Source organism: Oryzifoliimicrobium ureilyticum (assembly GCF_037199735.1).
Taxonomy (GTDB): Bacteria; Pseudomonadota; Alphaproteobacteria; order Rhizobiales; family Rhizobiaceae; genus Rhizobium; species Rhizobium ureilyticus.
Genome location: NZ_JBBBVQ010000018.1, coordinates 1 through 115,343 on the forward strand (window position 1 = coordinate 1; position 115,343 = coordinate 115,343).

At 57.5% G+C, this 115,343-nt stretch carries 96 protein-coding genes, 6 pseudogenes and 1 riboswitch (1 of these 103 running past the window's edge); of the genes and pseudogenes, 43 read left to right on the plus strand and 59 right to left on the minus strand.

Annotated features, from left to right (window positions below; genetic code table 11):
- Nucleotides 1–542 (minus strand): annotated as a pseudogene (locus VQ830_RS21150) (contractile injection system protein, VgrG/Pvc8 family); the annotation flags it as partial.
- A gap of 223 nt (nucleotides 543–765) precedes the next feature.
- Here VQ830_RS21150 and VQ830_RS21155 point away from each other — a divergent pair.
- Nucleotides 766–1,644 carry a hypothetical protein gene (locus tag VQ830_RS21155; RefSeq protein WP_337270135.1) on the plus strand — a complete coding sequence of 293 codons (879 nt, stop codon included), beginning with the start codon at nucleotides 766–768 and terminating at the stop codon, nucleotides 1,642–1,644.
- Between the two features lie 75 nt (nucleotides 1,645–1,719).
- Here the strand turns inward: VQ830_RS21155 and VQ830_RS21160 are convergent, their stop codons facing one another.
- The 7 genes from VQ830_RS21160 to VQ830_RS21190 all read right to left on the minus strand — a co-directional run bounded on the left by VQ830_RS21160 (nucleotide 1,720) and on the right by VQ830_RS21190 (nucleotide 8,161).
- Entirely contained in the window at nucleotides 1,720–2,847 is a 1,128-nt protein-coding gene (locus tag VQ830_RS21160) for a site-specific integrase (RefSeq protein ID WP_337270136.1), read from the minus strand.
- Nucleotides 2,844–3,092 (minus strand): type II toxin-antitoxin system Phd/YefM family antitoxin, encoded by a 249-nt coding sequence (locus VQ830_RS21165; protein ID WP_337270137.1) that lies wholly within the window; start codon nucleotides 3,090–3,092, stop codon nucleotides 2,844–2,846. Before VQ830_RS21165 ends, VQ830_RS21160 begins: the two co-directional genes overlap by 4 nt.
- Nucleotides 3,093–3,102: 10 nt before the next feature.
- On the minus strand, nucleotides 3,103–3,480 hold the full coding sequence (locus tag VQ830_RS21170) for a type II toxin-antitoxin system VapC family toxin (RefSeq protein ID WP_337270138.1): 378 nt from the start codon (nucleotides 3,478–3,480) through the stop codon (nucleotides 3,103–3,105).
- Nucleotides 3,477–3,770: a type II toxin-antitoxin system Phd/YefM family antitoxin gene (locus VQ830_RS21175; RefSeq protein ID WP_337270139.1), complete on the minus strand. Its 294-nt coding sequence runs from the start codon at nucleotides 3,768–3,770 to the stop codon at nucleotides 3,477–3,479. Before VQ830_RS21175 ends, VQ830_RS21170 begins: the two co-directional genes overlap by 4 nt.
- Nucleotides 3,771–4,055: 285 nt before the next feature.
- The gene (locus VQ830_RS21180) at nucleotides 4,056–5,729 is read right to left on the minus strand and encodes an IS66 family transposase (protein WP_337270140.1); all 1,674 of its coding nucleotides are present in this window, start codon (nucleotides 5,727–5,729) and stop codon (nucleotides 4,056–4,058) included.
- A 383-nt stretch (nucleotides 5,730–6,112) separates the two neighbouring features.
- A complete protein-coding gene (locus VQ830_RS21185; protein ID WP_337270141.1) occupies nucleotides 6,113–7,288 on the minus strand; it encodes an IS91 family transposase in 1,176 nt (391 codons plus the stop codon).
- 12 nt (nucleotides 7,289–7,300) lie between these two features.
- On the minus strand, nucleotides 7,301–8,161 hold the full coding sequence (locus VQ830_RS21190) for a tyrosine-type recombinase/integrase (protein ID WP_337270142.1): 861 nt from the start codon (nucleotides 8,159–8,161) through the stop codon (nucleotides 7,301–7,303).
- Between the two features lie 136 nt (nucleotides 8,162–8,297).
- Between VQ830_RS21190 and VQ830_RS21195 the strand changes: the two genes are divergently transcribed.
- The 3 genes from VQ830_RS21195 to VQ830_RS21205 all read left to right on the plus strand — a co-directional run bounded on the left by VQ830_RS21195 (nucleotide 8,298) and on the right by VQ830_RS21205 (nucleotide 11,208).
- Nucleotides 8,298–9,398, plus strand: coding sequence for an RHE_PE00001 family protein (locus VQ830_RS21195; protein WP_337270143.1), 1,101 nt, complete (start codon nucleotides 8,298–8,300; stop codon nucleotides 9,396–9,398).
- Between the two features lie 173 nt (nucleotides 9,399–9,571).
- The gene (locus tag VQ830_RS21200; protein WP_337270144.1) at nucleotides 9,572–10,387 is read left to right on the plus strand and encodes a hypothetical protein; all 816 of its coding nucleotides are present in this window, start codon (nucleotides 9,572–9,574) and stop codon (nucleotides 10,385–10,387) included.
- Nucleotides 10,388–10,392: 5 nt separating this feature from the next.
- The gene (locus tag VQ830_RS21205; protein WP_337270145.1) at nucleotides 10,393–11,208 is read left to right on the plus strand and encodes a hypothetical protein; all 816 of its coding nucleotides are present in this window, start codon (nucleotides 10,393–10,395) and stop codon (nucleotides 11,206–11,208) included.
- Nucleotides 11,209–11,317: 109 nt separating this feature from the next.
- Here the strand turns inward: VQ830_RS21205 and VQ830_RS21210 are convergent, their stop codons facing one another.
- From VQ830_RS21210 to VQ830_RS21290, 17 genes are all read right to left on the minus strand, one after another.
- On the minus strand, nucleotides 11,318–12,013 hold the full coding sequence (locus VQ830_RS21210; RefSeq protein WP_337270146.1) for a hypothetical protein: 696 nt from the start codon (nucleotides 12,011–12,013) through the stop codon (nucleotides 11,318–11,320).
- Between the two features lie 187 nt (nucleotides 12,014–12,200).
- Nucleotides 12,201–13,322, minus strand: coding sequence for an AAA family ATPase (locus VQ830_RS21215; RefSeq protein WP_337270147.1), 1,122 nt, complete (start codon nucleotides 13,320–13,322; stop codon nucleotides 12,201–12,203).
- Nucleotides 13,319–14,809: an FtsK/SpoIIIE domain-containing protein gene (locus tag VQ830_RS21220; RefSeq protein ID WP_337270148.1), complete on the minus strand. Its 1,491-nt coding sequence runs from the start codon at nucleotides 14,807–14,809 to the stop codon at nucleotides 13,319–13,321. Before VQ830_RS21220 ends, VQ830_RS21215 begins: the two co-directional genes overlap by 4 nt.
- The gene (gene dndD / locus VQ830_RS21225) at nucleotides 14,803–16,845 is read right to left on the minus strand and encodes a DNA sulfur modification protein DndD (protein ID WP_337270149.1); all 2,043 of its coding nucleotides are present in this window, start codon (nucleotides 16,843–16,845) and stop codon (nucleotides 14,803–14,805) included. Before dndD ends, VQ830_RS21220 begins: the two co-directional genes overlap by 7 nt.
- Complete coding sequence (locus tag VQ830_RS21230; protein ID WP_337270150.1) at nucleotides 16,842–17,042, minus strand: hypothetical protein; 201 nt, start codon at nucleotides 17,040–17,042, stop codon at nucleotides 16,842–16,844. Before VQ830_RS21230 ends, dndD begins: the two co-directional genes overlap by 4 nt.
- Nucleotides 17,043–17,108: 66 nt before the next feature.
- Nucleotides 17,109–17,513, minus strand: coding sequence for a hypothetical protein (locus VQ830_RS21235; RefSeq protein WP_337270151.1), 405 nt, complete (start codon nucleotides 17,511–17,513; stop codon nucleotides 17,109–17,111).
- An 8-nt stretch (nucleotides 17,514–17,521) separates the two neighbouring features.
- Nucleotides 17,522–19,795 carry an AAA family ATPase gene (locus VQ830_RS21240; RefSeq protein ID WP_337270152.1) on the minus strand — a complete coding sequence of 758 codons (2,274 nt, stop codon included), beginning with the start codon at nucleotides 19,793–19,795 and terminating at the stop codon, nucleotides 17,522–17,524.
- Entirely contained in the window at nucleotides 19,788–20,918 is a 1,131-nt protein-coding gene (dndC, locus tag VQ830_RS21245; RefSeq protein ID WP_337270153.1) for a DNA phosphorothioation system sulfurtransferase DndC, read from the minus strand. The genes VQ830_RS21240 and dndC overlap by 8 nt, the downstream gene beginning before the upstream one ends.
- Nucleotides 20,915–22,078, minus strand: coding sequence for a cysteine desulfurase family protein (locus tag VQ830_RS21250; RefSeq protein ID WP_337270154.1), 1,164 nt, complete (start codon nucleotides 22,076–22,078; stop codon nucleotides 20,915–20,917). Before VQ830_RS21250 ends, dndC begins: the two co-directional genes overlap by 4 nt.
- A 517-nt stretch (nucleotides 22,079–22,595) precedes the next feature.
- A complete protein-coding gene (locus VQ830_RS21255) occupies nucleotides 22,596–25,940 on the minus strand; it encodes a 5'-methylthioadenosine/S-adenosylhomocysteine nucleosidase family protein (RefSeq protein ID WP_337270155.1) in 3,345 nt (1,114 codons plus the stop codon).
- 622 nt (nucleotides 25,941–26,562) lie between these two features.
- Nucleotides 26,563–27,189, minus strand: a complete 627-nt coding sequence (gene ribB / locus VQ830_RS21260) for a 3,4-dihydroxy-2-butanone-4-phosphate synthase (RefSeq protein WP_337270156.1) — start codon at nucleotides 27,187–27,189, stop codon at nucleotides 26,563–26,565.
- Nucleotides 27,190–27,300: 111 nt separating this feature from the next.
- A riboswitch (FMN riboswitch) is annotated at nucleotides 27,301–27,449 on the minus strand.
- A gap of 97 nt (nucleotides 27,450–27,546) precedes the next feature.
- Nucleotides 27,547–28,329 carry a glucose 1-dehydrogenase gene (locus VQ830_RS21265; RefSeq protein ID WP_337270157.1) on the minus strand — a complete coding sequence of 261 codons (783 nt, stop codon included), beginning with the start codon at nucleotides 28,327–28,329 and terminating at the stop codon, nucleotides 27,547–27,549.
- A gap of 64 nt (nucleotides 28,330–28,393) precedes the next feature.
- Entirely contained in the window at nucleotides 28,394–29,131 is a 738-nt protein-coding gene (tpiA, locus tag VQ830_RS21270; RefSeq protein ID WP_337270158.1) for a triose-phosphate isomerase, read from the minus strand.
- 4 nt (nucleotides 29,132–29,135) lie between these two features.
- Nucleotides 29,136–29,924, minus strand: a complete 789-nt coding sequence (locus VQ830_RS21275) for an SDR family oxidoreductase (RefSeq protein WP_337270159.1) — start codon at nucleotides 29,922–29,924, stop codon at nucleotides 29,136–29,138.
- 18 nt (nucleotides 29,925–29,942) lie between these two features.
- The gene (locus VQ830_RS21280; RefSeq protein ID WP_337270160.1) at nucleotides 29,943–31,421 is read right to left on the minus strand and encodes a sugar ABC transporter ATP-binding protein; all 1,479 of its coding nucleotides are present in this window, start codon (nucleotides 31,419–31,421) and stop codon (nucleotides 29,943–29,945) included.
- A 28-nt stretch (nucleotides 31,422–31,449) separates the two neighbouring features.
- Nucleotides 31,450–32,379 (minus strand): sugar ABC transporter substrate-binding protein, encoded by a 930-nt coding sequence (locus VQ830_RS21285; RefSeq protein WP_337270161.1) that lies wholly within the window; start codon nucleotides 32,377–32,379, stop codon nucleotides 31,450–31,452.
- Between the two features lie 116 nt (nucleotides 32,380–32,495).
- On the minus strand, nucleotides 32,496–33,476 hold the full coding sequence (locus VQ830_RS21290) for an ABC transporter permease (protein WP_337270243.1): 981 nt from the start codon (nucleotides 33,474–33,476) through the stop codon (nucleotides 32,496–32,498).
- A 213-nt stretch (nucleotides 33,477–33,689) separates the two neighbouring features.
- Between VQ830_RS21290 and VQ830_RS21295 the strand changes: the two genes are divergently transcribed.
- The 4 genes from VQ830_RS21295 to VQ830_RS21310 all read left to right on the plus strand — a co-directional run bounded on the left by VQ830_RS21295 (nucleotide 33,690) and on the right by VQ830_RS21310 (nucleotide 37,958).
- On the plus strand, nucleotides 33,690–34,499 hold the full coding sequence (locus tag VQ830_RS21295; RefSeq protein WP_337270162.1) for a transketolase: 810 nt from the start codon (nucleotides 33,690–33,692) through the stop codon (nucleotides 34,497–34,499).
- Nucleotides 34,499–35,455, plus strand: a complete 957-nt coding sequence (locus VQ830_RS21300; protein ID WP_337270163.1) for a transketolase family protein — start codon at nucleotides 34,499–34,501, stop codon at nucleotides 35,453–35,455. The genes VQ830_RS21295 and VQ830_RS21300 overlap by 1 nt, the downstream gene beginning before the upstream one ends.
- A gap of 61 nt (nucleotides 35,456–35,516) precedes the next feature.
- A complete protein-coding gene (locus VQ830_RS21305; protein ID WP_337270164.1) occupies nucleotides 35,517–36,983 on the plus strand; it encodes an FGGY family carbohydrate kinase in 1,467 nt (488 codons plus the stop codon).
- A 21-nt stretch (nucleotides 36,984–37,004) separates the two neighbouring features.
- Nucleotides 37,005–37,958 carry a sugar-binding transcriptional regulator gene (locus tag VQ830_RS21310; protein ID WP_337270165.1) on the plus strand — a complete coding sequence of 318 codons (954 nt, stop codon included), beginning with the start codon at nucleotides 37,005–37,007 and terminating at the stop codon, nucleotides 37,956–37,958.
- A gap of 120 nt (nucleotides 37,959–38,078) precedes the next feature.
- On the opposite strand, the pseudogene VQ830_RS28845 reads toward VQ830_RS21310, so the two are convergent.
- From VQ830_RS28845 to VQ830_RS21335, 6 genes and pseudogenes are all read right to left on the minus strand, one after another.
- Nucleotides 38,079–38,410, minus strand: a pseudogene (locus VQ830_RS28845) (IS110 family RNA-guided transposase); the annotation flags it as partial.
- Between the two features lie 118 nt (nucleotides 38,411–38,528).
- On the minus strand, nucleotides 38,529–39,638 hold the full coding sequence (locus VQ830_RS21315; protein WP_337270166.1) for a glycerol dehydrogenase: 1,110 nt from the start codon (nucleotides 39,636–39,638) through the stop codon (nucleotides 38,529–38,531).
- A 36-nt stretch (nucleotides 39,639–39,674) separates the two neighbouring features.
- Nucleotides 39,675–40,469 carry an SDR family NAD(P)-dependent oxidoreductase gene (locus VQ830_RS21320; protein ID WP_337270167.1) on the minus strand — a complete coding sequence of 265 codons (795 nt, stop codon included), beginning with the start codon at nucleotides 40,467–40,469 and terminating at the stop codon, nucleotides 39,675–39,677.
- Nucleotides 40,470–40,516: 47 nt separating this feature from the next.
- Complete coding sequence (locus VQ830_RS21325; RefSeq protein WP_337270168.1) at nucleotides 40,517–42,076, minus strand: GMC family oxidoreductase; 1,560 nt, start codon at nucleotides 42,074–42,076, stop codon at nucleotides 40,517–40,519.
- 52 nt (nucleotides 42,077–42,128) lie between these two features.
- Entirely contained in the window at nucleotides 42,129–43,667 is a 1,539-nt protein-coding gene (locus VQ830_RS21330; RefSeq protein ID WP_337270169.1) for a UxaA family hydrolase, read from the minus strand.
- 1 nt (nucleotide 43,668) lies between these two features.
- Complete coding sequence (locus VQ830_RS21335; RefSeq protein WP_337270170.1) at nucleotides 43,669–44,340, minus strand: GntR family transcriptional regulator; 672 nt, start codon at nucleotides 44,338–44,340, stop codon at nucleotides 43,669–43,671.
- A gap of 320 nt (nucleotides 44,341–44,660) precedes the next feature.
- Between VQ830_RS21335 and gbd the strand changes: the two genes are divergently transcribed.
- The 14 genes from gbd to VQ830_RS21405 all read left to right on the plus strand — a co-directional run bounded on the left by gbd (nucleotide 44,661) and on the right by VQ830_RS21405 (nucleotide 59,326).
- A complete protein-coding gene (gene gbd, locus VQ830_RS21340; RefSeq protein ID WP_337270171.1) occupies nucleotides 44,661–45,773 on the plus strand; it encodes a 4-hydroxybutyrate dehydrogenase in 1,113 nt (370 codons plus the stop codon).
- A gap of 58 nt (nucleotides 45,774–45,831) precedes the next feature.
- On the plus strand, nucleotides 45,832–46,872 hold the full coding sequence (locus VQ830_RS21345; RefSeq protein ID WP_337270172.1) for a sugar ABC transporter substrate-binding protein: 1,041 nt from the start codon (nucleotides 45,832–45,834) through the stop codon (nucleotides 46,870–46,872).
- Nucleotides 46,873–46,975: 103 nt separating this feature from the next.
- Nucleotides 46,976–48,484, plus strand: coding sequence for a sugar ABC transporter ATP-binding protein (locus VQ830_RS21350; RefSeq protein ID WP_337270173.1), 1,509 nt, complete (start codon nucleotides 46,976–46,978; stop codon nucleotides 48,482–48,484).
- Nucleotides 48,481–49,464 carry an ABC transporter permease gene (locus VQ830_RS21355; RefSeq protein ID WP_337270174.1) on the plus strand — a complete coding sequence of 328 codons (984 nt, stop codon included), beginning with the start codon at nucleotides 48,481–48,483 and terminating at the stop codon, nucleotides 49,462–49,464. The genes VQ830_RS21350 and VQ830_RS21355 overlap by 4 nt, the downstream gene beginning before the upstream one ends.
- A 13-nt stretch (nucleotides 49,465–49,477) precedes the next feature.
- Nucleotides 49,478–50,467, plus strand: a complete 990-nt coding sequence (locus tag VQ830_RS21360; RefSeq protein ID WP_337270175.1) for an ABC transporter permease — start codon at nucleotides 49,478–49,480, stop codon at nucleotides 50,465–50,467.
- A 20-nt stretch (nucleotides 50,468–50,487) separates the two neighbouring features.
- The gene (locus VQ830_RS21365) at nucleotides 50,488–51,516 is read left to right on the plus strand and encodes an aldo/keto reductase (RefSeq protein WP_337270176.1); all 1,029 of its coding nucleotides are present in this window, start codon (nucleotides 50,488–50,490) and stop codon (nucleotides 51,514–51,516) included.
- A gap of 38 nt (nucleotides 51,517–51,554) precedes the next feature.
- Nucleotides 51,555–51,977: an RbsD/FucU family protein gene (locus tag VQ830_RS21370; protein ID WP_337270177.1), complete on the plus strand. Its 423-nt coding sequence runs from the start codon at nucleotides 51,555–51,557 to the stop codon at nucleotides 51,975–51,977.
- Between the two features lie 28 nt (nucleotides 51,978–52,005).
- Nucleotides 52,006–52,830 carry an amidohydrolase family protein gene (locus VQ830_RS21375; protein WP_337270178.1) on the plus strand — a complete coding sequence of 275 codons (825 nt, stop codon included), beginning with the start codon at nucleotides 52,006–52,008 and terminating at the stop codon, nucleotides 52,828–52,830.
- A 31-nt stretch (nucleotides 52,831–52,861) separates the two neighbouring features.
- The gene (locus VQ830_RS21380; RefSeq protein ID WP_337270179.1) at nucleotides 52,862–54,295 is read left to right on the plus strand and encodes an aldehyde dehydrogenase family protein; all 1,434 of its coding nucleotides are present in this window, start codon (nucleotides 52,862–52,864) and stop codon (nucleotides 54,293–54,295) included.
- A gap of 38 nt (nucleotides 54,296–54,333) precedes the next feature.
- Nucleotides 54,334–55,860, plus strand: a complete 1,527-nt coding sequence (locus tag VQ830_RS21385) for a sugar ABC transporter ATP-binding protein (protein WP_337270180.1) — start codon at nucleotides 54,334–54,336, stop codon at nucleotides 55,858–55,860.
- 35 nt (nucleotides 55,861–55,895) lie between these two features.
- The gene (locus VQ830_RS21390) at nucleotides 55,896–56,801 is read left to right on the plus strand and encodes an ABC transporter permease (RefSeq protein ID WP_337270244.1); all 906 of its coding nucleotides are present in this window, start codon (nucleotides 55,896–55,898) and stop codon (nucleotides 56,799–56,801) included.
- Nucleotides 56,802–56,812: 11 nt separating this feature from the next.
- Complete coding sequence (locus tag VQ830_RS21395; protein ID WP_337270181.1) at nucleotides 56,813–57,754, plus strand: ABC transporter permease; 942 nt, start codon at nucleotides 56,813–56,815, stop codon at nucleotides 57,752–57,754.
- Nucleotides 57,755–57,810: 56 nt separating this feature from the next.
- A complete protein-coding gene (locus tag VQ830_RS21400; RefSeq protein ID WP_337270182.1) occupies nucleotides 57,811–58,932 on the plus strand; it encodes a substrate-binding domain-containing protein in 1,122 nt (373 codons plus the stop codon).
- Between the two features lie 97 nt (nucleotides 58,933–59,029).
- Nucleotides 59,030–59,326: a putative quinol monooxygenase gene (locus tag VQ830_RS21405; protein WP_337270183.1), complete on the plus strand. Its 297-nt coding sequence runs from the start codon at nucleotides 59,030–59,032 to the stop codon at nucleotides 59,324–59,326.
- Nucleotides 59,327–59,722: 396 nt separating this feature from the next.
- Here VQ830_RS21405 and VQ830_RS21410 read toward each other — a convergent pair.
- Nucleotides 59,723–60,346 (minus strand): annotated as a pseudogene (locus tag VQ830_RS21410) (transposase); the annotation flags it as partial.
- A 1-nt stretch (nucleotide 60,347) separates the two neighbouring features.
- Nucleotides 60,348–61,111: pseudogene (locus tag VQ830_RS21415) on the minus strand (transposase); the annotation flags it as partial.
- Nucleotides 61,112–62,173: 1,062 nt separating this feature from the next.
- Here VQ830_RS21415 and VQ830_RS21420 point away from each other — a divergent pair.
- On the plus strand, nucleotides 62,174–62,857 hold the full coding sequence (locus VQ830_RS21420) for a hypothetical protein (protein WP_337270184.1): 684 nt from the start codon (nucleotides 62,174–62,176) through the stop codon (nucleotides 62,855–62,857).
- 106 nt (nucleotides 62,858–62,963) lie between these two features.
- Entirely contained in the window at nucleotides 62,964–63,287 is a 324-nt protein-coding gene (locus tag VQ830_RS21425; protein WP_337270185.1) for a hypothetical protein, read from the plus strand.
- A 41-nt stretch (nucleotides 63,288–63,328) separates the two neighbouring features.
- Here the strand turns inward: VQ830_RS21425 and VQ830_RS21430 are convergent, their stop codons facing one another.
- From VQ830_RS21430 to VQ830_RS21445, 4 genes are all read right to left on the minus strand, one after another.
- Complete coding sequence (locus VQ830_RS21430; RefSeq protein WP_337270186.1) at nucleotides 63,329–64,531, minus strand: helix-turn-helix transcriptional regulator; 1,203 nt, start codon at nucleotides 64,529–64,531, stop codon at nucleotides 63,329–63,331.
- Between the two features lie 794 nt (nucleotides 64,532–65,325).
- Nucleotides 65,326–67,218, minus strand: coding sequence for a diguanylate cyclase (locus tag VQ830_RS21435; protein ID WP_337270187.1), 1,893 nt, complete (start codon nucleotides 67,216–67,218; stop codon nucleotides 65,326–65,328).
- 360 nt (nucleotides 67,219–67,578) lie between these two features.
- Entirely contained in the window at nucleotides 67,579–69,357 is a 1,779-nt protein-coding gene (locus VQ830_RS21440) for a methyl-accepting chemotaxis protein (RefSeq protein WP_337270188.1), read from the minus strand.
- 552 nt (nucleotides 69,358–69,909) lie between these two features.
- Nucleotides 69,910–70,881 carry a sugar-binding transcriptional regulator gene (locus VQ830_RS21445; RefSeq protein ID WP_337270189.1) on the minus strand — a complete coding sequence of 324 codons (972 nt, stop codon included), beginning with the start codon at nucleotides 70,879–70,881 and terminating at the stop codon, nucleotides 69,910–69,912.
- A gap of 133 nt (nucleotides 70,882–71,014) precedes the next feature.
- Between VQ830_RS21445 and VQ830_RS21450 the strand changes: the two genes are divergently transcribed.
- The 10 genes from VQ830_RS21450 (at nucleotide 71,015) to VQ830_RS21495 (ending at nucleotide 81,815) form a co-directional block, all read left to right on the plus strand.
- Nucleotides 71,015–72,145 carry a sugar ABC transporter substrate-binding protein gene (locus VQ830_RS21450; RefSeq protein ID WP_337270190.1) on the plus strand — a complete coding sequence of 377 codons (1,131 nt, stop codon included), beginning with the start codon at nucleotides 71,015–71,017 and terminating at the stop codon, nucleotides 72,143–72,145.
- A gap of 85 nt (nucleotides 72,146–72,230) precedes the next feature.
- Nucleotides 72,231–73,721 carry a sugar ABC transporter ATP-binding protein gene (locus VQ830_RS21455; RefSeq protein ID WP_337270191.1) on the plus strand — a complete coding sequence of 497 codons (1,491 nt, stop codon included), beginning with the start codon at nucleotides 72,231–72,233 and terminating at the stop codon, nucleotides 73,719–73,721.
- A 7-nt stretch (nucleotides 73,722–73,728) separates the two neighbouring features.
- Nucleotides 73,729–74,721: an ABC transporter permease gene (locus tag VQ830_RS21460; protein ID WP_337270192.1), complete on the plus strand. Its 993-nt coding sequence runs from the start codon at nucleotides 73,729–73,731 to the stop codon at nucleotides 74,719–74,721.
- 12 nt (nucleotides 74,722–74,733) lie between these two features.
- A complete protein-coding gene (locus VQ830_RS21465; protein ID WP_337270193.1) occupies nucleotides 74,734–75,810 on the plus strand; it encodes a thiamine pyrophosphate-dependent dehydrogenase E1 component subunit alpha in 1,077 nt (358 codons plus the stop codon).
- Nucleotides 75,807–76,784, plus strand: coding sequence for an alpha-ketoacid dehydrogenase subunit beta (locus VQ830_RS21470; protein ID WP_337270194.1), 978 nt, complete (start codon nucleotides 75,807–75,809; stop codon nucleotides 76,782–76,784). The genes VQ830_RS21465 and VQ830_RS21470 overlap by 4 nt, the downstream gene beginning before the upstream one ends.
- Nucleotides 76,781–78,376, plus strand: a complete 1,596-nt coding sequence (locus VQ830_RS21475) for an acetoin dehydrogenase dihydrolipoyllysine-residue acetyltransferase subunit (protein WP_337270195.1) — start codon at nucleotides 76,781–76,783, stop codon at nucleotides 78,374–78,376. The genes VQ830_RS21470 and VQ830_RS21475 overlap by 4 nt, the downstream gene beginning before the upstream one ends.
- A 12-nt stretch (nucleotides 78,377–78,388) precedes the next feature.
- Nucleotides 78,389–78,724, plus strand: coding sequence for a carboxymuconolactone decarboxylase family protein (locus tag VQ830_RS21480; RefSeq protein WP_337270196.1), 336 nt, complete (start codon nucleotides 78,389–78,391; stop codon nucleotides 78,722–78,724).
- Nucleotides 78,725–78,768: 44 nt separating this feature from the next.
- Nucleotides 78,769–80,280, plus strand: a complete 1,512-nt coding sequence (locus VQ830_RS21485) for an FGGY-family carbohydrate kinase (RefSeq protein WP_337270197.1) — start codon at nucleotides 78,769–78,771, stop codon at nucleotides 80,278–80,280.
- The gene (locus VQ830_RS21490; RefSeq protein ID WP_337270198.1) at nucleotides 80,273–81,043 is read left to right on the plus strand and encodes an SDR family NAD(P)-dependent oxidoreductase; all 771 of its coding nucleotides are present in this window, start codon (nucleotides 80,273–80,275) and stop codon (nucleotides 81,041–81,043) included. Before VQ830_RS21485 ends, VQ830_RS21490 begins: the two co-directional genes overlap by 8 nt.
- Nucleotides 81,044–81,059: 16 nt before the next feature.
- The gene (locus VQ830_RS21495; protein ID WP_337270199.1) at nucleotides 81,060–81,815 is read left to right on the plus strand and encodes an SDR family NAD(P)-dependent oxidoreductase; all 756 of its coding nucleotides are present in this window, start codon (nucleotides 81,060–81,062) and stop codon (nucleotides 81,813–81,815) included.
- Between the two features lie 184 nt (nucleotides 81,816–81,999).
- On the opposite strand, the gene VQ830_RS21500 is transcribed toward VQ830_RS21495, so the two are convergent.
- The gene (locus VQ830_RS21500) at nucleotides 82,000–82,539 is read right to left on the minus strand and encodes a carboxymuconolactone decarboxylase family protein (RefSeq protein ID WP_337270200.1); all 540 of its coding nucleotides are present in this window, start codon (nucleotides 82,537–82,539) and stop codon (nucleotides 82,000–82,002) included.
- Nucleotides 82,540–82,556: 17 nt separating this feature from the next.
- Nucleotides 82,557–83,882 carry an aspartate aminotransferase family protein gene (locus tag VQ830_RS21505; protein WP_337270201.1) on the minus strand — a complete coding sequence of 442 codons (1,326 nt, stop codon included), beginning with the start codon at nucleotides 83,880–83,882 and terminating at the stop codon, nucleotides 82,557–82,559.
- 217 nt (nucleotides 83,883–84,099) lie between these two features.
- Between VQ830_RS21505 and VQ830_RS21510 the strand changes: the two genes are divergently transcribed.
- Complete coding sequence (locus tag VQ830_RS21510; protein ID WP_337270202.1) at nucleotides 84,100–84,999, plus strand: MurR/RpiR family transcriptional regulator; 900 nt, start codon at nucleotides 84,100–84,102, stop codon at nucleotides 84,997–84,999.
- A gap of 12 nt (nucleotides 85,000–85,011) precedes the next feature.
- Here VQ830_RS21510 and VQ830_RS21515 read toward each other — a convergent pair whose 3' ends face one another.
- From VQ830_RS21515 to VQ830_RS21540, 6 genes are all read right to left on the minus strand, one after another.
- Nucleotides 85,012–85,944 (minus strand): MurR/RpiR family transcriptional regulator, encoded by a 933-nt coding sequence (locus VQ830_RS21515; RefSeq protein WP_337270203.1) that lies wholly within the window; start codon nucleotides 85,942–85,944, stop codon nucleotides 85,012–85,014.
- 9 nt (nucleotides 85,945–85,953) lie between these two features.
- Nucleotides 85,954–87,003, minus strand: coding sequence for a C45 family autoproteolytic acyltransferase/hydrolase (locus VQ830_RS21520; RefSeq protein ID WP_337270204.1), 1,050 nt, complete (start codon nucleotides 87,001–87,003; stop codon nucleotides 85,954–85,956).
- Complete coding sequence (glnQ, locus tag VQ830_RS21525) at nucleotides 86,993–87,721, minus strand: glutamine ABC transporter ATP-binding protein GlnQ (protein WP_337270205.1); 729 nt, start codon at nucleotides 87,719–87,721, stop codon at nucleotides 86,993–86,995. The genes VQ830_RS21520 and glnQ overlap by 11 nt, the downstream gene beginning before the upstream one ends.
- Nucleotides 87,718–88,374, minus strand: a complete 657-nt coding sequence (glnP, locus tag VQ830_RS21530; protein ID WP_337270206.1) for a glutamine ABC transporter permease GlnP — start codon at nucleotides 88,372–88,374, stop codon at nucleotides 87,718–87,720. Before glnP ends, glnQ begins: the two co-directional genes overlap by 4 nt.
- Nucleotides 88,375–88,431: 57 nt before the next feature.
- The gene (glnH, locus tag VQ830_RS21535; protein WP_337270207.1) at nucleotides 88,432–89,175 is read right to left on the minus strand and encodes a glutamine ABC transporter substrate-binding protein GlnH; all 744 of its coding nucleotides are present in this window, start codon (nucleotides 89,173–89,175) and stop codon (nucleotides 88,432–88,434) included.
- A gap of 817 nt (nucleotides 89,176–89,992) precedes the next feature.
- Complete coding sequence (locus tag VQ830_RS21540; protein ID WP_337270208.1) at nucleotides 89,993–90,895, minus strand: LysR family transcriptional regulator; 903 nt, start codon at nucleotides 90,893–90,895, stop codon at nucleotides 89,993–89,995.
- Nucleotides 90,896–91,072: 177 nt separating this feature from the next.
- On the opposite strand from VQ830_RS21540, the gene VQ830_RS21545 reads away from it, so the two are divergent.
- The 6 genes and pseudogenes from VQ830_RS21545 to VQ830_RS21570 all read left to right on the plus strand — a co-directional run.
- Nucleotides 91,073–92,032, plus strand: a complete 960-nt coding sequence (locus VQ830_RS21545) for a TRAP transporter substrate-binding protein (protein WP_438618440.1) — start codon at nucleotides 91,073–91,075, stop codon at nucleotides 92,030–92,032.
- 49 nt (nucleotides 92,033–92,081) lie between these two features.
- Nucleotides 92,082–92,549, plus strand: a complete 468-nt coding sequence (locus VQ830_RS21550; RefSeq protein WP_337270209.1) for a TRAP transporter small permease — start codon at nucleotides 92,082–92,084, stop codon at nucleotides 92,547–92,549.
- Nucleotides 92,546–93,832 (plus strand): TRAP transporter large permease, encoded by a 1,287-nt coding sequence (locus VQ830_RS21555; protein WP_337270210.1) that lies wholly within the window; start codon nucleotides 92,546–92,548, stop codon nucleotides 93,830–93,832. The genes VQ830_RS21550 and VQ830_RS21555 overlap by 4 nt, the downstream gene beginning before the upstream one ends.
- Before the next feature lie 2 nt (nucleotides 93,833–93,834).
- Complete coding sequence (locus tag VQ830_RS21560; RefSeq protein ID WP_337270211.1) at nucleotides 93,835–95,073, plus strand: aspartate aminotransferase family protein; 1,239 nt, start codon at nucleotides 93,835–93,837, stop codon at nucleotides 95,071–95,073.
- Between the two features lie 69 nt (nucleotides 95,074–95,142).
- Nucleotides 95,143–95,278 (plus strand): annotated as a pseudogene (locus VQ830_RS21565) (type II 3-dehydroquinate dehydratase); the annotation flags it as partial.
- A 68-nt stretch (nucleotides 95,279–95,346) separates the two neighbouring features.
- Nucleotides 95,347–95,916: pseudogene (locus tag VQ830_RS21570) on the plus strand (VOC family protein); the annotation flags it as partial.
- Between the two features lie 208 nt (nucleotides 95,917–96,124).
- Here VQ830_RS21570 and VQ830_RS21575 read toward each other — a convergent pair.
- The 7 genes from VQ830_RS21575 to VQ830_RS21605 all read right to left on the minus strand — a co-directional run bounded on the left by VQ830_RS21575 (nucleotide 96,125) and on the right by VQ830_RS21605 (nucleotide 104,264).
- A complete protein-coding gene (locus VQ830_RS21575; RefSeq protein ID WP_337270212.1) occupies nucleotides 96,125–97,291 on the minus strand; it encodes a M20 aminoacylase family protein in 1,167 nt (388 codons plus the stop codon).
- A gap of 93 nt (nucleotides 97,292–97,384) precedes the next feature.
- A complete protein-coding gene (locus VQ830_RS21580) occupies nucleotides 97,385–98,776 on the minus strand; it encodes a serine hydrolase domain-containing protein (RefSeq protein WP_337270213.1) in 1,392 nt (463 codons plus the stop codon).
- Nucleotides 98,777–98,806: 30 nt separating this feature from the next.
- The gene (locus VQ830_RS21585; protein ID WP_337270214.1) at nucleotides 98,807–99,826 is read right to left on the minus strand and encodes an ABC transporter ATP-binding protein; all 1,020 of its coding nucleotides are present in this window, start codon (nucleotides 99,824–99,826) and stop codon (nucleotides 98,807–98,809) included.
- Nucleotides 99,823–100,875 (minus strand): ABC transporter ATP-binding protein, encoded by a 1,053-nt coding sequence (locus VQ830_RS21590; RefSeq protein ID WP_337270215.1) that lies wholly within the window; start codon nucleotides 100,873–100,875, stop codon nucleotides 99,823–99,825. Before VQ830_RS21590 ends, VQ830_RS21585 begins: the two co-directional genes overlap by 4 nt.
- 3 nt (nucleotides 100,876–100,878) lie before the next feature.
- Entirely contained in the window at nucleotides 100,879–101,751 is an 873-nt protein-coding gene (locus VQ830_RS21595; protein ID WP_337270216.1) for an ABC transporter permease, read from the minus strand.
- On the minus strand, nucleotides 101,748–102,680 hold the full coding sequence (locus VQ830_RS21600) for an ABC transporter permease (protein ID WP_337270217.1): 933 nt from the start codon (nucleotides 102,678–102,680) through the stop codon (nucleotides 101,748–101,750). The genes VQ830_RS21595 and VQ830_RS21600 overlap by 4 nt, the downstream gene beginning before the upstream one ends.
- A gap of 6 nt (nucleotides 102,681–102,686) precedes the next feature.
- Nucleotides 102,687–104,264, minus strand: a complete 1,578-nt coding sequence (locus tag VQ830_RS21605) for an ABC transporter substrate-binding protein (protein ID WP_337270218.1) — start codon at nucleotides 104,262–104,264, stop codon at nucleotides 102,687–102,689.
- A 246-nt stretch (nucleotides 104,265–104,510) separates the two neighbouring features.
- On the opposite strand from VQ830_RS21605, the gene VQ830_RS21610 reads away from it, so the two are divergent.
- Nucleotides 104,511–105,071, plus strand: coding sequence for a TetR/AcrR family transcriptional regulator (locus tag VQ830_RS21610; RefSeq protein WP_337270219.1), 561 nt, complete (start codon nucleotides 104,511–104,513; stop codon nucleotides 105,069–105,071).
- A gap of 340 nt (nucleotides 105,072–105,411) precedes the next feature.
- Here the strand turns inward: VQ830_RS21610 and VQ830_RS21615 are convergent, their stop codons facing one another.
- The 7 genes from VQ830_RS21615 to VQ830_RS21645 all read right to left on the minus strand — a co-directional run bounded on the left by VQ830_RS21615 (nucleotide 105,412) and on the right by VQ830_RS21645 (nucleotide 114,312).
- Entirely contained in the window at nucleotides 105,412–106,638 is a 1,227-nt protein-coding gene (locus VQ830_RS21615) for a GGDEF domain-containing protein (RefSeq protein ID WP_337270220.1), read from the minus strand.
- 298 nt (nucleotides 106,639–106,936) lie between these two features.
- Complete coding sequence (locus tag VQ830_RS21620) at nucleotides 106,937–108,886, minus strand: methyl-accepting chemotaxis protein (protein ID WP_337270221.1); 1,950 nt, start codon at nucleotides 108,884–108,886, stop codon at nucleotides 106,937–106,939.
- 306 nt (nucleotides 108,887–109,192) lie between these two features.
- A complete protein-coding gene (locus VQ830_RS21625; RefSeq protein WP_337270222.1) occupies nucleotides 109,193–109,525 on the minus strand; it encodes a hypothetical protein in 333 nt (110 codons plus the stop codon).
- Between the two features lie 140 nt (nucleotides 109,526–109,665).
- Nucleotides 109,666–111,522: a methyl-accepting chemotaxis protein gene (locus VQ830_RS21630; RefSeq protein ID WP_337270223.1), complete on the minus strand. Its 1,857-nt coding sequence runs from the start codon at nucleotides 111,520–111,522 to the stop codon at nucleotides 109,666–109,668.
- 36 nt (nucleotides 111,523–111,558) lie between these two features.
- Nucleotides 111,559–112,563, minus strand: a complete 1,005-nt coding sequence (gene rhaS, locus VQ830_RS21635; RefSeq protein WP_337270224.1) for a rhamnose ABC transporter substrate-binding protein — start codon at nucleotides 112,561–112,563, stop codon at nucleotides 111,559–111,561.
- Between the two features lie 539 nt (nucleotides 112,564–113,102).
- Nucleotides 113,103–113,438 carry a hypothetical protein gene (locus VQ830_RS21640; protein WP_337270225.1) on the minus strand — a complete coding sequence of 112 codons (336 nt, stop codon included), beginning with the start codon at nucleotides 113,436–113,438 and terminating at the stop codon, nucleotides 113,103–113,105.
- A gap of 139 nt (nucleotides 113,439–113,577) precedes the next feature.
- Entirely contained in the window at nucleotides 113,578–114,312 is a 735-nt protein-coding gene (locus VQ830_RS21645; protein WP_337270226.1) for a helix-turn-helix transcriptional regulator, read from the minus strand.
- Between the two features lie 906 nt (nucleotides 114,313–115,218).
- Here VQ830_RS21645 and VQ830_RS21650 point away from each other — a divergent pair.
- A protein-coding gene (locus tag VQ830_RS21650) for a hypothetical protein (RefSeq protein ID WP_337270227.1) crosses the window boundary here: on the plus strand, nucleotides 115,219–115,343 show its 5' portion. 88 nt of this gene lie beyond the right edge of the window; the window shows 125 of its 213 coding nt (coding positions 1–125); it begins with the start codon at nucleotides 115,219–115,221; the stop codon falls past the right edge of the window.

The following is a 115,343-nucleotide window of genomic DNA, read 5'->3' on the forward strand; positions in this document are numbered from 1 at the left end:
GCCCATCTTCCTCGAACCTCCTGAGAAGATAGGATAAATCATCTTCATTCCATTGCACGCTATAGTGCTGAGGTGGCGGAGGACTGATGATGCCGGAGACATCGGGGGCTGGGATGCCATGTTCAGCAAATAGCGTCTGCACCACATCGACCGAAGTCTTGTCCATCCAGATGCGGCAGTCGGAGCGGCGGGACAACAGCCACATCTGCGGGCGCAGCACCAGCGAGTAAGAGCGCAGCCCGCGGGTGATGGGCGGTCCTTCATTCAGTTCGGTCACGAGGCCATTGAAGGGACGGCGCACGCCGCCGCTTTCATCCTCGCCCTGCTGCACCTCGACGGAGACATCCGCAAGCCGGCCGATCAGTTCCTGCGGCTTCACCGCTTCCTTCTTGGCGGACGAACAGTCTGATCTCAAAGAGCTGCGAGACGCCTTCATCGACAATCACGCGCTCCGGCAAAAGCTGGTCTTCCCCCAGCGGCGACTTTACCTTCAGAACACGGCTCGCCTGGATGAAATCAGCGGCTGACAGTATATCGTCCATGGGGTGCGTCTCCAAAGAACAATGGTGATTGTCGTCAAAATCTTGCCGAAATGCAATCCAGGTTTGTGGCAAAAGAAAGTCAGGTTGTAGAACTCGCTTGGGATATGGAGGCATGATGCGACACATCAAGGCTTCATAATCGGAAAAGTTGCAGCATATTCGGCTTCACACCTGGATGGGCGACAACAGCGCGCCAAGACGGTGAGATACGGGCGAGACAACGATGGTGAAGCAAATAGACGATATCGATACCTATGCATTGCGCCGCGAAGAAGCAGGCAAAAGCCATGGTGCCGGTTGGTGGGTAAGCCTTCGCAGGCGAGGCCGAAAAATCATCCGTCTTTTCAAAGACAGCATCTACGGTTCGTCCGAGGCAAGCTTCAGGCAGGCGAAGGCGTACCGTGATGCTGTCATCTCCGCCTTGCCGCCGCCAACCAATCATGAACAGGCTGTTCTCTTGCGCAAGAACAATACCAGCGGCATCTCGGGGGTGAGGCGCATCGAGACACGCGAAGGCGACGCCTGGCAGGCGACATTGATGACGAAGGAGGGGCAGAAGAGGGAGAACTTTTCCGTTTCGAAATTTGGAGAAGAAGTTGCCAAGTCCATGGCAATTACGCAGCGGCGCAAATGGCTCAAAGATCTGCCGGTCAAGCATCTGGCCTATGCCCATCATGCCGAGGAGATCAACAGAGAGCATTTTGCCGATCAACTGGCGCCCGTCAGCGATGTCATGCCGGCGGTTACCATGTCCGAGGAAGAGGTCGAGTGGCTTCTGGAAGCCATTGATCGGAGGTTCGATGAGATGCGTCCGAGACGTCTTCGCGTGCGTGTGAAAAGCTACGCGAAGAACAAGCTGACGATCGCCGTCTCGGACGCCGGCCAACCTGCGAAACGCCGGATGGTGCAGTTAAACACATCATCTTTGACTGAGACACAGATTATCAAGGCTGCAAGAGAAAGGGTGGAGGCGGAAATCGCGCTTGTTCACGATAAAGCGACTGCAAGCTGGTTCATGGCGGAGCACGCATCATCCCTGTTCGCACCTGAGCGGTTTGATTCGGCTGTTGGATTTAACGTGTTGGTCTGTGTCCCGACCTGAAGGACTGTCAAATTCCCAAGCGGCTTGCGCGAGGCACGGCCAGAAAGCGCTGAGAGCAATTAGGAGAGCCGGGTGCTACAGCAGCCTTGCCGCACGTCCACTCCGCCTAGTAGCGTTGTTGTAATAGCTCGACGCCTGCTGGACTGAGCAATGCCTTGACTGTTCCATGGCTTCTGGCAGGGGAATGCCGCGGTTGGCCGCTTCCGTCAGGTAACCCGACCTCAGCCCATGCGCGGAAAACTCCCCCGGCTCCAGCCCGGCCATCTCCGCCCGCCGCTTGAGGATCGCATTGATCGACTGCGGATCCAGCGCCCGATGCGAGACGGCGCCCCATCTTCCGATCGCGCGAAACACGCTGCCCTTGTCGATCTTTGCCGCCGCCAGCCAGGCGTTCAGCGCCTCGACGGGGCGGCCGGTGAGATAGACGACTTCGTCCTCTTCGCCGGTCGCCGTCTTGGTGCGACCGAGATGAATGGCCAAAGAGGGGAGGGAAGAGCCACCTTCTGTCTCGATCGGAGCTTCCATGGTCAGTTGTTCCACGCGAAGGCCTGCGATTTCGCTCCGCCTACGGCCGCCGGAAGCAAAGGCGACCATAAGGATCGCCCGGTCCCTAATATCGCGCAGGCTGTCGGTCGCGCAGGTCGCTAACAATTTTGCCAGCACGTCGCCGGTGACGGCCTTGGCACTTTTACGGCGGCGCTGTCTCGGGACGGCGCGCACGGCAAGGCGAATGGCGGACTTCAGGGCAGGGGAGGCGAAGGCGCCCTCAAGGCCACGCCACTTTGTGAGGGTCGACCAACTGGCCAGCCGCCGGCGCACCGTATCCGGTGCATGTGGGCCGATGGACTTCAGGAACCCCTGACGCCGGAGGTTGTCTTCCACTTTCGCCGGCATGCCGTGATCGGGATCCGTCGCACGCTTCTCCGGATCCCACAGATGATGGGCCACGAATTTTAGGAGCAGCGCTTCGGGCGCTGGCCAGGGCAGTGACTTCCCGGTGGCAGCAAGACCCCAGGCTTCGAGATAGGCAAGATCAGATGTCAGCGCCCTCAACGTATTGGCGCCCATGCCCTGGTTGACGAGGTGCCGAAGTGTCTCGACATCCTTGTCGGTCAGAAGCTCGGCCAGTTCACCGCGCCGCTCCATCGGGAGAACAGCAGCAATCGTATCGAGTTGATCGATGCGGCGATCAACGGCCCTCATTTGGGCAGGCCATGTTCGTCATAGAAATCGGAATGGTCGGAGGTTGTGCCTGAAGGGACACTCTTGCGACCCTCTGCCGCTAAATCCAGGAATTTCTGAAAAGCGTCCACATTTTGGGTGATCGGCGTGAGTATCGCCACGGGTCTTTCGTCGCGGCAGATCACGATCTCATCGCCGCAGATTGCCAGCTCGATTAACGCCTCGAACCGTTCAGCCGCTTCCGTTACGTCAACAAAAACTTTCATATGTCTCTTCTCACCAGATCCTTTCGTGCAGGACAGCATCGAAGACGACGTCCGTCGAGACCAAGGCGCAGTGCTCTAGTCTGGTTTGTGCTGCAAGGATCCGGTCCCAGGGATCCCGATGTTCCCAGTCAAAAGCGGCCGCCAATTCGGCATGCACGTCATTGATGGCAAGGGTTTGCAAGCCGCTGGCGGTGACAGCGACGCGCAATTCCTGGGGTTTGAGATCGAGCTTCTTCAGCCGCATCTTATTATCGAGCTCATAGAAAGAAACGGCGCTGACAAGCACGGTGTTGTTCTTGTCCTCAATGAGGGCGCGTGCATGCGGTGAAAGGCGCGCACTACCGATCGTCCACCAATAGACGGCATGACTGTCGAGCAGGAGCTTCACGGGCGCTTCCCGCTGTCGGCAGGTCGACCCTGAAACATCCCGATGTCATCACTCCAGTCACCGGCGTCGATTGCAGCTTGCTCGGCATCAGGCTCATCAAACAGGTCGTCCGGAAGTCCCCGCTGCGCCAGCAGCCCAAAAGGTCGCTTACCGGATCGATCCGCGGGACCGACACGGGCATAGATCTCATTGCCGCGCATGATGATGATCTCTTCACCTTGGTTGGCACGTTCAAGAACCTCGGCAAAGTTCTTGCGCGCCTCGCTGATCTTGTAGTGCGTCTGGGGCATGGTCGGCTCCGATTAAGTGTTTGAACGGCAAGATACCACGATAGAGACCGGCGTACAATCAGCATGTACATATAACCATCGATAAGGGGTACTTATCGATGGTTATAGTACGCCCCGCGGATGTGGCTTAGTGGCAGAAGTATACATGGAGATAACTTCGTCTCAATCTTCCGTTAACCATAAAAACAATGACTTACGATCTTACGAAAATCAGCATGACAGGTAAGCGGGGGTAAGCGGGGCTAATCTGGTGGCAGTGCCAGCCCAATGGGCAGGGATGAGGCGTCAGGCGCGTGCCGCAACCATGGAAGGGAGGGGTGGAACAGGATGGTCGTCATCACCCATGCCCAGCCGATCGCCAAGATAGTGCCAAAACGACAGACCAAGCTTTTGGCAGGTCTTCATCAGACCGAGCATGCTGTCGCGCGCTTGTCGGCCATTGCGACTGAGCGTGCCGCCCGAGATCTTCCGCTTGATGACGAACCCGCGCAGATCTCGTTCCGAGGCGTTCGTGTTCAGCGGCGTCTCGGGCCGCTCCAAAACCCGCAGAAGCTCGGCCTTGCGGCGCTTCAGCCGCAACAGCAGTTGATCGAGGTCGCGATATCCGGTGCGGATGGAGAATATCCGATCGAACCGGACCTGAAGACCGTGGGCTGCGCGCCGGCCTGGACTTCGCTGGTAGTTTTTCAGCTGCTTGTAGAAGAGCCAGATCAGCTCGCGCAGGGTCTCGACATGTTTTACCTGGCGCGGCGTCGCCGGCATCAGCTTGTGCAGCAAACGCTCGGCGTGGACCCAGCACAACGCGTGGGTACCGACCCGAAACTGGCCGGCGTCGTCGGACACGATCACGACATTGCCGACCAAACCATGATGGCGAATGGAGCCCCAGATACCGGCCTCGGCAAACGGGCGGATAATGTCCCTGTCAAAGATGTCGATACCCATTTCAGCCAAATAGGTGAGGAACGGAACCTGGTTGGCAAACCGCTGCGGTTGGCGCGACTTCAAACGGGCCAGAAGGGTGGGGTCCACCTGACGGTCTTCCAGAAAGGTGAAGGCGGCATCGTTGAGCACATAGTCCTGATAGTTGCCGCGCAGCAGGGCCAGAAAGTTCAGCCGCGATTTCGACGGCGCGGTGCGAAAGGCGCTAAAATACTCGCTTCCGATATGCGTCGTATAAAAATTGCGGTTGCCATGGCGGGCGCCGGTGTCGTCGACCGTCACATAGGGCGCCGAAATCAGGCCGGCATGCAGCACGGCGGCATCCTCGGCATGAAAGCCTTCCATCCGTTGCGTCAGAAACCGGATGACCTGTCGTTTGGAAATCTCGACACCGACATCGTTGAGCAAGGTCGTCAGTCGCTGCGTCGTCACTTGCCCATGGCTGTGAAGCATCAGGCAGAAGCGCCGCAGATTGGGACCAAAGCCACCCTGGACGCCTGCAGGCAGCGATGCGGTGATCGTGCGACCATCCGGCGTCAGCCAGCATTCGCGACGATAGCGGATCGCCTCCGCCCGCAGGACCAGATCCCGCACCACACAATCCTTGTAGCCCTTGAAGCGCGATCCGGGCGGAGCCGTGACTGGCAGAACCTCCTCACGAGTAATCTTGCCCCTATCGGCCTTCGGCCCGCGGCGCCGCGTAGGCGGATCTTTGCTACCAACCGCCCTGTCGGTGGTTGCCTTTTCCATCCCCGACGGCCTGAACGGTGGACGCGGCGGCAGGTTCTTCAGCCGCGCGATCTCATCGCGCAGGAGCTGGCTGTCAACTTTCAGTCGGGTGTTCTCGATCCTGAGCTGGTCATTCTCGTCGCACAGCCTTTGGTTTTCGGCCTCGAGTTTCTCGATCCGGATGTCTGCCCGCTCAGCCCGCTCCACCAGACCCGTCACAAGCTCTCGCAGCGCTTTCAGCGACAGCGTATCGGCATGCTCGGCCATGGGCAGGCGGCGCTTCGTCATAAATGGAGTGAATCATGATTTCCGCAAAACAGGAATCTGGAGGGTTCTGTGAGGTCCGTGGGCGGTGCGTGCGGCATTCGCTGATCGGACCTCATTGAAGCCGGATTGAGCGAAGGCGCGGGTTGTTTGGCACTATGGGGATTCGGCTGAACCGATCGATGGCATCTGTCGAGGGCAAACGCTGCAGGACCTGGTGGACTGGTCCGGAAGGAGAGCCATACGGTGATTTGCAGTGTCCCTGACGCCGCTATCGGCAGGTTTGCACGGATAGAACCCTCGGTGGTGTCTCATTTTGCTTGTCGCAGGCACGATTGGCCAAAGCACTCGCCTCGCGGCCTTCAGTAGGCCGACGCTGATCGTTGCAACGATGTCGTCTAATATGATCATGAGCTGTCATTCCATGCCGGTCGGCAGACCGGCGACATCGGAGTCCACGTGCCGATGATCTTAACGGCGCCGCCGCAACAGGGGCAGCGGTGCACCAACGGTGGTGGCTTTGCATCCGGTTCTTCGGCCCGCTGCTCCGGCGACGGGACATCCAGCAGGCTTCGGCACTGATCCAGCTTCCGTTGCCGATGGCCATTGGCAAGCAGGCCGTAATGACGAATGCGGTGAAAGCCGTCGGGAACGGTGTGAAGCAGGAAACGGCGGATGAACTCGTGGGCATCGAGCGTCATCACCTTTTGGGCGCCGCCCGTTCGATAATCCTTCCAACGGAAGGTAACCTGGTGGTCATCGATCGTGACGAGGCGGGAATTGGTGATGGCGATGCGATGGGTGTAGCGGCCGAGATAGGCCAGCACCTGTTCGGGTCCGGCAAATGGCGGCTTGGCATAGACCACCCAGTCGATGCGACGTGCTGCTTCAAGGGTTCGATTGAAGGCGACCGGATCGGCCAGACCGGCGATGTCGCCGAAGAATTGAATTTGGCCCAGGTCGAAGGCCTGCTTCAGCTCTTCAAGAAACAGCCGCCGGAAGAGCCGCGACAGAACCCGCACAGGCAGGAAGAATTTTGGCCTGCAGGCAACCCAGCTGGACTGATCGGCCGATAATCCGCCGCCCGGCACGATGCAATGGACATGCGGGTGGTAGTGTAGGTTCTGGCCCCAGGAATGCAGCACAGCGATGAAGCCGATCTCGGCACCCAGATGTCTGGGATCGGCAGCCAGCCTGCGCAGCGTTCGGGCGACGGCCTGGAACAGGATCGCATAGAGCGCCGCCTTGTTCTGGAAGGAGATCGCCGCAATCTGCTGCGGCACGGTGAAGACGACGTGGAAATAGCCGACCGGCAGAAGATCGGCCTGCCGGGCGGCGAGCCAGTCACGGCTCGCCTGTCCCTGGCACTTCGGGCAATGCCGGTTACGACAGGAGTTATAAGCGATTCGAAGCGTATTACAGTCCTCACATCGCTGGACATGACCGCCCAGCCGCGCGGTCCTGCACATCTCGATCGCACTCATCACCCGGCGTTCGAGCCGGCCGAGATGAGCATCGTGTCGATAACGATAGCCTTCCCCGTGGCGGCGAAAGATATCCGCCACCTCCAATCGCGCCGCCATGGCGAGATATCCTCAGCTTGGTGGCACCACGTCCAGCGTCAGCCGGTCGAACGGGCTGGTTGTGCTACGGATCAGGGTGTTGGACACCTTGGTATAGCGTGCCGTTGTCGACAGGTTGTTGTGGCTGAGCAGGACCTGGATGATGCGGATGTCGGTGCCGCTCTCAAGGAGATGGGTGGCAAAGCTGTGGCGCAGCGTATGCACCGTCACGCGTTTGTCGATGCCAGCAGCAATCCGCGCCGAACGGCAGGCCGAATGCAGAACCTGAACATCGATGGGCTTGGTCTCGTCGCGCCCCGGGAACAGCCAGGTCCGCGGTCGCGCCAGCTTCCAATAGACCCGCAGGATATGCAGCAACTGCGCCGACAGCATCACGGTACGATCCTTGCCACCCTTGCCGTGCTCGACACGGATGACGCCGCGCTCGCCGTCGATACTGCCAACCTTAAGATTGACAGTCTCAGAAGCCCGCAGTCCCGCCGCATAGGCCGTGGTCAGCGCTGTTCGTGTCTTCAGGCTTGGAACCGCTTCAAGAAAACGCACGATCTCATCGCCGTTCAATATCGCCGGCAACCTGGACGGAGTTCGGGCATAGGCGATGCGCTCCAGTATCTCATCATGACCAAGCGTGACGCCGAAAAAGAACCGAAGCGCGCAGACTGTCTGGTTCAAGGCCGGCCATGATAGGCCAGACGACACCAGATGCACCTGAAACGCTCGCACATCCTCCAATCCCAGCCGGTCAGGCGATCGCCCGAAATAGCGCGAAAACTTCGTTACCGCATGCGGGTAAGAGCGCTGTGTCGCCGGCGACAGATTGCGGATTGTCATGTCATCGATCATCCGACGCCGCAGCGGACTCATATCACTCATCGTCATCTCCTATTGAAGGTGGGGCAGAACAACCCATTCCTTCAAATCAGGAGCACTTAATGCAACCAGAGCCTCCAAATGCCGCGGTAGCGGCTTCGTTCAATCCCTCCTGCCACCGGATTTGCTCCGGTTACTGATGCGGCCGGCTTTCGACGCCGGCGTCGCCCTCACCCGTCTCGACGAACGCATCGCCCGCTCACCCGTCGGCGCCGGGTTCATCGAACGGCAAAATTTCGCGGATGTCTGCGCCTCGCTGTGGATCGACGGCGAACTCGTCCATCTCGAAGACCTCGTCCTCCACGACGCCTTTCGCGATACCCGCACACCCACCCACGAACTCACCATCGCTCGCGACGTCCTTCGTACACGCCGACGCATTGCTGCCCAGTCGCCGGATTGGGCCTTGTCCGCAGAGGGTATCCGGATTTTGCGACAGACGGCGGACATCACGTCGGCCAGCGAGGGCGTGGCGGAGCCGGCCGGCGTCATTCGGCCCGTGGTCGTGGCTGAACCAGAAGGGGAGGGAGAGGATGGCGTCGAGATCGAAAATCTTCCCGGCGTCGACTATGCCGCCATCGATGCGGTTCTGGCCCGGTCGGAGGCGGCGATCGAGGACGCTAGGCGTCCAAGCCACCTCGCGGCCAGCCGTTCTGCCGAAAAGGACCCATTGATCTACGACCTCGACTGGGACGAAGACGCTCGGCTCGACGAATGGCGCAGTGCGCTCCGTCAGACCGAGAACTTGCCGACGGTGCTGCAGGCGATCATAGCCCTTGATGCCTGGAATGAACTTTCCGTCCTACAGCATGCTCCTTGGCTCGGCCGGCTGTTCGCCGCATCCATTATGCGGGAAGCCGGCATCACCACGGGTGCCCATCTCGCAGCGATCAATCTTGGCCTCAAGACCATTCCGGTGGATCGGCGCCGTCATCGCGATCGCGAAACCCGGCTGCTCGCCATCGCCCACGGTCTTTTGGCGGCCGCCGAGATCGGCATTAAAGAGCATGACCGGCTGACGCTGGCGAAAACGATGATGGACCGAAAGCTGGACGGGCGCCGGACGTCGTCAAAACTGCCGGAACTGATCGAGTTGGTGATGGCAAAGCCGTTGGTGTCGGCCGGGATGGTGGCGAAGACGTTGGACGTGACGCCGCAGGCGGCGCGGCGGATCGTTTTGGAACTCGGCCTCAGGGAGATGACGGGCAGGGGGAGGTTTCGGGCATGGGGCGTGTTGTGAGCTATTTGTTTTCAAATGCGGTGATCGATCGAGAGATCAAAGCAACGAGCCAAACGCCGACGTCATGTTCGACAAACCGAAAACGCTATGGTTCTGTTCGATGACGCCAACTGCCGTTGAAGGTAAGGGTATTTTGAACTAGACGGCAAGATGCCGGTAGACGGAGGTTGCGTATGCGAATTGTTCTCGATCAGGGCGGTTTCCGCTCTCCCGAGTTGATCCGCCTAATAGAGGATCCAGCGATCCACTTTCTGGTTCCGGACGTCGCGCTCGAGGAAATGATGAAGACAAATCCAGCCTACACGATGGAGCGTTCGTTTTCGCCACTACGGTCCGCCGTCGATCGAATATTCGTCTGCCGTAGCGTAAAGGAAGCACTGGAGTGGGAAGGAACGCAGCGTCGTTCTATCACAGCCGCAGAGCTTGTGGACGACGAATACACCGACGTCGCGAGGACACTGATTTCGAGAGCACCGCTCGACAAGTTTGAGAGCTTCCTGGCGAAATTTGTTGAGATGTCCGGTCAGGGCGCACGAACTTTCGATGCCGCAAAAGACAAGTCCTCACTTGTAAAGATCGTTACCGCCATCAAGGCGAAGTTCGGAAAGCCTGAGATCAAAATACTCGCAAGTACCTCGCTCGAGGAGGAACTCGGTGTTGTCCTGGCATTGGCGGAGGGTGCGCTTCGTGCGACGGGCGAGTTTGTCGGGGACATGCGGCGCCGGAAGACGTATTCCGAATTTCTTTACGCGATCAGCTGGGTGAAGAAGCATGGCGTCGAGAGCGCAAAGCCTGAACGAATAGCGCACGACGCGTTTGATGCGGAATATGTGCTGACTGGATCGTTTTTCGACAAGGTCCTAAGCGGTGATCAGAAGATGATGCCGCTTGACGCCTCGATGCGAATGCTGTGCGACACCAGCCGACACCCGCGCTTACTCGCGCTAGCAAAAGCGCTGGAACATCGCCTGTTTAAGATGCAAGGTTGAGGCACATGAGTGAGCAGCAGGAAGAAGAGGTGGGACTGAAGGTCCTGCGTTATTTTGGAAGTCATCTTGTGGCACTGTGCGTCGCGTTTCGCCGTGCGGATGCAGCTAATATCACAGAGTTTAGGGCGTTTTCCGGAACGCTCATGCGTATCGACGACACCGTCCTCTGGCTTTCTGCTGGTCACGTGGTGGAGCAGGTGGTCGCCATGATCGAAAGTCGATCGATCATTGTCGATGAATGCGCCCTCGCAGATGCCTTCGGTTCATCATTTGTATCTGAGCGGCCCGTCCCTATTAGTTTCGCATCTGCTCGTAAGACCTTTGTTTATGATGAAGCTCTTGGGCTGGACTTTGGTGCCGTGGAACTTCACCCCCACCAGGTCCGCTTATTGACAGCGAACGGTGTGCGTATCCTTGAGGAAGAAAATTGGGCATATCAAGATCGAGTAACGTTCGACGGATATGCTCTTCTGGGTTTGCCCGACGAATTTTCCTCAACGGTTTTGCCGGGTGATGGGAGAGCCGAAGTATCTCCCACCATGATCACGATCCGTGAGCTGGAAGAGCCGCCTCCCGGGTTTCTCAAGCCCCACAGACGGCTTGTAGCGCGGATCCTCGATCCCATCTCGTTGAACAGCGTTGTTGGAATGAGCGGGGGGCCGGTCATTGGCTTTTCGATCGGCGAGCGCGTTAGATATTGGATCGTCGCACTTCAAAGCACCTGGCTGGAAGGTTCTCGGACAACATTCGCGTGCCCGTTTCCTGTTTTCGGCCCTATGCTTACAGAATGGGTGCGGTCCTTGGATCGGCAAAATCCCTGATTCCGGCGCATCAAGTAATCTACTATATTTGGGTCTCTTCCGTCCACCACACGCGGAGCAGAGCCTTATCCGACTTTGATAGAGGTAGAGGTGAATGGCCGAATCGGGATCAGGCGCTTGCACCGGTCTTTTCGATCATTAAATCGCGAAACCTCTCCGCAAATGGAGCCCTCGATACATTGCGAACGAGATGCCCCTCCCATCGCGCCGTGTTGTTGAAGTGCGACCGCATTTTATTGAGAAGCTGCTTTCCATCGGCTAGCCGAATAAGCTCTAGCGTTTTTTCGTCGGCGTTAAAATCTTTAGTGTTAAATCGCGATCGAACCTTAGAAATTACCGACTGTAGTGCGCTGCGGAACGCTATCCAATCCGTACCTTCAGAGAGGAACTCGGTGCGCAGGTCCTTCAACACCGACGATGTTGTAACTTTCGCCTGGAAACGCCCGACATCGATGATCTTGCAATCACTTCCGTTTCTTCTCAGCTCTTTGGCTGCATATTTGTAGAGGGCGCCGGCAAAGAAGCGCTGTTTGAACTCCCGCAGGGTCAGTTGGATATCGCTTGGAGAATATTTTCCGAGATCGTTCAATCTTACGTCGTCGCTTATATGTTCACAGAATTCGCCGTACAGAATAAGAATATTTTCCAGCTCGTGACCCAGTATGAACAGCAGGCCGTCCGCGCCGGGAATCTCAAAAATCGGATCCTCGCAAGCGATAAAGTGCTCCATTCCGCCAAAGGTCGCAGCCTCTTCGCCGTCGAGCAATCCGAAGATCTTCGGATTGGTCGGGCGTTCTTCGGCCACCTGATTGGTTACACCCTCATGCCCCGTAGTCGGCGGTACCTTCAACTCCAAGCAATGAGCGACATCGGGCCCGAGCATGGCCCAATAGGCTTTTTCATCTGGCTCACCCTCGACGTAAACGATAACTTTGTCGAGGTAACGGTTTTCAAGCTCTTCCGGATCACCGATATCTGAAATGTCTGGCACGTCAGGAAATACCTTCTTCGATTAGATAGCCACCTTTAACCAAGCCAGCCTCTTGTCGATGGTGGTCGAATACCTTCACCAGTTCCCGGCTATGGGTCGAAAAGATGATTGAAAGTTGCGGATTCCTTACAAGAAGCCGCTTCAGCGCCTGATAGGCAAGGTTCATCCACTTGGAATGCAAATGCGTTTCGATCTCGTCGATCAGGACGATTGTGTTGCGCGTCATATGGCTTGCGACGCGGATATATAGTTGGAGAAGTGCTCTCTCACCATGGCTCAAATGCGAGAGCGGGTGTTCGCCAGAAGATGCCGAGATATATGAGCGGAGATCGGAGCGTCGCGGAGGCAGCAATGCCTTGCCTTCTCCTTCAAACATTTCGTCGTTCACAAATTTCAGCAGGGTCTCGATGCGGCCATCGTCCAACCATTCGAGCCAGACGAGAAGGTTGTCCATCGACGTCGACCATTCCGGCCCATCGGAACCGAACAGCTGGGCGGGTGAATAACCAAAATCCCGCGGCCGCGTGACTGAGCGTGTCTCGTCCGGGGCCACGAGTCGTCGGTCTGCAGGAAAAAACAAAACTGTTGGAAGCTCTTGGCTTTCGCCGAAGATCGCGGTCGGGGCGGTGCCTTGCGCGGAGCGAATGCTTTCGATGAGCAGTTTGCCCAGCGTGTTAGCTTCGAATATGTGACCGGACCCGTTCACTCCGATGGTGGCCCATTCCGATGCCTGCGCTTCATCATTAAGCATGGTGGAGGTCCAATCCAGCAGCGGGGCCTCCAAACCTGTCCAGATCGACAGCAGCACGGTCATCGTCTTGCCGCTGATAGTCCATGTCGCCCGGAAATCTGCCTGAACTCGTTCGCGCGAGGTGGGACCAGCAAACCTGCCGATCGGCGGAGTCGAAAGGAGTCCGAAAAGCCCGTGAATCGACTCCAGGATCGTCGTTTTACCATGGCCATTCTTGGCGAGGATCATAAACAGGTTCGCTGGAGGCGGATCGGAGATCTCTTTCGATCTAACGCCAGTGAAATTGATCGCCTGAACCGTTTCCTGAAAGGGACCGGTCTGATCGAGTGTAAGCTTCAGGAGCTTCCAGTCGGATATTGTGAGATCTGTCATGATGACCTTATCGCAGAAATAATATCGGCTTGATCGATGCGGCATCCATGCGCTCGTACAGTCGGGCGACCCGCAAACCGGACAAGCATATCACCGCGCATAAGGAGAGCTTCGGCACCGCCCTCATCGAGGATGATACGCGACTCCGACGATTTTTGGACCGTCAGCGCGATGCGGCTAGGAATGCTTGAACGAAGAAGTCCCGGGAAAGTGGCGGCTTCGGGTCTTTGTGTCGCGAGAATGAGGTGTATCCCGGCCGATCGGGCCTTTTGAGCCAAGCGGATCAGAGGGCCCTCGACTTCACGGCGGGTAAGGATCAGATCACCCAATTCATCGATGACCACGACGATATGCGGCATACTGGCCCCATTCGCTCTCGCCTCAGCGAGATTGCGCGCGTCAAGCCTGCGCATCGCTTCCTGTCGATTGTCCATCTCTTCAACGAGGCCGTTTAGGACTGCCAGAGCGTCGTCGGGTGACGTGGAGATGGCGCCTCTCAGGCGCTTGGAATTTGCGTAGGCGGAAAATTCGACCGCCTTCGGGTCGATCAGGACAAGCTCGGGGGCAGCAGGATTACTTAGAAGTGACAGCAGGATGGAATGCAAGCACATGCTCTTACCGCTGCCAGTTGTGCCGCCGATGAATATGTGTGGCGCGTCAGCCAATTCGACGACAAATGGTTTTCCGAGTATGTCCGTGCCCAGACAAATGGGCAGAATCATCTTCTTCGTCTCAGGCTCTTGCCACACCTGCCTGAGTTCTTGCCACGTAGTGATCCGCCACTGGTTCGCCGGCCTGGGGACGATGAGATACACTTGGCGTTCGGCCGGGGCTAATGTGATCGTCACACTGCTCTCGCCAAATCCAAGCGCGAAAGAAAGCTTCGAAACACCTTTTCGCAGGCGGTCCAGATCGTCCAGTTCATTCAATATAAGCGTAAATCGGGTTAGCCGCGGTCCGTCGATTGTCTCCAGGATTTTCGCGCTGACACCCAGCTGGCCCAGAACGCGCTCAATGCGTTGGACAATATCTTGCTCACCGCCCTGTTCGGGATCGAAGCGGCCAGCCACTCCAGCATAAAGCTGTTGTGCCAGATACAGGTGGAAATCGGCGTCGGTTGCCCATTCGTCGGAGACGGTCGCGATGCCTCGCCGCACATGCTGTTGCAGAAGGTCGTGAAACGCGTCGTCGTCGTCCAGAAGATTGCGGCCCTCGTAGACGGACAACATGGCCCGATAGAGGTCGGTGAAGTCTTCTGCTTCCCCCTTCCCCTCGCCAGTCATTTGTGGGCTGTGGATGACGGCGCCCTCCTTCTGGGAGCCTTGGCGCTTGAAAGCTGTCTGGTTTGGAGGTTCTGGTATTTGAAGAGACCGTGCGAACCCGATTCTCGCAGCGGTCCAATGCTCGACTCGCGCGCGTAAACCGTCCTTTGTAATGGATTGCAGAACGGCCCTTTCAGCCTGGCTCAGTTGAATACGGTCTACCATGCTTCGTCCCCAACGAGACCGCCGGGCTCGATGGCCCCCATGTCGCCGCGGTCATTCCGGATGGTGTATTCCCGCGCTATGAACGGCCGCAATCTAGCTAGCTTCGCGCCTTCAAGTTCTGAATTCGTCGGCAAGATGATCACCTGATGGGAGATCTTGGGGTAGTAATTGGTTAATAGGTTGAACTGGTTTTCGCGGTCGATACGCCCGAGCGGCGTGTCTATTATGACTGGAACATCATGGCCAGCGACATCTTTCATCGCCCACAGCAGAGCCGTGGCGGCAAGCTGCCTAAGACCGCTTGACAAGCTTGAACGTCCAATCCGATCGCCGCTTCCATCGACGAAATGCATTGTATAGGTGTCGTCAAGCTCGACACTGGCGATCAGCGGATGCTCGTAAATTAGTTCGGTTAGCCGCTGGTTGATCCTTGTTTCGATCTGCTGGCGCGTCTCAGTCCTCATGGCTTCGCGAAGATCGTTTAAAGCGCGAGAAATACGTCGAATATATCGGGCTTCCTGCGAATTCTTCGACGCTTGTGCCTGAGAGGCCTCAAGTGAATCTAGCTGCGCTCGCGACGTTGCCAGCTCCTGAACGGCTTCCTGTAGGCGGGCCTGCTGCAAGCCCTTCTTCTGATTGGCCTCGGCGATCGAATTCTCAAGGTCGGCGATGGCCTTCGTTACGTTCCGAAACTCCTCCAGGTTTGCCTGCGATCCAACTTCGATTCGGAGAAGCGCATCGGTGACCTGACTAAGATCCAGACGCAACCGGCTGACTTCGTTGAGCCTGGCAAGATGGATAGCCTGCCTGTCCGGTCCCGATTCGATCAACCGGATGAGCATCCTGCGGAGGCGTTCGGCACGCGCAAGTTCAAGCCCGGAAAACAGCCCACCGGGCGTTTGATTGTTGGCAAGCGACTCGACTTTTCGCGTAAGGGCTGCGGCAAGTTTTGCCCTTGCGTGATGGCTGATTTCCTCAGCAGCGAGCTCTTCCAGCCATGCTGGAAGAGCTTCGCCGATCCTTCTGATCATGATAGCTTCGGGTGCACCGACAGCCGAAAGGCGCTCCTCCACAGCCCGAAGCGTTTCCTGCAAGAGGCGAAAATTTGCCAGCGGTGGAGCAAACACCGGGACCTCATCGGCGACGATGGCTTGCGCTTCGTCCAATTCCTCTTCCAGTTCGCGTTTGCGGGTCTCCAAGTCTACCCGTTGGTTTTCAGATGCACCCGAGCGCAAATTTTCCCGCCGGGCCTGCAGACGCCGCAGTTCGGGCACGTCGATCGACAGACTTTCCTCTATGTCTGCCAAAGACTGTTCGGCCGCCTGCTTGTTGCGGTTAGCGCGCGCGAGACTGCCTTCGGTGTTGGCGATATCGGAGAGAATCTTTTCAGAGAGGTTCTTGCGTTGGCGTTCCTTCGCGACCGCTTCAAGCTCGTTGGCAAGCTCGCTGATAAAACTGATGCGCAACAAGCGATCGAAATCGATTGCGCTCCGATCGACGGTTTCGGAAAGTGACTTGACCTCTTCCCCATCGAAAAAGAAAAAACCGACATAATCCTTCGGCAGGATCGTCTCGAGGCGTTCTTCCGCCTCCGCCCCGGCCAGCCGGTCTTCGCCGTCAATGATGAAGAGCTGCTCTCTGAAGGTCGCCCCGTCATCGGACGTCCATGATCGCTCAGCCTTGAATTTCCGGTCACCGATCTCCCACATCGCCATGATGCGGGCGGTCACCGGCTGACTGTCAGCGCTCGTTCGTTTCACAGCGCGACGATTGATGATGCCGTACCAGTCTGAAGCATCACCCATGACATATTGCTGAGGTGACAGGGTCTTTGGTGGGAAGCCGACCTGGCGAACCCGCTTGTCCTCAATCCCTGTAAACAGCAGCTTCACGGCATTGAGGAAGCTAGTCTTCCCCATTCCGTTTCGCCCCCATATTAGGAGAACGTTCTTGTCGCCTTCGGGTAGCGTGAGATCGACATTTGCCTTGCCGTGATAGGCAAAAATATTCTCAAGTTCGATCAACGTGAATTTCATGTGTCGGTTATTCCGGATGCATTCAGCGCATCATCGACGAGACCAACGATGCGACGTCGCAATGCCGGACGCATTCCCCACGCGTGGATATTTGCGAATTCTTCTTCAAGCTCAAGAAGGCTGTTCAGAAGAGTTTCCGACACGTCGTTCGAGGCCGCGACCTGGGCGACCAACTTCTGGCGAATTTCACTATCCATAGTCCCCCTCGTCATTTTGCAAAATCTGGTCTAGCGAACCTACCGGATGCTCTACAACCTTTTCTTTTAATTTGATTGAATACCCATCAAAAATTCGTGCGGCTGTCCATCATAGGCATCGAATCGTTTGGCCAGCAGCTGCGATCCTCTTGCCCAGTGTCCAGCCACGAGATCGAAAAGCTGCTTTTTTGTTGGCACGCGAATATTGGCATGTGCGCAAATCAGCGACACCCATAAAGCCATTTCGCCTTCTTCTTGCCCGAACAGGGTTTCACCGCGGATAGGTTTACCTAGAATATCGGGGGGAAACGATGGACATGCCGAGAGCGACAGAGAAAGGCCGATAGCAACACGCGCGGGCTGATAGCGATAATCGAACCGAAGATCTTTTTGTAAGGCCGTGTTGGTGGCATCCGCCAATTGGGAGGTGCGGAAGTCTGCGCGAAAGAGGTCTCCGAGATTGAAGTGCACCGGACCACTCATGCAGCCACCTCGTTGAAATAGCCTGAGGTTGCAACACTGCTGCCCACCCCGTTCGAGACTTCCTGGTGATCGAGGAGAAAATAGCCGCCGATACGTTTCCGTATAAGATCAAGGTAGCGGCCATTGATTTCCTCCGGCTGCGAGAGAAGGATGGTCTGGACGTTGCGCGACGAGAAATACAGCAGCAGCCTTTCGCGGTGATCGGAATCGAGACGACCGAGTGGCGTGTCAATGATCGATGGCAGACTGACCGTTGACAAGTTTCCGATGGCTGCGATCAGCGCCATCGCGAAGATCTGTCGCTCGCCGGCAGACCGATCGAGCGAACGAACATCCTTCCCACCGCGATCAAACAGCAGCACCTTTCCATCCGATGATATTTCGATACGAGCAATACTGCCTTTGTGCGCGAGTGCGGCGTAGATGTCGGTGACGATCGCGCTCACCCGCTCAAAGCATCCGGGGAGCAATTCGTTGGATACGAGCTCGATCTTATCCGCCAGGCCCAGTGCGTAATCGACGGGTCGTCTGTTCACCGTGGCGTCTGCCCCATCCTGTTCATCCCCGTCGAGCATGGCGCGATAAGAGGATATCTCAGCCTCGATCGATACAGAACGATCCGAATACGTGTCGAGTTCGCGCTCCAGCTCTTCCACCTGCTGGTGAAGGGCGGCCAACTTCAACTTGGTTTGGGCTATCTCCTCATCGCGGCGGCTACTTTGCTGAATCGCTTCTTCTGTCTCCATTGCCTGAGAGACAAGACAAGAGAGTTTTGCAGAGACCTCGGCAAAAATTGCCAAGTCATCACGATGGCGCTGAAGACGCTCTTTAACGGCCGCGCGCATCGACGGCGTCAGGAAAGGAAGGTTCAAAGCGGCGCTGGCTTCTGTGTGGGATCCCGCAAGCGCGTGCCATGCCCGCTCAATCTCAGGGCGAGATTCTGGAGATTTGCCGCTGAGCTCCTCCATCTTCTGCAACAGACGATCAAGGACCGCCTGGTTTTGAAACGACGTCGAGGTCCCATCCTCACGACGTTCATCAGCTTTGAGCGCGGACAACAGACCTGTTTTCAGCTTGTCGCCGGCGAGAGCAATTGGCAAGGTAGACGCTGCAAGCCCGGCGAACTCATGTTGCATGCGCGCCCGCTCCAGCGAAAGCGCTTGGCGTTGCTCGAGCAGCTCATGCATCGACGCGAACGTGCCGTCTCCTTGAAGATCGACGAGTTGAGAAAATCCCTTATCACGCTCGACGCGCGCCTTGTCCAACAAGGCCGTCACCCGAACTTTCTCTTGATTGAGGCGGTTTTCCTCATGTCTGAGTTCGAGTAGTTTCGACACGACCTTGCTTTGCTCATCGCCCTGTCGATCTTGGCGTCGCGCGCGGTCACGAGAGTAGCTGCGCAGGTCGTCGACCGTGGCGCGCAATTGCCAAAGGCCGAACGCGCCTTCCGTGACCGCTCGCACCTGCTCGTCGAGGTTCTTCTCGGAGAAGGCCGAGGTCTGTTCAGCATCGAAAAGAACAAAGAAGGCCGACCCAACCGTCATCAATCGGCGTTCGATTTCGCTTTGATAAAATTCGACAGCTTCCGCGCCGTCAGGCACCGGCATGATATGGTAGTCGGATCCCGTAAACAGCGTCAGGGTTTCGTCGTCCTCGTGCATGTCGCCAGCGTCATCGAAGTACCAGCGGCGCTCCACGACCAGTATTCCATCAGGCGTATTCCACTCTGTGCGAACCGATGCGCTTGTTTCGCCGCGATCTTTTGCCGGTCGGTGGAACGCATTTTGAATAAACTGACGGTAGGCCGATCCACGTGCGCCAGCGACGTTGGCCTCGCCTAGAAGACGCGAGCGCTCGCTCAAGGCGGACTTGCCGAAGAGGCAATACAAGATGCCCTCTAGCAGGCTGGTCTTGCCATATCCATTCTTGCCGCCAATGAGGACCACGGGCTGTGATGGGTCGAAATCTGGAAAATCGACGGCCATGCTGGCAAACACTTTCCAGTTCTTGAACGCGATCTGGCGCAAAGAGACGTTGCCGTGGACCTGCTCCGAGCGGCGCGTCGCATCCGCAGGACTGTCAAGAGGTTCGCCCGAGAACAATGTGTCAAAAGCCTGATAGAGGCGCCGCCTGTTGCCGCCTCCCTCGAACCGCTTTCTGACGATCAGCAGCTGGCTCAGCAGATCCAACGGCAAGCGATATGCTTCGCATGCCGCCGCGAGCGATGCCGCATCCACACTTGGGCCAATAAGACTGTTTGCGTTATGCATCTGTGCTCTCAGTCACTGCTTTGAAATCGTCGGCCCAGATGCGCTTAATTTCACGAATTTCTTCCTGCCGGATCAATGGGAAGTCGACTTCTTCCTGAATGCCGATCAGCCGCGACAGGATTTCTTGACGCGCCTCCAGTGTAAAAGGTCCCGGTATCAGCCGCCCCTCTCCGACGAAGTTTAGGGTGCCATTGCGCCGCACGGCCATGCGCATGTCACCCCGCTCGCGGATTTCCTTGAGCCAGTCGCGAAATTCAAGCAGAGGCTCCACATCGTCGTAACCTGCTTCGACGAACGCCGCGGCACTCCGGTCCTTTTCGACCACAGTGCAAGTCCAGCAGCCAAACCGCGAAGAAGTGCTGCCACAGGAAGGTGCATCACTCTTGTCGGTTACCAAGGGGCATTCAGCACCGCCGGCGTTGCGATAGATGGTCACGAGGTCTCGATGGGTGCCGCCCCAAGGCGGTTGGGATTGCAGAAGCGTCTGCCAGACTTCGTCCGTGTCGAGTTCGACAATGGGCTTATAGACCATACATCCTTGCAGGCTGGTGTGGGGATTGAGTCGCATGCCATTTTCATGGCGTTCGACGCTGCGCCTGCGTTGGGTGGATTCCGTACGCCTTACGCCAAGCAGCAGGATCGTCTCCCCCGATGCGCTGACCTGATCCCTAATATACTGGGTCGTCGGTTGGATCTTCATTCGATCGGTGCACCAGCGAAACATCTTGCTGGGCGACGGATACCCGCGGCCGATCAGGTTCACCCAGAACGTCTGGTCGATCTTCGGGGTGGTTTTTGCGACAACCATCGGAAGCCTCAGAGGGCCGACAGCTGCAGAGAGCTTCTCCAGAACATTGTCGAGATGCCGCGCAAGAACAGGTGACTCGACAAGCGTGTCATTGGCAACGACGTGAATGGTGCGTTTACGCTCTCGCGGTGAGAGATTGAGGAGCATTTCCAGAACAAGCTGCAAAAGCAGAGTGCTGTCTTTTCCTCCCGAAAAGCCGATGATCCAAGGCGTTTGGTGCGGTTGTCGATATTCGTCCCTGAGGTCAAGTGCGATCGCGCTCAACTTTTCGACGGTGCCATAGCTCTGAGCTTGGTTCAAAGAAGATGAACTCATGATGCGCGCAACCTTCCAGTCATTGCCCTCAGTTCTTTTACTGCCCGGCACAATGCGTTAGCAGCATCAATTACTTCGGCTTCGGTCGTGAACCGACCGATCCCAATCCTTATAGCTGATTCTGCTTGGCTCTGACTAAGACCAATTGCCAGAAGGACGGGCGATGGCTCCAGTGATTTCGACGAACAGGCGGATCCGGTCGAAATGACAATCTCATCTCTCACCCGCATAACCAGCGCCTCGCCGTCAATGCCGGGGAACCGAATGTTGAGATTTCCTGGAAGGCGGGCCTCCATCGAGCCATTTATTTCGACATCCGTGGTGGCCATCAGCAAACTCAGCAGTTGATCGCGGAGCTTGCTGACACGCTGGCCGTCCGACACCATCCGGTGAGCTGCTAAGCTGCAAGCACGCCCAAAGGCGACTACCAAGGGCGCCGCGACCGTTCCCGACCTCAGACCGCCTTCCTGTCCGCCCCCGTTTAGCAATGGCGAAAGCAGGCGCCGAATGGGCCGTCGTGCGCAAAGTGCACCAACGCCGATCGGCCCGTGCATCTTGTGTGCGGTGACGCTCACCATATCCACGTCGGCCAGTTGCACGGGTATTTTACCCGCAGCTTGGGCCAAATCCGAATGAACGATTGCGCCGGTCGATTTTGCGAGTCTAGCAATTTCGGCAAGTGGTTGGACCGTGCCAAGCTCATGATTAGCCGCCGCGATTGAAACTAGACCGGTTTCGCCGGTTAAAAGGGCGGCGAGTGCCGCTTGATCAACCATGCCGGAGCGCAACAGCGGAGCGACCTTCACATCGAATTCCCCGTCGAGAGCCCGCGCGGTGGAAAGGATTGATGCGTGCTCTCCGCCCGATACGATAATCCGCGTTCGGCCAGTCTTTTTCAGATGACCGAGGATGCCCTTGATGGCGAGATTGTTGGCTTCCGTTGCACCGGAGGTAAAAATGACATCCTGGGGCGCATAACCGATGAGGTTGGCGATCGATGACCGCGCACCTTCTACGGCGATTCGCGCCCGTTCTCCCTGAAGCGACTGCGAGTGGGGATTTGCGTCAAGGTCTGAAAAAGCGGAGAAAAGAGTTTGGCGCACGTCGGGGTCAAGAGGCGTATGCGCGTGATAGTCGAGATAGGCGGCAGCCACATGCATGATCTTCTCCGGATTTAGTTTTAATTGCTACCACGGAAAGGGTATTGTGACCAGAAGAGGTCGACACCGGTCCAGCTTATTCACAAGTCCTAACGGACTCGCGAGATGCATGACATGAGCAGCATTTTCAGCTAAAGTTTTAATCAACTGGAGGCTGCAGACGCAAAGTCGAGCTTTCCAGCGTCTTCGAACTGTTGCGCCAGAACCCGCGCTAGGCCTTCGGGGTCTGTGTGTTGGGGTCACTCGATGGTGTGCCGAGAAGAGATAAGGCAGTGCATAGTTTTCTGACACGGCGGACCTCCTGCGCTGGCTTCGCGAGTTCACTAGCATAATGAATTCATTGCTAACCGCATCGATACTATCGAGCCGGAAGTTCGGATCCGTTCAACTGTGCTTGTGCATCCAAGCTTGGTAAAGTGGAGGGCGGATTGTCTATCGGACGGGCGAAAAGCCTGCTGCAAGGGTTTGCAAATAACGACTTTGAGGCTTGGGACGTCCTCGTCGCCATGGTGAACCGCTATCTGCGTCCTTTACTACGTCTTTTCGCTGGCGTTCTTTTTTTGGCGGTAATTGGTACTTTGTAGGCTCGGCGCTGTATCTCTTCTGCGATTTCGCGAACTCGATCGTTCGCGATCTCGGCCAGATAGTGTTCAAAGAAGGTTCGACGATTGGGCTGATCTGGGAATTTATTTGCATAAACATATCCCTGGAGGACGGCATCCAATTTATCGAAATCGCGAGCAAGCGACACTATTCGATCAGCGTGCAGCTTTTCGAACCGCTGATATAGATCGCGAATGCTCGCCATCGCCTGCATATCCTGATAGGTTGCGAGGCTCGATATCCTTTGGATTTCTCCCGGCTCACGTTCCTTCGTTTTGCGGTCGTTGGGATGGAAATCTCCAAGATAGGTTTCGCCGACGTCGTGATGTAGCACTAGGCGAAGCAGTTGGTGTCGTTCTTGATCCGTAAGATCTGGCACTACGCGGTCGGCCAAAATGTCCGCCAAGAACATGGCCCCGAAGACATGTGCACCAATGCTCTCAATTACAAAATTCGCTGGTGCCATTTTTCGGTCTGACCAGCCAAAGCGCACTCTCGTTTTCAATTTATAGACATCGACGATCGCATCTATGTTATCATACGCGACTTGCCCTAAGGCATGCCTTATCATCGCGAGGAACCCGGTCAGTTCAGGCCTCAATTGTAGGCCAGCGTTGAGAAGTGACGTTGCAAGACGAAGCTCTTCGGTGCGACTGGCTTCATCGAGAAGGCGTTTTTCATGCCTAAAACGCACCAAACTGAAATACGTCAAAATGCATATATGATCATACTCTACCAGATCGGTCGGGGTGTGTTGTTCGGCCGGCAACAACCGCGTGATCCGCCTCCGCAGGATGGAGCGGGTTGTTAGTGTAAGCCAATCCTTAGCCGTGTCCTGCTGGTCAAGTTCAACCGTGATGCCTAGTCCTTCGTGGTCTCCGTAATACTCCAGATGAAAACTACGGTTCAGATCGTCTTCATATTGATCAGTCAGCACGAACCTTATGTACTGATCCGTCGCAGTTCGTGAATGTCGGTCGTCTCGCATTGATCGACTGATATACCAAGAGCGTCTCGCCAGTCGCCAGAAGCGGTCGTCCTCGTCAGATGAGACTGTTCGAGCCGGAGGCGATTGCGTGAATTCTGCAGACATGGCGTTAAGCGCTCGGTCCGCGATCGCCTTGCCTTTTTTAGAAGATGCTCGACCGAACAAATAAAGTGCGTAGGAAAGGCCTTTGGGGTCTTTGCGGTCGAGAAGCCTCTCAGCTGCCTTCAGCACGTCTTCTTCCAATTTCGGATCGGTGAGAATATCTTTCACCGCGCTATTGATCGCTCCAGTAAAAACGAGGCTGAAAAAGGTTTCCTTGTCTACTGCTAGTTGGCCGAAGACGTCCTCGCCTTCGTTGTTGAAGCGGCGGAGGATGTGGACAAGCGCATTTGCGATGAGCCCGATCTGCACGATCTTGGGGAAATGAGCAAATCTCGCATACCGGTCCGCGGGAATTCGACGCTCGGCCGGAACTCCGCGCTTTACCAACTCCCTGCAGTAGGATCGAAGCGCTTCCACACAGAGATCAAAAAATGAAAACTGGTCTCTGGGATAATTCTCAAGATAAAGAGATTCCATAGCATGCAATATCTCCAGCGTCCCATTTCGCGTGGGAAACGACGGATTCTCGCGATTTTGCAGATAAAGCGAAATGATGAAGTGGCTGATGTAAGGAAAGTCTTTGGAACGCAGTTCATCCAGCACTTGGGCCGTTTCTATATGATCGCTCTGGCTCGTCGCTATCATGCCTTCGATGACGATCGAACTCAAAAGCGGATCTTCGATAGGAACGGTCTTGACGTCAATGATTGCGTCCAAGCGGATATCGTATAGATACGGGGAACGCGCAAAGTCCTTTGCTACAGATAACAGCTCATAATGATCTTTTCCGAAAGCCATCACAAAGGTGGGCTGCCGGTCCCTCAGCAACTCACGAACGGCTGAGAGAAGCTCTCGTTCCTCGTCTCTTCCATATAATTCATCCAGGAAGACCACGACAGGCTTGTCTGACGCGGTCAGCTGCAATCCGGCAGATGCAATCTTCGAATTGACTATCTCCGATGAGAAACTGCCTTCGGAGACCTCGAAAAGCTTTCTGACATTGATAAACAACGTATCAGCGTTGCCGTGGCGATCGAGTTCTATTTGTGTTTTCCGTAGAAGTGCACTTTTTCCGCTACCACCTCGACCTTGGACAAGAAAATTCCCGTTGCGGGGTTTATTTCTCACTGCTTCGAGAAAAGCAGTGAACGAATATCTCTTCTGATTGAGCTTTAAATTTGCGAAACGCTTGTTGAAGTCGTCAAGCGTTGCGCCCTCGAGCAGCCTCTGCCCCGGGTAGTGTTGATTGTAGTCCTCATCAGTCAGACTGCCTTGTTGAACCGGACGTTGCGCGGTCTCATCCCGAACGTGGAACAGAGGCTGGCAAATCAAAAGCTTGACAACAGACAGGACGCTGTTCATTGCCCAGCGACGAATTATGCCATCCCCCACGGCATCGAATTCGGATTTTTCTAAAGTTGCCGGATCGCTAATGGCGCGCACAGCGAAGAACTCAGGTCGTGTGCTCAAATCCCTCAAGCCAGACGCTATGTACCCGCTCTCCATGTCGACGGCAACGAAGTTCCGGTCGTTTTTTTGAAGTACGCTCTCCTTAAAGTGAGTGGATTTAACTACTGCGGAGCCAACAACAAAGGAGCCTTCGACGATCGATGGTTCGCCGGCCAACTTCTTGTCTCGTTGCCAGATCGTTATTTTTTCTTGTTCAGGCGCATCAAGACTAGTTCCGCCACGCGCATATTCTATCAAAGTCGGCAGTTTAAGCTCATTCCGGAGCCGACTCGACCGCAACGCTTTTTGGGCAGAACTGCCGACTTCTGAAGGGTCGCCGCCGAGAATGAGACTATAGCCTTCAGGCGTATCGACGAAGGACGAACTGTGGTCGGCCGGGTTGACGTAAGTAGGAACCACGACGTCACCAACTATCGCGTCTTTAAGGCGACCTGAGATCCCGATATTCAGAACCGTTTTCACACGGAACTTACTGCATAGAGCGAGCGCCGCACGAGAGGCCATCAATCCGGGTTTTTCGGTGCAAACATAGATGCCTGTGCGGTTTTGTTTCGCACCGTCGATGAACGTGAACATCTGGTACTTGTAATTTTCAAGATACTGATCTCGTCCAAGCTGGAAAAATCCGCCGGCAAGAAATGCGTCTGACTCCTCTTTGAGGGCGACGACGATCAGAACATCGATCAACTGCTTATCCATAAAACCCGCCCCCACCTCAGTCTCCTAGATGGCCCTAATTTTGCAAGAAAATCTAGCTGAGATTCAACTGGCTGTCTGTTTTGATTGTTGGGTCCTGTTCAAGGTGTCGGAGGTATTTCGCCTGTGATTATTATCGATGATGCTTGAAATGTTTTGGCGCTATATTGAATGTTCGCGGACCCACGACGCGGTCTTGCCCTGCGTCCCGCAAAATGACCAGCCGCATCATAAAGTTGCTTAGGCTGTTCGTCGTAAATCGGAAAATCTATGAAGCACTTTCGCCAAGGGTAGCCGGAGCCAAGCCTTCCTAGCTGCAAGACCCCCCATTTCAGTGCCGGCCGCCGCATCGTTGGGCCCTCGCCGGCATGCCTCACGCCGGGGTGTAGTGCGTCGACCCGCTACTGTTGATCCCAACGCTGTCGAGCGCTTCAATCTTGCGACATATCGATTGAAAAAGGGGCGTTTCAATTACTTAGCAAAACATTGGCATGGGTGGAAGGTTCACATCCTATCAAGAGCAAGAACCAAGTGTCAGACTGGAAACCGGGCGTCTCCAGCCTTCAATTGTTAGGATCAAATGGTCGCTAATCTGGTGTGCGCTGACGCCTATTTAGGATAGTTACTAAGCAGCTTCATTCGACAAAATTGAAGTCTGATAAGCTATGAGGTCTTCGATCGTGACGAGCAGGAGACCGTGCTGTTCGGCGAAGACTTCAAGGTCGTTAAGGCGTGCCATGCTGCCATCGTCCTTGGCGACTTCGCAGATGACACCCGAAGGAGACAAGCCAGCAAGCTTTGCCAGATCGACGGCTGCTTCCGTGTGCCCCGGACGAGATAAGACGCCATTGGGATGAGCGCGGAGCGGGAAGATGTGGCCGGGACGCGCAAACTCTTCCGGTTTCGTGCCATGTCTCACAAGTGCGCGCACCGTCGCTGCTCGGTCGGACGCTGAAATCCCAGTCGTTGTCTCGGGAATGTAATCAACAGAGACCGTAAAAGCTGTCTTCAGCATTTCAGTGTTGCGCGGCACCATCAAAGGTATCTCAAGCTCGTCCAGTCTCTCGCCGTCCATCGCAACGCAGATAAGACCCCGCGCTTTGTTCATCATGAACGCTATCGCTTCTGGCGTGACTTTGTCGGAGGCGACAACGAGGTCGCCTTCATTTTCTCTGTCACGGTCATCAACCACGACAACTATTTCGCCGCGACCGATCGCAGCGACTGCATCTTCTATCTTGGAAATTGCCATAAGTCTGCCTTTCAAGGGTTAGCCGCGTAAGCGACGATTATGGCCGCGAAGGCCACACTTCTCCCTTGGGCGAACAAGCATCTAAAGCGCTGCAAATAACAACGCCCGCTGCATTGCTCTCTTCCATCCGGACTTTGACCGTCGGCTCCGGCATTTCACCGGATCTGCTGACCCTATGGCTTTCGCCAGAGGCGCTCGCGGGCTCCGGGATTTCTCCCGATACCGCCGGTGGGGAGTTTCACCCCGCCCTGAGAACGATATCAACATAAGCTGCTGCATGAGGAGTTCGCAAGGGCAGAGGACATTTTTATGTTAGATCAGGCGCAATCCAATTGGTACTTCTCACCCGCAGTGGCGTCAGGACATGATCAGGCCGCCATCGACGTTGATCGTCTGGCCGGTAATGTAGGCTGCATCGTCACTTGCTAAGAAAGTGACCAATCCTGCGACATCCTCTCCAGAACCGGCCCGCTTCATGGGAATGCCCTGGACCCATTCCTTCATCAGCTCACCTGGAGCGTAGTTCCCCAAGAGTTTCCCCCATGCGTGGTCGTTATACGCCCACATGTCGGTTTCTATGATTCCGGGGCAAAAGGCATTTACAGTGATGTTTTCGACCGCAACTTCCTTGGCAAGGCTTTGCGTGATGCCGACCACTCCCATTTTCGAAGCCGCATAATGCGGCGTGTAGATAAAGCCATCGCGCGCCTGACCGGACGCTGTGTTGATAATACGTCCACCACGACCATGCTTACGCATGCGCAAAATAGCCTCCTGCGCGCAGAGAAATACGCCCTTAGTATTCACCGCCATGACCTTATCCCATTCGTCCTCGGTCATATCCTCAATGCGTGCGATCGTAATAACGCCAGCATTCTGGATCGAGACGTCGATCGTTCCGAATTCTTCCTCCGCAACGTCGAAGAGCATTTTGACGCTGGCTTTGTCGGTGACGTCGCCAACGAAGGAAATTGCCTTGTTGCCGTCTGCCTTAATTGCGCCGGCGACAGAATGAACGACCTCTTCGTTTGCGCAAACCACGACGTTTGCTCCCTCACGCGCAAATCGTCTGGCAATGGATGCGCCAATCCCTCGGCTCGCACCCGTGATCACGACAGTCTTGTTTTCAAAGCGCTGCATTTTTTCCTCCCTGTCAGCCGATGCCGGACAAGTGTCCGCTGATATCCTCATGAGAACTGCGCAGTCAGCCTGCTGCTGCGATGATGGCTGTAAAATCGGAGGCCTTGAGCGATGCCCCGCCGATAAGACCGCCATCGACGTTCTCAATGGAGAAAATCGACGCGGCATTCGATGGCTTGAGCGAACCACCGTACAGGATCCTTATCGCTCGGCCGTCCGCCCCGACCCGTTCCACGAGTGTCTCGCGGATAGCTGCATGAACATCTTCGACCTGTGAGATGCTGGGTACCAGTCCAGAACCGATGGCCCACCTCGGCTCATAGGCGATGGCGGTGTTTTCGCTCGCTCCACTTGTTGGCATTGATCTAATCACTTGACGAGTCACGATTTCGATCGCTTTTCCGAGGTCTCTTTCGCTCTGTGTTTCTCCGACGCAAATGATGCTTGTCAGACCGGCCGCATGCGCCGCCCGAGCTTTCGCAGCGACACTCATATCTGTCTCTTGATACGTCGATCGACGTTCAGAGTGGCCGACGATAACAAACCGTGCCCCAATCTCCGCAAGCATCTGCGCAGAGACATCGCCGGTATAGGCGCCTGTTGCCTCACTATGGCAATCTTGCGCGCCAATTGCGATCGATGATCCGTGCGAGCGAGCTGTCGCCCTTTCAATCAGTGTGAAGGGCGGGCATACGACGATCTCACACGTCGCGCTACTCGTCAGACCCTTCAACGCCTCAATCTCAGCCAGGGAGGCGGCGAGACCATTCATCTTCCAATTGCCGACAACAAGCTTACGCATCAAGTCACCAGCAACAGAACCCACCGTCGACAAGAAGATCGACGCCGGTAACAAAGCTTGCAGCACCAGAAAGAAGAAAGACTGCCGGACCGACCATCTCGTCCACATTGGCCATCCGTTGCATCGGCGTTTGCTCTTCGAATAGCTTTGTCTGGTGAACCATCTCCGGACGTGTGTTCATCGGCGTTGCTGTGTAACCGGGAGAAATGGTGTTGACGCGTATGCCCCTACCAACCCATTCCATTGCCATTGACTTCGACATATGAATGACGCCGGCCTTTGAGGCGTTGTAATGTGCCTGGCTTAGGCCGCGATTGACGATCACACCTGACATAGATGCAATGTTCACGATGGCCCCGCGACCGTTTTTCAGCATCGCCCGCGCCTCTGCTTGGCAGGAGAGGAAAATGCCTTTCAGGTTGATGTCCATCAGCGTTTGATACTGATCTTCTTCCATATCCTCAGCCGGATTGGCATTGGCGATACCGGCGGCATTGACGGCGAGGGTCAGATCGCCAAGTTCACGTTCCGTCAGCTCGACTGCATCTGCAAGCGATGTCTTGCTGGTGACGTCCGCGGCTATTTGTATCGAGCGGCGACCGGCTGCCTCGATAAAGCGGGCCGTATCTTTGAGTCCATCATCCTGACGGCGGTCCAGAAGGGCTACGTCGGCTCCGCACTGGGCGAGACCGATTGCTATGCGCTGCCCAATCCCACTACCAGCGCCAGTGACGATCGCTACTTCACCGCTGAGGTTAAAAAGCCTCGGTGCATCCAAGGTGATGTCGTGCATCACACTTCTCCCTTTGCTTCAGGTTGTGGCCAGTTCCATGACTGAAACATCATTTGCTTCATCACGGCTCAAAATGCCTGCTTGTTTTCCTTGCGCGAGAACCATGATCCGGTTCGAGACCCCGAGAACCTCTTCGAGATCTGAACTGACGACGATCACTGCGACATTGCGCTTCGCTAGATCAACGATGATTTCATATATGCCCGCTCGCGCACCAACATCGATCCCTCGTGTGGGCTCATCAAGGACAACCACCTTCGGATCCCGCATCAACCATTTGGCGATAACGACCTTCTGTTGATTTCCGCCAGACAGATCCGAGGCCAATTGATCGGCACGGCCCTTTACACCAAACTTCGCGACTGCCTTTTCCGCGAACGTGCGCTTGACCGAAGGCAAGATCCATTTTCCGCCGAGCTTGTCGAGGTTGGCATAGATAATGTTCTCGCCGATGCGGTGCCCGACGACGAGACCTTGATCCTTGCGATCTTCTGGAACCATGACGATACCTTCGGCGATCGCGTCGGCCGGACTGCGCAACTGAAGGGCCTTTCCTTCGAGTTTGATTGATCCGGCACTTATAGGATCGGCGCCTGTGATTGCTCGGACAAGCTCCGTACGGCCCGCACCGACCAAACCGGCGATTCCGAAAATCTCGCCGCCTTTGACGTCGAAAGTTACGTCACGGAATGAATTTTGAGGCGAGGTCAGTCCAAAGACCTCCAGAACCGGTCGATGACTTGGAACGGGTAAGGTTGGGAACATGCGCTCAAGCGAGCGGCCCACCATGCTTTCTACGATCGTGCGCACGGGTGTCGCGCTGTCGGCAAATTCATGCACGCGTTCGCCATCCCGCAAGACCACGATACGATCCGTAATTTTCTTGATCTCTTCCATTCGGTGAGAAATGTAGATAATCCCGACGCCTTGGGAGCGAAGCTTGCGGATCTGCTCGAACAAAGCCTCAGTTTCTGCCCCACCAAGCGCTGCGGTAGGCTCGTCAAGAATGAGAAGCTTTGCCTTCAAAGCGAGCGCTTTTGCGATCTCTATGAGCTGTTGGTTTGCTGTCGAGAGGCCATCGACCTTTCTGGTCGCGGGAATATGGAGGTTAAGCCGAGCGAGTTGTTCTTGCGCGCGTTGGACCATCTGGGCGCGATCAACCACGCCATTTTTCATGGGCCATCGACCAATGAACACGTTCTCAGCAATGGAAAGCTGCGGTAGCAACTGCAGCTCCTGATGAATGAGAACCACACCCTTGTCTATCGCATCTCTTGGGTTGGTCGGGGCATAGGGCTGCCCCAACCATGTCATGGATCCTTCTGTCGGTGTGCGCGAGCCGGCGATGATGCCGGAAAGTGTCGATTTTCCGGCTCCATTCTCGCCGAGAAGTGCGACAACTTCACCCGGATAGACATCCAAGCTGACATTCTTGACGACCTGAAGGGGTCCGTACCGCTTAGATATGCCTCTCAGTGATAGAACAGGGTCAGCCACGACACACCTCCTCAATTGCACGACGTATTTACGGGTGGTTGGCGATGAAACCGGCTACGTTTTCTTTCGTGGTCAGCGTGGCGTCCATCAGCTGGACAGGTGGGACTTTCTCTCCTGCGACAAGCTTGGCAGCGTTTTCCACTGCGTCACGTCCCATCTTTTGGGTCTGTTGCGTTGCGGTGACGTCGAAAACGCCCTTGCTGAGTGATTCCAGCGCGGCGGTGTCTCCATCAAAACCGCCGACGGCGATTTTCTGGGAGGGATTGGCGACCTTGATCGCTTGTGCGGCGCCAAGGGCAAGGCCATCCGCTTGGGCAAAGACGATTGAAACATCCGGGTTTGCCTGCAGCATGTTCTGCATGATCTGGAAGCCTTCATCTTGGCTCCACATGTTCGAATATTGCTCGGCGACGACCTTCACACCAGGATTGGCCTTGATGGATTCAGCGCAACCCTTCGAACGATCCACTTCAGGGGTCGTGCCCTTCTGGCCGTGGATGATGACCATCTTGCCCTTGCCGCCAGCTTCCTTGATGATGTAGTCGCAGACTGCCTTGGCCGAGGTAACAGAATCCGTTGCTAGAAAAGTGTCGCCAGGTGCGCCATCAGCATTTCGGTCAACGTTCACAACAGGGATGCCGGCATTCTTGGCGAGCTTGACGGGTACCGTTGCTGCAGCAGCTCCAGCCGGAATATAGATCAAAGCGTCAATTTTCTGAGTAAGCAAGTCCTGGATCTGGTTGACCTGGGTAGGGCCGTCGCCCTTTGCGTCGACCGTGATAACTTCAATGCCGCCTTTTTTGGCTTCGGCCTCTACCGACTGCTTGATCTGATTGAAAAAGTTCGCCTGCAGGTTTGCAACGGCAAGACCGAGTTTCTTGAGCTCTGCTGCTTGGACGGGGCCGAGCGTGAGGCCAACAAGCGCGACAGACGCAAGCATGATGCGTGCAAATTTCATTTTCATTCCTCCGTTTTCTTTGAAAAAACCCACGGGTTGTTCCTCCCCCTTGGGGCATTGCCCCACTCGGAATTTCCGAGCGGAATTTTTTAGAAAGGTTCAGGGCTTGCCGATCTTCAGCTGCGGCGCCGGCGAATGGTTTCAGCGCCCACCGCAAGCACGATAACCACACCGATGATGACCTGCTGCAGGAACGGCGAGACGTTCAGAAGATTGAGGCCGTTGCGCAGGACGCCGATAATGAGAACTCCGATCAGCGTGCCACCAATGCCGCCAGCTCCACCCGATAACGAAGTCCCGCCGATGACGACTGCAGCGATTGTATCCAGCTCATAACCGAAGCCGCTGGAGGGTTGCACTGAGTCAAGGCGTGCGGCGAGCACAATACCGGCCAGTCCAGCCAGAACGGCGCTGGCGACATAAACGCCAATCGTCACCAGCTTGACATTGATGCCAGCAAGGCGAGCCACTTCCGGATTGCCGCCTACCGCGTAAAGCATTCGTCCTTCCGAACGGAAATGTAAGAAGAGCCATGCCACCAGAAGAACGGCGAGCATCAGAAAAACCGTAGCGGTTAAAACGCCGAAATGGCGGTCGATTGCAAGCATCATGAACCAGTCAGGAAACCCAACAATTTGCTGGCCGTCGGTGATCATATTCGCAACACCGCGGGCTGCCGACATCATGGCGAGAGTGGCAATAAACGCTGGCACCCCGAACTGAGTGACAAGAAGTCCGACGATGAGCCCGGCAAGTGCCGCAGCAAGAAGACCAAAGGTGATACCTGCAGCGAGCGGCAGGCCCGCAACATTCGCGGTCCAACCCATCACCATCATTGCCAGTGCGAGTACAGAGCCGACCGAAAGATCGATTCCACCGATCAAAATCACGAAGGTCATGCCGACGGCCATAATGCCGAGCACCGTAATCTGGTCCAGAATGTTGAGGCCGTTGCGCACCGATAAGAAAGCATCGGTGCTGAAGCTGAGAAAGATGCATAGCGCGAGCAGTCCGACGAGCGGCCCGGTGGCTCCCTTGATCTTCCGAACCCAATTTCCCGACGAGGTCTGCTGTTGGTTGACGTCGATCGCCACCATTTTTCCTCCCAAATCGTCAGCTGAACCAGAGAGATTACCCTGGTCAGAATAAATATTCATATCGGCTAGAAAATTCATAACCTATTTCTTTTGGAGCTGTCAACACAGCGTGCGAGGCTATCAGAGGCCATATTTTCGATGTATCCCCTTGACTAAGCGTCCAACTATGCAAGAATATCTATATCTGAATATTTATGCACTATAGAGGAAGCCATGGATATTGCGAAACTCGAGCGACTGGCTCGCGAGATACGGCTACGCGATCTTAAGGCAGTCTTTGATGCCGGCGCTGGACATATTGGTGGTGAGATGTCGGTGATCGACATCCTGACGGCGCTTTATTTTCGCGTGCTCAAGGTCTGGCCTGAACAGCCGAAGCATCCAGAGCGGGATCGCTTCGTCCTCTCGAAGGGTCATACGGCCTGCGCCCTCTATGTGACGCTCGCAAAAAAGGGGTTTATTCCAGAGGAAGAGATCGCAACCTTCCTCAAGCCGCATTCCAGGCTGAATGGCCATCCGAACTGTAACAAGGTTCCCGGTGTGGAAACCAATACAGGTCCCCTTGGCCACGGCCTTCCTGTCGCTGTCGGTATGGCAAAGGCCGCCAAGTTGTCCGGGGCTTCTTACCGCACCTACGTTGTGACCGGCGATGGCGAGATGCAGGAAGGATCGAACTGGGAGGCCATCATGGCTGCTGCACAGTTCAAACTCGACAATCTGACCTTGATTATTGATCACAACAGATTTCAGCAAGGTGCTTCGTTGTCTGACACCAATGCACTAGCTCCGCTGAGGCCCAAGCTGGAAGCGTTCGGATGGGAAGTCACGGAAATCAACGGAAACGAAATGAAGGAAGTTGTTTCTGCGCTCGAACATCGCACTTCGCGCCCCCACGGTATTGTTGCTCACACCAACAAAGGCCACGGGATCTCTTTTATGCAAGACCGGGTCGATTGGCATCATAAGGTCCCAAGTAAAGAGCAATACGAAGTTGCCGTAGCAGAGCTTTCGGAGGCGCTATAATGAATATCCAGGCCAACATGTCCAAGCTCTTTGACTGCCGGGACACATTTGCAGAGACGTTAGAGCGTCTGGCGCACGAAAACGACACCGTCGTCGCTGTTTGTAATGATTCCGTCGGCTCCTCCAAACTTGGAGGCTTTAAAGCAAAGTTTCCGGATCGGCTTGTGAATGTCGGGATTGCCGAGCAAAATATGGTCGGCGTTGGAGCAGGCCTCGCCAATGGAGGACGTCTTCCCTATGTATGTGGCGCCTCGCCATTCTTGACGGGCCGTTCGCTCGAACAGATCAAAGCCGATATCTCCTATTCAAATGCCAATGTGAAACTTGTCGGCATTTCATCCGGTATGGCTTATGGCGAGCTTGGCCCGACCCACCATTCGATCGAAGACTTCGCCTGGACCAGAGTTTTGCCGAACCTGCCAGTGATCGCGCCATGCGATCGCATTGAAACGGCTGCTGCTGTCGAATGGGCTGCGACCTATCAGGGGCCGTGTTTTCTAAGGCTCTCGCGCGTCGGCGTACCTGATCTTCTTCCATCAGATCACAAATTCGAATTGGGCAAGGCGAACGTTCTGCGACCAGGCGACGACGTGACTCTTATTGCGAATGGGACGCTGACGCACCGTATCTTTAAGGCCGCCGCGATCCTCGCTGAGCGTGGAGTGAGTGCGCGCGTCCTTAACCTTGCTACCGTTCGACCCATTGATGAGGAAGCGATCATAGCCGCGGCACGAGAGACCGGTGCCATCTTAACGGCTGAAGAGCACTCCATATTTGGTGGACTTGGTTCCGCGGTCGCCGAAGTGGTTGTTGACAATGCTCCGGTCCCGATGAAACGCCTCGGGGTTCCCGGAATTTACGCTCCAACCGGATCTGCAGAATTCCTACTCGACGAATTCGGAATGACACCTTCGGCCATTGCAGATGCGGCCCAGGCACTCGTAAAGCGCAAGTAATCAGTGTGGATCTCGGCTCGAATTGCCGAGGTCATGCATCCATGGCATTCGGGAGGACGACATGCGCGCCATTTTGGCGATCGATCAGGGGACCACAAACTCTAAGGCGGTCCTGGTCTCGAAAGAGGGCCGAGTGATCGCCAGGGGTTCTGCTGCAGTTGGAATAACCTATCCGCAGCCCGGCTGGGTCGAGCAGGATCCGAACCGCATCTATGCATCCGTCTGCGAGGCGGTGGCAGCTTGCCTCTCGTCTACACGGGGAATTGTTGTCGAAGCCGTTGCAATTTCCAATCAACGCGAATCGGTAACTGCATGGGATGCCGTCTCGGGTCGTCCACTCGGGCCAGTTCTGAGCTGGCAGTGCAGACGCACAGCCAGTGACTGTGAACGCCTCATCGCCCAGGGTCATGTTGATCGCGTTCAATCCATGACAGGGCTTCCGCTCGATCCCATGTTTCCAGGATCAAAGTTTAAGTGGTTGCTGGACAGAGTACCAGCCGGTCGATCGGTCCGTCTGGGAACGATCGATAGCTGGTTAATTCACTGCCTGACAGGTGGAGAAAAACATCTCTGTGACGCCTCAAATGCCTCGCGGAGCCAATTATACGATCTGAAGGCACAAAGGTGGAGCAACGAGCTCGGTGAGATCTTTGAGGTCGATATTCGTCTTTTGCCCGAAGTTCTGGACAGTTGTTCGGATTTTGGAACCACGCGAGGTCTTCAAGGCGTGCCGGATGGAACACCGATCCGAGCCGCAATCGGAGACAGTCATGCTGCGCTCTTCGGACATGGTGCCTTCAAACCTGGCGACGGGAAGGTGACGTTCGGTACCGGTTCTTCCGTCATGACAACACTGCCTCGGTTTGTTGCGCCGGGAAGCGGCATCACCACGACTACGGCATGGCGCATCAACGGGCAACCGACCTTCGCATTTGAAGGAAATATTCTTGTTTCAGCCGCAAGTCTTCCCTGGATGAGCAATATTCTTGGATTACCCGATGTTACCGCGCTCGTCGACCTTGCCGCAACCGCTGAGCCCAATGCGCCTGCATTCGTACCTGCATTCGTAGGACTTGGCGCGCCATATTGGGATTCCGATGCTCGTGCTCTGTTCTCTCAAATCAATTTCAGCACAACACGCGCCCAGATGGCTCGCTCTGTTACGGATTCGGTCGCCTTTCAAGTTCACGATGTTATACATGCCATGAGTGTTCAAAGCGGCGAACAACTCGGCAACCTCTTCGTTGACGGTGGCCCCAGCCAGAATAACTTCCTGATGCAAACCGTCGCGAACCTCATCGATCATCCTGTCATACAATGTAAAGTGCCTGAGGCTTCAGCGCTCGGAGCCGCTTATCTGGCCGGTCTCGCGATGGGCGTTTGGAGCGATTTGTCGGTCATTGAAGGTCTTGAACGGCCTGTCGAAGTAATCCAGCCGGCCGCTGTCGATCGTCCCGCCTTGCTGAAGATCTGGAATGATGCAGTTGCGCGCTCGACCTTGCGCCCAACACCGGCTAAAGGTGAATAAAAATTCACCCCGGGATCAACGATGGCTCGTTTGAACGAACTTCGCCTAATTTCACGAGTGGCCCAGATGTACCACATAGAGGGGCGCCGTCAGGCCGAGATTGCAGAGCATCTGCGGCTTTCGCAAGCAACCGTTTCACGCATGCTCAAAAAAGCAGAGGCGGAAGACATCGTTCGCACAAGCGTCATCCCGCCGATCGGGACGTATATCGAGCTGGAAGCTTCTCTAAGAGAAAAATTCGACCTGCCAGAAGCTGTGGTCGTTGAATGTACGGAAGATCGCGACGGTGCAATTATGGCTCGTATTGGAGAGGCCGCCGCACATCTTCTCGAGATAACCCTAACACCAGGAGAAATTATCGGCGTCTCAAGCTGGAGCCAAACGATCTTCAAGATGGTCGAGAATATCCATCCCCAGAAAAGCGCGCCGGCCAAATATGTGGTCCAGACTTTAGGCGGGATGGGAGATCCGTCTGTCCAGACCCACGCGACGCAGTTGACCGCGCGTCTTGCACGCTTGACCGGCGCTGAGCCTAAACTTCTACCCGTTCAGGGGGTGACATCCTCACGGGAGGCGAAGCTTCTTATGCAAGCCGATCCCTTCGTGCGCGAGACGATGGATTTGTTCGGTAGCATCAGTATTGCCATCGTTGGAATAGGCGCGGTTGAGCCATCTGAACTGCTTGCCCGGTCCGGAAACATCTTTTCTGCGCGAGAACTCGCGGACCTTGCAGAGGCTGGCGCCGTTGGTGATATTTCGCTGCGGTTTTTCGACAAGGAAGGGAAGGCCGTCAAGACGCCGCTAGACGAACGCGTTATCGGTCTCCCACTTGAAGATCTTCGCAATGTCGAGCGGGTTGTCGCGCTGGCTGGTGGTTCAAAGAAAATCGCGGCAATCGCTGGCGCCTTGCGGGTTGGGGTTATCGACATTCTTGTGACTGACAAATTCACGGCACAACGCCTACTGGATCATTGAAAGGGGTCAGAACGAGAGCTGTCCAAAATCGATGGGATGGAAGGCTCCCGCGGTGAGGGAAATGGCTTCGTTATGCAGCGCGTCTCGAGTGCAGTCGTGTGTCCGGCCCTTGATGCAGCCCTTCGGCGGCATAAAACGCATCTCCGGTTGACGAGCCGCAATGACTATAGCCTCCGCATCGGTGGCGTCGTTCTTTTGGCGCTTGACGAAAGGGCGGACATATTGTGGATCATCAACTTGATCTCGTGCCCCACTCTCATCAACTCTCGGGCCTAATAGTGGGCACTCCCGCACGCTTACATAATCACAATCGCTGGTGGCTGTTCCGACAGGAAGCGGAGAAACTGTCCACGTGGCACTTTCTTTAAATACCGTACTTCAACTGCCATCGTTGCTGCGTACAACACGAAAACATTCTTTGCCAGGTCCACCCCGATCATCGTGCCTTTCATTTTGCCGTCTTCTCCATCCTGTGGCCTAAACCACATCATATAGGCACATTTCCACGCCGTGAGGGGAGGACGGCAACCACCCCATCTTGTTCTGGCTCCTTTTCGTAGCGCGCTACCGTCACCTTGTTGATTTGCGCAGATCTGCAAGGGAACTGGCCGTCCAGATGCAATCGGCGACCAGTTCCGCTGTCAGTGTCACTGGGACCGAGTGAATCACATTGCTCGACAGCATTGCAAGGTCGCCGACCTTGGCAAGGTCGGCCGGCGAGACATCCTTGAGACCCAAGTCGGACAGGGTCGCGGGCAGTCCGAGGTCGATGCAGAAGTCGATCGCCTCATGCAATTCTTCCGGCGGCCTGTTTTCCAACACAAGCAGGCAAATGACGCCGAAGGCGACCTTTTCGCCGTGGAAGAAATGGTGCGTTGGCTCAAGCGCGGTCAGTGCATCGTGAATGCCATGGGCAGCCGACACCCCGCAATTCTCGAAGCCAAGGCCGCTTAACAGCGTGTTGGCCTCGATGATGTTTTCCACGGCCTGCGTGAGCTTGCCGCCCTTGGCGGCGGCGTAGGCGGAGCGTCCGTCTCGCATCAGCACCTCATGGCAGGCTCGCGCGATCTGCGCCCCGGCGATCGTCGCGGCATAGCCATCGCCGATATAGTTCCTGGAGCGGGATTCGAGATTGGAGCGGGCTTCGTACCAGGTCGACAGCGCATCGCCGATGCCCGAGACGAGGAAGCGAACAGGGGCTCGGATGATCAGGGCGCTGTCGACAAGCGTGATGTCGGGGTTTCGGCCACAACGCACCACGCGGTCATAAACGCCCTCGGCCGAGTAGATGACACCGATGGAGCTGGTGGGAGAATCTGTCGAGGCGATCGTGGGAACCGTCGCAATCCTGGCGCCGATGTTGAAGGCGGTGATCTTGGCGGTGTCGAGCGCTTTTCCGCCTCCGACGCCGATGACGACGCTTGCCTCCGCGGCCCGGCCCTCGGTCACGCAGCGCGCCACCTCGGCGTCGGTCGATTCACCGCCGAAGCGCACGAACCGGCTGGCAACGCCGCGCTCCGCGAGGCTCTTTTCGATCTGTGGCGTTAGTGTATCCCAGAAGAAGCCGTCGATGATGATGAGAGCCGACTTCGCCAGCGGTTCGACATAGATGCCGAGATCTGCAAGCACGCCTGGGCCCTGGACATAGCGGAGCGGGCCGCCGTAACCACGTTGTGTCATGTGTCTGATCCTGTCTATTCGTTGCCTGGCTTCGGCTCAGCGCAATGTCAGCCCGCCGTCGATGGTGAGAATTTCGCCTGTGGTGAAGCTCGCCGCGTCGCCGGCGAGGTAGACCGCGGCGCCCGCCAGTTCCTCGACGCCGCCGATGCGGTTCTGCACGGCACCCTTGGCCCAGTGCTCGATGACGACTGTCGGGTGCTCGCGCAATACTTCGTCCGTCAGTTCGGTGAGGATGTAGCCGGGGGCGATGGCATTGACGCGTATGTTATGCTCCGCCCATTCCGTGGCCAAAGCCTTGGTTAGCATGTGCACGCCAGCCTTGGAGACGTTGTAGGCGGCGTGACGGAACGGCCAGTTGACGATGCGGCCCGACATCGAGCCGATGTTAATAATCGATCCGCTCTTCTGGGCGATCATCTGCCGTCCCACGGCCTTCGATACGAGAAACACGCCGTCCAGATTGACCGCCATTGTCTGGCGCCAGGTGTCGAGCGCGCAGTCCTCGGCGTTTGCCGGCAGCACGATACCGGCATTGTTGACCAGGATATCGATCCGGCCCCAGCGATCGACCACGGCCTTGGTCATCCGCTCGACGTCGTCTTCGATCGAGACGTCCGCCTGCACCGCAAAACTGTCGACGCCGCCGGCCTTGAGTTCGCTTGCGACCGACTGGGCAAGCTCGAGCGAAGAACGCACGACGATGGCGACATCGGCGCCGTTGGCCGCGAGCGCTTCGGCAAGCGCCTTGCCGATGCCACGCGAGCCGCCGGTGACGATGGCCTTGCGGCCGTTAAGGCTGAACATGTTGCGATAATCATTCTTGCCGGACATCGGCGTCTCCTCCCTGGATGACGGTATTTTGTGCGAGGCCTGAAACGTCAGGCCTCGGTGTGTGACGTCTGCGGCGTCACGGTCGTTTCGCCCCATTGCTTGAGCAGATGCTCGCCGGTGCGCTGTGCCTGCGCGACGATCGTCAGCGACGGATTGAGCGCCGTCGACGACGGCAGGAACGAGGCGTCGACGACATAGAGATTGTCGATGTCCCAGACCTTGCAGTTCGGGTCGAGCACCGAGGTTGCCGGATCGTTGCCGAACCGGGCGGTGCCGCACTGGTGCATGGATACCTTGATATCCATCTTGTTGGTGATGATCAGCGGATAGCCGAGCGAGCGCATGTGCCGCGACCAGACCTTCACCAGTTCATTATGGCACTTCAGGTTATTGGCGGTGTAGCTCAGGCGGATCTTGCCGTCTGGATCCAGCGAGACGCGGTTGTTGGGATCCGGCAGATCCTCCGACATGATCCACCAGTCGACGCTGCGGTCGGCGAAGGCCGACATCAGCCATTCCGGCGCCCAGGCCGCATTGGCCGTCAGCATGCCGCCCTGCAGCTTGCCGAGCCCCTGCACGTTGCCGAGCGGGTACGGTTTTTCGCTGTTGGCGAGATAGTAGTCGTTGATCGCCATCGACTTCTGGAAGACGACGCGGTTCCTCCTGAACGGCGAGATCGCCATCATCGCCGTGTTGTTGTGTGCCATGTAGTTGCGGCCGAGCTGATCGGACATGTTGTTGCCGAGACCGCGCTTGTGCGAATCATTGGCCGAGCGCAGCAGCAGGGCTGAGGAATTGATGGCGCCGGCGCTACTGATGAAAGTGTCGGCCGAGATCGTGCGCGTCTCGCCACCATGGGTCAGCTCGACGCCGGTGACGCGCTTGCCCGTGGGGTCGGTGATGAGACGGTGGACGAAGGTCTCGGTCACGAGGTCGATGCCGCCCTTGGCGATGGCAGGGTTGACCAGTCGCACCTCGGCATCGCCCTTCGCCCCGATCTTGCAGGCGAAGCCGTCGCAGGTACGACAGCGGATACACCTGCCGCCGTCGTGGTAGTCGATGGCGATCGGCAGCGGGAAGGGGCGCAGTCCCTTTTCACGCAGCTTCTTGTCGAAGACGGCAATTTCGGGCTCGTGGCCGATCGCAGGGTAGGGCATCGGGCCGGAACGGGGCGGCTCCGTCGGATCCATGCCGGCGGTTCCATGCGTGCCCATCAGTCGCTCGGCGATGTCGTAATAAGGGGCGAATTCGGAATAGGACACGGGCCATGCCGGCGCCACGCCGTCCTCGTGCTGCAGGTCCTCGAAGTCTTCGGCCCGGAAGCGAAGGGTGGCGGCGCCGAAGAACTTGCTGTTGCCGCCGACGTAGTAATAGGTGCTCGGGTTGAAGGCGACGCCGTCCTTGTCACGCCAGGTTTCCTTGGTCGCGTATTTCTTGGTATGGAAAACCGCGTCGACGCTCCAGTTATCAGCCTCGCGCGGCAGGCGCGGGCCGCGTTCGATCATCAATATGCTCCGGCCGGTCCCGGCCAGCTTGTTGGCCAGGGCGCCGCCGCCGACGCCCGCGCCAATGATGATGACGTCGTAGAAATTCTTGATCTCGTTCACTGCATTCCTCCCGATGGCCTCCCGGCGTCCGCCGTCCGCCATGCGTCTTGAGTTACATGACGGCCCCGACCTGCCAAGGCACGAATTCGTTGTCGCCGTAATTGTACAATTCGCTCGCGGTCTTGCGGCCCGAGGCCGCGTCGAGGATCGTCTGGAAGATCCGCTCACCCACCTGCTCGACGGTTTCGTCGCCGGTGACGATCGTGCCGCAGTTGATGTCCATGTCTTCCTGCATGCGCTCATACATGGGCGTGTTGGTGGCGAGCTTCAGCGATGGCGCCGGCTTGAAACCGGAGACCGAGCCGCGTCCCGTGGTGAAACAGATGATATTGCAGCCGCCGGCGACCTGACCGGTCACCGCCACCGGGTCATAACCCGGCGTGTCCATGAAGACGAAGCCGCTCGCCTCGATCTTCTCGGCATATTCGTAGACCGCGTTTAGCCTGGACATGCCGCCCTTGGCGACGGCGCCGAGCGATTTCTCGAGAATCGTCGTCAGGCCGCCGGCCTTGTTGCCGTGCGACGGGTTGTTGTTGAGTTCTGCCTTGCCGCGCTCGGCATAGTCGCGCCACCACTCGATGCGCTCCAAAAGCTTCTTGGCGACATCGGGCGAGGCAGCCCGCCGGGTCAGAAGGTGTTCGGCGCCATAGATCTCGGGCGTTTCGGCGAGACATGCAGTTCCACCATGGCGCACCAGGAGATCGGAGGCATAGCCCAGCGCCGGGTTGGCGGAGATACCGGAGTAGCCGTCGGAGCCACCACACTCGAGCGCCAGTTTCAAGAGGGACGCAGGCTGCGGCGTCCGCTGGGCGGCGTTCACGATAGGCAGCATCGAATCGATGGCGGAGATTGCCTCCTCGATGGTGCGGCGCGTGCCGCCCGTCGCCTGGATCGTCATCGCCCGGAAGGTGTCGCCTTCGGTCAGCCCGTGCGCCGACAGGATGGCCGGGATCTGGTTGGTCTCGCAGCCGAGCCCGATCATGACGACGCCGCCGACATTCGGATGCGTGGCATAGCCGGCGAGTGTCCGCGTCAGGTAGCGATAACCTTCCTCGAGCGTGTTGATGGCGCAGCCGCCGGCATGGGTGAGCGCGATGATGCCGTGGACGTTGGGGTAATCATCGAGACACCCCGGTGCACCGAAGTGGGCGGCGACCGCCTTCGAGACGGTGGCCGAACAGTTTACCGACGAGACGATGGCGATGTAGTTACGGGTTCCGGCCAGGCCGTTCGGGCGGGCATAGCCGAGGAAGGTCGCTCGTTGCGCGGGGGCGATGAAATCAGGCTCGCGGGCATCGACGCAGAATTCGTGCGACAGCTCGACGTCGCCCATCGCCATGTTGTGCGTATGCACATGCTCGCCGACGGTGATGTCGCGGCTGGCAAAGCCGATCACCTGGCCGTACTTGATGACAGGCGCGCCGGCTCTCAGCGCTTCGACGGCCACCTTGTGACCCTGGGTGATGCGGTCGGAAAGCCGTGCTCCGCCGAGCTCCGGATAGGGCGCCGGATCAAGAGATACCCGGGCGATGGCGACATTGTCGAGGGCGTTGAGCAACAGCAGAGGCGACGTGGTGGTGAAAGCCGTCATGTCAGCTGTCCTTCTTTTCAAAGAGGGAAATCTTGTCTTCGTACATGTTCGACATGACCGCGAAGGACGAATCGAGGTGGATGCGCATGGCGAGTTCCGCCTGGTCCGCGCTTCTATTCCGCAGCGCCCGGACGATAGCCTCGTGCTGTTCCGTCACCATGGCGAGGTGGCCGGGAACGGGCGCACTCAGCTGGCGCATGCGGTCGAGATGGACCTTGGCCAGCGTAATGAACTTCCAGATGCGCGGAAACTTGCTGATGCCGGCGATCGTGCTGTGCAAGGCATCGTCGGCGTCCAGATAAAGCTCCAGCGTGTTGCGCTCGAGAAGCATACGCATATCCTTGATGATCAAGTTGAGCGCCTCGACATCATGGTCGTTGATGAGCGTCGCCGCCTTGCGCACGCTTTCGATCTCAAGCGCACGGCGGATCACGAAGCCCTCTTCGGCCACCGCGTAAGAGATGCGGCTCACATAGGTTCCCGAATGCGGAAAGATATCCACGAGCCCTTCATCGGCCAGTCGCTGCAGTGCTTCGCGCACCGGCGTCCGCGACACGCCAAACTCGCTGCACAGGTCCTTTTCCGAGATTACAGCACCCGGTTGCATTTGCAGGTGGACGATTGCTTGTCGCAACATCCCATATATCTGTTCGGCCTTCGGAATCGGTCTCATTTCAGCTCAACTCTGCTCTAAAGTGCGAAAAAGTATCGCAAGTGTTGAATTTAAGCAATCTGCAGATTTATCGTTGACAGGCGGTTCATCATCTGCCTTTTATAACTCATATATTAGTTGGCGACGCAAGAGAAAAATTTGCTGCAGGCCAACGGAGGAGGAACGCACCCCGTCAAGCCGGGTGAATTTCAAAAACGTAGGCATATGGGCGGCTTGATGCAGAGCCCTGCGAACACGGTCAAAGCCGGTGCGGCATTGCTGCGCCGTCTTGCTGCGCAGGTCTGTCTCGTCCTCCCGAAAACAGGATAACGGCAGTCGAAATGGCAACCATCAACTATCTTACCCGCATCGAATTCGACGAAGGCGCGATCGCTCGTCTGTCGGCATTGCTGGCTGAACTCGGCGCCAAGCGCCCGCTGATCGCCACCGATCGCGGCCTGGTCGCAACCGGTCTCGTCGAGCGCGTCGTCGGCCTGCTTTCGGAACCGCCGGTGGTATTCGAAGGGACGCCCGCCAACCCGACAGAAGATGCGGTCAGCGCCGCCTATGCTCTCTATGTCGAGAAGGGCTGTGACAGCATCGTCGGGCTCGGCGGCGGCTCTTCGCTCGATCTCGCCAAGGCTGTCCGACTGCTCTCCGGCCATGAAGGACCGCTGGCGCAATATACGGCTGTCGAAGGCGGCGCCGCGCGCATCCACGGCCGCATTTGTCCGATGATCGCTGTTCCCACCACCTCGGGAACCGGTTCGGAAGTCGGCCGCGCCGCCGTTATCATCACGGCGGAAGGGCGCAAGCTCGGCATTCTCAGCGGCCACATGCTGCCGTCGATCGCGCTTTGCGATCCGGAACTCACCTACGGCCTGCCGCCTTTCCTGACAGCCGCAACCGGCATGGACGCGCTGTCCCATTGTCTCGAAACCTACATGGCGCCGTCGATCAATCCACCGGCTGAAGCGATCGCGCTCGATGGCCTGAAGCGCGGACTGCCGGCCATTCGCGCCGCTGTCGCCAACGGCAAGGATCGTGGCGCCCGCTGGGACATGATGATGACAGCGCTCGAAGGGGCGATGGCCTTCCAGAAGGGTCTCGGCGCCGTTCACGCCCTGACGCATCCGCTCGGTGCGATCCGAGAACTCAACCTGCATCACGGCACGCTGAACGCCGTCCTCATGCCTGCGGTACTGCGATTCAACCGCGAGGTCATCGGCGCCAAGTGGGACGTGCTGACCGAAATGCTCGGTGGCGTCCCGGATGAAGAGATCGCGGCTCTTAACCGCGACATCGGCATGCCCAGCGGTTTGGAGGCGATGGGCGTGACCGAGGCGATGATGGAGAAGGTGTCGCGCGAGGCGCTCAAAGATCATTGCCACGCGACCAATCCGCGTCGTGCGACGCAGGAGGAATATCTGCAGCTGCTTCGCGACTCGCGCTGAGCGCGACCGCGCATACGAAATGTCCGGGCGTTCCGGCCATACACACGGGAGGTGTCTAATGTCTGATATTGAAACGGGTTCGAAGGACCAGGAGTCCTTTCTCTCTGGAATGAAGCTGACGCGACGTGGCGTTCTCAGCGCCGGTGCTGCAATGACTGTGGCAGCGGCTCTCAGCCGTCCGAAGTTCGCCTATGCGCAGGACCTGCAGTTCTGTGCGTCGCTGGGCTGGACCGTGTGGGAATCGGGCCGTCACATCGTCAACGGCTACAAGGACGCGGTCGAGCGCCTGGGCGGCACGCTGACCATCGCCGACGCCAACTACGACATCAAGAAGCAGGCTGATCAGATCGCCGCTTTCGTGGCATCGAAGCCCGCCGCCATCTTCATCACCCCGGCAGACGCCGCGGCGATCTCGCCGGCCGTGCAGGCCGCCGTCGCCTCCGGCATTCCGATCTTCTGTGGCGACAGCTATGTGCCGAACACGACGGTTACCTCGACAGCCATGTCCAACAACTTCGGCCTCGGTGCCGCAGGCGCCGAATACATCGCCAAGCGTCTCGAGGGTAAAGGCAACGTCGCCATCGTCAGCCTTCCCTCCAACGAATCCTGGGACCAGCGCACGCTCGGCGCCAAGTCGGTTTTCGTCCGCTTCCCTAATATTAAGGTCGTCTCGGAGATCGCGTTTGCGCTCGGCGGCACCACCACGCCGCGCCAGGTCGTCGACAACATCCTGACGGCCAATCCCCAGCTCGACGCGATCTGGTGCGCCTGGGATGGTGCCGCTTCCGAGGGAACGCTCGCCATACGCGCCGCCGGTCGCAAGACCTTCATCACCGGCATCGACGGCGGCAAGCAGTCCTTCGAATACATCAAGGCTGGCTCGCCGTTTGCGCTGACGATGGCGCAGAGCTTCTACGAAATGGCCTACATGAATGCGTTCTACGCGCATGAAGTGGTTGCCGGTCGCAAGGCACCGCGCTTCGTGGTCACGCCGTCCTACGCCGTCACTCAGGACAGCCTGAAGGATCTGGCCGAGATTCCGGACACTTACGACAAGCCCGGCGAAGCAGCCAAGCTCGGTTGGGCGCGCGCTCTCTGATCGCTCTTTCGTCAGACGGGCCGGTTCGGATACCGGCCCGTCGTGATCACAATCTGGCGACTTGCCGACATCAGGGCAGCCGCCAAGGGATTTGAGAAAAACAATGGCAACCGTGTTGAGCATGCGGCAGATTGAGAAACGCTTCGGTGTCGTCATGGCGCTCGACAGCGTCAATTTCGAGCTCGAGAGGGGTGAGATCCATGCGCTCCTCGGCGTCAATGGCGCCGGCAAGTCGACGCTGATCAAGATCCTCGCCGGCGTCTACATCAAGGATTCCGGCACGATCGAGATCGACGGGCGCTCGGTCGAGATCGGCACGCCTGCCGCGGCGATCGACTGCGGCATCGCTTCGGTGCAGCAGCATCCGGAGCTAGTCAACGACTTCACCGGCGTCGAGAATATCTTCCTCGGCCAGGAAGCCGGCGAGACCGGTCTTGCCGGCCGCATCAACCGCAAGTCCATGCGGCTTGCCGCCCAGACATTGCTCAAGCGTTTTCCGATCGAGATCGATCTCGATGTCCGCGTCGGCGAAATGCCGGCAGTGGACCGCGAGATCGTCGCCGTCCTGCACGCGCTGCGCCGCGACGACATCCGCATCCTGATCCTCGACGAGCCGACCTCGACGCTGACCGAGCGCGAGAAGGCATCGCTGTTCCAGCTTATGCGCACGCTGAAGGCGGCCGGCATCGCGATCATCTATATTACTCACCGTCTCGAGGAGGTCTTCGAGATCGCCGACCGGTTCACGGTGTTCCGCGGCGGCCGCAATGTCGCGACGCTCACCGCGCGTGAAGCGCGCGAACAGAACATTTCCATTCCTGAATTGATGCTGGACGAAAAGACCGGTGATATCTTCCCTCCCAGGGTAGGCCAGGCGGGCGGCGAAGTGATGATGCAGGTATCAGGCCTCGAAAAGCGTGGCCTGTTTTCAGGTGTCAGCTTCACGCTCCGTCGCGGCGAGATCCTTGGGATCTTCGGCCTTGTGGGATCGGGCGTCGACGAGCTGTCGAAAACGCTGTTCGGCGTCATCCGGCCCGATGCCGGGACAATCAGCATCAAGGGCAAGGACGTGGTCCTCAGGGATCCGCATGACGCGCTAAAGCACGGCATCTTTCTGGTGCCCGGCGATCGTCGCACCGAGGGACTGACCTTGACCAAGGACGTCGTCTTCAACACGACGCTGGCGCATCTCGGCAAGGCATCCTGGCTCGGCGGGCTGCTGAAATTTGGTAAGAACCGCAAGGCTGCCGAGGATCTGGCCAAGCGGGTGGCGCTGCAGCCGCCGAAGCTCGACCGGCCGGCCAGCGCCTTCTCGGGCGGCAATCAGCAGAAGATCGTCATCGCCAAGGGGCTCTACCGGGATTCGGAAATCTACATCTTCGTCGAGCCGACCGTCGGCGTCGACATCGGCGCGCGGGCGACGCTTTACACCCTGATGCGCGAGCTTTCGCAGAAGGCCGGCGTGCTCGTCATCTCGTCTGACTGCGACGAGGTGCACGGCATCGCCGACCGCACCATCGCGCTCTACAAGGGCCGGCCGATGACGGCGCCGGACATGGCCCCGACACGCGACCAGCTTCTTGCCGCCGGAATTGTGGGAGTAAGATCATGACGGAAGCGCTCAAGCTGCCACCGATCCTCCTCAGGCTAGGCGCCTTCATCGGGTTGCTGGCCGTGATCGCGGCAGTGTTCCAGTTCTTCGCGCCGGCTTATCTCAGCAATGCCAATCTCCATGCGCTGCTGCGTCACATGTCGGTCAACGGTCTGGCGGCTATCGGTCTGACCTTCGTGATCGTCGTCCGGCATTTCGACCTGTCCTTCCCCGGTGTCGCTTCGCTCGGCGCCATGACGCTCGGCTGGTTGCTGGCGATGGGCCATGGCCTCGGCGTCTCGATATCGGGCGGCATTGCCGTCGGCGTGCTGGCCGGCGTGATCAACGGCACGGCGGTCGCCTATTTCAAGCTCCCAGACATCGTCACGACGATCGCCACCGGCGGTGTCGCCGTTGGGCTCTCCTATTTCTACAGCAACGGCACGTCGATCTCCGAAAACTTCTTCATGTCCGGCATTCTCGATCTCAACGACGCCAAGATGCTGACGCTCGATATGCCGGTGGTCATCCTGCTCTGTTCCGCCGTGGTTGCTTTCATCATCCTGCATGCTTCCCGCTATGGCCGTGCGTTTTATGCAACGGGTGAAAACAAGCTGTCGGCGATCTTCTCCGGTGTCCGCGTCAAGGCATACATCCTGGCAGCCTTCGCCCTCTGCGGCGCCTCGGCCTGTCTCGCCATCACGCTGCTGGTAGCCTCCTCGGGCGCCGCCAACGTCACGGCGGGCAGCCAGTTGTTGATGCCGGCTTTTGCCGCCGTCTATCTCGGCGCTGCCCTGTTCGGCGCGCCGTCGATCCCGGCGACGCTCGCGGGCACGCTGCTGATGTCGGCGATGCTCAACGGCTTCACGCTGCTGGCGATACCCTACTACTACAGCGATGCCATCGTCAGCACCGTGCTGATCGGCGCGATCGCGATATTCGACCCGAAATTGACGGCGATGCTGACGGGTATGGTCACCGGCCGCACGACGGCACGCTGAGGGAGACAAGAGGATGACCGTTTTGACAGATAACGCCAGGGACCATCGGCAGCGCTTCGACCTGCAGACCTTCTTGGTTCGCTTTGGCCTGTTCTTCCTGCTCGCCGCCACGCTGATCTTGTTTGCCTTGTTGAGGCCGACCTTCATCAGCGTCGGCAACATCAATGACATGATGCGTTCGGCCTCGATTGCCGCCATCATGTTCCTCGGCCTGACCTGGATCGTCGCCGCCGGCGAGATCGACGTCAGCTTCATGTCGGTGGCCGCACTTGCCAACATGCTGGTCGCAGGACTGGTGCAGGCCGGTTTCGGCTGGCCGGTCGCCAGCCTGGGCGGTCTTGCGGTCGGCGTCGTCTTCGGCCTCGTCAATGGCGGACTGGTGGCGATCTTCCGCCTGCCGGCGCTTGTCATCACCATCGCCACCGGCGGCCTTGCCGGATCGATCGCGGCGGCCATCGGCCTCGGCACATCGATCTCGCTGTCCTCCACCGGCTTCGTCGGCGCTGCACTACAGACCAATATCGGCATCATCCCGCTCGTCGCCCTCGTCGTCGTGGTTCTCTATGCCATCGCCTACTTCATTCAGGAGCACCTGACCTTCGGCCACTATCTCTATGCCATGGAGCAAAACCGCGCCGCTGTCGTGGAAGCCGGCATCCCGGTCAACCGGATCCTCTTCCTGCTCTATATCCTCTCCGGCGTCGCTTCCGCCGTTGCCGGGATCCTACTGACGGCCGACCTGTCTTCCGGCCAGCCCTATATCGGCGGCTCCTATTTCATCGACGGCCTCACATCGGTGCTGCTCGGCGGCATGGCCCTAAAATACGGCAAGCCAAATGTCGTCGGAACCATCGCGGCGGTGCTGCTGCTTGCCGCCTTGCTGAGCGGCGCGGCGCTGCTCGGCTGGACGGACTCTCAACGGCAGATCGTGCGCGGCATGCTTCTCCTATTCGGCGTCGCCTTCGTCGTCTGGGCCCGCCGCAAGAACCGCGCGCATATCTGAACAATCAGGAAGACAACTGCATGACTATCAAGGTAAACACGGCCAGATCAGTCGGGAAGACCGGCGCAACGGTCACGGCGCTCGGCATCGGCAGCGCGCCGCTCGGGGGGCTTTATGCGAAGGTCGCGACAAGCGATGCGCTTGAAATGCTCGAGGCGGCCTGGGATGCGGGCATCCGCTATTTCGATACGGCGCCGATGTACGGCAACGGCCGCTCCGAGCATCTGGTCGGCCAGGTCCTGCGCGAAAAGGATGAAGCCTTCACGCTGAGCACCAAGGTTGGCCGGCTGATGACGACGGCGCGGCCCGGCCGCGACCTGCCGCCGGAACCGCCGAAGAACCCGCTCGATCCCGGCTGGTGGAACGGCCTGCCGTTCCGCGAGGTGTTCGACTATTCCTATGACGGAATCATGCGCAGCTTTGACGACAGTCAGCAGCGGCTGGGGCTGATTGCGCCCGACATTCTCTACGTCCACGACATCGGCCGCGTCACCCATGCCGATCTGCACGACCACCACTGGGGCGCGCTGACCAGGGACGGCGGCTTCAAGGCTTTGACCGAGCTGCGGTCGGCCGGAAACATCAAGGGCTTCGGCCTTGGCGTCAACGAATGGCAGATCATCCGCGACGCGCTCGAGGAAGCCGATCTCGACTGCAGCATGCTGGCCGGCCGCTACACGCTGCTCGACCAGGATGCCGAGCGCGACTTCCTGCCGATCGTGGAAAAGCGCGGCATGGCTCTGGTGGTCGCCGGCGTCTACAATTCCGGCATCCTCGCCTCGACGACGGGCCGCAGCAAGTTCAACTACGCGGATGCGCCGGCCGATGTGATCGCCCGCGCCGACCGCCTGCGCGCCGTCTGCGAGCGTTTCGACACGCCGCTGCCCGCCGCCGCCATCCAGTTCCCGATGCGCCACAGGGCGGCGACCTGCGTCGTCGTCGGCGCGAAGACGGCGGCGCAACTGCGCACCAATGTCGAATGGTTCGAGCGCGAAATTCCCGCCGAGCTTTGGACCACGCTTCAGAACGAAGGCCTCATCGGTGCCTGACGCGCTTTTCCGTTTTTATAGAATTGAGAGACAAGACTATGCTGAAGAACATCCACCCGCTGTTGACAGGCGACATTCTGTCCATTCTCGACGACATGGGCCACGGCAACGAGATCGCCATCGTCGATGCCAATTTTCCGGCCGCCGCCAATGCAGAACGGCTGATTGTGATCCCGGGCATCAGCGCCACCGACATTCTCGACGCCGTCCTTACCGTGCTGCCGCTCGACGACTTCGTCGAGCAGCCGGTTAGCTACATGCGCGCGCCCGGCGAGGCGTTGCCGATCTATGCGGAATTCGAAGCTTCGGTCGAGAAGGGCGATGGCCGCAAGCTTTCTCTCAAGGGCATCGCGCCGCCGGAATTTTCCGAGCGGGCCGCGAATGCCTATGCCATCATCGCCTCGGGAGAACGTCGGCTCTATGGCAACATATTGCTGAGGAAGGGTGTCGTCCGCAGCTAAGACTGCGGGCACCGAAGGGGAGGAATTCATGCTCGACAGCCATCAACATTTCTGGAAAGTGGATCGCGGTGATTATGGCTGGCTCACACCCGAGGTCGGCTCGATCTATAGGGACTTCATGCCCGACGATCTCAGACACGAGATGCGTCGGGCCGGCGTGACGAGGACGATCGTCGTCCAGGCTGCGGAGACCGAGGCTGAAGCGGACTTTCTGCTTGCCGTCGCCGCCGAGACGGATTTCGTCGCCGGCGTCGTCGGATGGCTGGATCTCGATGCCGAGGATTTCGCCGACCGTCTTGCGCACTATCGCCGCAACCCGCTTTTCGTCGGCATCCGGCCGATGCTGCAGGGTCTCGAGGACGATGATTACATCGTGCGGCCACGGGTGCTGAAAGGCCTGAAGGCGATCGCCGCCTCCGGATTGCCGTTCGACATCCTGACCTTTACGCGGCACTTGCCATTCGTAGCGCGTGCGCTTCAGGAGACGCCCGGCCTGCGCGCGGTGGTCGATCATATCTCCAAGCCGGAAATTGCCGCGGGCGCGCTCGATCCCTGGCGCGAGCGGATCGCTGAGATCGCAGCCTTTTCGGCGGTGTCCTGCAAGATATCGGGCATGGTCACCGAGGCATCGCCCGATTGGGCCGTTGACGACTTCAGGCCTTATGTCGATCACGTCGTCTCCGTCTTCGGCGAGGATCGGCTGATGTTCGGCAGCGACTGGCCAGTCTGCACCCTGGCGGCCACGCATGCCGAGGTCTGCAATCTCGCGCGCACGCTGCTGGCACCGCATTTCGGTCCCGCCGGCCTCGAAAAAGTCTTCGAAACCAATGCGGCCCGCTTCTACGGCGTCTAGCCGAACAACACGATTGAAAATTGGAAACGCAATGTCACTGCATCAAAACTTGATCGCCGGCGAATGGATCGGAAACGATCCTTCCGCCAACATCAATCCTTCCGACACCGATGATGTCGTCGGCGAGTACGCGCGCGGCTCGGCGCAGGACATGACCGATGCCATCGCTGCGGCCAGGGCGGCGTTTCCGGCCTGGTCTCGCTCCGGCATCTGGGAGCGCCACGTCATCCTGAAGAAAGCAGGCGACGAGATCATGGCCCGCAAGGACGAGCTCGGCGCGCTGCTTGCCCGCGAAGAGGGCAAGACGCTTCCTGAAGCGATCGGCGAGACGATCCGTGCCAGCCAGATCTTCGAATTCTTCGCGGGCGAAGTGCTGCGCCTTGCCGGCGAAGTCATCCCCTCGGTGCGTCCGAACATCGGCGTCGAGATCACCCGCGACCCGCTCGGCGTCATCGGCATCATCACGCCGTGGAACTTCCCGATCGCTATCCCGGCCTGGAAGATCGCGCCGGCGCTCTGCTACGGCAACACCGTGGTTTTCAAGCCCGCCGACCTCGTGCCCGGCAGTGCCTGGGCGATCGTTGATATCCTTCACCGCGCCGGCCTGCCGAAGGGCGTGCTGAACCTCGTCATGGGAAGGGGCTCGCTCGTCGGGCAGGTCTTGCTCGACAGCCCGGATATTGCCGGACTGAGCTTCACGGGATCGACGGGGACCGGCGGCCGCGTGGCGCTTTCGTCCATCGAGCATAACCGCAAGTTCCAGCTGGAAATGGGCGGCAAGAACCCGATGGTCGTGCTCGACGACGCCGACCTCACCGTCGCCGTCGAAGCCGCCGCAAACTCCGGCTTCTTCTCGACCGGCCAGCGCTGCACCGCCTCGTCGCGCCTGATCGTCACCGAAGGTATTCACGACAAGTTTGTGGCGGCGCTGACGGCAAAGCTGGAGACGCTCGTAGTCGACAACGCGCTGAAGGCCGGTACGCATATCGGCCCTGTCGTGGACGAAAAGCAGCTGAAGACTGACACGGACTATATCGAGATCGGCAAAAAGGAGGGCGCCAAGCTCGCCTTCGGCGGCGAGCTGATCAAGCGCGAGACGCCCGGTTTCTATCTGCAGCCGACGCTGTTTACCGAAGCCACCAACCAGATGCGGATCTCCCGCGAGGAGATCTTCGGACCCGTCGTCTCGGTGATCCGCGTCAAGAATTACGAAGAAGCGCTGGCGACAGCCAACGACACGCCGTTCGGCCTGTCTTCGGGCATCGCTACCACTAGCCTCAAGCACGCGACGCATTTCAAGCGCAATGCCGAGGCCGGCATGGTGATGGTCAACCTGCCGACCGCGGGTGTCGACTTCCACGTTCCGTTCGGCGGCCGCAAGGGATCGTCCTACGGTGCGCGCGAGCAGGGCAAGTACGCCGCCGAGTTCTTCACCACCGTTAAAACCGCATACACGCTGGCCTGAATGCCGGTGGCTATTCCTGCCTGGGAGGAAAGCAAAACATGATGTCGGCAATGGGATCGGGACCTCCCGGCAACGCCATTCTCGCGCTGCGTGATATCGAGAAGTCCTTCGGGCAGATCTCCGTGCTGCGGGGCGTGGATTTTGACGTGCGGGCCGGCGAGGTCCATGCGCTGATGGGGGAAAACGGCGCCGGCAAGTCGACGATGATCCGCATCATGTCGGGCGCCCATCAGCCGAGCAGCGGCGATGTGGTGCTAGACGGAGAGACCGTTCGCTTCGGGCAGCCGCGTGCCGCTCAAGCGGCAGGGATTTCGGTTGTGCACCAGGAGCTGCTGCTGTTTCCGGCGCTGACGATTGCCGAAAACATTTTCCTCGGCCATGCCCCGAGAACGTCGTTGGGCCTGCTCGACCGGCGCGCCATGCGGGAACGCGCGCGTGCGCTGCTGGCACGTCTCGACTGTCCCGAACTCGACGTCGATGACCGCGTGGAAAGCTTGTCCGTTGCCAACCGTCAGCGTGTCGAGATCGCCAGGGCACTCTCGCGCAACGCCCGCGTGCTGATCATGGACGAGCCGACCGCAGCCCTTGCCGAGGCCGATGTCGTCAGGCTGCTCGATGTCATACGGGTGCTCAGAAGCGAAGGCGTCGGCATCGTCTATGTCAGCCATCGAATGGACGAGGTGTTCCGCATCTCCGACCGGGTGACCGTGCTGCGCGACGGCAAGACCGTGGCCTCCAAAGACATCGCCGACGTCACCGAGGCGAGCCTTGTCTCGATGACGGTCGGCCGCGAAATCAGTCAGCTTTTCCCGAAGGAAACCGTACCGCTCGGCGCGGTCGTTCTCGAACTCGACGGCCTGTCTTGCGCGGGCCGTGTCGAGAATGTCAGCCTCACGGTTCATGCCGGCGAGATCCTCGGCATCGCCGGGCTGGTCGGCTCGGGACGGACGGAACTGGCGGAGACGGTGTTCGGCATTTCGCCGGCTTCCTCCGGCTCCATCCGCATCAACGGCAAGGCGGTGACCGTCGCCGACGTGCGCCAGGCCATCGACCACGGCATTGCCTATGTGCCGGAGGACCGTGCTCAACATGGCTTGGTGAAACGGCAGACCATTCGCGACAACGTCGCCATCACGGTGATCGACAAGCTGACCAGCGGCGGGCTCGTCGATACGCGCAAGGAGCAGTCGCTTGCCAGCGACGCCATCGCCAGCTTTGCGGTGCGCACGCGCGGACCGTCGCAGATCGTCGGCGAGCTATCGGGTGGCAATCAGCAGAAGGTCGTCATCGCCAAGTGGCTGGCGAGCGCGCCGAAAGTGCTCATTCTCGACGAGCCAACGCGCGGCGTCGATGTCGGCGCGAAATCTGAAATCCACAAACTCATGGTGCAGCTCGCCCGCGAGGGCATGGCGATCATCATGATCTCGAGCGAACTGCCGGAAGTGCTTGGCATGAGCGACAGGATTGCCGTGATGAACGATCACCGCATGGTCGCGATCCTTGATCGCAGCGAGGCAACACCTGAAACAATTGGCGCCGCGATGATGAGAGGGCATGCCGCATGAGCCGGCTTTCGTTTGGAAGAATTCTGAGCCAGGAAGTGTTTTTGGCCGTCGCCATCGTAGTCCTGCTCTTGGCCGTTGGCGTATCTAACCCGCGCTTCCTGTCGACGAACAATCTCTCGTCGATCTTCGTCGGCAATGCCTATATCGCTGTCGCGGCCATCGGCATGTCGCTGGTCATCATATCCGGGCATATCGACGTTTCCATCGGCGCACTGATCGGCGTGCTCGCGACCGTCTCCGGGCTGCTCGTCACCAATGGTTATCCGGTGTGGTTCTCGTGGCTGGCGCCGATCGCCGCGGGATGCGCGATCAATCTTCTCGTCGGTGTCCTCGTCGCCTATTTCAGGGTTCCCTCGATCATCGCCACGCTCGCCATGCTGTCGATCCTGCGCGGCCTGTTGATTACGCTGACCGGCGGCGCTTGGATCTCGGGCCTGCCGCCGGAATTCCAGCTGGCCCAGTTCCGGTTCTTCGGTATCCCGTCGCCGATCGTCTTCATGATCGTGCTGACGCTGCTCGCTGCCTTCGTCATGCGCAACACGGCGTTCGGCCGGGCGATCTACGCCGTGGGCGGCAATCCCGAAGCGGCGGAAGCTGTCGGCATTTCGCACCGGGCAATGACAGTCAAGATCTTCGCGATCCACGGATTGTTTGCCGGCCTTGCCGCCGTCCTCTTCGCCACCCAGCTGCAGGTCATCCAGTCGACCGTTCCGAACGGGTTGGAGCTGGTGATCATATCGGCCGCCGTTGTCGGCGGTGTCTCTATTCTTGGAGGCATCGGCACGGTGACGGGCGCAACGCTCGCCGCGATTCTCTTCGCCGAGATCGGCTCGTCGCTGATCTTCCTGAATGTGTCGGCCTATTGGCTGCGTGCGGTGCAGGGGACGCTGATCCTCGTCACTGTGCTTGCCGACGTTGCCCGCCGGCAGCGCGCGCGGTGAGGGAGAAGACCATGAATTATCGCCTTCTCAACCGCCACGAGACCATTCTCTTCATCATCCTCGTCTGTGTCATGGCAGTGCTTGCCTTCTATAACGACCGCTTTCTGACGGCCGCCAACCTGTTGAATCAGGGCCGGCTGATGACCGAGGTCGGACTGATCGTCGTCGCAATGACTTTCGTCATCATAACAGGCGGCATCGACCTCTCGGTCGGGTCCACGGTCGGCCTCTCGGCGATCCTGGTTGGCGTCTTCTGGAAGGCGGGCGTGCCGCTGCCGCTAGCCGCATTCCTGTCGATCCTGGTCGGCGTGGCCGGCGGCCTCGCCAACGGCGTTGTCATCACCCGCTTCCGGGTGCCGCCGCTGATCGCGACACTGGCGACGCTGGCGCTCTACCGCGGTCTTGCCGAAGGCATCAGCCAGGCTCAGTCCGTCCGCGGCTACCCGGACTGGTTCCTCGTCATCGGCCAGGGCAGCCTGTTCGGCGTGCCGACGCAGCTCTGGCTGCTGGCCATCAGCGCCGCCATCGGCATCTTCATCCTGCGTTTCACGCCCGTGGGTCGAAAAATCTATGCCATCGGCAACAATGAGGCGGCAGCGCGCTATTCCGGCGTCGATGTCGCGCGGATCAAGCTCTGGATCTATGCCGGATCGGGGCTGCTTTCGAGCATCGCGGCGATCGTGTTCGTGAGCCGCGTATCGACGACGCGCTCCGACATGGGCACCGGGCTCGAACTGGATGCCATCACCGCCGTGGTGCTGGGAGGCACCTCGATCTTCGGCGGGCGCGGATCGATCCTGGGCTCGCTGCTGGGCCTGATCCTCATCCAGGTCTTGAAGAACGGCCTGTCCCTATCGGGTGTAAAGGGCGATGGCACCATCGTCGTCATCGGCGTGGTGCTGATCGTGGCCGTTCTCGTCTCGAATTTCGTCAGCCGCTTCTCTAGCGACTGACATCCATGGGTATGCCCTCAAAGGGCGACAAGCGATCTGAAACAGGAGGAGTTTTCATGCGATCGATTATCACGACACTTCAGGCAAGCGTCTTCTGCCTTACCAGCCTGCTGCCCCTGGCAGTTCATGCGCAGCAAACCGACTGGACCGGCGGGGATGGCGCGCCGACGAATCCCCTGGCCTGCGATGCGAGCACGGCGGCTTTCGATCCCGGCCAGTATGACGGCGCGACCCCGACCAATGCACCGGACCGCAAGGGCAAGCCGCTTAAGGTTGTCGATGTGCCGAAACTCGTCGGCATCGGCTACTTCATGTCCAGTGCCGTCGGCGCGCAGGCCGCCGCCAAGGAACTCGGTAACGTGACGATCACGACCGATGGTCCGACCAAGGCCAATATCGACGAACAGATCACCTTCATCGACAATTACATCACCAGCGGCGTCGACGGCATCATGCTGTCGGCCAACGATCCGGTCGCCGTCGCGCCTGTGCTGAAGAAGGCGCTTGCTGCCGGCATCAACGTCGTGACCTACGATGCCGACGCCGAACATGACGCCCGCCAGTGGTTCATCAATCCGGCCACCGCCAACGGCGTTGCCAAGACGCTGATTGATCAGCTGGCACGGCAGATCGGCGAGGAAGGCGCGTTCGCCATCGTCACCTCCACCTTCACCACGCCCAACCAGGCCCGCTGGATCAGCGAAATGTCGGCCTACGCGGCCAAGTGCCACCCCAAGATCAAGTTCCTCGAGACGGTCGAGGCGCAGGAAGACAATATCCTGTCCTTCAACCAGGCCCAGACGCTGATCAACAAGTATGGCGACGAACTGAAGGGCATCGTCGGCATGACCAGCGTGGCAACGCCTGCCGCATCCGAAGCCGTGCAGCAGAACAATCTCTGCGGCAAGGTGTCCGTCGTCGGCCTCGCTTTGCCTAACGCGATGAAGCCCTACATCAGCAGCGGCTGCGTCAAGTCGGCAGTTCTGTGGAGTACGGAAGACATGGGCTATGCAGCCGTGGAGGCCTTGCGCGCCCTGGACGACGGAACCCTGAAGCCCGGCGACAAGACATTCAAGGCCGGCAAGCTGGGCGACCTGCAGATCGCCAACAAGAGCGAGATCTTGCTCGGCGCTCCCAAGGTCTTCACCAAGGACAACATTGGCAGCTTTAACTTCTAACAACCTACACGGTCGAGAAAGCGACAGCCGGCTGGCCTTCAAGGCTGGTCCGGCTGTCGGCAAGCTCGCCCGCCGTGTTTGTAAAGGGTCCAATAATATGTCGCAATCGATCCCCGGCGTTGCCATCTTTGTCGCCAGGCCCGGCGCGGAGGCCGAGGTTGAAGCAATGCTGAAGACGCTTGTCTTTCCGAGCAGGGCGGAAGCCGGCGTCATCCACTACACGCTGTATAAGGATAGGGATAATCCGCGCCGCTTCGTGTTTACCGAGGCATGGCAAGATCAATCTGCCTTCGACCGGCATCTTGCATCCGACCACGTTTCGGCGGCTTTTCCAAGGATAGAGGGGCTTCTTGAGAGCTCTGAGGTGATACTGCTAGACGAAGTCTACGTGTGACGCGTGGTCGATCTTTGGAGTTGTAGCGTCGATAGGAAGTAAATCTGCCGCATGGCGGTCGATCACGGAAAGGCGACTCTAGTTCAAATCCTTTCACATCAGGATTTTTGTCAATTGTTCATTCGAGTGGCATCGAATTTCTCCTTCGTAGTCGGATCCACGGTCTGAGCCCATAGCAATTACCGGCCCGGTTCTCGGGCCTATACAACCTCACATCCGGTCGCCGCTCTCACGCGGCTGCACCATTATCCCGCTTTCGACGGGCACGGGCTCAGGAGAACGGGGCCAAACTCAAGATCGGCGTTTGAAGGCCAAAAGGATTCCGGGTCCGTCCACCTGGATCCGTCAGGGCTGATCAGGCCCTGAGGATTAGAACTGTGTTTCGCAGTTTCTCATTCAGGCGGTTTTCAAGATCGCACCTTCGATCACGACGCCGGAGCTTACATACTTCCAAAGGGCCACGAGCAGCTTACGCGCGAGTGCACTAATCATCGGCGTCTTTAAGCGGCCAGCGTTCTGCGCGGTACGCTCTTTGAACCATAATGTTAACGCCGATTTCGGTTGATGCCGTAACCATAGCCAGGCGAGCTCGACCATGGTGGCTCGCAAACGCGGATTACCCGCCTTAGACACGCCCTGTTCGCGATTGACGTTGCCGCTTTGCCAGGGGGAGGGCGCAAGGCCCGCATAGGATGCGATTTGTCGCCGATTGTTGAAGTGTCGGAACAAGCCTTCCGTGTAAAGTATCGTAGCGAACTCTGGGCGTATTCCTTTGATTTCTAAAAGCGCGGTCGCCTCTTTCGGCGTTTCCGGCGTATCCTGAACGATCAAGGCATCTCGCTCGGCTTCAACAGCCTTGATTTGTGTGAGCAACAATTCGAGGCGATCGAGTTCTCTGCAGATTTCCCCTTTCAAATGCTTTGAGAGTGGCCGACCATCGCCAGTCCGAAGTTCTTCCAGACGTTGGCGGCGATCTCGATTGACAGGTTGGTAATCCCGAATTCCTTGCGTGAAGAGCAGCCTCACCGTTCCAGCAGGTGAACTCCAGACCATCGGAGCACCAGCGCAGGTTCGAGCACATGACCATGACCTTGCCGTCATGGGTGCGGCCCTTGCGAACGGCCGTATGCTTCTCCAGCAGCATGGCGTGGTTGCCCATGATGCGATGGACCCGTTTGGCATTGACGACAGGCTTATCGGCGGCTCGCCTTTCGCGATTGAGGAGCGCGGCGATCCGCCGATAGCCATAGGTTGGCCTTTGATTCACCGGTCTTCGAATGGCGGGCAGAAGCTCTGCATCCTCGACCTTGTAGTATGGCCCACGCGGCTTTGATTTGCCTTTCAGCCGCTCGATGAGGTTAGAACGGGAAACGCCCAGCGTGTCTGCGACTGCCTTCATCGAGAACCGTCCTTCGGCAACAAGATCGGCCGCGATATCCGTTTTTTTGAGTCCGCTTTGGAAAGGGCTTCGCGGAGGATTTCGACCTCCATCGTCTTACGGCCAAGCATGCGCTCCAGCTCGCGGACGCGATCTTCCAGCTTCTTCACTTCCGAATTGCCGACAACCGGCTCGTCAGAATCCACGGCCGCAGCGCCTCCCTCGCTTAAGAGCCTGCGCCATCTGTAAAGCAAATTGGGCGCCATGCCATGGCGACGGGCGGTGGAAGACACCGTTTCGCCTGGCTCAAAACTCTGCTCGATGATTGTCAGTTTTTGCTCGGTTGTCCACCGCCTGCGGCGAACATCGCCCGTCAACAGATCGCCGTGTCGATACTCGTTGGACATAAGCCTATACTCAAGCCTGTGCTTGAGCCTTTCTGCTTATGCCGACTGTCCGGTCGAAACGGGGTGCACTTTAGTTGCGCACGTAGAATGTCGGAACGACGGCGAGGCCGAGACCGTGAATGGCCGCGTTGATGATCATTTCATGATGAGAAAAGCGCGTACCTTGAATCCGTCCGCTATACGAGAGTTCAACCAGCCGGAGCCAGTTAAGCCACAGGCTTGGACGGCCGGCATTCTGAAGCAGTGGAAATTCCGAGTATTGGATGAGATTCAGCTTAGCTCCAACAGGAATAACGAGAGGATCTGAACAGTCTTATCCAATATTCATAGGCGGCTTCGCTCGGACGGGTACAACAGGGTCGAGCCTGCGGTCGCACTAACCCTGCGTTTCTTCCTGTCGTCCCAGGTCACGCAGAGGGTGCATGGGTTGCATATTCTGCGTGAATAAGCCTTAGAGATGAAACGACAAGCCCTAACTGTTGTTTCTGGACGATAGGAGATTAGCTTAATTCTCTCCTGGGCCTTTCCTCTCAATCACAGGAGTATCTGTGGTTAGGGAGCATGTGTATATTTCCGGGAGGCCCGCCGCACGCTCCATACTCAACGTGTTGTGTCTGATAACCTGGCGTTATTGCTCGGCGGCCACCAGGGGCGATGGTGTCCAGGTTGCCAAATAAGCCACGGCTGCAATCATTTCCTAAAGCGCTCGCCGCACACCAAGCCACCGAGACCTGTTGGCCGCAGCCATTTACAAACTCGCTTCCTGATACGATTACACACCCTCTTGCGTCGCCACCCGCGTGGGCAGGCGACCAGAGCAAGCAAGTAACGGCACCAATGAATGCTGCAGATCCGAGCAGGATTTTTGACCGCTGCAGGTTGCCCAGAATGTAAAGTTGCTTGAAAGACATATAAACTCCCGATTGTCTAGATTTCGACCTTCACCAGAGATCAAAAAAATGCGCACGTGGCATCCCTCAATTGAGGGATGCCACAAAGGGCACTGATGCTAGAAGTCGTGTAGGGTTTCTCAGGCACTGCTAGGAGGTAATGGTGTTGAGGATGAGTTTGAAGGCTGCTGCTGGTTTGGTTGCGGGCTTTGCAATCGTTACAGCAGGACCCATTCGGGCGGCCGGAAGCATATGTGACTTTGATAAGCCAACCGGGCGCTGCACTGGAACAATAGAGTTTCAGAGAGCGCACGGGTCCGCAAAAAGCTATGCAGCCGAGATTATTGTACGAAGTTCAGCGCGCCGTTGCTCCAAAGTAGAATATTATGTCAACAGCACACCGTACCGGACGGTGATGGTGAACAAGAACTCAGAACACGAGAGCCTATTTGAAACAGCGCCTATAAGCCGAGAAGATATTCAGGTTGAAAAGTGTACAACGTATGCTGATGCTAGAAATGAAGGAACGCAGGAAAAGCGTGGAAGCGGATCGTCAATCACAAGCGCATCCTTCGCCGGGCACTGGACAGGCAATCTGCAATGGATGTTCGTATCGTCACCGATGATGTTAGATATTCAAGTGTCCGGGAATCACGCGAATGGTTCGTCACTTGACGGAAAGCTGAACTATCGCGTGCCGATCGACGGCGCCATCGTTGGTAACCGCCTAACGTTCGCCTTCAAGCAGAGAGATCAGGGCACGGCAACAGCAAAATTGGTGCTTGATAGCCCGACATCCGGGACTCTTAGCATGAGCGGCTCTGGCATCAGATTTTCGGGCCGAGTCCAAAAATAGCTGTTCACCATCTCCGATTGCAGGCGGCGTTACGACGCTCCATCTCGGCTATCCATATCACAACCTCAAGTCAGCAACAGTAATATCAAATTCAGGGAGAACGAAAGTGTCTAAAATGATAGCGGTAGCAGGGTCCACATTCGTGCTTTTGTCACTGTTCACAGCAGCTGATGCCTGTGAATTAAAAGCCGTTGGCGCTGGCGAGTTTAACAAAACCTGCAAAGTGATTATCGGCTACGCGAATGGGGCGAAGGTTGGCGCCTTCCGATTGGGCGGTAAAAAGGTTGGCACGTGCGCAGGCTACCTTCCCTATACTTCTATTTCGCATGACACTGTGGTTGTCGGAGGAACTGCATTCAAGCTTACTGCTGACTGTGCGTCCACAAATCAGCATGGCAATCATGTTGCCTTGCCTCTCCCCAATAAGTGACAGTCCGCAGATATGACTACCGAAGCTGCGCTGACTTACGGTCAAAACATCCCCGGAAATGCCCGTTGTATAAGAGTGATCAGTTCAGTTTGTCTTTTTACCCCCAATTTGTTGAATATCGATCTTAAATGCGAACGGGAGGTTTCATAGGTAATCTTTTGACGATCTGCTGCTTCAGCTAGGGAGGCTCCCTCAGCCAAGAGATTGCAAAGCGCCCCCTCGGCTGGTGTGAGGGCAAACAATTGGCGAATAAGATCAACTTTGGCTATTGGATCTGAGCATAGCGGGGCGAATGTAAGCAGCAGCACAGGTTCCTTTGCCCATTGCTCGCCGACACCCCAAAGACTGGACATGTTACCTGACATGGGAGAGCAACTGATCTGAAAGTCTCCACACCGCGTCTTCAAGATGGGAAGCGGAAATACCTTCAAGGGTTGGGTCATGGAAGACCGACCGTAGCTTTCAACGGTCGCGAGAAGCGCAGACTGTACACGCTCATCAGGGATAGAAAGCTTACCTTCGCGTCCGATTTTGATACCTTTTGCGTTCAAAAGGTCATCCATAGACGGATTAGAGGCCCTTACCCGGCCATATCGATCGAGAACAACCGCCGGATGGAGGAGGCGCTGCACAAATCCACCGAGATTATCGAGTTCAACCGCTGCCTGCGAGATTTTCAATGCTTGCAATGACCGCCGCATCGTCGGGGCTAGCAACTTAAGCATTGGCGCTAAGGTTGCATTGCAAACTTTGGCACGCCGTGAACTATAGTGAAAAGAAAGCTGAGCGAACCGGTGCTCGTCATGCAAAAGCTTGATTCCCGAAGCGGAGTCGCAATCACCAAGACGGCGCAGAAAGTCCTCATAGAACTCAGAACCTCGTAGGGATACCGCAGGAATGTGGTCTTCCGTCCACATTGGCTTCATGAAAGGATATCTTATATTGATTTTTGTCCAGGGATTGATTTTGTCATAATACGAAACGTATTCGTTCAAGAAATCATCAGCTATTCCATCTGAAAAAGACGGCTGCATTTCTTGTGTCGAGGCGTCTGTAACGTGCATGAATACTTTGATTTCTGGTAGTAATTCTCGTATCTTGCGGGAAAAGATCACCCATTGATTTTTATCTATAGCCGCCGCGCCAATTATTTCGTCCAATTCATTGATGCTTGATAAATCTAACACGACCCGCGCCTCCTGACCGAGGGTCAGCGAAAATAGAGTTCGGCCCTCCTGTTCCAATGGTCTGCTGTCTTCGACTATTCCACCTGATCAGCAATTACCTGCCACTGAGAATTTCCTCGATAATGGATTAGAGTCCAGCCCATTTTGAAGTGCTCCCCGATTTTGGGCCAGTGCACGGAAATCACGCGATTCATCGTACTTGTATTTGCCGCTGAAGGCTTCCAAACTGTCTCCAGCCCTAGGAGCGCGCGCACATCGGGCACATCATAGTCCTTGTGGTCGGAGATCGCGGTGGCGATCTCGGTGCGAAAGGTCGCGGATGATAGGGGGCGGGGAGTGTTGTCGTGGGTCAAATCAGAATGCGCTCGATCTCGTCCAGGCTGACGTCATCGCTGCCGCGATCGTAAAGCTGGGTCGTGCGGGTCAAGTGATGATTGGCTATATTGGGCGGCCTTTTCCAGCGTGCCGCCGTTTCTCAATTAGGTTGTAATCCCGGTGGAGCGGCCCTCCGATGAGTTAGGGTTGTTCAGAACAGTCATAGCAATCTCTTCGACCTTGCCCCCGAGATCGACGCGGCCACAATTGCTATGTTCGTCTCCCTGCTCTCTTCGCTGCTGATCGCAACTGCCCGCTTTCGACCAATCTTGCGGGAGGGATCCAGCTGAAAGCTCTTGCACTTCACCGTCTGATAGCACCACCCTCGCTGTGCTGGTCGACGTGAATTACGTCAACATAGGAGTTTGCGCGTAGAGGTAAATTGTCATTTTCCGATCACAGGAGAAAAGGTTAGCAAGAGGCGTCCACTGCATCGCGAGCGGGCCTAGCTCACACTGGCGGTGGAAAGATATGGTTTAAACGCTTGCTCTTAAGCGTTCTGGCTCGCTGTTCTCTTCGCAGCCTAAAGACCGGTTCCGCCCATCGGCTTTCGCCCGGTAGAGCGCGCGGTCTGCTTGAGCGATTAGGTCCTTCTCGGAAAAAACTTGCGAAGGCAGCCCCGTTGCATAGCCGGATGAGACCGTCACGTGACCCCAGGGCAGATTTCCAGTATGTTTAATTCCAAGCGCTGCGACCGCCTCACGAATGTTTTCTGAGATTCTCATAGTCTGTTCGGCATCAGAATTGGGGAGAAGAACAACCAGCTCTTCACCACCGTATCGGGCTGCTAGGCCGCCGGTCCCAATCAGTTGCAACGGGATGACGGCCGCGACATCCCGTAGCGCGCAGTCTCCGGCCAAGTGGCCGTAGGTGTCGTTATAGATTTTGAATCGGTCGAGGTCGAGCAAGATGAGCGAAAGCGGCTGCTGATTTGCCTTTGCCGCTACCAGCATTTCCCTCAACTGGGCATTGAAGTAGCGCTTGTTGAACAGGCGCGTCAGTTCATCGGTCGTTGCCAGTTTATCCAGTTTCTGTTTCATCAACTCCTGACGAGTAACGTCCCGAGTGATCACAACGATCCCATCCGGCTTGTGACTATCCTCGCCTTGAACGCAAGAAATGGCGCTTTCCAGCCAGATCGTGGTCCCATCCATGCGTCCGTGTTGAAAGAGAATCGACTCCTCTAGGGACCCTGATTGCACTTTTGCTAGGGCTCGCCCCCAAACAGACGTTGTTTGATCATCCCGGTTATCCAGCACACTCGTCCCAATTAGGCTTTCCGCACCGCGTTCGTATATTCTCGCTGCGGCGGGCGATACGTATTGCCGGATCCCGGTAAGGGAGACCTTTTCGATCACGTCGGTTGAGGCATTAGCTATAAGGCGGAACTCTGCTTCGCGAGCGGCGATTTTCTGATCTGCGATTTCCCGAAATTCGATCTGCCTGATCCATCGGATAGCCATTGCAGTACCTGCTATATAGGCAAATATGATGCTAAGCCAAGGATACTTGGCCTGCTCCAGCCATGCGACAAAAATCGATGCCTTTGTCTGAGTAGCGATCGCCGTCACACCCGTCTGGGTGCTACGATAGAATCCGCTGATGCGCTTCGTCCCATCGAACCGCGAGACATATTCATAATTGCCGCGCAGGTTCTTCATGATCTGATTACGATAAAGCGCGCTGTCGGCAATGTTTGCTCCCATTGCCTTCAGGTCTATCGGCAGGCGAAGAAGAATGGCGCCGTCCTCGCGCAACAGCGCAAAGGCATTGTCCTTATTTACGTCGAAGGTCTCGATGAATTGGGTGAAGTGGTCTATGTCGATGGTCGCGACCATAACGCCCGCGAAGTTTCCGTCGAGATTATTGATCCGTTGGCTTATCGGAAGGAACCACCTGCCGTCCGTTTGGCTTTGCGAGGGTAGTCCGAACCGCGGCTGCATCGACAGGTTCGATTTGTGAAACTGGAAATATTCGCGGTTGGACAAATCCATGCCGGCAGAATTCGCGGCGAATGTCGATCCGATTAGGCGCCCTTGGGCATCGGCATAAGCAAGGCTGCGTAGGAGGGGGGAGGTCTTGACAACACGCTGCATCTCCTCAAGCAGATGCTTTATCTTCATTTCGTCGCCCAGCGCTTCTCTGGCGTGAGCAGACAGGTTGTTGAGAGGCTGCTGGGTCACAGTCATGACATCGTCAGTATGAAGCGTAATGGCACGAGCGGTTTCCATCTGGCGCTCATTTGCGCCTTGGAGCAGACGCTGCCAGTTTGTGTATTCAGCCCAGACGCCCAGACATGCAAACACGGCCCCGGCTGCAAGAACTGCGGCGAGACGACTACGGGACCTTTTCTTGATGTTTCTGGACATCATGCCTTCTTAGCTGCTTAAACTTATCTAAGCTTATTTTCCGTCAGACGAATGAAGAATATTATAGTGGCAATACGAACGATACCAACGGCAGCCGGTGCACGCCGGCTCCTGCCGACATGTGAATTAACGTGTGTTGGTCACTCGTTTCATAGCTGGGCTCCACGAGCGCGGTAGAGCAGCCTCGTGGATCAATGGTTCGAACATGCTGGGATGGTTGCCCTCCTCCCCGTCTTGTTCTGACCCTTAATAAGACCGGCTTTCACCCATTTAGAGAACTGAGACTCTTGCTGGCGTTTCAACTTAGTTGCCGCCGGTGGCCCGTGGTCGCTCTCAGGAGATCCGGCTCGTTTCGAGGGATCAGAACTCGTCCCAACCCATAGCAGTGGTGTGGCCAGAGCTGGTAGCAACCCTTGCCAGAAGTTGGCGCACGGGAGGTCGTGTCGACCTCTGTCTTGCACTTACTGGATGAGGGAAGCGCGCTTCTGCTTTTGTGGTACTGGAGCCTAGTTGGAAGCCTCCGATCTGCTCCCTCAAGCGAGCTGTTTCCTGCGCGAGAGCCGCACTCGCAGCGTTCGTTTCTTCGACCATCGCTGCGTTTTGCTGCGTAACCTGGTCCATCTGGTTTACGGCTGAATTGACCTCAGAAAGACCCGTTGCCTGCTCCTTGGTAGAACTGGTGATCGCCTCCATATGATCGTTTACCACGACGATATTTTCCTGGATGGTCCGCAGTGCCTCACCAGTCTGGCTGACCAGCTTCACGCCCGTGCTGACTTCATCCGATGAGTTGCGAATAAGGTCCTTGATTTCTTTAGCTGCCTGCGCAGAGCGTTGGGCGAGTTCACGCACCTCTTGTGCGACGACGGCGAAACCTTTGCCGGCTTCGCCTGCGCGCGCGGCCTCCACCCCAGCGTTCAATGCCAGCAGGTTCGTCTGGAACGCGATCTCGTCGATGACGCCGATGATGTTGGAGATCTGATTGGAGGAGGTTGCGATGCGCGACATGGCACCGACAGCATCGGCAACGACCTTTCCTGACTGCTGAGCGTTTTCGCTCGCGGTTGCCGCGGCATGACGGGCTTCTTCGGCACGTTTTGCAGCGTTCGTAACGTTGACGGTGATTTCATCAAGAGCTGCAGCTGTCTGTTCGAGCGACGCGGCTTGTTGTTCCGTCCTCTTTGAAAGGTCTTCAGCGCTTTTACTGATTTCGCGGGTTCCGGTGTCGATCTGGTCGGTCGAGTGCGCGACTGCGGCAAGAGCAGTGCGCATCTGTACGATTGCCTCGTTCATCGTGAGACGCAAATCCTCAAAGTCCGGGGCAAAAGGTTGGTCGATGCTGAAAGACAAATCTCCCTGGGCCAACTTCTTCAAGGCGGCGCCCACTGTATTGACCGCATGGACCCGCTCGGTCACGTCTGTCGCGAATTTTACAACTTTCGTCACTTTGCCTTTCGCATCAAGTATCGGATTATAAGATGCATTGATGACGACCACTTTTCCATTCTTGCCATAGCGGGTGAACTCAGCAGTCTGGGCTTCACCCCGCCGTAAAGCATCCCAGAACTGCACATATTCCGGAGAGGCTGCATATTCAGGTGCGACAAGCATCGCGTGGCTCCGTCCTCTGATCTCGTCGAGACGGTAACCAATGGCCTTCAGGAAGTTGTCATTAGCAGTAGCGATCTCTCCTTCGACGGTGAACTCGATAATGCCCTGAACTCGGCTGATCGCCTCCATCTGTCCCTGGAAATCGAGGTTCTGAAGCCGCTCCTTGGCGTTCGCCCACTCGACGACAAACCCTGTTGTTTTGCTGCCTTCCATTAGGGGTGTCACAATAAGATCGAATGCTCGATGGCCAACCCAGATTGTTGCCCTGTGTTGGGTCTTCAACGCAGCAAGCATGTTGCGCTGGTGAGATGGGTTCTTGTGAAAGATATCAATGTTGCTGCCGATGAGCTTTGCAAACTCGAAGTGTGGCAGTTCTTCTTTGAGGTCGGTTTCAGCCTCTTTTAGGAGTGCCATCACCGCGTCATTCATATAACGAATGTTAAGGTCTTTATCCGCGATCATGATGTTCGCGGTAATCGACTTCAGGGACGCAGTCTGCATGCGAGAGACGCTGGAGTTACCGAACATGTGACCTCACGAACTGTAGAGAAAGATATATCCGCTTCCAAGAGTTCTCCTCGATAAGATCTGTAGCGGATGATCATACACATCGCCTAGCATGAATATCAGAAGTTAATATTTTAGATAATATTCAATTAGTTGTCGCGACAGTTGTCTTAAACCCAAGGTATAATTTGATCTGACAATTCAATTCAATTGCGAATACACATCACTGCTTTTCAAGCTGAGATTCAGGCTCTAGTTCTTCAATCACCAGTTCAATAGGATCAGGCCTGAGGTCAAACAGAAGCTATGGCTCTGCACGATTGTGCTTCCGACAGCAGTTGTGGGATGGGGATCTGGGTTCTATAGCGGACAATGGCTTTGAAGTCGATGGCTTCCTTATTTGAAAAGTTGATCAAAAACCCTGAGACGTTTAAGATCTAAATCAACCCCGCTATCTGCGACCTGAAAGTGATGAGACAAAATGGCAGCTAAAAATGCCTCTGGCAGTGACCCCGTTCTTGCGTGTCGACGGTTCGAATCCTTTCATAATCTTTACGACAGGCCAGTTGGAGACTAGACCAGTGCACCGAGGAGCCTTGCGCTTTCCGCATTGATGACAAGGCCGGTTATAAATCCGGCTTTCAGAATCGCGCGCGTTGCATTGACCTTCGCCGTCCCGGCCGAAAGCAGGATGATGTCGCTCTGCGAAAGGTCGGAAAGGTTGATCGCCAGCGTACGCCTGCAAAGTTGTGAATCGACGTAATTGCCATTCTCATCGAAGAAAAGCCCCAGCGTGTCGCCAACAGCGCCCAGACTGTTGAGGAATGCCAGATCTTCCTTCGAGAGATAGCCGAAGCGCGAGAGGAACGAGCCGGCATCGCATTCGCCCACGCTGATGAAGCACGCTTGGGCGCGCATGGCGGTTCTAATGATATCCTGCACCACACGTTGCTGTATGAAGACTTCGCGATCCTCTTCACTATCGGCGATAAAGGGTACCGGGAGATATTTGGCCTGCCCATCGGTCTTGGATGCGAGCTTCTGGACCACATCGAAAGGGTTCGCCGAAGCTGACCGCGTCAGTGATCCCAGCAGGGAGACGAATTGCGCCTGAGGCGCGTTGACCGGCAAGAGTGCATCCGCCATTGCGCTTATCGTCCGGCCCCAGGCAAGCCCGATAACCATTTCCTTCGATTGCTCCTGGGTAAGGATCGAGCGGAGAATGCGTGCCGCAACCATTCCAACGCCGTGCCTTGCAACGGCGTCATCTTCCTTGTCCCCTCCTTCTGATTCCGGCGTCACGTAACAGAACTTGAGGTTGAACCGGTTGCGGATGCGTTCTTCGAGCTCCGACAGCGCTGACAGCCGATGGTCGATATCGATCGTCACGATGCCGCTTGTTCGCGCATCGGCAATCAGGCGGGCAACTTTCACACGCGAGACTCCAAGGATTGAGGCGATCTCATTCTGTGTCTTTTCAGCGACATAGTAGAGCCATGCCGCTCGGACCACCATGTCGGTTTCACTCAGGTCACGTTCGTTCATCGCGATTCTCCTCCGTTACCCTGACTATCATTTGTTCATACGACGAGCAAAAGTATTTTCTGTTTGACTTTTTGTGCGCGCGATGAACAAATGATCACGCTTGGTGGAGCAAGCGTCTCTCAGGGAGGATTTGATGACAGACACAGAAGACAGATCGAACGTTTTCGGAAAGATTTCGCGCCGCGACCTATTGAACTGGGGCGGCAAGGCCGGCGGTGCCGTGGCCGTGGCCGCAACCATGCCGAAGATGGCGGAATTCGTACTGGGTTCTACGCCGGCATTTGCCGCGGACAAACCCCTGAACATTGCCGTTATCGGCCAGCAGATGTCCGCTCAGTCTGATCAGCGCGCCTGGGAAGGCATGCAGACCTGGATGAAGGGCATGGGCGTCGACAAGACATGGAAGATGAACCTGACCGATGCCAAGGGCGACCCGGGCAAGCTGGTTTCGCAGATCCAGGACGCAGTGACGGCGAAGGTCGATGCGATCATCGTCCTTTTCGCGACGCTGACGGCGGCCCACGCCGCGCTCGACACGGTGAAGCAGTCCGGCATTCCGTTCTTCAGCATCGACTCGGGCTGGCAGGATCCAGCGATCGCTGACCTGACCAGCAACAACTATATCCTCGGCGGTGCGCCGTCGCAGTACATGGCCGACCGCCTGCTGGGCCAGGGCAAGAGCAAGGCGAAGATCGCCTCGATCATCGCGAATTTCCACCATGGCACGCGCAAGCGCGGCAAGGTTCTGGAAGTGCTGCTGTCGGAGAATAACTGGATCGAACAGGTCGATTCTCGCGTCATCCAGTATGACGGCTTCTATGAAAAGACGCAGAACATCGTCAACGACTGGCTGACCCGCTACGGCGACGAACTCGACTGCATCTGGTGCCCCTGGGACGAGCCTGCCATGGCGGCTTCCGAGGCCATCGTGGCGAAGGGCCTGCAGGACAAGATTTTTGTCGTTGGCGCCGATGGGCATCCGACAGCCTTGCAGCGTATGCGTGACGGCGGTGCCAAGTGGCCGCAGAAGGCAACCAGCGCACAGGCCTTTGAACTCTGGGGTGCCTATTGCGGCTGGCTCGTCAACGAGATCGTCGGCAAGGGCGGCGACGCCAAGAAGCTCGTGCCGGTGCCGATCGTCGAATTCCCGACGCCGCTGCTCGTCAGCGAAGTCAACGTGCCGGGCAAGGCCGATCAGCCCTGGTCGGCAACCGACCTCTACTATCTCTACCAGGAACGCGTGCTCAAGGGCATGAAAGGCTGACCTCCCAAGCTGGCCGGCGGCTCCTGCTGCCGGCCACCCTCGAAGCCTTTGACATCGAGATAAGCGTAACATGAGCGAAGAACTATTGCGGGTCGAGAGCGTCTCGAAGGCGTTCGGCGGCGTCCAGGTTTTGCAGAATGTCAGCCTGTCGCTGAAAGGCGGCGAGGTGCTGGCGCTAGTCGGCGCGAACGGTGCCGGCAAATCGACGCTGATCAAGGTGATCTGCGGCGCGCATCCGGCCGACAAGGGTGCCATCTGGATCGGCGGCGAGAAGCAGAATTACCGGACGGTGCGTGAGGCGGTTGCCGCCGGCGTGTCTGTGGCCCACCAGCACAACATGACGATTTCGCGCCTCACCGGCGCACAGAACATCGAACTCGGCCGCGAGCCCACCCGCTTCGGCCTCATCGACAAGCGCGAATTGCGTCGTCGGGCCGAGGCCCTGTGGCGGGCCTTCGATGTCAATATCGACATCGATGCGGAGTGCGGCGATCTCGGTTCCGGCGAGCAGAAGATCGTCGACATTCTCAAGGCGCTTGCGACCAACCCACGCATCCTCATCCTCGATGAGCCGACGGCAACACTGACGATCGGCGAGAGCAAGCGGCTTTTTGCCTTCCTCGACAAGCTGCGCGAGAAAAACATCGGCATCATCTTCATCTCGCACCACCTGCAGGAGGTTCTCGACCACTGCGACAGCGTCGTGGTGCTGAAGGACGGCAGACTGATTCATCAGGGCGTGGTTGATGAAAACCTGACGCGAGAGGACATCGTCCAGCTGATGATCGGCCGCAGCATCGTGCAGGGAAGACGGGAGTCCGCATCAGTTGCCGATGAAAAGGTTGTGTCCGTCAAGGACCTGAAAGTCGCAAGCCTGCATGTGGAGAATTTTGAAGCGGCGCGGGGGGAAGTGGTTGGTATCGCCGGCCTGATCGGCGCCGGGCAGACGGAATTCCTGCAGTGTCTCGCGGGAGCGAGACGTCCGGGTGCGCTCGGCGCCGTCAATGTCTTTTCGAAGAGCGGATTGCCGAAGACCGTCGGCGATGCAGTCATGCAGGGTATCTGTCTGGTGCCGGCTGATCGCGCCCATACGGCCATGTTCGGTGCTCTGTCCGTCGAGGAAAATCTGTCTTCGGCGTCGCTGGCTGGATTGTCTGCAAGTGGCTTTGTTTCCAACCAGAAGGCTAGGACGCGCGCGGCAGATCTGATCAAGGCGCTTGCCATCAAGTGCGCAGGGCAGCGCCAGAAAGTTCAGGAACTTTCGGGCGGCAATCAGCAGAAGGTATCCTTCGCCCGCTGGCTTTCCCGTCCCGGCCTGAGTGAGGGCGACCTCAAGAACCAGATATTCCTGCTCGACAACCCGACAGAGGGTGTCGACGTCGGGGCCAAGGCGGAATTTTACGCGCTGATTGCGCGGCTGGCGAAGCAGGGTGCAACGGTGATCGTCACCAGCGCCGAGTTCACGGAACTGATCGCGATCTGCGACCGCATTTACTGCATCTCCGACAATACACTTCGCGATCACTTTCCGGCGGCGGATATGACCGAAGAAGCACTCCTGCTGAAAACGAACTGAAGGATCCATGACAGTGACAGAGAACACGATCAAAATTCAGCAGCCGCGATCGATAAACTGGATGGACTTCGTCAGCCGCTATGGCACCGTTTTCGCAGCCGTGCTGATCTTCATCGCATTCTCGATCTTCAGCCCGCGCTTCCTCAGCGCCAATAACCTCAGCAACGTGCTCGTGCAGATATCCACGTTGACGGTTGTGGCAAGCGCCTTGACGGTGGCCGTCGTCAGCGGCGAGTTCGATCTTTCGGTCGGGCAGGTGGCCGGACTTTCGGCTATGCTGGTTGCGGGGCTGCTCGTGCTGAACAACCAGCCGGTCTACGTTGCCATCCCGCTGTCTATCCTGTCCGGTCTCATCATCGGCATCGTCAATGGCTTCCTGGTGACGAAGCTGCGCATTCCTTCCCTGATCGCCACGCTGGGCATGGGGCCGATCGCACTCGGTATCAATTATGCCTATAGCGGCGGCGACAGCATCTACGCACAGATGCCCGACTCCTTCTACTATCTGTCGACCGGCCGCATCTTCGGGTTCTTCCCGGTTCCTGTGCTGCTCGCCATCATCGTGGTCATCGCAGTCCACACGCTGATCAACCGCACCCGCTATGGCCGCGCAACCGTTGCCACTGGTACCAATATCGTTGCTGCCCGCCTTTCCGGCATCAATGTCAACCGCTGCCGCCAGATCGCCCTGGTGATCTCTGCAACGGGAGCTGCTGTTGCCGGCGTAATGTTGACGGCCCGCCTCGGCACGGGTCAGCCCGGCGCCGGCGAGCCCTATCTCATGGATGCGCTGACGGCAGTCTTCATCGGCATGACGGCATTCCGGCCGGGCCGGGCTTCCGTGGAAGGGACCATCATCGGCGTGTGCATCATCGGCATGCTGGACAACGGCCTCAATCTGCTGGGTGCGCCATTCTATCTGCAGAACATCGTGCGCGGCGTCGTGATGATCGCAGCTGTCGCGCTTGCCGTGCTGCGTGGCGAAATCCGCTTCTTCTAAAAGGATCATATCGTGTCAGACAACAGTCTCAATAAAGGCCAACCTGCGGCGGATGTCGGATCTGCCGGCCGCAGCAACAGCCAGCTCATGGACCTCTACAAGATGATGCGGCGCATCCGCACCTTCGAGGAAAGAGTGGGTGAACTCTTCATCCGTGGACAGTCCGCCGGTTCCATGCTCCATCTGTCGATCGGCGAGGAATCGAGCGCCGCGGGCGTCTGTGCCGTCATGCAGCCGCAGGACACCTTCACCACCCATCATCGTGGGCATGGCATTTTCCTGGCGCGTGGTGCTGATCCCCGGCAGATGATGGCCGAAATCGGCGGCAAAGAGACGGGCTATTGCCGCGGCAAGGGCGGCTCCATGCACATCGCCGACATGGCACTCGGCCATCTCGGTGCCAACGCCATCGTCGGTGGCGGCATCCCGGCCGTGGTCGGAGCCGGCCTTTCAAGCAAATATCTCAAGCAGAACTCGGTCTCGATCGCCTTCTTCGGCGACGGGGCCGCGCAGCAGGGCATTCTGTATGAAAGCATGAACATGGCGGCCCTCTGGGACCTGCCTATTCTCTTCGTCTGTATCAACAACCAGTACGGCATGGGCACGCGCATCGATCAGGCGACCCGTAACACACGGATTGATGAACGCGCTCGTGCTTTTGGCCTTAACGGCGTGATGGTCGATGGCAATGATGTCGAAGCGGTGCGCGAACAGGCGAGCTGGCTGATCGACGAAGCTCGTGCCGGAAAGCCCGGCTTCCTGATGATCGACGTCTATCGCTTCTTCGGCCACGCCCGGATGGACAAGAGCCCATACCGTGACGAGGCGGAAGAGCTGGAGGGCCGCAAGAAGGATCCCGTTCTCTTTGCCCGCAGCAAGCTGATCGAAGGCGGCCTCGAAAAGGAAAGCGTGCTCGATGCACTCGACAAGGAGATCGCCGCCGAGATGGACGCTACGATCGACTTCACGGTGGAGTCCGAGGCACCACCGCTCACCTCCATGTTCCGCGACGTCTATGCCGTCGGCGAACCCGAGCCGGAGCCCGTCAGCGTCCGGATCGACCGCGTACTTGCCAGGGATGATGCATGATGACCTCGACCACTTATAGAGATGCGTTGCGCAAGGCGCTTGACGATGCGATGGCCGAAGACAAGACGATCGTCGTCATCGGCGAGGAAGTAGGCCGGTACGGCGGAGCCTATGGCGTCACCAAGGACTTGATCAAGACCTACGGTGCCGAGCGGCTGATCGATACTCCGATTTCCGAGCCTGCCATCATCGGCGCTGCGGTGGGGGCCGCGATGACCGGGCTGCGCCCGGTCGCGGAGCTGATGTATATCGACTTCCTCGGCATGACTATGGACCAGCTCGCCAACCAGGCGGCCAAGATCCGCTATATGTTCGGTGGCCAGATCGGTGTGCCAATGGTGCTGCGCACCCAGGGCGGCACGGGCCGCTCCGCCGGCGCGCAGCATTCCCAGAGCCTCGAGGCCTGGGTCATGCACACGCCCGGCCTGCGCCTGGCGATGCCGGCAACGGCCGCCGATGCCTATCACCTGCTGCGCCAGAGCCTGACCAAGCCGGACCCGGTCGTCTTCATCGAGCACAAGGCGCTCTATACCCGCAAGGAAGAAGTCGACTTCGATGCCGACCCTCTTCCCTGGGGCAAGGCGGCGGTGCGGCGCTCAGGCGACGATCTGGTTATCGTCACCTATTCCCGGCAGGTTTTCTATGCAATGGAAGCCGCCGAGATGCTCGCCAAGAAGGGCATCGAGGTGACCGTTATTGATCTGCGCACGCTCAACCCACTCGATTTCGACACCGTGCGCGAGCACGTCGAGCGCGTCGGCAAGGCGATGGTCGTGTCCGAAGGTGTCATGACATCAGGTGTCGCGGCAGAACTTGCAGCCCGCATCTCGGAAGAATGCTTCGATTTCCTCGAGCAACCGGTCGTTCGTGTTGCCGGCGAGGACATCCCGATCTCCGTCTCACAGGAACTTGAATCCGGCAGCGTACCTTCCGCCCGCAGCATCGCCGACGTCGCCGAAAGAATGCTGTCATGAACGAGCGTATCCTAAAGATGCCGCGTCTCGGCGAGACGATGGAGGAAGGCAAGATCGTCGGCTGGTTGATCGACATCGGTGACAGCTTCAAGCGCGGCGACTCCATCATCGAGATCGAGACAGACAAGACGATTGCCGAGTTTCCGGCGCTCGGCGACGGGCGGCTGAACGAAATCCTCGTCTCCATCGGCGACACGATCGAAGTCGGCATGCCGCTGGCCCGCATCGACATTGGCGCAGGGCCTGATTGGACCTCGGAAGAGGGCGAAGAGAGCCAGTCGTCCACCGAGGCGGCTGTCGCAGCCGCCTCGGAAGGCATGGTTGAAACCGACCTTGCCATGCCGCGCCTCGGCGAAACGATGGAGGAAGGACGGATAGCAAAATGGCTCAAGGCACCGGGCGATAGATTCGTCCGCGGCGAAGCCATCATAGAGATCGAGACGGACAAGACGATCGCCGAATTTCCCGCCCTGACGGACGGCCGCCTCGAGGCCATCCTGCAGGGTGAGGGAGAGATGGTCACGGTCGGCGAGCCGATCGCGCGCATCGAGATCGCGGCCGGCGCTGCCGCCGAGGCCGGGCCTGCCCCAATTCAAGGCGGCAACGAGACCGCCGCGGCACTACCTGATATCCGCCGCAGGGCGTCAGCCTCGACCAACCCAGCCGGACGCACGCGGGCAACACCGCTCGCACGGCGCCTGGCCCGCAAGGCTGGTCTCGACATCGCTGCGCTTTCTGGCAGCGGTCGGCGTGGCCGTATCGAGAAGGATGATGTGCTTGCTGCGATCAATGGCGAGACGCCATCGGCAGTGGCCGTGGTGCCGGCGGAAGTGCGCTTCGCGGCGTTGCCACGCGGCCGCATGGCCTATCTGGACACCGGCGCCGGTACCGGGCTGCCAGTCCTCCTCATGCATGGTTTCTCCGGCGACCGGACAACATGGGCATCGGTCGTGGCCGGCCTCAAGAGAGCGGGACGCCGGGTGATCGTTCCCGATCTGCCTGCCCATGGTCTGACCGAGATCGCGGGGACTGATGCGCGGGACCTGTTCATGGATCTTGTACCGCTTCTGGATGCGCTCGGCGTCGAGAAGATCGACGTCATCGCCCATTCGCTGGGTTCGGTCGCCGCCGTAGCGCTCGCCTCGGCAGCCACCGGCCGGGTCGCCTCGCTCTCGCTGATCGCCCCTGCGGGTCTCGGTTCCGAGATCGACGGCCACTTCGTAAATGGCATGGCAAATGTGAAGGCGGCTGGCGAGGCGGCCCATCTACTCCGACGCCTTTCTGTCAACCGGGTCGACCTCTCCGAGGCCGCGCTCGACGCGCTTGCGGCAAGCCTTGCAAAGGGGAGGCTCAAGGATCTCGCGGAGGCAATATCGGGCCCGTCGGGCCAGAAGGTCGATATCCTGCCAATGATCGAACGCCTTTCCGCGGTCATGCCTGTCCGCGTGTTGTTCGGCACGGAGGACCGGATCATTCCATGGATGCACATTCTGGCTCTGCCACCACGCGTGGCAATCCATCTGCTGCAGCGCTCCGGCCATATGCCGCAGTGGGACCAGACGAAGGATGTGCTCGATATAATTCTTTCGTGAGGTGAAACAAACATGTCCGATACAGCGGAGAAAGTGAAAGACGCACAACGTCGGATCGGCCTGCTGGCAAAGGCAAGCCCGGAACTCTTTGGGGGCTTTGCCCGCGTCAGCAAGGCGGCTGCCGCTGCCGGCAGCTTCAGTGCCGCACAGAAGGAACTGATGGCCGTTGCCATTGCCATATCCAAGGGCTGCGAGGACTGCATCCTCTACCATGTGGATGCGGCAGTGAAGCATGGCGCCCGGGAAGCCGAACTGGTGGAGGCGCTGGACGTCGCTATCGAAATGGGTGGCGGCCCGGCTGTCATGTATGGAGCAAAAGCACTGGAAATCATGCGCGCGCTTCAATAGCGCTGATGATGCGCCGGCTGGGGAGCCGGTGCGGGAGGAGAGTAATGAGCTATTTCCTGACCGCGGATGGCGGTACCGAGAGCCTTCGGGCGCGTGTCTACGATCTTTCGGGCCAATGCCTCGGCAGTGTCGCCGTTCCCTACGAGACGAAGTTCTCGGCGGGTGCCCGCGCCGAACAGGATCCCGAGGACTGGTGGCAGGCGTTTGTGGCAGCCTCGCGCCAAGCAATCGGTGAGGCACGAGTCGATCCGTCAGCGATCGAGGCGATCACGCTTGCGACGACCAGTTGCACGGTTGTCGCCCTCGATGAGAACGGCCGGGCGCTTCGCCCGGCCATTATCTGGATGGATGTGCGCGCCAATGCGGAGGCCGATGCCGTTCTTGCAACGGGCGATCAGGCGCTCGTTTCGAATGGCGGCGGGTGCGGACCCGTGTCGGCCGAGTGGATGATCCCGAAGGCATTGTGGATCGCCAGAAATGAGCCGGATGTCTTCGAGCGCGCCCACACCATCTGCGAATACCAGGATTTCATGACCATGCGGCTGACCGGCGAGCGAGCCGCCAGTCTCAACAATCTGACGCTGCGCTGGCACTATGCAACGGATCGTGGGGGCTGGCCGAAGTCCCTGGTCGAACAACTCGGCCTGTCCGCGCTGTTGGAGAAATGGCCGGAACGGGTGGTGGCACCCGGTGGTGTCGTGGCGAACCTGTCTACCCGTGCTGCCGACGAGCTTGGACTTTCGACGAAGGTGAAGCTTGTGCAGGGCGGCGCCGATGCATTGATCGGCATGATCGGCCTTGGGGTCGCGAAGCCGGGACAACTCGCTCTGATTACCGGTTCGTCGCACCTGCAGTTCGGCGTTACCGAGCATGCGGTCAACGCGCCGGGTGTGTGGGGCACATATCGCGACTGCGTCTATCCGGATCGTTACATCATCGAGGGTGGCCAGACATCGACCGGGTCGATCATCGCCTGGCTCGGCCGCGTGATGAACGGTACGATGGACCTCGACGTGATGAACCGCAAGGCGCTGGCGCTGGAGCCGGGCTGCGACGGTTTGCTCGTGCAAGATCATTTTCAGGGTAACCGCACGCCCTATACCGATCCGCTGTCGCGGGGCGCCATTGTCGGCCTGACGCTCGCCCATGAGCCGCATCATATCTTCCGCGCCATCATGGAAGGAATCGGGTTTGGAACCCGCGCCATCCTCGACACCATGGCCGATGCCGGCTACCGCGGCACCGAGATCACCATCGGTGGCGGCGCCGGGGCATCAGATTTATGGCTGCAGATCCACGCCGACACCGCGGGGCTGCCGGTCTGCGTGCCCGCATCGCGTGATGCGCCCTCCGTCGGCTCCGCCGTTCTGGCAGCCCACGGCGCCGGGCATTTTGCCACGATTGACGAAGGCATTGCGGCGATGGTGCGTCCGGGCAAGCGCATCGAGCCCCGTACTCGCGAGATGGCGCTCTACAACGGCATTTACCAGCAGTACCGGGCGCTTTATCCGGCGCTGAAATCCGCATTTGCAAAGGAGAAACAGGCACATGGCTGATGCAGACTTCAGGCTAGATGGCAAGCGCGCCGTCGTCACTGGTGCAGCGCGCGGAATCGGGCGGGCAATTGCTGAACGATTGGCTCTAGCAGGCGCCCATGTCATTATAGCGGACCGCGACGAGGCCGAAGGTGCTATCTTGGTTGATGCCATTGCCGGCGCGGGTGGAAAGGCGGCATTCGTCGCGTTTGATGTGGCGCAGCCCGGGATGGTAGCCGCTGCAGTCGAGACCATTTATGCGAGCCACGGCGCTGTGGACGTGCTTGTCAACAATGCAGGCATCGTGCGCAACGTGCCGGCTCTGGAGATGAGGCTGGACGACTGGAAGTCCGTGCTGGATATCGATCTCGGCGGCGTCTTCAACTGTGCGCAGGCTTTTGGCCGCCATATGGTGGCCGCCGGGCGAGGCTCGATGGTCAACATCTCGTCCATCTGCGGCGAGGTCACGGTCCATCCACAGCCGCAGGTGTCCTACAATGCAGCCAAGGCTGGCGTGAATCTTTTGACCAAATCGCTGGCGGTGGAGTGGGCAAAGAGCGGCGTCCGGGTCAATGCCGTGGCACCCGGCTATGTAGGTACTCAACTCACGCTGCGCGGCCGCAGCAATCCGGAATGGTTCGACACCTGGATCCGGATGACCCCGATGGGGCGCCTCGGTGAACCGCGCGAGATTGCCAACGCCGTCCTTTTCCTCGCTGCCGACGCGTCGAGCTACATCACCGGCACGGTGCTGACGATCGACGGCGGCTATACCGCAATGTAAAAAACGGAGACCCCAGATGAGATCTTCCAACCGCACCGTTCTCGTGACCGGTGCCAGCCGCGGCATCGGCGCTGCCATCGCGCTCGGACTTGCCCGCAGAGGTTATGACGTGGCGCTCAATGACATCGAGCGGCAGAAGGATGCACTTTCAGACGTTGCCGGCCAGATCGAGGCCATGGGCCGGCGCACCGTGATCGCGTTTGCCGATGTGAGCAGAAAAGGCGAAGTCGAGGCTATGGTGAAGACTGTGGCCGATTCATTCGGGCACATCGACGCTGTCGTCAACAACGCCGGCATTCTGATCGCCGGGGAAGTGGAAGGCCTCAGGGAAGAATATTGGGACAGCGTCATGGATGTGAACGCCAAGGGCACGTTCCTGGTTATACAGGCGCTTTTGCCGCTGATGAAGGCTCGCAAATATGGCCGTATCGTCAACATCGCCTCCATCGGCGGCAAGCACGGCGCGCCTTCTCAGGCACACTATTCGGCGTCAAAGGCCGCGGTCATGGGCTTCACCCGTGTTCTGGCCCAAGAAGTCGGTGTCGACGGCATTACCGCGAACTGCGTCTGTCCGGGGATCATCCTGACCGACATGGGACGCGTCAATCTTGACGATCCGGAGGTACGCAACAGCTGGCAGGAAAAGACCGCGATCCGCCGCATCGGCGATCCCGAGGATGTGGTGGGCACGGTCGCCTTCTTCGCTTCAGATGACGCGGGCTTTATTACTGGTCAAAGCCTTAATGTGGACGGCGGGATCGTGTTGAGCTAGGCAACGTTAGACCCGCTGGTACGTCATTCCAGCGGGTTTCGGATCCAAGTCTCATGAAGAGCTTTAAAAGCGGGCGTTTCCATTCTGGCCGGCTTATAAGAGTGCAGCGTGACGGGTTACAAGAAGTCAACGCCAGGATATCATCGCGACGGGATAAACTCCAGCGAATGCGCACAACGTCAATTCAGGACAACGGTCTCACAGCCACTTCCTTCGCAACATCCTTGTCGACCGGTGTATCGTATGTCATCAGCATGTAGCCAAGCACCGAATAGAAACCGACCGTGGCGATTAGGTCGAACACACCTTGCTGTCCGAGCAAGACAGAAATCCTCGTTTCCAGATCGGGCGGCAGGCGATGCAGATCGAATAGCGCATCGACGGCTTGGGTAATAAGGCCATCTTCACCCTCCGGTGTAGCGCGTATCGCAAGGATGCGCGCATCGGTCATTCCGAGTGCGCGGGCGCGACTGACATGGTGAGCCCATTCATAGGAGGAACCCATCCGGTGAGCGGCGCGCAGGATCACGACCTCAGAGCGGAGGGGCCCCAGGGCGCTATCCTTGACGATGTGTTGGCGCAATGGAGCCCAGGCTTTGAGGAGCGCCGGATGATGCGCCATGGTGCGGTAGACGTTCAGTGCGCCTGCGAAGCCTGGCAGCATGTCGGCGATTTCGTCCGGCCAGTTGTCGTCGGAGAGGGGCGGGCAGGGGGACGTCGTCATCACGAGCGCTCCGAAGTTTAGGCCGTTACGGCAGCGTTGACAGCGTCCGTCAGCCGGTCGACAATCATATCGATTTCGTCCGGGCGGATGATGTAGGGAGGGGCGAGCAGGATGTGGTCGCCGTGGCGGCCATCGATCGTGCCACCCATCGGATAGCACATCAGGCCTCTTCGCATGGCTTCCTTCTTGATTCGGGAATGGGTTTTAAGGGCGGGGTCAAAGGGCGTTTTGTTGTCCCTGTCCGCCACAATCTCGACGCCGCGAAACAGACCGCGACCGCGAATATCTCCGACATAAGGCGACTGCCCGAGACGGGCCTCAAGCCCCGCCTGAAGGCGCTCGCCCATTGCCAGGACATTATCCATCAGGCCGGGACGGGTCAGGATTTCAACCACCTTGTTAGCGGCGGCGGCCGCCATTGGGTGGCCGATATAGGTGTGACCATGCTGGAACAGCCCGGAACCATCAGCGAAAGCATTATAAATCCTGCTCGATAGCATCACTGCGCCGATCGGCTGGAAACCACCCCCCAGACCTTTAGCGATTGTGACGAGATCGGGCACGATGCCTTCCTGTTCCAGTGCGAATATCGTTCCTGTACGACCCATGCCGCACATCACTTCATCGAGGATCAGAAGCACGCCGTATTTATCGCAGACCTGCCTGATCTTCTTGAAGTAATCAGCGACCGGGCCTACTGCGCCTAGGGTAGCACCAACGACCGGTTCGGCAATGAAGGTCATGACCTGATCGGGCCCAAGCTCCAGGATCTTCGCTTCCAGCTCCGCTGCCAGACGGGTTGCGTAGGCTTCCGGCGTCTCTTCAGGCGACATATCACGGTATGCATAGCAGGGCGAGATATGATGCGTTTCCGGTAGGATGGGCTGGAATTGCGCGCGGCGCCATGCGTTGCCACCTGCCGCCAGCGCGCCGATCGTGTTGCCATGATAGCTCTGCCGGCGTGCGATAATATGGCGCCGCTGCGGCTGACCCATCTCCACAAAATATTGGCGGGCCATCTTGAGAGCAGCCTCTACGGCTTCCGAGCCACCCGAAACCAGATAAACGTAGTCGAGACCTTCCGGTGTCAGCGCCACAAGTTTCTCGGCAAGCTCTTCGGCCGCATCCGTGGTGAAGAAGGATGTGTGGGCATAGGAGATGCGGCCCATCTGTTCCCTCATAGCCTCCAGCACTTCAGGATGATTGTGTCCAAGGCAACTGACGGCGGCGCCGCCCGAACCGTCTAGATAACGCTGGCCTTCATTGTCAATAACGTAGACCCCCTCTCCAGCAACGGCGCGCGGCAGATCGGAGGCGATGGAACGGTGGAGTATTTTGGTCATAGAAGTGTCCTGGCTGCGCGCTCGGGTGTCGACGGGGAAGTGTTGTCACACGCCAGATTGCAGATCCGGAGAAAAAGTGCAACAATTGTTTTATTTTTTCATATACGAAACGATCGTATCTCCCATGGATGGCGCCTGCCGATCGACGCGATCACCCTGAAATATTGACTTTCGTGCTGACCTGGGGAACAGCATGGTTGAAACAGCGAGGTAGGGCATGAACCAAGTGTTGCAGAACGATCCTCTGCGTTCGCTTATCGTCGAACGCTTCGATGGCATGTCGCCGCAATTGCAACAGGCGGCTCGCCACATCATCGAACACCCACAGGAAGTGGCGCTGGTCTCCATGCGGGAACTTGCGCGGAGCGCCGGTGTGCAGCCCTCGACTATGACTAGGCTTGCGAAGTTCCTGGGTTTGTCCGGCTATGACGACATTCGCATGCATTATGCCGAGCTTATCCGTGGCGGCAGCGAGGGCTTTGCCGCTCGCGCCGCTTTGAAAGGAGGCCGTCGGAGGGGTGAAGCGAAAGAAGGCTTGGCGGAACGGATGCTAAGCGGGCTTTCGGCACAGATTGCCAGCCTCTGCGAACCCCATGCGTTGGCACGGCTCGGTTCGGCCGCAACTCGCCTTTACGACGCGCGCCGAATCTATGTTCTCGGGCTCCGCTCTTGCCACTCCGTGGTATGGCATTTCCACTACGTCATGAACTTGCTCGGCCAGAAATCGGTGCATCTTGACGGTCAGGCTGGAACGGGCGGCGACGGGCTCATTCGAGCCGGCGCGCAGGATGTTCTCCTGGTGATCTCGATCAACCCCTATGCCCGTGAGACGCTTGAACTGGCGGAGGTCGCCCGCGGCAAGGGAATGGGGGTCGTTGCCATCACTGATAGTGAGGTTTCTCCGCTGGTGTCCCTCGCTGATGAGGTGATCCTGTGTCCGACTGAAAGCCTGACCTTCTTTCACACGTTGACGCCAGCGCTCGCTATCTCGGAAGTCCTGTGTGGGCTGCTGGCAGCGAGGGACGAGTCTGCGAGCCTTGAGGAGTTAAAGCGCGTAGATCAGCATCTTAAAGCCCTGAACACCTATGCGACATCTATTCCGCATCGAAAGATATAAGCCGGATCGCGGTCATGGGCTATCCGCTTCGATCCGCAGGTCCTTGATCAGCGCTTCACGCCGTGCAAGGGCGTTGACGGCGGTTTCTCCCAGACTGCCCGCAACCAGGTTGAGTAAGCCCTCGCAGAAAACGACGTAAGCGCCCATGCTGTTGCTGAAGAAGCTGCTGGCGTGCGGAACAAAGAATGCATGTTCGGAAGGCGCGACGAGCGGTGATGACCGGGTGTCGGTGACGGCGATTACGCGAATACCGTAGCGCGCAGCAATGGTCGCGACATCTGCTACATTCCGCGTATAGGGCGCGCAGCTGGCGACAACAAGCACGTCGCCCGCCGAAAGCTGGGCCAGCCCCTCCGCTTCACCAAGGCGCGGTGAGTCAAGAAGGCCGACATCGTCGCGCAGCATCGAAAGCCCGTAGGTCAGGAAGCTAGCGAAGGCATGGAACTGCCTTACACCATATACCCGAATACGGGGCGCGTGGGCCAGCAGCGCTGCTGCGTGCCGCAGGTGCCCGTCGTCGAGTTGGGCGAGGAAGCCGTCGATATTGGCTTTCGATTCTATCGCCAGCCGTACGAGGACTGCGTGTTCTTCGCCGTCGCCCTTTCGCGCGGAAATTAGCCGGCCCGCCTGTCGGCTGTAGAAGTAGCGCTCGTCGTCGGTGATTGCCTCGCGGAAAATGCCCTGGAAATCGTTGAAGCCACCATAGCCCAGACGCTGGGCGAGCCGCGTGAGCGTCGATGGGTTGACGCCAAGTGCCGCCGACAGCTCCGATATGCTTCGAACCGCAGCCTGTTCCGGTATATCGACCAGTCGCGATAAGACGTCGAGCGCTTTGCTGCCCAACGACAAACCCGTCTCGCCACGCCTTATGTCGACGGTCAGCGCCCGCAATTCTTCCAGCGTCCGTGGACGCTCGAAAGTGGTTGGCAGGTCATTGCCCGTCATTCAACATCCTCATGCGAGACAAAGCGCATCGTTCGAAAAACGAAAGCGCGGAACCGATTCTGCATTATCATAGACGGTGCATTCAACCTTGTCCGCCCTGATGGCAAAATGCGCGGTCGACAGCGTATTCTCGTTATCGGGATCGTCGGGTTGTGTTCGATAGATTGGTAGTGCCTCCTCCTTCGTGTCGCGCAAAATGGCAAGAGGCTCGACGCCAGCTTCGCCGGCGAATGCGATCATCTCATCCCCGCGCCGTTGTCGCGACCGGGAGGAAGCCGTCACCACCTGTTCCTCCTTTGCCATTTGGTCGTGGATGAGGTGGTTGGCATGGCTTGAAGGCATGATCACCGGCACCACCGATGCATCCGCGTGGGTAAATTCGACGCTAAGGATGTTCTTTCCGCCAGGGGAGGCAAGAGTGAGGTGGAAGGCGCCTGATCTCGGCATGGACCGCAGCAAATCTATGGCCTCTCCCGGAGAGGCGCAGTCAAGCAGCGCCCGTGTCAAGACCATGCGGGGCAGCCCGTTGCCACTCCGTCGCGAGCGGATGTTGTTGACGGTCACGACGAGGCCAGCATCGTTGACCGCAAATGTGTGCCCAGGAATGGAGGCGGGATAGACAAAAGCCGAGAAGGCGCGGCCATCAGTCGGCCGCACCGTGGCGATCGCACATCCGGCGCGCAAACCTGGATCGCCGTCCTCGTTATGGGCAACCACCGGATTAGCGCCCGGCAGCTGCACCGTTGTGCAGCCGTCAGGGCTCATCGCCCAGATGTCACCGCGGCAATTCCAGGCAAAGACTTTCTCGAACGGCAGATCAAGGCCTTCGGCGAGACCGTGCAGCTCTTGCAGGTATTGCGGGTAATGCTTCTCCGTCAACGACAGTGCTGTCGCCACGCGCTCGCTATCGCAAAAGGAGGTAACCACCGCCCAGGCGTGCGTGCGAACGAGATGATGATGTGCAGCTGCGGCGCCCTGACGACCAAGCGCCTTGCCGATCTCATGGCCGTCACCTTCGATGGTAAGGGCCGTGAGCCGATTGGAAATATTAATGGACATGCTGGAGGAACTCTCGAAGACGAGGATTTTCAGGATTGTCGAGAAGGGTTGCCGGGTGGCCGTCAACCGTGATCTTGCCGCCCTCCATGAAGATCAGCCGCGTGCCCACCTGCCGGGCAAAAGCGATTTCATGGGTTACGACGATCATGGTCATGCCCTCTTCGGCAAGTGACTGCATGACTTTCAGCACTTCCTGCCGCAATTCGGGGTCAAGGGCCGAGGTCGGCTCATCGAACAGCATGAGTTTCGGTTTGACGGCAAGTGCACGGGCAATGGCGACACGCTGTTGCTGTCCACCGGACAGTTCTGACGGGTAGTGGTCGCCGCGCTCGGCGAGCCCGACCTTGGCTAGCAGGGCCTTTGCCTGTTGCTGCGCCTTCTCCTTGCTAATGCCACGCACCCGGCGCGGACCGAAGGCGACATTTTCCAGTGCCGTCATCTGCGGGAAAAGGTTGAACTGCTGAAAGACCATGCCAGCTTCCTGGCGGATTAACCGGACGCGCGAGCGTCCTTCTTTGACGCTGATACCGTCCACGACAACGTCACCACTATCGATTTCCTCAAGCGCGTTGATGCAGCGCAGCAGCGTCGATTTGCCGGAGCCAGACGGGCCGATCAGCACGACGACCTCGCCTGCATTAATGCCAAGGTCCACATCCCTGAGGACCGTGATCGGGCCAAATGTCTTGGTTACATTCCTGAATTCGACGATGCTCATAGGATCCGCATCCTTTTTTCCGTATAGCGAAGAACCATGGTCAGGAGGCCGGTCATCAGGAGATAGAGGATCGCTACGGCGGTCCATATTTCCACGGCGCGAAAGTTTGAGGCCATGATTTCCTGCCCTTGTCGGGTAAGTTCGCCAACGCCAATGACGATGAACAGCGATGTGTCCTTCAGGCTGACGATGAACTGGTTGCCAAGTGGCGGGATCATTCGCCGAAAGGCGATAGGACCGATGACATAGGCGAGCACTTTCCACATCGGAAGACCGAGCGCCATTCCCGCCTCTTTCAGTCCTTTGTTGACCGATAGCAGGGTGCCGCGAACGATTTCAGCGATATAGGCGCCAGCGTTGAAGATGATCGACGCAATCGCCGCCGTCATCGGATTAACCCGCACATCCGCCAGCATCGGAAGCGCGAAATAGATGAACATCACCTGCACGACGATGGGGGTGCCACGGACGATTTCGACGTAAATGAACGCAACGGCGTTAAGCAGCCAATTGCCGTAGGTGCGCATGAAGCCGGCCAGCGTGCCGACGATGATGCCGCCGACAAGGCCCGCAAGCGCAATAAGAAGAGTCAGACGCGCACCGCCCAATAGGGCGGGCAGTGCGTCGATGACCACCGACCAGTCAAAATCCATCTTCTGTTTCCTTAAAGGCGCGCCGGCATTACCGGCGCGCGTGAGCCGAAGGATGGATCAGAGCTTCGGTTCTGTGCCGAACCACTTCTTGTAGATCGCCGTGTAGGTGCCGTCCTTTTTCAGCTTGGCGAGCGAAGCATTTACCTTGGTGACGAGATCGCTGCCCTTCGGAAAGGCGATGCCATATTGCTGCGCCATCATCTGCTCACCAACAGCCTTCACCTTTCCGCCGCCAGCCATCTTGATGTAATAGAGCACGTTCGGCGTATCGTGCATGGCGGCATCAACACGGCCCGTCTGCAGTTCCATGTAGGCATTGTCGACATTCGGGAACTGCCGCAGTTCCGTGTCTTTGAAATTGGCTTTGGCATAGTCGGCAGCCGACGTGCCGGTCTTGATCGCCAGCGTCTTGCCTTTTAGATCCGAGGGACCAGTGATCTTGCTGTCTGTCGGGACCATCAGCAGGAAGCCGCTGTCGTAATAGCCGTCGGAGAAATCGATGACCTTCTTGCGCTCGTCCTTGATGGTGATGCCGGCAAGCCCGACATCGACCTGTTTGGTCTGGAGCGCAGGAATGATGCCGTTGAAGTCCATCGGCTGAAGCGTATAGCTCACGCCGATATCCTTGGCGACGGCGTCCCACAGGTCAATATCGAAGCCGACATATTTGTCGCCTTGCTTAAATTCAAACGGGACGAAAGCGGTATCGGTGGCGACGACGAGGTCTTTCGCCTGAGCGGCGCCGAAGGATATGGCGGCTGCAACCGCACCGATCAGCAGATGACGAATGCGCATTTTCATGGAGACGTTCCCCTTTGTTGATGCGTCCGAAGTTTGCTCTTCGACGCTGAATGCAAATATAAAATGCTTTTCTGGTCTTGTCGCGTTGAAAATTTGCGAGGCGAGCAAGGCAGGAGGTCGGCAAATGCATGAGTTTTGTGCTTTTGTCGCGTAGCTTACGTATGGAGCCAGAGCGGGTGTTCTTGAAGAAAAAACAGTTACAGCAATGTCCTAGGATGCCAGCAGATACTTTCGGGCGACGGCATGCGTCATCCGGTTGCTCACAGATGAAGCGGTTTGCTTAATTATGATACAAATGAATCTATTGATGCACTGTTGCAACAGTTGTCTCAAAAGAAACGGAAAACGAACTTCCGTAATCTTACAGGAAGGGTCTTGTTAAATTTTAGCCTCCCTTATACGAGCGGCGAACAAGCTTATCGTGGCTGGCTTCGTTCTCCTCCGCCAAACCGAGGGTGCCAGACAATACCATGATCGAAACCCATCAAGGATCCAGTCGATAGCCACTCGACAGGAGCGACGGTTGCTGAACCTCGTCATTTGAGCGTAGGCAGTTTCGCCTTGCTGATAGCCTTTGTCTTCCATTGAGAATGGCGCCGAGATTGCAAGGTCGAACAATTAAGCGTGGGGCGACATCGTGATTAATTTCGACTATAGGCATGGGCTACCCAGCTTGAAACTGGCAGTCGCGGGTTCATGTCTTATCAAGAGCAGCGGTAACGGATGCTGTCCCAGTGAAGCATGCTCCATACGTGAGTCGCTAGGTTCCAGCCTGCTTGGAAATCGTGAAGCAGCAGGCGTCGCATTGCTAGTTGGCTCAGTTCTGTCCCGTCGTGAGCTTTAAGCCGATGTCTGAAGACGTTGACCTTTTCGCCATCTGGAATTCGGAGCGGAGAAATGCGGCCAACTGGCGGACTGGCAGCCGCGGATGCTGCGGCATGATCATAGCGAGACGCAGCAATGGCAAGTTCGGAAGACCGTCCCCGGGCTCAAGGCGGCGCCAGTCTCGGGGCACGGCGCTTTCTGGCAGGACGGTCAGCACGTCGCCGGAGGCCACAGCCAGAGTGATGCCGGCAAGATCTGAGGATGAATAAACGACCCGCCAGTTTCGTTGTTGCTTGTCGAGGGCCGCGAGAATTTGTGGCCTCGCGCGGCAGCCATCCGGGAAAAGTGCAAGTTGCAAGTTTGTCTTGGCCTCAGGTGAGCGGTTCGGCGCACAGCACCATACTTGACGCTCTTCGCGAATGAGCTCTCCCTTGGGCTCCAGCGGATTCTGCGTGATAATAGCGATGTCGAGATCCCGCGTATGGACCATCTGCTCCAGGCGGTGCGAGAAGTCATACTGCAGGTCGAGGCTAACGTTTGGGTATTGTGGGACGAAGCGCTCCATTAGCGCTGTACCGAACAACGTCAAGTAGTCGTCAGGCATTCCGAGCCGCACGCGGCTCTCATTTCGGTCTTCAAGCAGCATTGACAAGGCTTCATCTTCGATAGCACGGATGTGCTGGGCGTAAGCAAGAAGCCGGGATCCAATCGGCGTAAGCGACACGCGCCGGTGAGACCTTTCGAACAGCCGTAGTTCAAGCCGATCCTCCCACTTCCCAATCGTCATGCTGATCGCTGCCTGGCTACGCCCGAGGCGTTCTGCCGCAGCCGTGAAACTGCCTGTTTCGGCGACCGCAACAAATGCGGCCAGGGCATCGCTGTCGAGATTGCGCATGTCGTCGAAAACCTGTCTCAATCTATGCAGATGGAAACCGAGTAAGGATCAATGCTCCTTATACAGCAATAAGAAAATAGGTGATGCCCCTGATGGGAGCCTAATTTATGCTCACTGATGCATAAATAGCCTAATAGGGGAACAAAAGTGACACGAAGCCATCATAACCCTCTCGTAATCGCCCTTATATCCTGGGCCGCCGCCATCTTTGGGCTTGCCGGGCCGGCCGCTGCGGGGACAACCCTTCGCCTGGCGCATGCATCGTCGCCAGACAGCCTGATCAACCAGGCTGCAACCAAGTTCGCTGCGGAAGTTAAGGACAAGACCAAGGGGTCGGTCGATGTCCAAATCTTCCCCAATGGCCAGCTAGGTGACGAAGGCCCTATCGCCGACGGAGTCGGTGCCGGTTCCATTGATATTGGTCTAGGCGGCGCAGTTGATGCGATCGACCCGCGACTCAATGTTCTATCGCTGCCTTTCTTGTTCAAGGACAGTGGCAACGTTCACAAATTCCTCGACAGTGAAGAAGGCAAGAAGGTCCAGGGCTTCGGAGAAGACCGCGGATACCTTATGCTCGGTGTCCTGGACTCCGGGTTCCGCCAGTTTGCGACGAGCAAGGCGATTGAGAAGCCGGCAGATCTATCGGGCCTCAAGATCCGCACACCCCCCAATCCGGTTATCCTGGCGACGATGAAGCAGCTTGGTGCTCTGGCCGAATCCATTCCCTTTGGTCAGGTCTACACCGCTCTGCAGTCGCATACGGTTGCAGCGGTAGAGCCTGAAATGCGCGATTATTACGATTCCAAGTGGTACGAAGTCGCCAAGAACCTCTCCATCTCGAATTACATCTGGACTGCCAACTGGTGGTTTATGAACAAGGACAGCTTCTCTGCGCTCACTGTCGACGAGCAGTCCGCTGTGAAGGTTGCAGCAGCCGATACCGTAAACTGGTATCGCGGCGAGCTCGACCAGGTCTATGCCGAAACTCAGAAGTCGCTGGAAGCGAAGGGTGTAACGGTTACCAAGGTCGATACCGCCCCATTCGCCGCCATGGTTCAGCCTGTTTATACACAGTTCTCCAAGGAATGGGGTGCCGACCTCGTGTCGGCTGTGCAGAAGCAGGCAGCTGTGAACTGAGGTCACCATGGAACCGTCAAGCATTTTTCCCCCGCCGGCGAGGCAGGGGATGATCATCCGTATCATTGAGGCGGTCGGTGTTCTCGCGTTCGTCGTGATGCTCTTTTCGACCTTGCTCGGCGTTATCGCTCGTTATTTCGAGTTTGGCGGCGTCGAGTGGTCGTTCGAAGTCGCCGGCATCGCCTTCATCTGGATCACCTTTATAGGGCTTGTGAACGCGGAGCTGCGTCGCGAGAACGTGGCGTTCGAGGCGCTAAACCAGGCGGCTCCGCCGGCGCTTAAGCGAATTTTTGATGCGATCGCCGTGCTGGCGCTGATCATTATGGGCGTTGCGTTCCTGGTCAGTGGCTGGGCTGTTTGGCAGCGTGGCTGGATGGTGCCGACTTCGGTTCTGCGGCTGCCGAACGGCGTGGTAATTGCCACCGTCCTTATCCTTGGAGCCTTCTCTGTTTTGATCGGCGCCGCGCGCATGCTGCGGATGGTGCGTCCCCTGCAGGATAAAGGAGACCACGCATGACCGTTACCGTCCTCATTCTCAGCTTTTCCTTCATGCTGCTGATCGGCGTGCCGATCGCATGGTGCATGGGTGTCGCCAGCCTGCTGACAATCTATGTCGGCAATCTTCATCTCCCGCTTGCCTGGTTTGCACAGCAGACGCTGCGTGGTTCAGACGCAATCACGCTCGCCGCCATTCCGCTCTTCCTGTTTGCCGGCGAATTGATGAACCGAGGCGGCTTGACGGCACGGATCATGCGTGTCGCCGAACATATCTTTGGCCGCGTGACCGGCGGGCTTGGCCTCGTCAACGTTGCGACGGCGCTCGTCTATGGCGGCATAAGCGGCTCGGCAACTGCCGATACCGGTGCCGTCGGCTCTATTATGATCCCAGCCATGGCTCAGCGCGGTTATCCGAAGGCCTTTGCCGCGGCGGTGACGGCGGCTTCCGGAACGCTCGGGATTATCGGCCCGCAGAGCGTCATCCTGATCCTCTATGGCGTATTGACCAATACCTCGATTGGCGGCCTCCTAGTGGCGGCGCTCATTCCCGGCGCCTTCATCGCGGCGGTCTTCATGATCACGTCCTATATCGTCGCCCGCCGGCACAATTTTCCGCGCAACGAAACGCCTGCGCCCTGGCGAGAGATTGGTCGTGACTTGGTCGGGGCTCTGCCCGCCTTGCTGATGCCGGTTCTGGTACTTGGCTCGATCATTGGTGGCATCGCGACCGCTACCGAGGCTTCGGCACTCGCCGTGGTGTACGCCTTCCTCGTCGGTATTTTTGTCTATCGCGAATTGCCGCTCAAGTCACTTTATGCCGCAGCATCCGCGGCTGTCGCGACCACCGGCGTCATCATGATGATCATGGCGCTTGCCACGCCTTTCGGCTGGATCCTCACCGTCGAGCAGGTGCCGGCAAGTGCGGCCTCCTGGATCACCGGCCTCCACACAACGCCGATCGTCACGATCATCTTGGTGCTCGTCCTATTGAAGGTCGTCGGCTTCTGGCTTGATCTCGGGCCGGCGCTGATCATTCTGGCGCCCATTCTCGTGCCGATCGCGCTCGGTGCGGGCATGACGCCTTACCAGACCGGTATCGTCTTCACCATGACCCTCGGCATCGGCCTCTTCACGCCGCCAATCGGCACGAACATATTTGTCGTTTGCAACGTTGCCAAGCTCGACATGTGGTCCGTGTCCAAGTGGCTCGTACCTTACTGGATCGCCAGCGTGATCTGTGTCGGGGGGCTGGTCGCCTTCCCATCACTGACCAGCTGGCTGCCGCAGTTATTCGGAGTTTGATAATGCAACATCTCATCGGTGGCATCTCCAGCGGCGGCCGTGTCGTGCCGGATGTTGACGGGGAGCCATTCCTCGTCGAGCGCGCCAACGGTCCCTATGTCTGGGACAACAAGGGCCGCCGTTACATCGATACAGCGCTCGGCTTCGGTTCCACATTCCTCGGCCACACCGATCCTGCCGTAACCGACGCGGTTCGCACGGCGATCGAGCGCGGCTCCATGCCAGCCTATGCCCATGCGCTGGAAGAAGAGGCAGCCGCAAGGTTGGCCGCTCATACCGGTGACCTAACCAAGGTCGTGTTCCTCAATTCGGGCAGCGAAGCGGTGCATCTTGCCTGTAGGACTGCGCGCGCGGCTACCGGTCGCAGTAAAATCGTCAAGATGGCCGCGGGCTATGATGGCTGGTTCGATGACGTTGCCTTTGGCAATGCCGGCTCAAGCGAGGCGCTGATGGCGACCAACGAGCGGCCATCGGCGAACGACACGTTTCTCCTGCGTTTCAACGACATGGCAGATGCGGAGTTGCTGTTTGCTGAGTGCAGCGACGTGGCGGCGATCATCCTCGAACCGATGATGGCCAATGCCGGATGCGTTCTGGCCAAGCCGGACTATCTGCGTCAGGTGGCAGAGCTGGCGCGGCGCAATGGCGCTCTAGTGATCATGGACGAGGTGCTGATGGGCTTCCGTCTGCATCCCGGCCTTGCCTGCCACTATTTCGGCGTCTCTCCAGACATCGCGACGGTCGGAAAGGCTATCGGCAATGGTTACGCAGTCGCAGCCCTCGTCGGTCGCCCGGATGTTATGGCCGTCATCGAAGACAGGAAGGTCGCGCGCGCGGGTACTTACAACGGCAATCCGGTAGCCTGCGCGGCGGTGAAGGCCGCAGCGGACGTGATCGATGGCGTTGATTATCGACGGCTGCGAGATGGAGGTGACCGGCTGCGCGACGACATCCGTACGGGCTTCGCCGATGCCGGCATCGAAGTTACGACTTCCGGCTACGGCACCGTGTTTACCGTCTGGCGCGGCAGTGAGGCACCGTCGGATTACGAGGATGCGACTCGCAAGGTCGATCCAGCCTTCACCGCTGCCTTGCATGTGGCGCTGCGCCGGGCAGGACTGGTCTCGATGTTCAACCCCTATGGCCGCCACTATATCTCGGCGCGCCATGACGAGGCTGTGCTCGGCGACTGTTCGGACGCCTTCCGTCAGGCCGCCGGAACGATCGCGGGAACGATTTGACCTTGCGAAGATCCGCTTCCGGAAGTTCATTCCGGTAGCCTTGCTAAACCGGGAGGAAGATATTCCGACATTTTTGTTCTGACCGGTCCCGATCTCAATCTGCGCGGCAAGCGCGAGCCGGACATCTACGGCAGCACGACCCCCGCCGACGTGGAGCGCGACGTGGCTGGGCTTGGGCGCGAGTTCGGTTACGACATCCGTTTTCACAGCCCTGGCGGACAGGATTGCGATCGGAATGGGGTCGGAAGGGTATCTGCCGCTTTGCGTGGCGCGGTCGCGCAGGCCGTCTCCTATGACGAGATGCTGACATAGCCGTTGTTTTATACTTCTATACTGGAGACGCAAGAGACGCCGATGGTCGATATCATCGATCCAAGCGGCGTCGTGCGTATCCAGGTTGTCGAGAATGCCTCCGGTTTTCTTCGGATCACCATGAACGGTGCGGAGAGCCATCGGACCCTGGCAGGGCATTTCATCGCCTAGAAATTCCGCTCGGGTATCCAGCATCTGGCCTTCACCATAGACGATATCTTTGCCACCGCGGCAGCGCTTCGGAAGAAGGGCTTCATGTCGCTCACAATCTCGCCGAATTATTATGGCGATGCCGAAGCGCGTTTCGGCCTCGATCCCGACTAGACGGAGCTGCTGAGGGCGGGCAATATTGTGTATAACTGTGACGAGCCGGGCGAATATTTCCAACTCTACAGCCGCACCTATGGCGAAGGCTTCTTCTTCGAAATCGTTGAGTGGCGTGGGTATCGCGGCTATGGCGCCCCGAACACCATTTTCCGCATCGCGGCGCTGAAGAAGCAGATGAGGCCAGAGGGCATACCGATTAGATAAAGGCAAATTCGCCGACTGAAGCAGGTAGACATGAGTGATGGCACCGATACTACTGGCCGTCAGATTCGAAACATGCTTCTGAGCCGCTGATCGTGGGTTCGAATCTGCTTAAGAGCGAAAAATTTTCGGATTTTCGCCGCTCGTGAAGGCAATTGCCTCGCGATTTCCGGTTAAACAAGCGCCATGGATTGTGGAAGCCAGCATGAGGTCATCCCGGTGCCCGCAGACGTCTCTCCACGATCCGAGCAAGTACGCTAGCGCCAACGGGTAGAATGCCGTCGTCCAGTATAAACCCCGGATTGTGAACCGGAATCTTGCAGGCATGACCTATGGTGCAATAAACGCCCGGCACGACGTGGAGCATATCGGCAAAGTCCTCGCTGCCCATAACGGGCTGCGTCTTTCGATAGACTTGGCGGTCTCCGACCACGTCGCGCGCAGCTTCCATGTAAGCATCAACGAGGCTTTCATTATTCATTAGCACGTCGAAGACATTTCGAATATCGACCTCGATTTCGACCTCGAACGATATAGACAGGCCTTCGGCGATCGATCGAATGCGGTTGCGGATAAGTTCGTTCACGGCTTTGTCCAGAAATCGTATGGTGCCCGATACAACTGCTTCCTCCGGCACCACATTGTAGGCGCTTCCCGAGTGGATCTGGGTGACCGATACAACAGCCTGCTTAAGCGGGCTGACATTGCGACTGACCACCGTCTGCAGTTCCTGGACCAGAGCCGTCGCAACGATGATCGGATCGCGGGAATGCTCTGGCATGGCGCCGTGGCTTCCGCGACCGCGGATGCGTAAATCGAAGAAGTCCGCACCTGCCATTGCTTCGCCTGGCTTGATGCCAACGCGATAGGGTTCTTCATTCGGGTCATTGTGCAGGCCGTAGAGTTCATCGCAGGGAAAACGTTCGAACAAGCCGTCCGCTAGCATGGCACGGGCGCCGCCGCACCCTTCCTCGCCTGGCTGAAAGATAAAGACTGTCGTTCCGGCAAAATTGCGGGTTTCTGCGAGATAACGCGCGGCACCGAGCAGCATTGTTGTGTGACCGTCATGACCACATCCGTGGAAACGGCCCGGATATCTCGACGCGTAAGCCAGGTTGGTGCGTTCCTCCATCGGCAGAGCGTCCATGTCGGCGCGCAGGCCGACGCTGCGGCCACTGCCAAGATCGCCCTTCAGGACGCCGACTACACCGGTCTTGCCGATGCCGCGATGCACTTCGATCCCCCATTCTTCAAGCAGTTTGGCGACGATCGCGGAAGTGCGCAGTTCTTCAAAGCCGATTTCAGGATGCTGGTGGAAATCATGGCGGAGGGCAGTCAATTCTTCGGCGTAGGCACCAATGCGTTCGATGACGGGCATGTTGAAAAGCCTCGGTAGGGGTATGTCCAATTCGCGCAGCCGGAGCCAGCCGGTGAGTAGCGCCAACGCGATCGAAAGGAGAGCGACGGATCTTCAGAGTGTTCTGCGGCTTGGTCTCGGCCGTGAGGAAAATCCGGCGTATGAGATCGCCAGACTTGCCGGATCAGGCGACCAATCGCTGCCGCCCAGGAGCAGGCGCTCTGGATTTCCGTTGACGTCAAAGCTGCGCCGGACGGGTTCGCCGTGGCTCCCGAAGCCATTCGCGAGGACGATCTTTCCTTCGCTGAGGGTCAATATGTCCAGTTCAGCTTCATCCGTGAATGGTTTTGTTCCTCCCGGATTGCTGACGAAAACCTTGTCACCCATCGGTACGAGATCGATTGCCGTCCATAGCGTCCACCAGCGACTGTCCCAGTCAGCGACCCTTTCGGTCGGAGCGCCATGGGTGTTAAAGCGGTCCATGATCGAGACGAGGCCTTCCAGCCAGGCATTGGCGGGTCCGTCGACTGAGTTCGTCACCACCGATAAGGTGACGCCCCACTCGGGTATCGTCGCCGTCCGACTGATGAAGCCGGGAAACGAGCCGGCGTGGCCGATGAGGGCATGACCGCCTGCGTCCATGAGCATCGTACCAAGGCCATAGTACCGCGGCTCGGCACTATGGGGCACCTGCCAATGGCGGCGCGCCATTTCGCGCCTGCTTGCCTTTGAAAGCAGGCTTGTCTCCGCCGCTGGATCAAGGCTCGAAAAGAAACGGGCAAGATCGGCAGCAGTGCTCACGAACCCGGTTGCAGCGGCGAGCGCAAAGGTCGGCTGATGCCCGTCGATCGCGCCGCGGCCAAACGGCAGGCGACCACTGTGGCCAAACGCAAGCGGTACGCCATCCGCCACGGGCATGTCGGGTGCTGTGTGCTTAAGGCCTGAAGCTATAACAACCTCGCGCATGATCCAATCGATGTAGGCTTCGCCGGTGATTGCCTCGATGAGAAACCCCAAAAGACCAAAGCCGAGATTGGAATATTTGAAGCGAGTGTTAGCGTCGATCGCCAGCGGAAGCGCCAGCTCCTCGCGCAGGGCTGCAGCGTCGAAAAACGGCGCGGTCACCTGCCAGTGCGACGACAGGCGCCCGTCGCGCATGATGCCGCCGGAATGGGACAGCAGCTGGCTGATCGTCGTGTCGGCAACCGTCGGATCGAGATCCTTGATGTAGAGGCCTATACGGTCATCCAGATGCAGCCGGCCGGCCTCGTGCAGAATCATGATCCCGACAGCGGTGAAAGTCTTGGAGTGGGAGGCGACGCGGAAACGGTGCTGAGTTCCAAGCGCTTCGCCAGTCCTAAGATCAGCGACGCCAAAAGTCTGGTCGAAGATGACTTTGCCGTGCTTTGCCACCGCAACGCCGCAGCCGGGCTGTTCCGTGAGCTGCATTTGAAAATCAATCCATTTGCCCACATAGGTGAGGGCGGCGTCGAGCCATTCTGTCATGAGGTCACTCCCTATCATTCTGCGCTTCGTTTAGTTCTTTGTTGTGGTGAAAATTGCTGGCGCGCCAGCCGGTGCCAGCTCTTCGACTGCCCAGCACGCGACGCCATGTCCGTCTTCTGCCACGGCGAGGGGCGGCTCGGCCTCGGCGCAGCGTGCGAAGGCCAGCGGACAGCGGGTGCGGAAACGGCAACCGGTGGGAAGACAGGCCGGATCCGGCGGGTCGGCAAGGCGTGGCACTGGATCGTGCCGCTGGCCGATATCCATTGATGGGACAGCCGCCAGAAGCGCGCGCGTATAGGGGTGACGAGGGTCGGCGAACAACTGGCGGGTGGCGGCAATCTCGACGATTCGACCGTAGTACATGACTGCGACACGGTCGGCGATATATTCGACAACCGCAAGATTATGCGACACGAACAAAAGCGCCAGTTGGAACTCGGTTTTCAGATCGCTGAGGAGATTGAGGATCTGCGCCTGTACCGAGACGTCGAGTGCGGAGACCGGCTCGTCACAGACAATCAGGCTAGGTTTAAGTACAAGGGCACGGGCGATACCGATGCGTTGCAACTGACCGCCCGAGAGCTCGTGCGGATAGCGAAATCGATGCTCAGGTCGAAGACCCACCTTACGAAAGATTTCCATCACCGCTTCGTCCCGATGCGCAGGGTTCAGTATCTCCTGGATGTCGAGTGCCAAGCGCACGGACGAGCCGACCGTGCGGCGAGGATCAAAACAGCTCCGCGGGTTCTGGAAGATGATTTGGGCAAAGCGCCGCCGCTGTTTCAATTCCTCAGGCCGAAGCGCGAAGAGATCCTGGTTGCGGAACAGCACTTGCCCTTCACTCGGCTTCTGAAGTGCGACGACGGTGCGACCAAGCGTACTCTTGCCGCAGCCGGATTCCCCGACCAAGCCCAGCGTTTCGCCACGGTCGAGCGTCAAACTGACGCCGTCGACCGCGCTGACATGGCCGACGACTCCGCCGAACAGACCCTTGCGCACGGGATAGCGGACATGGAGCCCGTCGACCCTTAGAAGCGGAGGAATACTCATGGGCGATCCTCCATCACGGTCGAAGTGGGAAGGACTTCATCTATCTGGGGCAGTGCCCAGCAACGGGCTGAATGGTTCTCGCCAATCGATACGAAAGGGGGCAGATCAGTCAGGCATGATGCAAGTTGCAGTTTTGCGCGTTGTTCGCAGCGTGGAGCGAAGGCACAACCTGGCGCGGTACGGCTCAAGTCAGGAATGCTGCCGGGAATGTCTTTGAGCCTCTGGCCAGCAAGCTGGCCGAGCCGCGGGGCAGCATCGAGAAGACCACGCGCATAGGGGTGCTCAGGCCTGGTCAGCATCACGGACACCGGACCTTCTTCTACGATCCGGCCGGCATACATCACGGCAACACGATCGGCGAGGCGAGCAACGACCCCCAGATCATGCGTGACGAGCAGCAACGACGTCCCGAAATCGCGGCAACTGTCACGCAGGAGTTCAAGAATCTGTGCTTGGATCGTCACGTCCAGCGCCGTGGTCGGCTCATCTGCTATCAGGAGTCTGGGCCTCAACGCCAGGGCGATAGCGATCATGACGCGTTGCGCCTGTCCGCCCGATAGTTGATGCGGATAGGCGAAGGCCTTTTCTTCGGGCGCCGGGATGCCGACGGACCGAAGCAGTGTCACGGCCCGGTTCCATGCGGCCTTGCGGCTCATGCGCTCCTGTTGGCGAAGCGGTTCCGCTACCTGCCAGCCAATGCGACGGACGGGGTTTAGGCTGCTCTGCGGCTGCTGGAAGATCATCCCGATATCGCGGCCTCGCCACGCTGAGAGCTCGCGTTTCGACATCGTCAGAACATCTCTGCCGGCGAAGCAGACTTGCCCCTGGGTTATCCGGCCCGGAGACTGGATGAGCCGGAGGATCGAAAGCGCAAGCACAGATTTCCCGGAACCCGACTCTCCGACCAGGCCGACGATCTCGCCCGCCGCGATCGTCAAGTCGACATTCTGAACGGCCTTGATCGCACTGCGGCCTGACGCGAACTGGGTTTGCAGACCCTGAATGGCGAGGAGGGGAGGCTGGGTTGTTTGCAATGGGTCGAGCGGCATGCGTTAATTCCTCGGGTCGAGCACGTCGCGTAGGCCGTTGCCCAAGATGTTCATCCCGAAGATGGAAACGAACAGAGCGAGACCGGGTGCTGCAACGGCCCACCAGGCGGAGAATAGATAGGTACGCGAATTGACGAGCATCGCTCCCCATTCCGGTGCGGGTGGCTGCGTGCCGAGCCCTGCGAAAGAGAGCGCCGATGCGATGAGGGCCGACAAAGGCGTTGCGAAAGCAAAATAAATGATCAGCGGTGACAACACGTTCGGCAGGACTGTGCCAAACAGGATCTCCGTCTCATTTGCGCCCAGCGCGCGGACGCTGGTCACATAGTCTTCACCCTTGACCGTCAACACCGTGCTGCGCACAAGGCGTGCATATCCTGGAATGCCGGCAATGCCGACGGCTACCATGCCGGTCCATAGGCTTGGGCCGAGGATTGCCACAACGACCAGGACCATGAGGATGTAAGGGAAGGCAAGCAGTATATCGATTGTCCGCATGATGATGCCATCCGTTAGCGGCGAGCCTGCTCCGGCGACGAGGCCGAGAATTGTGCCTGCCGTAGCGGAGATCGATGAGGTAATTGCGCAAATCAGCAGGAAATAGCGGGTTCCATAGATGATGCGGCTAAGCAGATCGCGCCCTACCTCGTCGGTGCCGATCCAGTGATCGAAACCCGGAGGCTTGAGGCGGTGGATTGGATCGATCTTGAACGGGTCATGGGGCGCGATCCATGGAGCGAAGATCGCAAGCAGCGCGACGATCAGCACGATCAAGCCGCCGACAACCGCCGCCCTGCTCTGGAGAAGACGATTTGCGATGACGCGCCAGCGTGGAATGACCACAACCGGGGGCTCTTCAACCATTAGCACTGTCATGACAAAAGCTCCACGCGCGGATCGAGCCAGGCATAGACAATGTCTGCCACAAGGTTGATGACGAGATAGGTCGCGGCGCTGATGAGGATGATCGCCTGGGTGAGTGCGAAATCCCGCCACTGGATGGCATTCACCGCCAATTCTCCAATGCCGTGCCAGGAGAAAATCGTTTCCACGATGAAGGCGCCGCCGAGAAGGTTGCCGATCTGCAAACCAACCACCGTCAAAACGACGATGAGCGCGTTCGGTAACGCATGACGGAAAATCAACGCCATCTCGCTTTGGCCGCGCGCCCGCGCCGCCTGAATATAATCGCGTCGTAAGACATCGATCATACTGCTGCGCGCCACCTGTGAAAGGGGGGCGGCCTCGATGGCGCCAAGCGCAAAGGCCGGAAGCAGGATGGCGATCGGCCCATGCGGAACGACGGGCAGGAGCCTTAACCAGACCGAAAATACCAGGATCAAAAGCAGGCCGAAGAAGAATGCCGGCATGGAAATGCCGAACAGGCCGATAGTCGTCGCCGTCACGTCCAGCCAAGTGTTGCGGCGGGCAGCCGCAAGAATACCGGTTGTGAGGCCGAAGATAAGCGCGATGGCCAGCGCAAGACCGGTGAGCAGGATCGTGTTGACGTACCGGTAGCCGATCTCGTCGATTACCGGCCGACGCAATCGGATCGACTCGCCGAAATTGCCATGCAGCAGATCACCCACGTAAAAGAAGAACTGCTGGTACCAGGGCAAGTCGAGGTGGTACTTTGCTCTGAGCGTAGCGATGGCCTGTGCGGCATCCTTTTCCGACAATTGGCCCCGATACATGGCGGTGACAGCGTCCGTCGGGATCAGGGCCTTCATCAGAAAGGTGATCAGCAAAATCGTGATGATCACCGGGATCAGCAGCAGCAGACGTCTAACAACGTACTGCATCATGGCTTTTTATCCTGCGATTTGGAGATCGGACGTATAGAGCCGTCCGAGAAAATCTAGGCGGTAACCCTGCAGCTCATTGCGCACGACCGTGATCGGCCAGTCCGTCAGCAGTGGGAGGATGAGCCGGTCCTCGAGAATGGCCTTTTGGGCATCGCTGACGAATTGCATGCGCTTGGCGGGGTCAAGCGCGGTGTCGGACGCATCCAGTGCACCGTCGATTGCGGCATTGGCCGGCAGCAACTGCCTATGCCCCGGAGAGCGGAACAGTTGGGACATAACGTTGGGATCCGGCCAGGTCCAGCGATTGAGGTCCATGTCCCAAGCAGGCGTGAGCAGTCCGGGATAGAACGTTCCCCAATCAGCGGTGCTAACGTCAACCTGAATGCCGATATCGGCCAGATTTGCCTGGATGACGGCTAGCGCCCGCTCGGTGGTGCTGTCGGCATAGCTTCGCACGGTGAACTTGGCGGCCATGTTTCCCTTTGCGCGGAGGCCACCATTTTCCTTCCAGCCGGCCGCATCGAGCAGTGCCTTGGCCTTTTCGGCATCGAATGGCGTCCCGTATTTCTGTGCGACGGAGTCGTCGTAACCGGGAATACCACGCGATAGAGGCCCCAGCGCAATCTTGCCGTTGCCACCGAACGCTGCTGCCAAAACCGCTTGGCGGTCGATCGCATAGCTGATGGCTTGTCGGAAGGCCTTGTCGTCAAACGGAGGCTTCTTATAATCGAACTCGATGAACATCAGATTCTTGGCATTCTGATCATTAATGATGTGATATTGAGAATCGCCTTGAAGGGGCTGTACGGCATCCGCCGTCAACTGAGCGGCCTGCAATTCGCCGGTCTGAAGTGCGGAGGCGACGACACCTTCCTCCGCCAGCACGGTCAATATGACACGGTCCAAATAGGCAGGCCCCTGGTTCTTCGCATCAGGCCTATATTGTTTAAAATCTGGGTACCGAACGAGTTCGATGCTGGTTCCTAGCACCCAATTGCTGAACATGAACGGTCCCGTGCCGACCGGATGACGTGCGTAGGCCGATCCCGCCGCCTTAACAGCAGTTGGCGAATTAAAGCCAAAGTAGGACAGGCCGAGCAAATTGAGGAAGGGCGCGAAAGGCTTTGAGAAAGAGAAGACGACCGTCATGTCATCGGGCGTCTCCACGTGTTCAAGCGCGCTGATCATCGCTTTCGATGGTGAAGCGCTGTTCGGATTAAGGACGGTGTCGAAGTGGAATTTGACCGCTGCAGCGTTGAAGGGCGTGCCGTCGTGAAAAGTTTTTCCGTTTTTTAGTTTAAAAGTGATGACCTTTCCATCCGCACTCGGTTCCCACGACTGCGCCAGCCATGGCTGGGCCTGCCCTTTCTCGTCAAGGTAAACGAGGGACTCAAGAAGGTAGTTTCCGAGAACATCGCTTACGACCAGCGAGATGCTCTGCACATTATAAAGGCCCTCCGGATCAATCGGCAGACGCAGGCGGGCTACTTTTTCATCCTGCGCGAACGAACGACCAGAACTAGTCAGAATAAGCCCAGCGAGCGCCGTGCCCGATGCAAGTGTGAATTGACGACGATTTAGCATGGAAGTTCCCTTCTTTATTGAGGGAATGCTTTTCCGCAATGCTCTTTGTCTGAAAAGAGCACCGCGCCCTCTAATCCGAATGATTACTCGGATTTATGTCCAGTGCAAGAGAATATTTTTGCAGTGCAAATTTCTTGCCAAAATGCCATTACAGCCGCTCACAAGAGTTCACAGCACGGAGAGACCGGCGTGGGGGAAAAGCGCAATCCCGTTCAAACGAGATCTAAGAAAATCAAGGCGATGATTATGGAGTCAGCGCACGAGGTAATGCGCGAGCGCGGCATTCGCGCGGTCACAACCAATGCGATCGCCGAACAAGCCGGTATCAAAGTCGGTTCGATCTACGACTACTTTCCAAACAAAGAGGCCATTATCGCCGAGATTTACGAGGCTAAATTGGCGGAGGTCAGAGATTTTCTGAAGGCAGGATCACAGAAGATCGTCACCGAAAATTGGCGTGTGCAGCTTGGCGTCTTGCTGCGCGACACGTGGACCTATCAGTTGTCAATCGGCCTGGACCGAACGATCGTTGATGCATCCTATTATTACGAAGACCTGCTGCGAATAGCCCGTGCGCATTCCCAGCTTTTTGCCACCAATTACGTTGAGCTCCTTCAGCGACTGGGTTCACCGTGGCCGGAGGACCAACTTTTCGATCTCGGCATAAGTGTATACACTCTGGTCAATGCCACATGGAGCTACTGGCGGCTTACCGAAACGCAGGATCAAATCGCAATTGAGCGGCAGGTTGCACTGACGATCACACTGATCGAACCAGCTCTCGCACGGAACAAGACTAGCGCTTAACGATCGGTGCGCGTGTCAATCTCATTCCTTTGAAATCATCGGGAAAACATATTTGAGGCTCTCCCACTCGGTTTCCCCGCAGAACTGACCTCGCTCAGTTCTGCGGGGAAACCGACAAGCGACATCGAAGTATCGCAAGAACCTCATGTCGCATGTCACGAGATGCGAGTATCAGTTGCTGGCCCCAAAACTCATATCTACCACTAGCGCTTAACTGCCGGGCTCGGGCCATCACGTCATTCAGACAGAAAATTCCCTGGCCCAATTGCATGGCTATCAACGCAGCAGTGAACGTCGGCAAAATATGCATACCAAAACAAGACCGAGCTAGCCGTAAAATCTAAACGGCGATGCCAAAATCGAGGGGATCGCCTCGCTCTTCTTCCAGTCCGCACATCTCCACGCGGTTGCGGCCTTTCGACTTTGCAAGGTATAGCGCGCTATCAGCAGATGCGATGATCGAGGTTGGCGTCAAAGTTGCATCGATCTTCCCGAAGGCAGCGCCAACACTAACGGTCACAAGCCTTCGACTATCGGAATCCCGCGGAATTTCGCCAGCTTCAACAACCGTGCGAATTTCCTGAGCAACTTGCGACGTCTCGCACGGACTGGTGTTCTCAAGCAATATGAGAAACTCTTCACCCCCGTAGCGATAGACCTCGCATTTGTTTGGTTGCACCCCGTTAGCGATTAAGCTCGCAACAACTTTGAGGCACCGATCACCCTCCTGATGCCCATTGGTATCGTTGAAAAGTTTGAAGTGGTCGATATCCACCAATATAACCCCGATTGTTGTCTCAACACCTGAGGCCGAGTTGTTCAAAATACGGTGCAGTGACAGGTCTAAAGCTCGCCTGTTTCCCAAACCCGTCATTGGTTCGCGAAGACTTTCTTTTTCAAGTTCAATGTTTTTCATAAATTCGCGTAGTCTCAAGAGGTAGCCCATTCGACGTCCGTGCTCAATGGTATAGGAAGCGATCAGCGAGAAGAACACAATGCCGATTACGAGAGCACTGAAACCTATGAAGCGGTCACGCGGTACACCTGGGAGCAAACTTAAACTCATTATGTAGATGATCTCAATGACGATGCATGTCGGAACCAGATAGCGGAAGCTTATCCGTTGCATCGTCGATCCGAACAGTACAACAAGAACGAGTGTCAGTTGCGCAATGTCTCGATCTAAAGAATTGCTCAAATCGACAACCGCGGCTATAGTTAAGGACAGGATTATCAACGAAAGACATTCGTACATTTCACGCATTGCCGATTTCGGATTCCGCCATAGAAGCCAATGAACCAACATTGCCAGCGGTGTCATGACACCGAAATGTAGAAACAAATCGAGAAAGAATACATCACGCAACATGCGGTAGTCGCTGTATAGAAAAGCGTGATATATTATCAGCCCTATGTAATTCAGGCGGACTGTGTGAACGCTTTGTTCAGGCGCTTCGTCTTGCCGGTATTTCTCCTCGAGGATGGGTGTGAATTTCAAAAGCCGTGAGAGAGAAAGAATTTCTTTCTCGATCAGGAAAATCGTCACTGCTGTATTTCGGCTTTCCATCTTGCTACTCTTAACAAAGGCTAATGAAGTAATGGCTGAAACACGTTAAAAATGGCAATGAGCTGAAAGTTCAATTTTACCGATGAGCACGATTAGCGGCCGATATTTTAGCACCGGTTGGCCTCTTCTCTTGAGAGAGAACAATCTACAGGCGAAGGCAGCAGTAGAATCTGCGGCATCCAAATGACGTCATTTGCGACATCTAGCGCCCATCATAACACGGACGCAAGGTGTCAGGATCACGCGGCGCTGTTAGGCTAAACAACAGTAAAATTTCGGCTCTAAATGCCGACGCCATTTAGAAATCTTCCCAGTTTTCGTTGACTGCGATAGCGCCAATCGTTGGTCGGCTGAGTATTCTTGAGATTAATGGTGCTGCCGCCTCAGGCTTGCGGCGGATGTCCGCATGATTTCCAGTCATTGCCACTTCACGCAATGCCGCGACGTGTTGATCCGCTCCTCCGAGAGCGAACTGTGCAACTATTTCGCGGAGCGTCCTGCTTTCGCCAGCCAAAGATGCACCTGCAGCGCTGGTTTCCTCAACCATCGCTGCATTTTTCTGCGTAACCTGATCCATCCGGTTAACCGCTGTGTTAACCTCATGCAGCCCAACCGACTGTTCTTCGGCCGACGTGGCAATCGATTCCATATGTTGATTGATGATGACAACGAAGCCCTCGATTGCTCGAAGAGATTCTCCCGTCTCGCTTACCAGTCTAACGCCGTTTTGAACCTCCGCAGAGGATAGCCGGATAAGTTCTTTGATCTCCTTAGCCGCCTTCGCTGATCGCTGGGCCAGTTCGCGAACTTCCTGAGCGACAACCGCAAAACCCTTGCCAGCGTCACCAGCGCGTGCAGCTTCCACACCTGCATTCAAGGCGAGCAGGTTGGTCTGAAAGGCGATTTCGTCGATAACGCCGATGATATTGGAGACCTCGTTCGATGACGTCTCGATCTTGCCCATCGCTGCAACGGCCTTTGCCACAACTTTTCCGGATTCGTTTGCGCTGTCGTTTGCCTGGAGTACGACTTTGCGAGCCTCGATGGCGCGCTTCGAAGCATTTGCAACATTGACAGTGATCTGCTCGAGGGCTGCGGCGGTTTCTTCAAGGGACGCTGCCTGCTGCTCGGTGCGTTTTGACAGGTCGTCGGCACTGCGGCTGATTTCTTGTGAGCCGTCATCGATAGAGGTAGTTACCTGTGCAACGGCGCGAAGTGTGTCACCGAGTTGTTCGACTGCTGCGTTCAAATCGTGTCGAAGCGGCTCAAAATCTGCCGCGAAAGGTCCTTCTAATTTGAAGTACAAATCTCCTCTTGCAAGACGCTTGAGCCCTACGGCCAAGCCAGCCGTTGCTTCCGCCAGACGCGACTGAGCTGCCCTTTCCGCTTCAGCCGTCAGACGCAGACGCTCCGCTTCAACTTCGCGACGGGCGGCTTCCGTCTCCGCTTCCAATTGCCTTTTTGAAATAGCAGCTTGGCGGAAGACCTCGACAGCCGTTGCCATTTGGCCAACTTCATCCCTTCTTTTTGAGAAAGGCACTTCGGTAGAGGTGTCCCCGGCAGCGAGATTGCTCATTACCGCGTTGATACGACGAACGGGGCGCGCCAAACCGAAATTCAAAACAACCAAGCTCAAGAGCGCGACGATTGCCATGCCAAGGCCACCGGCAAGCGTTGCGGAACGTGATGCGTTCGCTGCGTCCGAAGCGTCCTTTGCCCTCTGGTCCAAGAGGCTTGTCTCAGCGTTGGTCATTTCCTTGATCTTCGCTCTTATGCCGTCCATCGACGTTTTGCCAGCGCCGGAGATCTCAATGTGTCGTGCCCCCTCGACAGTTGCCGGGTTGCGCATCAAATGAGTTTCCGCATCGACAATGGTCGACGTCCATTCGCGAACAAGAATATCAAGCTCTCCTAGGCGTCTCTGCTGTGCCGAATTATCTGCCGTCAGGCCGCGAACTTTTTCAAGATTGCTTGCGTAGCTGGCAGCTCCGGCGCGCTGCGGGTCGAGAAATCTTTCATCTCCAGCAATTAAATAGCCTCGCATGCCAGTTTCCTGATCGACCATTGCGGCCATGATGGCGTTTAAGCCACCTAAAACTTGATAGGTATGGTCCGTCCATCGCGCGGCTTGCTCTTGCGTCGATTGTGATCCAAGGGTGATGAATGACACAGCGAGGCTGATAAAGAGGAGCGACAGGAGCGTCGCGGATATTTTTGTCAAAATCTTCAGATCACCAAAAAGACTCATGTTCTGCTCCATATCAGTTCGGGTGGACCAACCAGACGTGCGTTTACATCCGGCTGGCGAGCCAGCTGTGCTTCAAGCTCTTCGGTCGTGCTTCGTTAGGCGAGGCTAGAGTCACATGATGTCGCTCGGCGGAAGATTGTAATTTTCCTGCGTTTAAGCGATCATCGTAACTCGCGCAGATTGGACAGCAGAAATGCTCATTCCTTCGCCCCTCCTTCACATGCAGCAGCTGTGAAGCAAAAGTTATCCAGTCGCGCCGATGGCTTGGAGACGGGCCGCCTCTTCAGCCGTCCTTGCCTGATGAACTCATTTCCTTGATTTAGCCGCGTCTGTTGGCACATCGTGCATAATCTCAGCCAGAGATGGTGCGCGTTTGCTCGTGTAGGCCACTTCATTGGCAAGCTCGTTTGGATGGAGCTCGTCCATTCGATGTCTGATGGCCAGTGCATAAATGACCTCAAGAATGTTGCGGTCGGAGACAAGCGGATCAGTCAAAGCCAGGAGGGAAGCCCGCACGATCTGTCTGCTGGAAGCATCTGGGCAGCGGGACTTGACATAGTCGTATAGGATCGCCCCGGAATGGCCGTCCGTTGCACCGTCCAAAATCGCTTCATAAAGCTTCTTTCGCTTCTGGCCCATATTGACCATTCTCCTGAATTCATGAACTAGCGGTAGACGCCAACGCCGCTGAAACCTTCGCCCGCAGATGCTAGGACCACGTAACAAGAATTTCGTGTGCTACAGATGTCATGCGGATCATATTCAATTTGATCTCTTCATTAGGCAGCGGCAGGAGCGGGATAACGGCCCAGGTAGTGATTGGCTTCATCCTGAGGCCGGATACCGATAGCTCCAACTGAAAAGCGGAATACCAGTCGTGACAGCTCTTCAGTGTCTTCTGCCAACCCATGGCTTGCAGCTGCAGCTTCTTCGACCATCGCAGCATTCTGCTGTGTGACCTGATCCATCTCGTTGACTGCAGTGTTAACTTGTTGGAGCCCAATCGCTTGATCCCCGGTTCCGTTCGATATGTCTGCGACGATCGTGTCGATCTCACCAACGCGACCAACAATTCGCTCGAGCGCTGTTCCGGTCTCGATGACCAGCGCAACCCCGTCCTCGACCTGCCGTTCGGACTCAGAAATCAGGCTCTTGATTTGCTTTGCAGCTTCTGCCGAGCGCTGCGCCAAGCCGCGCACCTCCGAGGCGACCACCGCAAAACCGCGGCCTGCGTCGCCAGCGCGAGCAGCCTCCACTCCTGCGTTCAGCGCTAAGAGATTAGTCTGGAATGCAATCTCGTCAATGACACCAATTATGTGATTGACCTTCGTTGTCGAAGTTTCGATCGCACCCATTGCAATGATGGCCCGCTTTACGATTTCGCCAGATTGTTCCGCGTCGCTTTTGGCTTGTGAGACAATAGATTTGGCATGCAGTGCGCCATCGGCCGTCTTCTTCACAGTTGTTGTGATTTCGTCCAGTGCAGCGGCTGTTTCCTCAAGGCTCGCCGCCTGCTGCTGGGTACGCCGCGCCAAGTCGTCTGCCGCGGCCTTGATGTGGGTTGCGCCGGTGCGGATCGTGGAAGTTTTGTTGGCCACAGTCCGCATCGCGTCCTGAAGCTTGTCGATAGCGCCGTTGAAATCGTTGCGGAGCTTTTCATACTCGTTCGGGAAGGGGGCAAGAATCCGGTGTTCAAGGTCACCATTCGACAGGCCTTCCAATCCACGTGCCAAGACCTCTACAACAGCGGATTGCTGTCGCGCGTTTTCGCTACGCTCAGCCTCAACCACAAGGCGCGCCGATTCAGCGGCGTCACGCGTCGTTGAAGCTGCGAGCGCTAACTCCTGCCTCTGGATGGCTCCCTCCTTGAAAACTTGCACTGCCCTTGCCATAGCACCAACCTCGTCGTGGCGGTCAGCGCCTTGAATCGGATCTTCAATCTCTCCGTCGGCGAGCGTGAGCATCCGTTTGCGCAAACTATCGATCGGACCGGTGATGCCTCGAGCGGAGATAAGCAAAGCTCCGAAAATCGCCACCGCAAAGACAAGAGCCAGCACAATCAACGAGCTAAGAATTGTCTCGTTTGCCCTTGAGGACATTTTTACGTTGTCCAATGAGATGCGACCCGCCACGCGTGTGACCATCTTGCCGATGTCTCGACGCAATGTGGTGACCATAGGGTCAACCTGCATCAAAAACTTCCGGGCTTCATCACGTTTTCCCTGTTGGCTAAGCGCGACAGCACGATCGAACAATTCCAAAAGCGCTTGGCTTCGGTTCGAAAGTGCCCCGATAGTAGCAGGCTCACTTGGCAGGAGTTGGCGGGCGTTGCGCAGGCGGTTAACGACTTCAGAGGCATTGGCTGCCTGATCGGCCAGGATCGCAGGCAGAGAAAGGTCGTCCCTCGGATAGACATAGATCTGGTATGTGTCATAGGCAACGGCGTGCAGAGCCGTACTGGCGCGGGCCATTTCGATTTCCGCAGCGTTATCGTAATTGATGAATTTCGCATAGGTCTCGACCGTCGATCGATAGCTGTAGGCGACGTAGACAATACCCATAATGCCGATCAGACAGGCAGGAATCAGAATTGTCAGGATCTTGGTTCTGATTTTGGAATTGGACAGAAAACTCATGGCAAAACTCATTTCTTCACTGGGGACCGCGGACCGTCAAAATACCTTCGCGAATGTGCCGACATTAGTGGCGTTGTAGACGAACGGGTCACCCATTGCCGCTTCACCTTCTGGTCCCACCTTAATTTTTCCCATACGCCCGATGCCGACTTCGCTGCCCGGTGATCCGTCGGTTTCACCCTGGACGAGATGATAGACGACCTGGGTGGCCGAATAGCCGAGGTCTATTGGATTCCAGATTGCAAATTCCTTGGTTGCACCAGATTTTATAGCATCCGTCATCTCAGATGGCAGACCGAGACCGGTCACGTACACCTTGCCGATTAGGCCCTTTTCAGCGATGACCTTGGCTGCCGCTGCGATGCCAACTGTCGTTGGGGCGAGGATCACGTCAACTCTTTCTCCAGAAGCGAGAAGTTGTTCGGTTTCTTTACGTGATGTTGCCTCAACGTCATCGCCATAGACCACCTTCGTCAATGTAAGGTCAGGAAAGTCCGGAGCTTGCCTCTTCATCTCGCTGATCCAGGCATTTTGACCAGCAGAATTGGGCGTCGCTGACAGAATGGCGACATTGGCCTTGCCGTTTGTATGCGCCTTGGCAAGCATCAGACACATCTTCGCGATTAGGCTGTTGGAAGAAGGATTAAGATGGAGAATGCGTGCGTCGCGAGCGACAGGTGAATCAAAGGAGATAACCTTGATGCCATGAGCTGCTGCGGACTTTAGCGCCGGGGCTGACGCATTCATGTCACTGGCGGAAATGGCTATGCCATTGACGCCTTGGGCGATGAGATCGTTGATAACCGCGACCTGACCATCGGGGGCGGTGCCGACAGGCCCGGTGTAGATGATCTCGACGTCTTTCAGTTCTTCGGCAGCCTCCTCGGCTCCCTTGTAGACTGCTTCAAAGAAGCCACTGTTGAGTGATTTTACCACGAGGCCAATTTTGATCTGCTCCGCACACGCCGCTGAACTCAAGATGGATACTGAAAGGATCGCACTTGTGAAACACAACGCAGCCAATCGTTTTGCTACAGTCATACTTTGTCTCCTACCGGTATAAATTCGAACGATGCAAAGGTAGATTCAGTTACCTTGTACTGCCGCGTTGAGCTTCTCCGTATACTGGGGCGTTGGTCATAAACCGCGGTTGCGGTCACGGGTAGACACGATTGCCAGTGCTGCAAACTCGAAACACGGACGACCGCATTCCCGAAGCCTAAGAGCGACGAAGGCGGATTGCGCGGCGAAAATGCTTCTTGAGCCTTGGCCTCGGAACCCATCAACCAGGTTGCGCCTGCAAGTGTGAACAATGGCACGAAGTACGCTCACTTAGCAGCAAGCATGCCTCGACAATAAAGACGGAAGGTTTTACGAGAGCGTCATGATCTCTTTGAAACCGGGCTAACCCTAGCCTGCTATACAGCCGACTGGATAGCATTCAATCGGCTTTGAAGGCCCATTCATCTTGGCTCGCCCCATTGGAACACCAGCGAGCTGTTATCTTGCTGAGCCCTTTGGGATTGGGCAATCATTGCATTTAGTTGTTAAAATCAAACGTATAATGCAAGTGACGGCCCTTATAAGGAAAGCGAATATAGTCTTCCGGCGGGCGGCTTAGGTGTTATCTTAAGCCGTCCAAAGTCATTAATGAAAAGGTATCCGCTGCATTCTTTGAAATAAGCCTGGCTGACAATTTCCACCCGCTGTTTGTGCACCACGCGCCGATTCGGCAGTCCCGTCAGCAGTTCTTCCATGGCCATTTGACGCAGTCGATCTTCGCGCTCCTTGCGAAGGGAAACGATTTCAAGGGTAGCGATATAAAAGCAAGCCTCTTGAAGCAAGGTGCCACGATATTTGACCATGCAGCGAGCGCCGTATTGGCAGCGAACATCATGTTTCGCTGCCTCACTCAAGCTCGATTTCACAGTCTCCCGCTCTAACGCCCATTTCAAAAGCCTAGTTTGGAATTACAATTGGCTCCCGTTCCCGCTTCCATGGCGCCCGAGAGAGGGGGCTTGTCAGCGTGCGAAATATCACGGACCTCGGCATCTCCTACTTGACCCTGCTTTCGGACGGGGTCTCGCCAAAGCGCGCCTTATAGCGGCGTGCAAAGTCCGCCGGGTGATAGAAGCCCCACATGTGTGCAATCTGCGAAATATAGCCGGGCGCATGATCCTGTTTCAAGGCATCGTGCACGCGATCTAGTCGAGAGTTGATGATATATTGAACGGGGGTGACACCAAGGTTGCGCTTGAACGCGATTTGCACGCTGCGCACACTGGTGCCCGCTGCTCTTGCGACTTCAGAGACACCAACCGGCTTCGATAGATTGGCGTCAATGTACTCGAGCGCGGCTCGAAGAACCTTATTGCTGGCAGATAGTCTGTGGATTTGAGAAAGCGTTTGGCGCGGCCAACAGCCGATCAATTGAAAGACCAGCATTTCTTCCAAAATTGGAAAAAATAGATCATTGCCAGGATCAAGTCGCTGAATGCGCTCGTGAAGCGCAAGCAAGGCTGCCCTGAATATTCCAACTGCCGGCAGCCGGGTATCCACAAGTGGATTAAATGACGGGTTTCTCCCACTATCGTCGCCATCGAGGGAGCGCATATAACGGAGCATCATCTCATGGCCGAACGAGCAATTAACCAGGCTGACATTCGCCGAAGTGCGCATCGACTCCATTCCGCGAAAGGGAGCAATGAGGCCATGCCCGTTATCGAAATTGTATTCGCCGCGACTATCGCGGCGTACAATTGATCCGTAGACAGGAAAACGAACTGTCACGACATTGTCTAAGCGCTTCGGCTGGCTCTCAAAGCCAGAACCGGAATGGGTCCGCCATAGGCAAAGATCACCTCGCTTTACGCCATCAAATGACAGATTGATCTCGGACCCTTGTAATGAAGCAAACTTCAACGGGAAGGAACTGCCAATATATGAAGCAGCGTTGAATTGCTCGACGTCATCCATGCTCTCGAGCACAATAGAAAACCGCGTGGCCCTCGGCGCGACACTCCCTGGAGCGAGATCCATTTGCTAAAACTCACGGGTGAGAACTAAACCCAATTTGTTCAAACCCCGCTTGCTGATGGAGGCTCTACACGTCAAAGCGTAAACGCTTTTCTCCACTATAATTCGGTTGATATGATGATTGAAGTCTCGGCGCTGCAAAATGATGGGGGAATTCCTATCATTATGTAGCATTGCTTATCATAAAAACGAACATATCACCTTTCTCAAAGCTTGCTGACCTATTTCCAACGAGGGGAACCTAGAGTGGAGAGAGACGCCTTTTAAACGACGAGGACGCGCGACGACACGTCAGTGTTGCCCCTGATTGACGATTGCAGCGTCGGTCACGGGCGTGACCATTTTTGTTTCTCGACCCAGGCGGTGAGCCGAGTTCCGGAAAGCGCCGGGAACAAGCCGAAGGGCAACATTCTGGTCCGGTTGGCTATCAGAGTGCCATAGATTACTTAAGAATTTGAAGGGTCTTATTGTGAGTGGAGACATCTCAGTCAGTGCAGGTAAAGTTCTCGCAAACATGCAAAGATAAGTCTAGGCTGCAGATCCTCGTTTGGTTGGTAACGAGGGTCTCATCGCATCAATTTTTGACGGCTGCGAGGACGGTACCACAGACTTGATCTCAATGGCAGGCTTCAATTCATGAGTGACGGTGGGAAGCACGTCATGCAAGTCGATGATTTGAGCGTTCTGGTGGGATGTCCGTGGTCGGACCTTTGGTCCGGCGATGAAAACGCAGCCGTCAACGAAGCAATTGAGAGCGCCACACAAGGAACGCCTACTCGCTTTGT

Bases quoted from the DNA above. Each gene is read 5' to 3' on its own strand.
- VQ830_RS21400 (WP_337270182.1), top strand. From the start codon at position 57,811: ATGCGATCGATTATCACGACACTTCAGGCAAGCGTCTTCTGCCTTACC.
- VQ830_RS21475 (WP_337270195.1), top strand. From the start codon at position 76,781: ATGAACGAGCGTATCCTAAAGATGCCGCGTCTCGGCGAGACGATGGAG.
- VQ830_RS21295 (WP_337270162.1), top strand. From the start codon at position 33,690: ATGGATATTGCGAAACTCGAGCGACTGGCTCGCGAGATACGGCTACGC.
- VQ830_RS21575 (WP_337270212.1), bottom strand. From the start codon at position 97,291: ATGCCCGTCATCGAACGCATTGGTGCCTACGCCGAAGAATTGACTGCC.
- glnP (WP_337270206.1), bottom strand. From the start codon at position 88,374: ATGGATTTTGACTGGTCGGTGGTCATCGACGCACTGCCCGCCCTATTG.
- VQ830_RS21300 (WP_337270163.1), top strand. From the start codon at position 34,499: ATGAATATCCAGGCCAACATGTCCAAGCTCTTTGACTGCCGGGACACA.
- VQ830_RS21185 (WP_337270141.1), bottom strand. From the start codon at position 7,288: ATGGCGGCGCGATTGGAGGTGGCGGATATCTTTCGCCGCCACGGGGAA.
- VQ830_RS21595 (WP_337270216.1), bottom strand. From the start codon at position 101,751: ATGACAGTGCTAATGGTTGAAGAGCCCCCGGTTGTGGTCATTCCACGC.
- VQ830_RS21550 (WP_337270209.1), top strand. From the start codon at position 92,082: ATGATCATCCGTATCATTGAGGCGGTCGGTGTTCTCGCGTTCGTCGTG.
- VQ830_RS21540 (WP_337270208.1), bottom strand. From the start codon at position 90,895: ATGCGCAATCTCGACAGCGATGCCCTGGCCGCATTTGTTGCGGTCGCC.
- VQ830_RS21445 (WP_337270189.1), bottom strand. From the start codon at position 70,881: ATGAACGAACGTGACCTGAGTGAAACCGACATGGTGGTCCGAGCGGCA.
- VQ830_RS21460 (WP_337270192.1), top strand. From the start codon at position 73,729: ATGACAGTGACAGAGAACACGATCAAAATTCAGCAGCCGCGATCGATA.
- VQ830_RS21175 (WP_337270139.1), bottom strand. From the start codon at position 3,770: ATGCCCCAGACGCACTACAAGATCAGCGAGGCGCGCAAGAACTTTGCC.
- gbd (WP_337270171.1), top strand. From the start codon at position 44,661: ATGGCAACCATCAACTATCTTACCCGCATCGAATTCGACGAAGGCGCG.
- VQ830_RS21215 (WP_337270147.1), bottom strand. From the start codon at position 13,322: ATGACAGATCTCACAATATCCGACTGGAAGCTCCTGAAGCTTACACTC.
- VQ830_RS21265 (WP_337270157.1), bottom strand. From the start codon at position 28,329: ATGCAGCGCTTTGAAAACAAGACTGTCGTGATCACGGGTGCGAGCCGA.
- VQ830_RS21495 (WP_337270199.1), top strand. From the start codon at position 81,060: ATGAGATCTTCCAACCGCACCGTTCTCGTGACCGGTGCCAGCCGCGGC.
- VQ830_RS21335 (WP_337270170.1), bottom strand. From the start codon at position 44,340: ATGAGACCGATTCCGAAGGCCGAACAGATATATGGGATGTTGCGACAA.
- VQ830_RS21290 (WP_337270243.1), bottom strand. From the start codon at position 33,476: ATGGTGGCGATCGACGTCAACCAACAGCAGACCTCGTCGGGAAATTGG.
- VQ830_RS21230 (WP_337270150.1), bottom strand. From the start codon at position 17,042: ATGGATAGTGAAATTCGCCAGAAGTTGGTCGCCCAGGTCGCGGCCTCG.
- VQ830_RS21485 (WP_337270197.1), top strand. From the start codon at position 78,769: ATGAGCTATTTCCTGACCGCGGATGGCGGTACCGAGAGCCTTCGGGCG.
- VQ830_RS21365 (WP_337270176.1), top strand. From the start codon at position 50,488: ATGACTATCAAGGTAAACACGGCCAGATCAGTCGGGAAGACCGGCGCA.
- VQ830_RS21385 (WP_337270180.1), top strand. From the start codon at position 54,334: ATGATGTCGGCAATGGGATCGGGACCTCCCGGCAACGCCATTCTCGCG.
- VQ830_RS21355 (WP_337270174.1), top strand. From the start codon at position 48,481: ATGACGGAAGCGCTCAAGCTGCCACCGATCCTCCTCAGGCTAGGCGCC.
- VQ830_RS21305 (WP_337270164.1), top strand. From the start codon at position 35,517: ATGCGCGCCATTTTGGCGATCGATCAGGGGACCACAAACTCTAAGGCG.
- rhaS (WP_337270224.1), bottom strand. From the start codon at position 112,563: ATGACTGTAGCAAAACGATTGGCTGCGTTGTGTTTCACAAGTGCGATC.
- glnH (WP_337270207.1), bottom strand. From the start codon at position 89,175: ATGAAAATGCGCATTCGTCATCTGCTGATCGGTGCGGTTGCAGCCGCC.
- VQ830_RS21180 (WP_337270140.1), bottom strand. From the start codon at position 5,729: ATGACGAAGCGCCGCCTGCCCATGGCCGAGCATGCCGATACGCTGTCG.
- VQ830_RS21220 (WP_337270148.1), bottom strand. From the start codon at position 14,809: ATGGTAGACCGTATTCAACTGAGCCAGGCTGAAAGGGCCGTTCTGCAA.
- VQ830_RS21630 (WP_337270223.1), bottom strand. From the start codon at position 111,522: ATGAGTTTTCTGTCCAATTCCAAAATCAGAACCAAGATCCTGACAATT.
- VQ830_RS21275 (WP_337270159.1), bottom strand. From the start codon at position 29,924: ATGCACGACATCACCTTGGATGCACCGAGGCTTTTTAACCTCAGCGGT.
- VQ830_RS21165 (WP_337270137.1), bottom strand. From the start codon at position 3,092: ATGAAAGTTTTTGTTGACGTAACGGAAGCGGCTGAACGGTTCGAGGCG.
- ribB (WP_337270156.1), bottom strand. From the start codon at position 27,189: ATGGCAATTTCCAAGATAGAAGATGCAGTCGCTGCGATCGGTCGCGGC.
- VQ830_RS21315 (WP_337270166.1), bottom strand. From the start codon at position 39,638: ATGACACAACGTGGTTACGGCGGCCCGCTCCGCTATGTCCAGGGCCCA.
- VQ830_RS21440 (WP_337270188.1), bottom strand. From the start codon at position 69,357: ATGTTCGGTAACTCCAGCGTCTCTCGCATGCAGACTGCGTCCCTGAAG.
- VQ830_RS21330 (WP_337270169.1), bottom strand. From the start codon at position 43,667: ATGACGGCTTTCACCACCACGTCGCCTCTGCTGTTGCTCAACGCCCTC.
- VQ830_RS21320 (WP_337270167.1), bottom strand. From the start codon at position 40,469: ATGTCCGGCAAGAATGATTATCGCAACATGTTCAGCCTTAACGGCCGC.
- VQ830_RS21580 (WP_337270213.1), bottom strand. From the start codon at position 98,776: ATGACAGAATGGCTCGACGCCGCCCTCACCTATGTGGGCAAATGGATT.
- VQ830_RS21310 (WP_337270165.1), top strand. From the start codon at position 37,005: ATGGCTCGTTTGAACGAACTTCGCCTAATTTCACGAGTGGCCCAGATG.
- VQ830_RS21370 (WP_337270177.1), top strand. From the start codon at position 51,555: ATGCTGAAGAACATCCACCCGCTGTTGACAGGCGACATTCTGTCCATT.
- VQ830_RS21620 (WP_337270221.1), bottom strand. From the start codon at position 108,886: ATGAGTCTTTTTGGTGATCTGAAGATTTTGACAAAAATATCCGCGACG.
- dndD (WP_337270149.1), bottom strand. From the start codon at position 16,845: ATGAAATTCACGTTGATCGAACTTGAGAATATTTTTGCCTATCACGGC.
- VQ830_RS21500 (WP_337270200.1), bottom strand. From the start codon at position 82,539: ATGACGACGTCCCCCTGCCCGCCCCTCTCCGACGACAACTGGCCGGAC.
- dndC (WP_337270153.1), bottom strand. From the start codon at position 20,918: ATGAGTTCATCTTCTTTGAACCAAGCTCAGAGCTATGGCACCGTCGAA.
- VQ830_RS21405 (WP_337270183.1), top strand. From the start codon at position 59,030: ATGTCGCAATCGATCCCCGGCGTTGCCATCTTTGTCGCCAGGCCCGGC.
- VQ830_RS21195 (WP_337270143.1), top strand. From the start codon at position 8,298: ATGCGGCCGGCTTTCGACGCCGGCGTCGCCCTCACCCGTCTCGACGAA.
- VQ830_RS21470 (WP_337270194.1), top strand. From the start codon at position 75,807: ATGATGACCTCGACCACTTATAGAGATGCGTTGCGCAAGGCGCTTGAC.
- VQ830_RS21510 (WP_337270202.1), top strand. From the start codon at position 84,100: ATGAACCAAGTGTTGCAGAACGATCCTCTGCGTTCGCTTATCGTCGAA.
- VQ830_RS21625 (WP_337270222.1), bottom strand. From the start codon at position 109,525: ATGGGCCAGAAGCGAAAGAAGCTTTATGAAGCGATTTTGGACGGTGCA.
- VQ830_RS21435 (WP_337270187.1), bottom strand. From the start codon at position 67,218: ATGTCCAGAAACATCAAGAAAAGGTCCCGTAGTCGTCTCGCCGCAGTT.
- glnQ (WP_337270205.1), bottom strand. From the start codon at position 87,721: ATGAGCATCGTCGAATTCAGGAATGTAACCAAGACATTTGGCCCGATC.
- VQ830_RS21590 (WP_337270215.1), bottom strand. From the start codon at position 100,875: ATGCCGCTCGACCCATTGCAAACAACCCAGCCTCCCCTCCTCGCCATT.
- VQ830_RS21560 (WP_337270211.1), top strand. From the start codon at position 93,835: ATGCAACATCTCATCGGTGGCATCTCCAGCGGCGGCCGTGTCGTGCCG.
- VQ830_RS21420 (WP_337270184.1), top strand. From the start codon at position 62,174: ATGAGTTTGAAGGCTGCTGCTGGTTTGGTTGCGGGCTTTGCAATCGTT.
- VQ830_RS21360 (WP_337270175.1), top strand. From the start codon at position 49,478: ATGACCGTTTTGACAGATAACGCCAGGGACCATCGGCAGCGCTTCGAC.
- VQ830_RS21450 (WP_337270190.1), top strand. From the start codon at position 71,015: ATGACAGACACAGAAGACAGATCGAACGTTTTCGGAAAGATTTCGCGC.
- tpiA (WP_337270158.1), bottom strand. From the start codon at position 29,131: ATGCGTAAGCTTGTTGTCGGCAATTGGAAGATGAATGGTCTCGCCGCC.
- VQ830_RS21615 (WP_337270220.1), bottom strand. From the start codon at position 106,638: ATGGAAAGCCGAAATACAGCAGTGACGATTTTCCTGATCGAGAAAGAA.
- VQ830_RS21200 (WP_337270144.1), top strand. From the start codon at position 9,572: ATGCGAATTGTTCTCGATCAGGGCGGTTTCCGCTCTCCCGAGTTGATC.
- VQ830_RS21155 (WP_337270135.1), top strand. From the start codon at position 766: ATGGTGAAGCAAATAGACGATATCGATACCTATGCATTGCGCCGCGAA.
- VQ830_RS21555 (WP_337270210.1), top strand. From the start codon at position 92,546: ATGACCGTTACCGTCCTCATTCTCAGCTTTTCCTTCATGCTGCTGATC.
- VQ830_RS21345 (WP_337270172.1), top strand. From the start codon at position 45,832: ATGTCTGATATTGAAACGGGTTCGAAGGACCAGGAGTCCTTTCTCTCT.
- VQ830_RS21585 (WP_337270214.1), bottom strand. From the start codon at position 99,826: ATGAGTATTCCTCCGCTTCTAAGGGTCGACGGGCTCCATGTCCGCTAT.
- VQ830_RS21490 (WP_337270198.1), top strand. From the start codon at position 80,273: ATGGCTGATGCAGACTTCAGGCTAGATGGCAAGCGCGCCGTCGTCACT.
- VQ830_RS21610 (WP_337270219.1), top strand. From the start codon at position 104,511: ATGGAGTCAGCGCACGAGGTAATGCGCGAGCGCGGCATTCGCGCGGTC.
- VQ830_RS21255 (WP_337270155.1), bottom strand. From the start codon at position 25,940: ATGGATAAGCAGTTGATCGATGTTCTGATCGTCGTCGCCCTCAAAGAG.
- VQ830_RS21205 (WP_337270145.1), top strand. From the start codon at position 10,393: ATGAGTGAGCAGCAGGAAGAAGAGGTGGGACTGAAGGTCCTGCGTTAT.
- VQ830_RS21190 (WP_337270142.1), bottom strand. From the start codon at position 8,161: ATGAGTGATATGAGTCCGCTGCGGCGTCGGATGATCGATGACATGACA.
- VQ830_RS21375 (WP_337270178.1), top strand. From the start codon at position 52,006: ATGCTCGACAGCCATCAACATTTCTGGAAAGTGGATCGCGGTGATTAT.
- VQ830_RS21285 (WP_337270161.1), bottom strand. From the start codon at position 32,379: ATGAAATTTGCACGCATCATGCTTGCGTCTGTCGCGCTTGTTGGCCTC.
- VQ830_RS21350 (WP_337270173.1), top strand. From the start codon at position 46,976: ATGGCAACCGTGTTGAGCATGCGGCAGATTGAGAAACGCTTCGGTGTC.
- VQ830_RS21520 (WP_337270204.1), bottom strand. From the start codon at position 87,003: ATGTCCATTAATATTTCCAATCGGCTCACGGCCCTTACCATCGAAGGT.
- VQ830_RS21505 (WP_337270201.1), bottom strand. From the start codon at position 83,882: ATGACCAAAATACTCCACCGTTCCATCGCCTCCGATCTGCCGCGCGCC.
- VQ830_RS21480 (WP_337270196.1), top strand. From the start codon at position 78,389: ATGTCCGATACAGCGGAGAAAGTGAAAGACGCACAACGTCGGATCGGC.
- VQ830_RS21395 (WP_337270181.1), top strand. From the start codon at position 56,813: ATGAATTATCGCCTTCTCAACCGCCACGAGACCATTCTCTTCATCATC.
- VQ830_RS21250 (WP_337270154.1), bottom strand. From the start codon at position 22,078: ATGCATGTGGCTGCCGCCTATCTCGACTATCACGCGCATACGCCTCTT.
- VQ830_RS21240 (WP_337270152.1), bottom strand. From the start codon at position 19,795: ATGCATAACGCAAACAGTCTTATTGGCCCAAGTGTGGATGCGGCATCG.
- VQ830_RS21600 (WP_337270217.1), bottom strand. From the start codon at position 102,680: ATGATGCAGTACGTTGTTAGACGTCTGCTGCTGCTGATCCCGGTGATC.
- VQ830_RS21515 (WP_337270203.1), bottom strand. From the start codon at position 85,944: ATGACGGGCAATGACCTGCCAACCACTTTCGAGCGTCCACGGACGCTG.
- VQ830_RS21605 (WP_337270218.1), bottom strand. From the start codon at position 104,264: ATGCTAAATCGTCGTCAATTCACACTTGCATCGGGCACGGCGCTCGCT.
- VQ830_RS21160 (WP_337270136.1), bottom strand. From the start codon at position 2,847: ATGAGGGCCGTTGATCGCCGCATCGATCAACTCGATACGATTGCTGCT.
- VQ830_RS21380 (WP_337270179.1), top strand. From the start codon at position 52,862: ATGTCACTGCATCAAAACTTGATCGCCGGCGAATGGATCGGAAACGAT.